Annotated in this window: 114 protein-coding genes and 3 pseudogenes (2 of these 117 only partly in view); 68 read left to right on the top strand and 49 right to left on the bottom strand. The window is 69.8% G+C overall.

What is annotated here, in order from left to right; all coding sequences use genetic code 11:
• Both ABZU76_RS05325 and ABZU76_RS05330 read right to left on the bottom strand, forming a co-directional pair.
• On the bottom strand, window positions 1-524 hold the 5' portion of the coding sequence (locus tag ABZU76_RS05325) for an amidohydrolase family protein (protein ID WP_354865303.1). 385 nt of this gene lie to the left of the window's left edge; the window shows 524 of its 909 coding nt (coding positions 1-524); it begins with the start codon at window positions 522-524; its stop codon lies beyond the left edge, outside the window.
• A 159-nt stretch (window positions 525-683) separates the two neighbouring features.
• Entirely contained in the window at window positions 684-1,223 is a 540-nt protein-coding gene (locus ABZU76_RS05330) for a YbhB/YbcL family Raf kinase inhibitor-like protein (protein WP_354865304.1), read from the bottom strand.
• A gap of 172 nt (window positions 1,224-1,395) precedes the next feature.
• Between ABZU76_RS05330 and ABZU76_RS05335 the strand changes: the two genes are divergently transcribed.
• From ABZU76_RS05335 to ABZU76_RS05365, 7 genes are all read left to right on the top strand, one after another.
• The gene (locus ABZU76_RS05335) at window positions 1,396-2,169 is read left to right on the top strand and encodes a DUF4097 family beta strand repeat-containing protein (protein WP_354865306.1); all 774 of its coding nucleotides are present in this window, start codon (window positions 1,396-1,398) and stop codon (window positions 2,167-2,169) included.
• A gap of 21 nt (window positions 2,170-2,190) precedes the next feature.
• Window positions 2,191-2,433, top strand: coding sequence for a hypothetical protein (locus ABZU76_RS05340; protein WP_354865308.1), 243 nt, complete (start codon window positions 2,191-2,193; stop codon window positions 2,431-2,433).
• The gene (locus ABZU76_RS05345) at window positions 2,430-3,827 is read left to right on the top strand and encodes an alpha/beta hydrolase (RefSeq protein ID WP_354865310.1); all 1,398 of its coding nucleotides are present in this window, start codon (window positions 2,430-2,432) and stop codon (window positions 3,825-3,827) included. Before ABZU76_RS05340 ends, ABZU76_RS05345 begins: the two co-directional genes overlap by 4 nt.
• 185 nt (window positions 3,828-4,012) lie before the next feature.
• Window positions 4,013-5,875 (top strand): molecular chaperone DnaK, encoded by a 1,863-nt coding sequence (dnaK, locus tag ABZU76_RS05350; RefSeq protein ID WP_220245235.1) that lies wholly within the window; start codon window positions 4,013-4,015, stop codon window positions 5,873-5,875.
• A complete protein-coding gene (grpE, locus tag ABZU76_RS05355; protein ID WP_354865312.1) occupies window positions 5,872-6,567 on the top strand; it encodes a nucleotide exchange factor GrpE in 696 nt (231 codons plus the stop codon). Before dnaK ends, grpE (ABZU76_RS05355) begins: the two co-directional genes overlap by 4 nt.
• Window positions 6,568-6,600: 33 nt before the next feature.
• On the top strand, window positions 6,601-7,776 hold the full coding sequence (dnaJ, locus tag ABZU76_RS05360; RefSeq protein ID WP_354865314.1) for a molecular chaperone DnaJ: 1,176 nt from the start codon (window positions 6,601-6,603) through the stop codon (window positions 7,774-7,776).
• Between the two features lie 5 nt (window positions 7,777-7,781).
• Window positions 7,782-8,216, top strand: a complete 435-nt coding sequence (locus ABZU76_RS05365; RefSeq protein ID WP_220245238.1) for a helix-turn-helix transcriptional regulator — start codon at window positions 7,782-7,784, stop codon at window positions 8,214-8,216.
• Between the two features lie 315 nt (window positions 8,217-8,531).
• On the opposite strand, the gene ABZU76_RS05370 is transcribed toward ABZU76_RS05365, so the two are convergent.
• The 3 genes from ABZU76_RS05370 to ABZU76_RS05380 form a co-directional block, all read right to left on the bottom strand.
• Window positions 8,532-9,239 (bottom strand): dienelactone hydrolase family protein, encoded by a 708-nt coding sequence (locus ABZU76_RS05370; RefSeq protein WP_354865316.1) that lies wholly within the window; start codon window positions 9,237-9,239, stop codon window positions 8,532-8,534.
• 11 nt (window positions 9,240-9,250) lie between these two features.
• Window positions 9,251-10,423, bottom strand: coding sequence for a globin domain-containing protein (locus ABZU76_RS05375; protein ID WP_354865318.1), 1,173 nt, complete (start codon window positions 10,421-10,423; stop codon window positions 9,251-9,253).
• 252 nt (window positions 10,424-10,675) lie between these two features.
• Window positions 10,676-11,851 (bottom strand): globin domain-containing protein, encoded by a 1,176-nt coding sequence (locus ABZU76_RS05380; RefSeq protein WP_354865320.1) that lies wholly within the window; start codon window positions 11,849-11,851, stop codon window positions 10,676-10,678.
• 374 nt (window positions 11,852-12,225) lie between these two features.
• On the opposite strand from ABZU76_RS05380, the gene ABZU76_RS05385 reads away from it, so the two are divergent.
• The 4 genes from ABZU76_RS05385 (at window position 12,226) to clpB (ending at window position 18,926) form a co-directional block, all read left to right on the top strand.
• Window positions 12,226-12,711 carry a MarR family winged helix-turn-helix transcriptional regulator gene (locus ABZU76_RS05385; protein WP_220245242.1) on the top strand — a complete coding sequence of 162 codons (486 nt, stop codon included), beginning with the start codon at window positions 12,226-12,228 and terminating at the stop codon, window positions 12,709-12,711.
• Window positions 12,712-12,747: 36 nt separating this feature from the next.
• Window positions 12,748-14,835, top strand: coding sequence for an MFS transporter (locus ABZU76_RS05390; protein ID WP_354865986.1), 2,088 nt, complete (start codon window positions 12,748-12,750; stop codon window positions 14,833-14,835).
• A gap of 214 nt (window positions 14,836-15,049) precedes the next feature.
• A complete protein-coding gene (locus ABZU76_RS05395) occupies window positions 15,050-16,237 on the top strand; it encodes an MFS transporter (protein WP_354865322.1) in 1,188 nt (395 codons plus the stop codon).
• Window positions 16,238-16,331: 94 nt separating this feature from the next.
• Window positions 16,332-18,926 (top strand): ATP-dependent chaperone ClpB, encoded by a 2,595-nt coding sequence (clpB, locus tag ABZU76_RS05400; RefSeq protein ID WP_354865324.1) that lies wholly within the window; start codon window positions 16,332-16,334, stop codon window positions 18,924-18,926.
• A 355-nt stretch (window positions 18,927-19,281) separates the two neighbouring features.
• Here the strand turns inward: clpB and ABZU76_RS05405 are convergent.
• Window positions 19,282-19,479 (bottom strand): annotated as a pseudogene (locus tag ABZU76_RS05405) (SDR family NAD(P)-dependent oxidoreductase); the annotation flags it as partial.
• A gap of 58 nt (window positions 19,480-19,537) precedes the next feature.
• On the opposite strand from ABZU76_RS05405, the gene ABZU76_RS05410 reads away from it, so the two are divergent.
• Together ABZU76_RS05410 and ABZU76_RS05415 are read left to right on the top strand one after the other, a co-directional pair.
• Window positions 19,538-19,978 carry a MarR family transcriptional regulator gene (locus tag ABZU76_RS05410; protein ID WP_354865326.1) on the top strand — a complete coding sequence of 147 codons (441 nt, stop codon included), beginning with the start codon at window positions 19,538-19,540 and terminating at the stop codon, window positions 19,976-19,978.
• Window positions 19,979-20,078: 100 nt separating this feature from the next.
• Window positions 20,079-20,723: pseudogene (locus ABZU76_RS05415) on the top strand (hypothetical protein); the annotation flags it as partial.
• A gap of 356 nt (window positions 20,724-21,079) precedes the next feature.
• On the opposite strand, the gene ABZU76_RS05420 reads toward ABZU76_RS05415, so the two are convergent.
• Entirely contained in the window at window positions 21,080-21,976 is an 897-nt protein-coding gene (locus ABZU76_RS05420) for a hypothetical protein (RefSeq protein ID WP_354865328.1), read from the bottom strand.
• A gap of 55 nt (window positions 21,977-22,031) precedes the next feature.
• On the opposite strand from ABZU76_RS05420, the gene ABZU76_RS05425 reads away from it, so the two are divergent.
• The 11 genes from ABZU76_RS05425 (at window position 22,032) to ABZU76_RS05475 (ending at window position 30,336) form a co-directional block, all read left to right on the top strand.
• Window positions 22,032-22,799, top strand: coding sequence for an SDR family oxidoreductase (locus ABZU76_RS05425; RefSeq protein WP_354865330.1), 768 nt, complete (start codon window positions 22,032-22,034; stop codon window positions 22,797-22,799).
• 76 nt (window positions 22,800-22,875) lie between these two features.
• Window positions 22,876-23,619, top strand: coding sequence for an ABC transporter ATP-binding protein (locus tag ABZU76_RS05430; RefSeq protein WP_354865332.1), 744 nt, complete (start codon window positions 22,876-22,878; stop codon window positions 23,617-23,619).
• Window positions 23,619-26,117: an ABC transporter permease gene (locus ABZU76_RS05435; protein ID WP_354865334.1), complete on the top strand. Its 2,499-nt coding sequence runs from the start codon at window positions 23,619-23,621 to the stop codon at window positions 26,115-26,117. The genes ABZU76_RS05430 and ABZU76_RS05435 overlap by 1 nt, the downstream gene beginning before the upstream one ends.
• Before the next feature lie 39 nt (window positions 26,118-26,156).
• Window positions 26,157-26,720, top strand: a complete 564-nt coding sequence (pyrE, locus tag ABZU76_RS05440) for an orotate phosphoribosyltransferase (RefSeq protein ID WP_220245251.1) — start codon at window positions 26,157-26,159, stop codon at window positions 26,718-26,720.
• An 80-nt stretch (window positions 26,721-26,800) separates the two neighbouring features.
• The gene (locus ABZU76_RS05445; protein ID WP_354865336.1) at window positions 26,801-27,349 is read left to right on the top strand and encodes a sigma-70 family RNA polymerase sigma factor; all 549 of its coding nucleotides are present in this window, start codon (window positions 26,801-26,803) and stop codon (window positions 27,347-27,349) included.
• Window positions 27,340-27,906: an Asp23/Gls24 family envelope stress response protein gene (locus ABZU76_RS05450; RefSeq protein WP_354865338.1), complete on the top strand. Its 567-nt coding sequence runs from the start codon at window positions 27,340-27,342 to the stop codon at window positions 27,904-27,906. The genes ABZU76_RS05445 and ABZU76_RS05450 overlap by 10 nt, the downstream gene beginning before the upstream one ends.
• Window positions 27,903-28,271 carry an Asp23/Gls24 family envelope stress response protein gene (locus tag ABZU76_RS05455; protein WP_354865340.1) on the top strand — a complete coding sequence of 123 codons (369 nt, stop codon included), beginning with the start codon at window positions 27,903-27,905 and terminating at the stop codon, window positions 28,269-28,271. The genes ABZU76_RS05450 and ABZU76_RS05455 overlap by 4 nt, the downstream gene beginning before the upstream one ends.
• The gene (locus ABZU76_RS05460; RefSeq protein ID WP_354865342.1) at window positions 28,268-28,525 is read left to right on the top strand and encodes a hypothetical protein; all 258 of its coding nucleotides are present in this window, start codon (window positions 28,268-28,270) and stop codon (window positions 28,523-28,525) included. Before ABZU76_RS05455 ends, ABZU76_RS05460 begins: the two co-directional genes overlap by 4 nt.
• 131 nt (window positions 28,526-28,656) lie before the next feature.
• Window positions 28,657-29,094, top strand: coding sequence for an Asp23/Gls24 family envelope stress response protein (locus ABZU76_RS05465; RefSeq protein ID WP_354865344.1), 438 nt, complete (start codon window positions 28,657-28,659; stop codon window positions 29,092-29,094).
• A gap of 170 nt (window positions 29,095-29,264) precedes the next feature.
• A complete protein-coding gene (locus tag ABZU76_RS05470; RefSeq protein ID WP_220245257.1) occupies window positions 29,265-29,663 on the top strand; it encodes a DUF2784 domain-containing protein in 399 nt (132 codons plus the stop codon).
• Between the two features lie 16 nt (window positions 29,664-29,679).
• A complete protein-coding gene (locus ABZU76_RS05475; protein ID WP_220245258.1) occupies window positions 29,680-30,336 on the top strand; it encodes an RNA methyltransferase in 657 nt (218 codons plus the stop codon).
• A gap of 153 nt (window positions 30,337-30,489) precedes the next feature.
• Here ABZU76_RS05475 and ABZU76_RS05480 read toward each other — a convergent pair whose 3' ends face one another.
• On the bottom strand, window positions 30,490-31,050 hold the full coding sequence (locus ABZU76_RS05480; protein WP_354865347.1) for a hypothetical protein: 561 nt from the start codon (window positions 31,048-31,050) through the stop codon (window positions 30,490-30,492).
• 132 nt (window positions 31,051-31,182) lie between these two features.
• On the opposite strand from ABZU76_RS05480, the gene ABZU76_RS05485 reads away from it, so the two are divergent.
• Window positions 31,183-32,205, top strand: coding sequence for a glycoside hydrolase family 76 protein (locus ABZU76_RS05485; protein WP_354865349.1), 1,023 nt, complete (start codon window positions 31,183-31,185; stop codon window positions 32,203-32,205).
• Between the two features lie 433 nt (window positions 32,206-32,638).
• On the opposite strand, the gene ABZU76_RS05490 is transcribed toward ABZU76_RS05485, so the two are convergent.
• Complete coding sequence (locus ABZU76_RS05490; RefSeq protein WP_354865351.1) at window positions 32,639-33,505, bottom strand: substrate-binding domain-containing protein; 867 nt, start codon at window positions 33,503-33,505, stop codon at window positions 32,639-32,641.
• Between the two features lie 107 nt (window positions 33,506-33,612).
• Window positions 33,613-34,641 (bottom strand): LacI family DNA-binding transcriptional regulator, encoded by a 1,029-nt coding sequence (locus ABZU76_RS05495; protein WP_354865353.1) that lies wholly within the window; start codon window positions 34,639-34,641, stop codon window positions 33,613-33,615.
• 110 nt (window positions 34,642-34,751) lie between these two features.
• Here ABZU76_RS05495 and ABZU76_RS05500 point away from each other — a divergent pair, with 110 nt between their 5' ends.
• From ABZU76_RS05500 to ABZU76_RS05530, 7 genes are all read left to right on the top strand, one after another.
• Complete coding sequence (locus ABZU76_RS05500; protein WP_354865355.1) at window positions 34,752-35,777, top strand: substrate-binding domain-containing protein; 1,026 nt, start codon at window positions 34,752-34,754, stop codon at window positions 35,775-35,777.
• Complete coding sequence (locus tag ABZU76_RS05505) at window positions 35,774-36,769, top strand: ABC transporter permease (RefSeq protein WP_354865357.1); 996 nt, start codon at window positions 35,774-35,776, stop codon at window positions 36,767-36,769. The genes ABZU76_RS05500 and ABZU76_RS05505 overlap by 4 nt, the downstream gene beginning before the upstream one ends.
• Window positions 36,766-37,608, top strand: coding sequence for an ATP-binding cassette domain-containing protein (locus ABZU76_RS05510; protein WP_354865359.1), 843 nt, complete (start codon window positions 36,766-36,768; stop codon window positions 37,606-37,608). Before ABZU76_RS05505 ends, ABZU76_RS05510 begins: the two co-directional genes overlap by 4 nt.
• Window positions 37,609-37,615: 7 nt before the next feature.
• Complete coding sequence (locus ABZU76_RS05515) at window positions 37,616-38,470, top strand: PfkB family carbohydrate kinase (protein ID WP_354865988.1); 855 nt, start codon at window positions 37,616-37,618, stop codon at window positions 38,468-38,470.
• Window positions 38,467-39,102 (top strand): nucleoside/nucleotide kinase family protein, encoded by a 636-nt coding sequence (locus ABZU76_RS05520; protein WP_354865361.1) that lies wholly within the window; start codon window positions 38,467-38,469, stop codon window positions 39,100-39,102. Before ABZU76_RS05515 ends, ABZU76_RS05520 begins: the two co-directional genes overlap by 4 nt.
• Window positions 39,099-39,845, top strand: a complete 747-nt coding sequence (locus ABZU76_RS05525) for an SDR family oxidoreductase (RefSeq protein ID WP_354865363.1) — start codon at window positions 39,099-39,101, stop codon at window positions 39,843-39,845. The genes ABZU76_RS05520 and ABZU76_RS05525 overlap by 4 nt, the downstream gene beginning before the upstream one ends.
• Before the next feature lie 294 nt (window positions 39,846-40,139).
• Window positions 40,140-40,553 (top strand): VOC family protein, encoded by a 414-nt coding sequence (locus tag ABZU76_RS05530; protein WP_354865365.1) that lies wholly within the window; start codon window positions 40,140-40,142, stop codon window positions 40,551-40,553.
• Window positions 40,554-40,677: 124 nt separating this feature from the next.
• Here ABZU76_RS05530 and ABZU76_RS05535 read toward each other — a convergent pair whose 3' ends face one another.
• From ABZU76_RS05535 to ABZU76_RS05550, 4 genes are all read right to left on the bottom strand, one after another.
• A complete protein-coding gene (locus tag ABZU76_RS05535) occupies window positions 40,678-41,346 on the bottom strand; it encodes a DedA family protein (protein ID WP_354865367.1) in 669 nt (222 codons plus the stop codon).
• Window positions 41,347-41,508: 162 nt separating this feature from the next.
• A complete protein-coding gene (locus ABZU76_RS05540) occupies window positions 41,509-42,333 on the bottom strand; it encodes a YceI family protein (protein WP_220245271.1) in 825 nt (274 codons plus the stop codon).
• Window positions 42,330-44,948: an MFS transporter gene (locus ABZU76_RS05545; protein ID WP_354865369.1), complete on the bottom strand. Its 2,619-nt coding sequence runs from the start codon at window positions 44,946-44,948 to the stop codon at window positions 42,330-42,332. The genes ABZU76_RS05540 and ABZU76_RS05545 overlap by 4 nt, the downstream gene beginning before the upstream one ends.
• Before the next feature lie 7 nt (window positions 44,949-44,955).
• Window positions 44,956-45,480 carry a MarR family transcriptional regulator gene (locus ABZU76_RS05550; protein ID WP_354865371.1) on the bottom strand — a complete coding sequence of 175 codons (525 nt, stop codon included), beginning with the start codon at window positions 45,478-45,480 and terminating at the stop codon, window positions 44,956-44,958.
• Window positions 45,481-45,735: 255 nt separating this feature from the next.
• Between ABZU76_RS05550 and ABZU76_RS05555 the strand changes: the two genes are divergently transcribed.
• Window positions 45,736-46,161: a PPOX class F420-dependent oxidoreductase gene (locus tag ABZU76_RS05555; RefSeq protein WP_354865373.1), complete on the top strand. Its 426-nt coding sequence runs from the start codon at window positions 45,736-45,738 to the stop codon at window positions 46,159-46,161.
• Between the two features lie 107 nt (window positions 46,162-46,268).
• Window positions 46,269-47,663 (top strand): FAD-linked oxidase C-terminal domain-containing protein, encoded by a 1,395-nt coding sequence (locus tag ABZU76_RS05560; RefSeq protein ID WP_354865375.1) that lies wholly within the window; start codon window positions 46,269-46,271, stop codon window positions 47,661-47,663.
• Between the two features lie 75 nt (window positions 47,664-47,738).
• Here the strand turns inward: ABZU76_RS05560 and ABZU76_RS05565 are convergent, their stop codons facing one another.
• The 4 genes from ABZU76_RS05565 to ABZU76_RS05580 form a co-directional block, all read right to left on the bottom strand.
• Window positions 47,739-48,452: a VTT domain-containing protein gene (locus ABZU76_RS05565; protein ID WP_354865376.1), complete on the bottom strand. Its 714-nt coding sequence runs from the start codon at window positions 48,450-48,452 to the stop codon at window positions 47,739-47,741.
• Between the two features lie 77 nt (window positions 48,453-48,529).
• Window positions 48,530-48,937, bottom strand: a complete 408-nt coding sequence (locus ABZU76_RS05570; protein WP_354865378.1) for a hypothetical protein — start codon at window positions 48,935-48,937, stop codon at window positions 48,530-48,532.
• A 39-nt stretch (window positions 48,938-48,976) separates the two neighbouring features.
• Entirely contained in the window at window positions 48,977-50,167 is a 1,191-nt protein-coding gene (gene nagA, locus ABZU76_RS05575; protein WP_354865380.1) for an N-acetylglucosamine-6-phosphate deacetylase, read from the bottom strand.
• A 59-nt stretch (window positions 50,168-50,226) separates the two neighbouring features.
• A complete protein-coding gene (locus ABZU76_RS05580; protein ID WP_220245279.1) occupies window positions 50,227-50,802 on the bottom strand; it encodes a SigE family RNA polymerase sigma factor in 576 nt (191 codons plus the stop codon).
• 170 nt (window positions 50,803-50,972) lie between these two features.
• Here ABZU76_RS05580 and ABZU76_RS05585 point away from each other — a divergent pair, with 170 nt between their 5' ends.
• The gene (locus ABZU76_RS05585; RefSeq protein ID WP_354865382.1) at window positions 50,973-51,254 is read left to right on the top strand and encodes a YciI family protein; all 282 of its coding nucleotides are present in this window, start codon (window positions 50,973-50,975) and stop codon (window positions 51,252-51,254) included.
• 3 nt (window positions 51,255-51,257) lie between these two features.
• Here ABZU76_RS05585 and ABZU76_RS05590 read toward each other — a convergent pair whose 3' ends face one another.
• The 5 genes from ABZU76_RS05590 to ABZU76_RS05610 form a co-directional block, all read right to left on the bottom strand.
• Window positions 51,258-52,265 (bottom strand): PDR/VanB family oxidoreductase, encoded by a 1,008-nt coding sequence (locus tag ABZU76_RS05590; RefSeq protein WP_354865384.1) that lies wholly within the window; start codon window positions 52,263-52,265, stop codon window positions 51,258-51,260.
• A 10-nt stretch (window positions 52,266-52,275) separates the two neighbouring features.
• A complete protein-coding gene (locus ABZU76_RS05595; RefSeq protein ID WP_354865386.1) occupies window positions 52,276-53,148 on the bottom strand; it encodes a metal-dependent hydrolase in 873 nt (290 codons plus the stop codon).
• Entirely contained in the window at window positions 53,145-54,617 is a 1,473-nt protein-coding gene (locus ABZU76_RS05600; protein ID WP_354865388.1) for an NAD(P)/FAD-dependent oxidoreductase, read from the bottom strand. The genes ABZU76_RS05595 and ABZU76_RS05600 overlap by 4 nt, the downstream gene beginning before the upstream one ends.
• A gap of 81 nt (window positions 54,618-54,698) precedes the next feature.
• Entirely contained in the window at window positions 54,699-55,172 is a 474-nt protein-coding gene (locus ABZU76_RS05605; RefSeq protein ID WP_354865390.1) for a pyridoxamine 5'-phosphate oxidase family protein, read from the bottom strand.
• An 8-nt stretch (window positions 55,173-55,180) separates the two neighbouring features.
• Window positions 55,181-56,083 (bottom strand): SDR family oxidoreductase, encoded by a 903-nt coding sequence (locus ABZU76_RS05610; RefSeq protein WP_354865392.1) that lies wholly within the window; start codon window positions 56,081-56,083, stop codon window positions 55,181-55,183.
• A gap of 106 nt (window positions 56,084-56,189) precedes the next feature.
• Here ABZU76_RS05610 and ABZU76_RS05615 point away from each other — a divergent pair, with 106 nt between their 5' ends.
• A complete protein-coding gene (locus tag ABZU76_RS05615; protein WP_354865394.1) occupies window positions 56,190-56,834 on the top strand; it encodes a maleylpyruvate isomerase N-terminal domain-containing protein in 645 nt (214 codons plus the stop codon).
• Here ABZU76_RS05615 and ABZU76_RS05620 read toward each other — a convergent pair.
• The gene (locus tag ABZU76_RS05620) at window positions 56,831-57,745 is read right to left on the bottom strand and encodes an aldo/keto reductase (RefSeq protein ID WP_354865396.1); all 915 of its coding nucleotides are present in this window, start codon (window positions 57,743-57,745) and stop codon (window positions 56,831-56,833) included. The genes ABZU76_RS05615 and ABZU76_RS05620 overlap by 4 nt on opposite strands.
• 61 nt (window positions 57,746-57,806) lie before the next feature.
• Between ABZU76_RS05620 and ABZU76_RS05625 the strand changes: the two genes are divergently transcribed.
• Both ABZU76_RS05625 and fbaA read left to right on the top strand, forming a co-directional pair.
• A complete protein-coding gene (locus ABZU76_RS05625) occupies window positions 57,807-58,628 on the top strand; it encodes an LLM class F420-dependent oxidoreductase (protein ID WP_354865398.1) in 822 nt (273 codons plus the stop codon).
• Between the two features lie 113 nt (window positions 58,629-58,741).
• Complete coding sequence (gene fbaA, locus ABZU76_RS05630) at window positions 58,742-59,773, top strand: class II fructose-bisphosphate aldolase (protein ID WP_354865400.1); 1,032 nt, start codon at window positions 58,742-58,744, stop codon at window positions 59,771-59,773.
• Window positions 59,774-59,854: 81 nt separating this feature from the next.
• Here the strand turns inward: fbaA and ABZU76_RS05635 are convergent, their stop codons facing one another.
• Window positions 59,855-61,048 carry a hypothetical protein gene (locus ABZU76_RS05635; protein ID WP_354865402.1) on the bottom strand — a complete coding sequence of 398 codons (1,194 nt, stop codon included), beginning with the start codon at window positions 61,046-61,048 and terminating at the stop codon, window positions 59,855-59,857.
• Between the two features lie 232 nt (window positions 61,049-61,280).
• Between ABZU76_RS05635 and ABZU76_RS05640 the strand changes: the two genes are divergently transcribed.
• From ABZU76_RS05640 to ABZU76_RS05650, 3 genes are all read left to right on the top strand, one after another.
• Window positions 61,281-61,691 carry a DUF3151 domain-containing protein gene (locus tag ABZU76_RS05640; RefSeq protein ID WP_220245289.1) on the top strand — a complete coding sequence of 137 codons (411 nt, stop codon included), beginning with the start codon at window positions 61,281-61,283 and terminating at the stop codon, window positions 61,689-61,691.
• 231 nt (window positions 61,692-61,922) lie between these two features.
• On the top strand, window positions 61,923-62,420 hold the full coding sequence (locus ABZU76_RS05645; protein ID WP_354865404.1) for a DNA topology modulation protein FlaR: 498 nt from the start codon (window positions 61,923-61,925) through the stop codon (window positions 62,418-62,420).
• 49 nt (window positions 62,421-62,469) lie between these two features.
• Window positions 62,470-62,934, top strand: a complete 465-nt coding sequence (locus tag ABZU76_RS05650) for an FxsA family protein (RefSeq protein WP_354865406.1) — start codon at window positions 62,470-62,472, stop codon at window positions 62,932-62,934.
• A gap of 273 nt (window positions 62,935-63,207) precedes the next feature.
• Here ABZU76_RS05650 and ABZU76_RS05655 read toward each other — a convergent pair whose 3' ends face one another.
• Window positions 63,208-63,489: a hypothetical protein gene (locus ABZU76_RS05655; protein ID WP_354865408.1), complete on the bottom strand. Its 282-nt coding sequence runs from the start codon at window positions 63,487-63,489 to the stop codon at window positions 63,208-63,210.
• Window positions 63,490-63,603: 114 nt separating this feature from the next.
• On the opposite strand from ABZU76_RS05655, the gene ABZU76_RS05660 reads away from it, so the two are divergent.
• From ABZU76_RS05660 to ABZU76_RS05685, 6 genes are all read left to right on the top strand, one after another.
• Window positions 63,604-64,488 carry a helix-turn-helix transcriptional regulator gene (locus ABZU76_RS05660; RefSeq protein ID WP_354865410.1) on the top strand — a complete coding sequence of 295 codons (885 nt, stop codon included), beginning with the start codon at window positions 63,604-63,606 and terminating at the stop codon, window positions 64,486-64,488.
• Between the two features lie 30 nt (window positions 64,489-64,518).
• Window positions 64,519-64,737: a DUF397 domain-containing protein gene (locus tag ABZU76_RS05665; protein ID WP_354865990.1), complete on the top strand. Its 219-nt coding sequence runs from the start codon at window positions 64,519-64,521 to the stop codon at window positions 64,735-64,737.
• Window positions 64,738-64,894: 157 nt separating this feature from the next.
• The gene (locus ABZU76_RS05670) at window positions 64,895-65,146 is read left to right on the top strand and encodes a hypothetical protein (RefSeq protein ID WP_354865412.1); all 252 of its coding nucleotides are present in this window, start codon (window positions 64,895-64,897) and stop codon (window positions 65,144-65,146) included.
• A 6-nt stretch (window positions 65,147-65,152) separates the two neighbouring features.
• Entirely contained in the window at window positions 65,153-65,905 is a 753-nt protein-coding gene (locus ABZU76_RS05675) for a DddA-like double-stranded DNA deaminase toxin (protein ID WP_354865414.1), read from the top strand.
• A complete protein-coding gene (locus ABZU76_RS05680; protein WP_354865416.1) occupies window positions 65,902-66,369 on the top strand; it encodes an Imm1 family immunity protein in 468 nt (155 codons plus the stop codon). Before ABZU76_RS05675 ends, ABZU76_RS05680 begins: the two co-directional genes overlap by 4 nt.
• Before the next feature lie 21 nt (window positions 66,370-66,390).
• The gene (locus tag ABZU76_RS05685) at window positions 66,391-66,678 is read left to right on the top strand and encodes a DUF2399 domain-containing protein (RefSeq protein ID WP_354865991.1); all 288 of its coding nucleotides are present in this window, start codon (window positions 66,391-66,393) and stop codon (window positions 66,676-66,678) included.
• Between the two features lie 29 nt (window positions 66,679-66,707).
• Here ABZU76_RS05685 and ABZU76_RS05690 read toward each other — a convergent pair whose 3' ends face one another.
• From ABZU76_RS05690 to ABZU76_RS05700, 3 genes are read right to left on the bottom strand one after another with little or no spacing between them, the layout of a single operon-like run.
• Window positions 66,708-67,886 (bottom strand): YDG/SRA domain-containing protein, encoded by a 1,179-nt coding sequence (locus ABZU76_RS05690; protein ID WP_354865418.1) that lies wholly within the window; start codon window positions 67,884-67,886, stop codon window positions 66,708-66,710.
• A gap of 53 nt (window positions 67,887-67,939) precedes the next feature.
• Window positions 67,940-68,539, bottom strand: coding sequence for an SCP2 sterol-binding domain-containing protein (locus ABZU76_RS05695; RefSeq protein WP_354865420.1), 600 nt, complete (start codon window positions 68,537-68,539; stop codon window positions 67,940-67,942).
• Window positions 68,540-68,558: 19 nt separating this feature from the next.
• Window positions 68,559-69,191: an SCP2 sterol-binding domain-containing protein gene (locus tag ABZU76_RS05700; RefSeq protein WP_354865422.1), complete on the bottom strand. Its 633-nt coding sequence runs from the start codon at window positions 69,189-69,191 to the stop codon at window positions 68,559-68,561.
• A 117-nt stretch (window positions 69,192-69,308) separates the two neighbouring features.
• On the opposite strand from ABZU76_RS05700, the gene ABZU76_RS05705 reads away from it, so the two are divergent.
• Window positions 69,309-69,983, top strand: a complete 675-nt coding sequence (locus ABZU76_RS05705; protein ID WP_354865424.1) for a TetR/AcrR family transcriptional regulator — start codon at window positions 69,309-69,311, stop codon at window positions 69,981-69,983.
• On the opposite strand, the gene ABZU76_RS05710 is transcribed toward ABZU76_RS05705, so the two are convergent.
• Both ABZU76_RS05710 and ABZU76_RS05715 read right to left on the bottom strand, forming a co-directional pair.
• The gene (locus ABZU76_RS05710) at window positions 69,972-70,808 is read right to left on the bottom strand and encodes a MaoC/PaaZ C-terminal domain-containing protein (protein ID WP_354865993.1); all 837 of its coding nucleotides are present in this window, start codon (window positions 70,806-70,808) and stop codon (window positions 69,972-69,974) included. The two genes, ABZU76_RS05705 and ABZU76_RS05710, sit on opposite strands and share 12 nt — an antisense overlap.
• 2 nt (window positions 70,809-70,810) lie before the next feature.
• Window positions 70,811-72,145, bottom strand: coding sequence for a 3-oxoacyl-ACP reductase (locus ABZU76_RS05715; protein WP_354865426.1), 1,335 nt, complete (start codon window positions 72,143-72,145; stop codon window positions 70,811-70,813).
• Between the two features lie 94 nt (window positions 72,146-72,239).
• On the opposite strand from ABZU76_RS05715, the gene ABZU76_RS05720 reads away from it, so the two are divergent.
• Complete coding sequence (locus tag ABZU76_RS05720) at window positions 72,240-73,529, top strand: acetyl-CoA C-acetyltransferase (RefSeq protein WP_354865428.1); 1,290 nt, start codon at window positions 72,240-72,242, stop codon at window positions 73,527-73,529.
• A 37-nt stretch (window positions 73,530-73,566) separates the two neighbouring features.
• Here ABZU76_RS05720 and ABZU76_RS05725 read toward each other — a convergent pair whose 3' ends face one another.
• Window positions 73,567-74,070 carry a DoxX family protein gene (locus ABZU76_RS05725; RefSeq protein WP_354865430.1) on the bottom strand — a complete coding sequence of 168 codons (504 nt, stop codon included), beginning with the start codon at window positions 74,068-74,070 and terminating at the stop codon, window positions 73,567-73,569.
• 197 nt (window positions 74,071-74,267) lie between these two features.
• Here ABZU76_RS05725 and ABZU76_RS05730 point away from each other — a divergent pair, with 197 nt between their 5' ends.
• From ABZU76_RS05730 to ABZU76_RS05750, 5 genes are all read left to right on the top strand, one after another.
• The gene (locus tag ABZU76_RS05730) at window positions 74,268-75,017 is read left to right on the top strand and encodes a MerR family transcriptional regulator (RefSeq protein WP_354865995.1); all 750 of its coding nucleotides are present in this window, start codon (window positions 74,268-74,270) and stop codon (window positions 75,015-75,017) included.
• 540 nt (window positions 75,018-75,557) lie between these two features.
• On the top strand, window positions 75,558-76,748 hold the full coding sequence (locus tag ABZU76_RS05735) for an ATP-binding protein (protein ID WP_220245301.1): 1,191 nt from the start codon (window positions 75,558-75,560) through the stop codon (window positions 76,746-76,748).
• A gap of 256 nt (window positions 76,749-77,004) precedes the next feature.
• On the top strand, window positions 77,005-77,154 hold the full coding sequence (locus ABZU76_RS05740; RefSeq protein ID WP_162836041.1) for a hypothetical protein: 150 nt from the start codon (window positions 77,005-77,007) through the stop codon (window positions 77,152-77,154).
• A gap of 245 nt (window positions 77,155-77,399) precedes the next feature.
• Complete coding sequence (locus ABZU76_RS05745) at window positions 77,400-78,329, top strand: bifunctional helix-turn-helix transcriptional regulator/GNAT family N-acetyltransferase (RefSeq protein WP_220245302.1); 930 nt, start codon at window positions 77,400-77,402, stop codon at window positions 78,327-78,329.
• A complete protein-coding gene (locus tag ABZU76_RS05750) occupies window positions 78,330-78,617 on the top strand; it encodes a hypothetical protein (RefSeq protein ID WP_220245303.1) in 288 nt (95 codons plus the stop codon).
• Here the strand turns inward: ABZU76_RS05750 and ABZU76_RS05755 are convergent.
• A complete protein-coding gene (locus ABZU76_RS05755; protein WP_354865433.1) occupies window positions 78,605-79,174 on the bottom strand; it encodes a peroxidase-related enzyme in 570 nt (189 codons plus the stop codon). The genes ABZU76_RS05750 and ABZU76_RS05755 overlap by 13 nt on opposite strands.
• Before the next feature lie 171 nt (window positions 79,175-79,345).
• Between ABZU76_RS05755 and ABZU76_RS05760 the strand changes: the two genes are divergently transcribed.
• A complete protein-coding gene (locus tag ABZU76_RS05760) occupies window positions 79,346-79,999 on the top strand; it encodes a hypothetical protein (protein ID WP_354865435.1) in 654 nt (217 codons plus the stop codon).
• A 15-nt stretch (window positions 80,000-80,014) separates the two neighbouring features.
• On the opposite strand, the gene mctP is transcribed toward ABZU76_RS05760, so the two are convergent.
• Window positions 80,015-81,676: a monocarboxylate uptake permease MctP gene (gene mctP, locus ABZU76_RS05765; RefSeq protein ID WP_354865437.1), complete on the bottom strand. Its 1,662-nt coding sequence runs from the start codon at window positions 81,674-81,676 to the stop codon at window positions 80,015-80,017.
• Window positions 81,673-81,951 (bottom strand): DUF3311 domain-containing protein, encoded by a 279-nt coding sequence (locus ABZU76_RS05770; RefSeq protein WP_354865439.1) that lies wholly within the window; start codon window positions 81,949-81,951, stop codon window positions 81,673-81,675. Before ABZU76_RS05770 ends, mctP begins: the two co-directional genes overlap by 4 nt.
• Before the next feature lie 282 nt (window positions 81,952-82,233).
• Here ABZU76_RS05770 and ABZU76_RS05775 point away from each other — a divergent pair, with 282 nt between their 5' ends.
• A complete protein-coding gene (locus tag ABZU76_RS05775; RefSeq protein ID WP_354865441.1) occupies window positions 82,234-82,521 on the top strand; it encodes a helix-turn-helix transcriptional regulator in 288 nt (95 codons plus the stop codon).
• Here ABZU76_RS05775 and ABZU76_RS05780 read toward each other — a convergent pair.
• The 9 genes from ABZU76_RS05780 to ABZU76_RS05820 all read right to left on the bottom strand — a co-directional run bounded on the left by ABZU76_RS05780 (window position 82,518) and on the right by ABZU76_RS05820 (window position 92,685).
• Window positions 82,518-83,093, bottom strand: a complete 576-nt coding sequence (locus tag ABZU76_RS05780; RefSeq protein ID WP_354865443.1) for an EndoU domain-containing protein — start codon at window positions 83,091-83,093, stop codon at window positions 82,518-82,520. The two genes, ABZU76_RS05775 and ABZU76_RS05780, sit on opposite strands and share 4 nt — an antisense overlap.
• 46 nt (window positions 83,094-83,139) lie before the next feature.
• Window positions 83,140-84,417, bottom strand: coding sequence for a DUF6297 family protein (locus ABZU76_RS05785; RefSeq protein WP_354865445.1), 1,278 nt, complete (start codon window positions 84,415-84,417; stop codon window positions 83,140-83,142).
• 43 nt (window positions 84,418-84,460) lie between these two features.
• Window positions 84,461-85,066: an ABC transporter ATP-binding protein gene (locus tag ABZU76_RS05790; protein ID WP_220247255.1), complete on the bottom strand. Its 606-nt coding sequence runs from the start codon at window positions 85,064-85,066 to the stop codon at window positions 84,461-84,463.
• 140 nt (window positions 85,067-85,206) lie between these two features.
• Window positions 85,207-87,027 (bottom strand): phosphoenolpyruvate carboxykinase (GTP), encoded by a 1,821-nt coding sequence (locus ABZU76_RS05795; RefSeq protein WP_354865447.1) that lies wholly within the window; start codon window positions 87,025-87,027, stop codon window positions 85,207-85,209.
• A 347-nt stretch (window positions 87,028-87,374) separates the two neighbouring features.
• Entirely contained in the window at window positions 87,375-88,070 is a 696-nt protein-coding gene (locus tag ABZU76_RS05800) for a hypothetical protein (protein WP_354865449.1), read from the bottom strand.
• Window positions 88,071-88,169: 99 nt separating this feature from the next.
• Window positions 88,170-89,996, bottom strand: a complete 1,827-nt coding sequence (locus ABZU76_RS05805) for a dynamin family protein (protein ID WP_354865451.1) — start codon at window positions 89,994-89,996, stop codon at window positions 88,170-88,172.
• Window positions 89,993-90,322: a nucleotide exchange factor GrpE gene (grpE, locus tag ABZU76_RS05810; RefSeq protein ID WP_354865997.1), complete on the bottom strand. Its 330-nt coding sequence runs from the start codon at window positions 90,320-90,322 to the stop codon at window positions 89,993-89,995. Before grpE (ABZU76_RS05810) ends, ABZU76_RS05805 begins: the two co-directional genes overlap by 4 nt.
• A 204-nt stretch (window positions 90,323-90,526) precedes the next feature.
• On the bottom strand, window positions 90,527-91,153 hold the full coding sequence (locus ABZU76_RS05815) for a hypothetical protein (RefSeq protein WP_354865453.1): 627 nt from the start codon (window positions 91,151-91,153) through the stop codon (window positions 90,527-90,529).
• 32 nt (window positions 91,154-91,185) lie between these two features.
• Window positions 91,186-92,685 (bottom strand): dynamin family protein, encoded by a 1,500-nt coding sequence (locus tag ABZU76_RS05820; RefSeq protein WP_354865999.1) that lies wholly within the window; start codon window positions 92,683-92,685, stop codon window positions 91,186-91,188.
• 197 nt (window positions 92,686-92,882) lie between these two features.
• On the opposite strand from ABZU76_RS05820, the gene ABZU76_RS05825 reads away from it, so the two are divergent.
• The 8 genes and pseudogenes from ABZU76_RS05825 (at window position 92,883) to trmB (ending at window position 100,058) form a co-directional block, all read left to right on the top strand.
• A complete protein-coding gene (locus ABZU76_RS05825) occupies window positions 92,883-94,085 on the top strand; it encodes a sensor histidine kinase (RefSeq protein WP_354866001.1) in 1,203 nt (400 codons plus the stop codon).
• Window positions 94,082-94,738 carry a response regulator transcription factor gene (locus ABZU76_RS05830; protein ID WP_354865454.1) on the top strand — a complete coding sequence of 219 codons (657 nt, stop codon included), beginning with the start codon at window positions 94,082-94,084 and terminating at the stop codon, window positions 94,736-94,738. Before ABZU76_RS05825 ends, ABZU76_RS05830 begins: the two co-directional genes overlap by 4 nt.
• A 204-nt stretch (window positions 94,739-94,942) precedes the next feature.
• Window positions 94,943-95,884: an ABC transporter ATP-binding protein gene (locus ABZU76_RS05835; protein WP_220245316.1), complete on the top strand. Its 942-nt coding sequence runs from the start codon at window positions 94,943-94,945 to the stop codon at window positions 95,882-95,884.
• Between the two features lie 38 nt (window positions 95,885-95,922).
• The gene (locus tag ABZU76_RS05840; RefSeq protein ID WP_220245317.1) at window positions 95,923-96,672 is read left to right on the top strand and encodes an ABC transporter permease; all 750 of its coding nucleotides are present in this window, start codon (window positions 95,923-95,925) and stop codon (window positions 96,670-96,672) included.
• A 158-nt stretch (window positions 96,673-96,830) separates the two neighbouring features.
• A pseudogene (locus tag ABZU76_RS05845) lies at window positions 96,831-97,738 on the top strand (ATP-binding cassette domain-containing protein).
• Window positions 97,735-98,478, top strand: coding sequence for a hypothetical protein (locus ABZU76_RS05850; RefSeq protein WP_220245319.1), 744 nt, complete (start codon window positions 97,735-97,737; stop codon window positions 98,476-98,478). The pseudogene ABZU76_RS05845 and the gene ABZU76_RS05850 overlap by 4 nt, the downstream one beginning before the upstream one ends.
• Window positions 98,479-98,834: 356 nt before the next feature.
• On the top strand, window positions 98,835-99,329 hold the full coding sequence (locus ABZU76_RS05855; RefSeq protein WP_220245320.1) for a hypothetical protein: 495 nt from the start codon (window positions 98,835-98,837) through the stop codon (window positions 99,327-99,329).
• A gap of 21 nt (window positions 99,330-99,350) precedes the next feature.
• On the top strand, window positions 99,351-100,058 hold the full coding sequence (gene trmB, locus ABZU76_RS05860) for a tRNA (guanosine(46)-N7)-methyltransferase TrmB (RefSeq protein WP_354865458.1): 708 nt from the start codon (window positions 99,351-99,353) through the stop codon (window positions 100,056-100,058).
• Between the two features lie 228 nt (window positions 100,059-100,286).
• Here the strand turns inward: trmB and ABZU76_RS05865 are convergent, their stop codons facing one another.
• Window positions 100,287-102,551 (bottom strand): ABC transporter permease, encoded by a 2,265-nt coding sequence (locus tag ABZU76_RS05865; protein ID WP_354865460.1) that lies wholly within the window; start codon window positions 102,549-102,551, stop codon window positions 100,287-100,289.
• The gene (locus ABZU76_RS05870; protein WP_354865462.1) at window positions 102,548-103,258 is read right to left on the bottom strand and encodes an ABC transporter ATP-binding protein; all 711 of its coding nucleotides are present in this window, start codon (window positions 103,256-103,258) and stop codon (window positions 102,548-102,550) included. The genes ABZU76_RS05865 and ABZU76_RS05870 overlap by 4 nt, the downstream gene beginning before the upstream one ends.
• 179 nt (window positions 103,259-103,437) lie before the next feature.
• On the opposite strand from ABZU76_RS05870, the gene ABZU76_RS05875 reads away from it, so the two are divergent.
• Both ABZU76_RS05875 and ABZU76_RS05880 read left to right on the top strand, forming a co-directional pair.
• Window positions 103,438-105,225 carry a histidine kinase gene (locus ABZU76_RS05875; RefSeq protein WP_354865464.1) on the top strand — a complete coding sequence of 596 codons (1,788 nt, stop codon included), beginning with the start codon at window positions 103,438-103,440 and terminating at the stop codon, window positions 105,223-105,225.
• On the top strand, window positions 105,222-105,875 hold the full coding sequence (locus ABZU76_RS05880; RefSeq protein ID WP_354865466.1) for a response regulator transcription factor: 654 nt from the start codon (window positions 105,222-105,224) through the stop codon (window positions 105,873-105,875). Before ABZU76_RS05875 ends, ABZU76_RS05880 begins: the two co-directional genes overlap by 4 nt.
• A gap of 60 nt (window positions 105,876-105,935) precedes the next feature.
• Here the strand turns inward: ABZU76_RS05880 and ABZU76_RS05885 are convergent, their stop codons facing one another.
• Window positions 105,936-106,949 (bottom strand): CHRD domain-containing protein, encoded by a 1,014-nt coding sequence (locus ABZU76_RS05885; RefSeq protein WP_354865468.1) that lies wholly within the window; start codon window positions 106,947-106,949, stop codon window positions 105,936-105,938.
• A 141-nt stretch (window positions 106,950-107,090) separates the two neighbouring features.
• Between ABZU76_RS05885 and ABZU76_RS05890 the strand changes: the two genes are divergently transcribed.
• Together ABZU76_RS05890 and ABZU76_RS05895 are read left to right on the top strand one after the other, a co-directional pair.
• On the top strand, window positions 107,091-107,570 hold the full coding sequence (locus ABZU76_RS05890) for a hypothetical protein (RefSeq protein ID WP_354865470.1): 480 nt from the start codon (window positions 107,091-107,093) through the stop codon (window positions 107,568-107,570).
• A gap of 34 nt (window positions 107,571-107,604) precedes the next feature.
• Complete coding sequence (locus tag ABZU76_RS05895; protein ID WP_354865472.1) at window positions 107,605-108,912, top strand: amidohydrolase; 1,308 nt, start codon at window positions 107,605-107,607, stop codon at window positions 108,910-108,912.
• A gap of 121 nt (window positions 108,913-109,033) precedes the next feature.
• On the opposite strand, the gene ABZU76_RS05900 is transcribed toward ABZU76_RS05895, so the two are convergent.
• Window positions 109,034-109,711, bottom strand: a complete 678-nt coding sequence (locus tag ABZU76_RS05900) for an SDR family oxidoreductase (RefSeq protein WP_354865474.1) — start codon at window positions 109,709-109,711, stop codon at window positions 109,034-109,036.
• A 17-nt stretch (window positions 109,712-109,728) separates the two neighbouring features.
• A protein-coding gene (locus ABZU76_RS05905) for a hypothetical protein (protein WP_354865476.1) crosses the window boundary here: on the bottom strand, window positions 109,729-111,196 show its 3' portion. The gene runs 203 nt beyond the window's last position; only the last 1,468 of its 1,671 coding nucleotides appear in the window; its start codon lies off the right edge, out of view; its stop codon occupies window positions 109,729-109,731.

Raw genomic sequence — 111,196 nt, forward strand, 5'->3', positions numbered from 1 at the left:
CGCGCCAAGCCCACGTGCTCGACGACGAAGCGCAGGTCCGGGAACGCCGCGGCGACCTCGTCGAGGCCGGCGGCGTCGAAGGCCGCGGACGCGTCGGAGCCGCCCGTGCCATCCGAGCCGTCGCGGTCGAGCGGGCGGATCGAAGGGGCGGCGTGGAGGTGGATGTTGCGGATGCCGAGCTCCTGGCACTTCTCCAGGAAGCGGTAGGAGCACGGGTCCGACAGCTGCCGGCCCGCCTGTTCGGTGGTGACGAGCTTGACGCCCTTGAGGTTTCCGGCGACCGGCTCGAGGCCGGCGACGGTGAACCGGCCGGGGTACCTCTCGGTGAACGCGCTCCCGGGTGCCCCGCCGTCGGGGTCGGTGGCGGCGGCGGGCTGGAAGATCGCGTGGTCCACGTACCCGGTTTCGAACAGGTCGTGGACGATCGTTTCCTCGCTCTGGCGGCGAAACCCGACTTCCGTCGGCTTCCAGAAGTGCACGTGACCATCGACGATGAAGTAGCGCTCGCCGTCCTTTTCGTACATCGGTGCCGGCTCCCTTGCGGTACGAGGTACGTGCTGATGTGCAGCTTCCGATCGTCTTCCCCGGCGAGGGAGCGGGTCAACGGCAGTGATTCCACCTGTCGGAAAAACACCACAGGGCCACCGCGAGCGAACCCGCGGTGGCCCTGCTATCGGCGAAACTCAGCCCTTGTTCTCGTAGACCGCCGTGATCGTGGCGCGAGCCAGGGTGTGGCCGAACAGGTTGAAGCCGAGGAACGCCGGCGTGGCGTCGCCGTCGATCTCCAGGGAGTCGACGTCGAGCGCGTGCACCACGAAGTAGTAGCGGTGCGGGCCGTGCCCGGGCGGCGGGGCGGCGCCGAGGAACTGCTTCACGCCGCCGTCACCCTTCAGAGTGACAGCACCCTCGGGCAGGCCGGAGCCGTTCGCGTCGCCGGCATTGGCGGCCAGCTCGGTGACCGACGCGGGGACGTTGAACACGGCCCAGTGCCAGAAGCCGCTCGCGGTCGGGGCGTCGGGGTCGTACACCGTGACCGCGAAGCTGCGCGTGCCCTCGGGGAAGCCCTCCCACGACAGCTGCGGCGACCGGTCTTCGCCACCGGCGCCGAAGATGCCGGACAGGTGCGGCGTCGTGAGCGTCTCGCCCTCGGCGATGTCCGTGCTGCGCAGCGTGAACGACGGCACGGACGGCAGGAAATCGTAGGGATTGGGCGATTGAGGCATCAATCCTCCTGAACGCGTTGATCTTGGAAGTCCAGTCGGACTCCAGGCTATGACCCTGACCCGGACCCCGGCACCTCAGGGATGTTTCGGGGGGTTTACCGGATGTCGCGGCACCGGTGCCGCTCCTACCGTTTGCGGAAGACGGATGAGCGGTACTGAGGGGACGGACACCATGGCACGCCCGCTTCTGGCACTGGGTGGCGTAGTTCTGATCGGCGTGGGAGTGGCCATCGCGCTCGGCTGGGGGCTGGGCAGCACGGTGGAGCGCAGCGCGACGGTCTCGCAGCAGATCCGCGGCGTGAAGCTCGACGCGGACTCCGGCGACATCCGGATCCGCACCGGTTCCGGCCCGATCTCCGTGCACCAGAAGCTGCACTACAACTTCCGCGGCGAGCCGGGCGACGCCTTCCGGGTGGAGGGCGACCAGCTCGTGCTCGGCGACTGCGGCCGCAACTGCACCGCCGACTTCGATGTCGTCGTGCCGGCCGGGCTGCCAGTCACGGGCCAGGCGGATTCGGGCGAGGTGGATCTCACAGGCGTCGCGAGCGTCGACGTCACCGCCGACTCCGGGAGCGCGCACGTGGCGGACGTCGCGGGGCTGGTGAACCTGCGGCTCGACAGCGGTTCGATCGACCTGCAGAACGTCGGGCCGGTGCAGCTGCACAGCGACTCCGGCCACGTGAAGGCCGAAGGGGTGCGCGGCCCGGTCGACGTCTCCGCCGACAGCGGCAGCGTCGAGGTGGCCCTGGCCACGCCCAACGACGTGAAGGTGCACGCCGACTCCGGCAGCGTCGACGTGCGGGTGCCGAACGGGTCGTACACGGTGATCGGGGACACCGACAGCGGCCACCGGACCGTGCAGATTCCTACGTCGAACAGCGCCGGCCAGACGAACACGCTCGACCTCAACACCTCCAGCGGCAGCGTCACCGTCCAGGCCGCCTGACACTTTCGGGGGAACATTCACATGCGCAAGATCGAGAACCGGGTGCTGGCGGCCGTGCTGGCCGGGGCGGTGGGAGCGTTCGTCGTGACGGCGAGCCTGGGCCTGGCGGCCAAGCCCGAGGCCACCACGCCGACGCCCACGCCCGTCGCGGTGGTCCAGGTGACGGCGCCGGCCGGTGACGTGCGGCTGGCGGAGACGGTGATCGTGCGGGACGAGGGGTCCCACCGCGCCGCGCGGCCGGTCGTCCCGGCTCGTCCGGCATGAAGCTGATCGCTGCCGCTGTCCTGCTCTTCCTACCGCTGCTCGCGGTGCCGGCTTCGGCGTCGACCACGTGGACGCCGTGCCCGACCTCGCAGGAACCGACCGCTGAATGCGGGTTCGTCGACGTGCCGATCGACCGGGCTCATCCCGAATCGGGGACCACCCGGCTCGCGATGGTGCGGCTGCCGGCGACGGATCGGGCGCACCGGATCGGCTCGCTGCTGATCAACCCGGGCGGGCCAGGGGGTTCCGGCGTCGGGTACACGCAGTTCGGGGCGATCACCGATCCGGTGCTGCGGCAGCGGTTCGACGTCGTGGGGTTCGACCCGCGCGGGGTGTGGTTCAGCAAGCCGACGATCACGTGTGATCCGGCACAACCGGCCGACCCCAGCGTGAGCAGATTTCCTTCCACAGCAACGGAATTCACCGCGTTGGTCGAGCACAACCGGGCCGTCGGCGAGACCTGCCTGGCGAAGACCGGGCCGTTGCTCGGACACGTCGACACGCTCAGCGCGGCCGAGGACGTGGACGCCATCCGCGTCGCGCTGGGCGAGCAGCGGATCTCGTGGCTCGGCGTCTCCTACGGCACCGAGTTCGGGGCCGCGTACGCCGCGGCGCATCCGGACCACGTGCGCACGATGGTGCTGGACGGCGCGATCGACCACGGCCGACCGCCGCGGCAGTCGATCGTGGAGGAGGCCGCGGCGACGGAGGACTCGCTGGTGCGGTTCGCGTCGTGGTGCCGCACCTCGACGGAGTGCGCCCTGCACGGTCAGGACGTGCTGGCCTACTACGACAACCTGGTCGCCCACGGCGCCTGGTCGAGCGGGCTCGGTCGCGTGGCCGACGGTGAGGAGCTGTCCTCCGGCGTCTACGGCTACCTCTACGTAAGAGACCAGTGGCCCGCCCTCGGCCAGGCCCTCGCCGCCGCGAGCACGGACGCCGCCCAGCTGACCTCGGCCGCGCAGTTCTTCTCGCCGAGCTACGGCATGTACCGCGCCATCGGCTGCCAGGACTTCCCGTCGCCGTTCACCGGCATCGCGGACCTTCGCACGACCGCCGCCGTGGTCAAGACGGTCGCCCCGCACAGCTGGCGCTACTCGGAGTGGTGGGACTTCGCGAGCGGGTGCGCGGGCTGGCCGCTGCCGGCGAGGAACCCGCCGCGCCCCGATCGGGTGCACGGCGCTCCGCCGATCCTCGTCGTCGGCGGCGCCCACGACCCGGCGACGCCGCTGGCGTGGGCCAGGGGGCTCGCGGGGGACGTCGACGGCTCCGTGCTGCTGACGCGCCTCGACGACGGCCACACCGGCCTGCTTAACTCCGCGTGCGCGCGAGCGGCGGAGACGAAGTACCTGGTGAGCGGCCTCACACCCCCTCGCGGCACGATCTGCCGGTGAGCCCGGGAACAAGAGCCACTACCCCTTCGTTAGCCTGATACGAAGGTTGAGTGCAGCTGACTCAAGTCTGGCTTGACGAAGCTCACGAAGGACCGATAGAACTTGCCAGGGGTCCGCTCAAGGCGGACCCGAAACGTGCAGGTCACGAACATAGCAGCAGAGCTGCCAACACAGGAGGAAGCACCATGGCGCGAGCGGTCGGCATCGACCTCGGCACGACCAACTCGGTCGTAGCCGTCCTTGAGGGCGGCGAGCCGACGGTCATCGCCAACTCGGAAGGCTCCCGGACCACCCCGTCCATCGTCGCGTTCGCCAAGAACGGTGAAGTGCTCACCGGTCAGTCGGCGAAGAACCAGGCCGTCACGAACGTCGACCGCACCATCCGGTCCGTCAAGCGGCACATCGGTACCGACTGGAACACCGAGATCGACGGCAAGAACTACACGCCGCAGGAGATCAGCGCGCGCGTGCTGATGAAGCTGAAGCGCGACGCCGAGTCGTACCTGGGCGAGGAGATCACAGACGCGGTGATCACCGTCCCGGCGTACTTCGAGGACGCCCAGCGGCAGGCCACCAAGGAGGCCGGGCAGATCGCCGGCCTGAACGTGCTCCGCATCGTCAACGAGCCGACCGCCGCCGCGCTGGCGTACGGCCTGGACAAGGGCGAGAAGGAACAGACCATCCTGGTCTTCGACCTCGGTGGCGGCACGTTCGACGTGTCGCTGCTGGAGATCGGCGAGGGTGTCGTCGAGGTGCGTGCGACTTCCGGTGACAACCACCTCGGTGGTGACGACTGGGACGAGCGCATCGTCAAGTGGCTGGTCGACAAGTTCAAGGCCTCCAACGGCATCGACCTGACCAAGGACAAGATGGCCCTGCAGCGCATCCGCGAGGCGGCCGAGAAGGCGAAGATCGAGCTGTCCAGCTCCAACTCCGCCGGCATCAACCTGCCCTACATCACGGTCGACGCGGACAAGAACCCGCTGTTCCTCGACGAGCAGCTCTCGCGCGCCGAGTTCCAGAAGATCACCGTGGACCTGCTCGAGCGCACCCGCAACCCGTTCAACAACGTGATCCGCGACGCGGGCATCGCCGTCGGCGACATCGACCACGTCGTGCTCGTGGGTGGTTCCACCCGCATGCCGGCCGTGTCGGACCTGGTCAAGGAGCTGACCGGCGGGCGCGAGCCGAACAAGGGCGTGAACCCGGACGAGGTCGTGGCCGTGGGTGCCGCGCTGCAGGCCGGTGTGCTCAAGGGTGAGGTCAAGGACGTCCTGCTGCTGGACGTGACCCCGCTTTCGCTGGGCATCGAGACCAAGGGTGGCGTGTTCACCAAGCTCATCGAGCGCAACACCACGATCCCGACCAAGCGTTCGGAGATCTTCTCCACCGCGGACGACAACCAGCCGTCGGTGCAGATCCAGGTGTTCCAGGGTGAGCGCGAGATCGCGGCGCACAACAAGAAGCTCGGCATGTTCGAGCTGACCGGTCTCCCGCCGGCCCCGCGTGGCGTGCCGCAGATCGAGGTCACCTTCGACATCGACGCCAACGGCATCGTGCACGTGACCGCGAAGGACCTGGGCACGAACAAGGAGCAGTCGATGACGATCACCGGTGGCTCCGCGCTGCCGAAGGACGACATCGACCGCATGGTCAAGGACGCCGAGGCCCACGCCGAGGAAGACAAGAAGCGCCGCGAGGAAGCGGAAACCCGCAACCAGGCGGAGACTCTCGTCTACCAGACCGAGAAGTTCGTCAAGGACAACGAGGACAAGCTGCCCGAGGACCTCAAGGGCAAGGTCAAGACCGCCATCGACGAGGCCAACGAGGCGCTCAAGGGCACCGACTCGGCCAAGATCCGCGAGTCCATCGAGAAGCTGAACACGGCTTCGCAGGAGCTGGGCACCGCGCTCTACGCCAACCAGGGTGCCAACCCCGGCGCCGACGGTGCCGCTCCGGGCGCCGACGCCGGTTCCGCCGGTGGGGCGCAGGACAAGGCCGATGACGTGGTCGACGCCGAGATCGTGGAAGAGGACGAGAAGAAGTGACCCCACGACACTCCGAAGCCGAGGGCCGGGGCCCCGAGGAACCGGTGGTCGTGCGTGACCGGCGGCGGGTCGACCCGCAGACCGGTGAGGTTCGTCCTCCTGCCCCGGAAGAAGTTCAGGTCGACGAGGCGCCCGCGCACCACGCGGGTCCCTCGCTCGGCGACTCGGTGGACGACGCGGTCACGATCGCGTCCGACGTCGAGAAGCAGCTGGCCGAGCGCACGGCCGACCTGCAGCGCCTGCAGGCGGAGTACGCCAACTACCGCAAGCGCGTGGACCGCGACCGCGAGGCCGTGGTGCTGGGCGCCAAGGCCTCGGTGGTCGGCGAGCTGCTCCCTCTGCTCGACGACCTCGAGCGGGCGGAGCAACACGGTGACCTCACCGGTGCGTTCAAGGCGGTCGGCGACAAGCTGGTGAGCGGCTTGCAGCGCGCCGGTCTCGAGTCGTTCGGTGCGGAGGGCGAGCCCTTCGACCCGAGCGTGCACGAGGCCGTGCAGCACAACACCTCGCCGGACGTAGCTGGTCCGACGGTCACCGTGGTCATGCGCCGCGGTTACCGCTTCGGCGACCGGGTCCTGCGGGCGGCGCTGGTCGGGGTCACCGACCACGAGCCGGCCGCGGCACCGGTCGACCCGCCCGTCGGCGGCGAGCTGCCGCTGGACGGGTCGATCGATGCGCCGAACCAGCAGTAACAACCGTTTCGTAGCGAAAGGAGGAGGCACCCGATGAGTGCTCGGGAGTGGATGGGCAAGGACTTCTACAAAGAGCTGGGTGTCTCCTCCGACGCCACTGCGGACGAGATCAAGAAGGCGTATCGCAAGCTGGCCAAGGAGAATCACCCGGACGCCAACGCGGGCAACACCACGGCCGAGAACAAGTTCAAGGCCGTGTCCGAGGCGTACGGCGTGCTGTCCGACGCGGCCAAGCGCAAGGAGTACGACGAGGCCCAGCGCCTCTTCGGCTCCGGTGGTTTCGGCGGGTTCCCGGGCGGCGCCGGCGGCACGGGCGGCTTCGACGTGGGCGACATCTTCGGCCAGGCCGGCGCTGCCCAGCAGGGCGGTTTCGGCGGGCTCGGCGACATCCTGGGCGGCATCTTCGGCCGTCAGGGCCGGGCCGGCGGGGCCGCGTCGGCCAACCGGCCGCAGCGCGGCGCCGACGTCGAGACCGACGTGCGGATCGATTTCACCGAGGCGGTCAAGGGCGCAACCCTGCCGCTGCGGCTGTCGAGCCCTGCGACGTGCTCAACGTGTGGCGGCAATGGCGCGAAGCCGGGCACGTCGCCGCGCCAGTGCCCGACGTGTGGCGGTTCGGGTCTCGTCAGCCGCAGCCAGGGTGCGTTCGCGTTCTCAGAGCCGTGCCGCGACTGCCGCGGCCGCGGCCAGATCATCGACGACCCGTGCCCGGAGTGCGGCGGCGAGGGCATCAGCACCCGCACCCGCACGCTGACCGTGCGCATCCCGCCGGGCGTCGACGACGACCAGCGGATCCGGCTGGCGAGCCAGGGCGAGCCCGGCCGTGGTGGCGCGCAGGCCGGTGACCTGTACGTGCGCGTGCACGTGGCACCGCACAAGCTGTTCGGGCGCAAGGACCTCGACCTGACCCTGACCGTGCCGGTCGACTTCACCGAGCTCGCGCTGGGCACCACGATCACGGTGCCGACGCTCGAGGGCAAGGTGTCACTGAAGGTGCCCGCGGGTACCGCGAGTGGCCGAGTGTTGCGCGTGCGCGGAAAGGGCATTCAGAAGCGGGACGGTTCGCAGGGTGATCTGCTCGTGACCCTGCAGGCATCGGTCCCCGCCAAACTGGACGACAAGGCGCGCGAGGCCCTCGAGGCCTACGCGGAGGCGATGAAGGGCCACGACCCGCGGCCTGAGGTGACCGAGATGCTCGAAGGCAGGTGAGGGTGATGTTCGGCGGAATCCCGGGACTCCCACACGGCGCGGACGAGGACACCCCCGTGTTCGTGATCTCCGTGGCAGCGCAGCTCTCGGGCCTCCACGCGCAAACCCTGCGCTCCTACGACCGCCAGGGCCTGGTCTCCCCCGGCCGCACCTCCGGCGGCGGCCGGCGCTACTCCATGCGCGACATCGCCCTACTGCGCGAGGTCCAGCGCCTCTCGCAGGAGGACGGGGTCAACCTGGCGGGCGTCAAGCGGATCATCGAGCTGGAAAACCAGGTCGACGCCCTGCGGGCACGGGTGCACGAGCTGACCGAGGAGCTGGCGTCCGCGTACGCCGCCGCCGAACAAGCCGCCGCGGCGGTGCACGCTTCGTACCGGAAGGACCTGGTGCCGATGCGGCAGCAGACGTCTTTGGTGGTGTGGAAGCCGAAGCGCCGCTGAGGTTTTCGGGGACAGCCCCTTCGTCACCGGGTCGGTGGTGGAGGGGCTGTTTTGCGTTCTGGCGCGGGTGGCCTTTCGTGCGGGTGGCCGCGGTGGGAAGAGTCCCTTCGCGTTGATCCGCGGCCGGTCCCTTCGCGCTCTGCCGGCAGCGCAGGAGGTCCCATCGAACGCCGCCTGCGGCGCGAGCGGTCCCCTCGCCACGGGGTGCGGATGCGAGTGGACCAGTGGCGCCCGTCAAACGTGCGCGACTGGTCCGTTCGCACCGAATGCGCGGGCGCGCGGGGACCTTTCGTGCAGCAACGAAACCAGGCGGCGTCAGGCTTCCGAGGGCGGCTTCAGGTACTCCCCGAAGAACGTCATCACGCGCTGCCAAGCGTCGTGGTCCGAAGGTTCGTGGTAGCCGAACCCCACCACCTTCGCGAAAGCCGCCACGGGCGCCGGGCCCATCTTGTTCGCGAAGCTGTGCCCCGCCTCGGGGTATTCCTTCACGTCGTGCGGCACGTTGCGTTCCGTCAGGGCCGTCGAGAGCTTCGCCGCGGCACCACGCAGCGAGGGGTCGCGGCGGCCGAAGCTCGCCACCACCGGGCAAGCATCGTCCAAAACGGACAAATCCTTCGGCAGCTGGCCGTAGTACGGCGCCGAAACGTCGAACGACCGCGAAGCCGCCACCAGCGCGAAGCCGCCGCCCAGGCAATAGCCGGCGATGCCGACCTTTCCGGAGAAGTCGTCCCGCGAAGACAGCAGCACGCGCGCTGCCTCGATGTCGTCGAAGGCGCGGCCGCTACGCGCGAACATGTCCTTGAAGACCTGGCGTACGCAGCGGAACATGCCGCCGCGCGAGTACAGGTTCGGGCTGAGCGCCAGGTACCCCGCCGCGGCGAAGCGGTCGGTGATGTTGCGCGCGTCCTTGGTCAGGCCGATGGCGTCGTGGATGATCACGACGGCCGGGAACGGGCCGGGGCCGGCCGGTGTTGCCAGGTAGCCGTCGATGTCGCCGGCCGGGGTGGGGATCGTGATCTCCATGGACCAGCACATTAGTCCAAAGTGAACGGGTCATACCGGATTCGCTCGAGGTCCACTCCCGCGGCCAGCAGTTTCGCGATCGTGCCGCGGATCATGTCCGGTGAGCCCGCCACCAGCACCTCGCGGTCCTTCCAGGCGCCACGCTGGGTCACCGCCGTGGCCAGCGTTCCCCGGTCGCCGCCGGGGACGGCGCCCTGTTCGGTGACGGGGGTGACCGTGAGCCACGGCGACGTGACGGCCAGGCGGCGCAGCTCGTCGAGCGCGTACAGCTCACCCGGCTTGCGGCCGCCGAAGAACAGGTGGACGGGCGGGTTGCGCTTCCAGCGGGACAAGTCGTCGAGGATCGCCATCAGCGGCGCGACGCCGGTGCCGCCCGCGATCATCAGCAGCGGCCGCTGGTCGGCGGACGGCACGACGGACAGCGCGCCCAGCGAAGGTCCCAGCCGCCACACGTCGCCGGCGTGCGTGTGGTTCACGATCGCCCGCGAGACCCACCCGCCGGCGACCGCGCGCACGTGGAAGGTGAGCAGGCCGTCGTCGCGCGGCGCCGTCGCCATGGACAGGTACCGCCACAGCCGCGGGCGCTGCGGCACCTCGACGCTCACGTAGCCGCCAGAGCGGTACGGCAGCAGGTGCTCCGTACGCACCCGCACCAGGGCGACGTCAGCCGAGAGTTTCCGGTGCTCCAGCACCGTCCCGCTCCACGACGCGGGCCCCGTCTCCTGCGCCGCGGCTTTGCGCATGGTCTCGGAGATCAACTGGTACGCCGACGTCCACGCCGATTCCACCTCGGGCGTCCACGATTTGCCGAGAAATCGTTTCATCGCGCTGATCAACGCTGTTCCGACGGCGTCGTAGTGACGCGTCACCACGTCGAACTTCCGGTGGTCGCGGCCCAGTTGACCGAGGAACGTGGTGAGTTCGTCGGGTCTGTCCACCATCTGCACCACGTACACGAGCGCCCGCAGCAATCTGCTCCGCTGTGTGGTCATCGTCACCGGGAACAGATCACGGGCATCCGGCGCGATCACGAACAGCGCCCCGTAGAAGTACTGCGCCAGCTCGTCGGCTTTCGGCTCCACCAGTGCGAAACTCTCGCGGATCACCCGCGAGGTATCGGAACCGGGCAGCGGTCTGCTCACCGCGGCGCGAGCAAGGTCGATCTTCACGGATTCAGCACTCATCGGGAACGGTTTTCTCCAGTCTTGCCAAGCAGTTTCAGTCTTCACGCGGCTTTGCGTACGCGCGCCGCCCCCGAGGAATCCCGACTGTAGGCGCCACTGGAGAAAAACGGGTGTAGTTAACGCCGTTCCCGCTCGAACGGAGCAATTCTCGACACTGCTGGTAAACGCGATCTGGCGCTCAGTAAAAATGATCTTCCGCGGTTTCCCTTGGCGGACAACGCTTTTCGTGGGCCGATAACCGCCCACCGCGCATCAGTCGATGGTGAACGGGTCGTACTGGATCTGGCCCAGCACGCTGCCGGCGACCAGCATGCGGGAAACTGTCGCGCGAATCATCGAGGGAGAACCCGACACGAGGATGTCGTGGTCGGGCCAAGCACCGTAGCGCGTAACCGCTTCCGCCAAGGTCCCTTGCTCGCAACCGGGCAAGTTGTCGCCACGTTCGACGACCGGGATCACGGTCAGCCACGGGTTCGTGGACGACAGCGCGCGCAGCTCCTCGAGGTCGTAGAGGTCCTCTCGTGCCGGCCCGCCGTAGAAGAGCCGCGTCTTGGGGTTCTCGCCCCACATCGCCAGGTGGTCGAGGATCGAGCGCAGCGGCGCGACACCGGTTCCGCCCGCGACCATCACGACACCGCGGGACCGTTCGCGGTCCACGGCCATGCGCCCCAGCGGCGGGCCGAGCCGCCAGACGTCCCCGGGCTGCGTGTGGCTCACGATCGCGCGCGAGACCCAGCCGCCGTCGACGGCGCGCACGTGGAACTCGATGCCGCCGTCCTCGCGCGGCGCGTTGGCCGGCGAGAGGTAGCGCCACAGCCGCGGCCGTTGCGGCACCTCCACGCTCATGTACTGCCCCGGCAGGTACGGCACGGGCTGCTCGGGCAGCAGCCGCACCAGCGCCAGGTCCCACGTCAGCCGCCGGTGCTCGACCACGGTCGCGTGCCACGACGCCGGGTTCACGTCGGCGGCCGCGGCCTCCTGCATCGCGCGCGCGACGATCGTGAACGCCTCGGCCCACGCCCGCTCCACCGGCGCGGTCCACTGCGGTCCGAGGTGGTTCTTCAGCGCGGCCAGCAACGCCGTGCCCACGGCCTCGTAGTGCCGCGGGATCACGCCGAACTTGCGGTGGTCGCGCCCGAGCTGGCGCAGGAACGGCACGAGGTCGTCGGGCCGGTCCACCATCTGCACGATGTGCACCAGCGCGCGCACGAGCCGCCCGCGCTGCACCTCCATGTTGATGGGGAAGAAGTCGCGCGTGACCGGGGCGAGCGTGAACAGCATCCCGTAGAAGAACTGCGAGATCTCCGGGATGAAGGGCTCGGACATCGCCCAGGTGTCACGGATCAACCGCACCATCGCGGCCACGGCGGCAGGCGTCTCACGGGGTGCCGCCGAGCGGGGGATCGGGCTGATCGAATCGGCTGTCATCGAGTGTCGTTCGCAGGTCGGGGGCGGTTCGGGGACTCGGGCGGAGCGATCACGGGCGAGTGGCGGGCCAGTGGGTCCACTCCGGCTCGGGCCGGCCTCTGCGGTCGGTGCCGAGGGAATTCACCACTGTCCCACCTCGTTCCCCTCAATAGTCTTCAGGACGTTGTCGTTGCGCCCCCTGACTGCGGCTCGTCCGCAGAGTAGCCGCCCTGCGGCCCTTTGCCAGCAACGTTGCTCCGGTCGGGTTACCGGCGGGCTGACCGGCGTGGGGGAAGTCACCGGATAGATAGTTGCCCTACGCAACCATCAGCCATAAACTTGTATGGCACAACCAAGTGGGCGCTCGAACAGTGTCCGGCCCGGGAGGAAAGCCCATGAGCTCTGCCGACGACGTCAGGGTCGAACTGATGCGCGAGCTCCGGTCCGCTTCACAGCTGCAGCACCTGTGGATCATGCAGGCCTGGGAAGCCGAACCCGGCCTCCACCCGGCCGCCGGGATGCTGCTGTCGGACCTCGCGAAGCACGGTGAAGCCCGGCCCTCCGAGCTGGCCAAGCGCAAGCTCGTGGACCTCTCGGTGGTCAGCCGCCAGATCTCGCAGCTGCAGGCCGCCGGCCTGGTCGACCGCCGCCCCGCCCCGGAGGACGGGCGCGCGTCGCTGATCAGCATCTCCGAGAAGGGGCTCGCCGAGGTCGAGAAGTGGCGGCTTCGCTACATCGCGTTCTTCGAGAAGGCCCTCGGTGGTTGGGACGAAGAGCGGATCGCCGACCTGACGACCCGGCTCGCGGAATTGAACAACGGTCTTCGCGCCGTGCTCGGGCCCCCCGAGTGCGCCGTGGACCAGGCGGAAGTCGGGAAGTGACGAACGAAGTTGAGTACCAACCTCGCCGGTGAGCAGATGAGCCACCGGCAGATCATGAAGGCCTTCTCGGGCCTGCTGCTCGCTCTGCTGGTGGCGATCCTGTCGTCGACGATCGTGTCCAACGCGCTGCCGACCATCCTCGCCGACCTGCACGGTTCCCAGAGCCAGTACACCTGGGTGGTCACCGCGACGTTGCTGACGTCGACCGCGACCACCCCGATCTGGGGCAAGCTGTCCGACCTGTTCAGCAAGAAGCTGCTGTACCAGCTGGCGATCGTGATCTTCACGATCGGCTCGGCGCTGGGCGGCATCTCGCAGTCGATGCCGGAACTGATCGCGTTCCGCGCGCTGCAGGGCGTGGGCCTCGGTGGCCTCCAGGCACTGATCCAGGTCGTGATCGCCGCGATGATCGCCCCGCGCGAACGCGGCCGCTACTCGGGCTACACGGGCGCGGTCTTCGCTGTCGCCACTGCCGCCGGGCCGCTGATCGGCGGCCTGATCGTGGACTCGCCGCTCGGCTGGCGCTGGTGCTTCTGGGTTTGCGTGCCCATCGCCGTGATCGCGTTCGTGGTCCTCGGCCGCACGCTGCACCTGCCCGTGCTCAAGCGCAAGGTGCGCATCGACTGGCTGGGCGCGACCCTGCTCGTCGGTGGCGTGGCCCTGGTGCTGATCTGGGTTTCCCTGGCCGGCTCGACCTTCGCGTGGGCTTCGTGGACGAGCGTGGCGTACGTCGGCGGCGCTGCCGTGGCGCTCGCGCTGGCGGTGCTCGTGGAATCGCGCGCCGCCGAGCCGGTGGTGCCGCTGCGCCTGTTCCGCAACCGCACCTTCACGCTTTCGGTGCTCGGCTCGCTGGCCGTGGGCACCGCGCTGTTCGGCGGTTCGGTCTTCCTCGGGCAGTACTACCAGATCTCGCGCGGCTTCTCGCCGACGCACGCGGGCCTGATGACGCTGCCACTCGTGCTCGGCCTGGCCGTCGCGTCGACGACCGCCGGACAGGTCATCTCGCGCACGGGCCGCACGAAGCCGTTCATGGTCACCGGCGGGATCTTGCTGCCGGCCGGGCTCTTCCTGCTCAGCACGGTGGATCACACGACGAACCTGACGCTGATGGGCGGGTACCTCGCCATGGTCGGCATCGGGCTCGGGTTCCTCCTGCAGAACCTGGTGCTCGTCGTGCAGAACACCGTGGCCATGAAGGACATGGGTTCGTCGTCCTCGGTGGTCACGTTCTTCCGCTCGCTCGGCGGCGCCGCCGGCGTTTCGGCGCTCGGCGCGGTGCTGTCGGCGAAGGTGGCCACCAACATCACGTCATCGCTGACCAGCCTGGGCCTCCCGGCCGGCGACGCGGTGCACGGCGGTGGCGGCACGTTCGACATCGACGGCCTGCCCGCCGCGCTTCAGCCGATCGTCCGCGCGGCGTTCGGCGACGCGACCGGCACGGTGTTCCTGTTCGCCGGCTTCATCGCCGTGGTGACGCTGCTGGCAGTGGTTTTCATGAAGGAGGTCCCCTTGCGCCGGACTCTCGACGCCGACACCACTCCGGTCGTGGCGCCCTCGGCCTCGACTCAGGCCGACGTGACGACGGCCCTGCGCGGCCGCGTCCTCGACGCCGACGGCCGCCCCGTCTCTGGTGTCGTGCTCACGCTCACGGACGCGTCAGGCCGCCAGGTCGACGTCGGCCGCAGCGCCCGCAACGGCGAGTTCGCCCTGGCGGCGGGCTCGACCGGCGAGTACGTGCTGCTCGCGACGGCCGGCTCGCTCCCGCCGGCCGTGTCCACGGTGCGCCTCACCGGCACACCGGCGTGGCATGACCTGCTCCTCGGCGGCACGGGCGGCGTGACCGGCCGCGTCCGCACGGCCGGGCGCCACGCCGCGGTCGCCGGTGCGGCCCTGACGCTCACCGACAGCGCCGGCACGGTCGTCGGCTCCGGCCTGAGCGGCAGCGCCGGCGCGTACGACCTCGACGAGGTGCCGGCGGGCGCGTACACGCTGACGGTCACCGCGTACGGCCACGCGCCGCACGCCGAGCCGCTCGCGGTGAACCTCGGCACTCCGGCCCACCACGACGTGGTGCTGGAGACCGAGCCGGAGTTCGCACGGCACAGCGGCACGTTGAACCTCTGACCCTGGAGAAACGGCTCGAGCCCCGGCCCCCTACGCCGGGGCTCGAGCCGTTTCCGTACTTCGCAAGGTAGGTCGACCACGCCGGGACCCCTCCCCGGTCAACCGGACGGACGTGGCCGGGGAAGCCCGCTCTACCGCCAGTGGCATTCGGCGGCTCGCGAAGTCTCCGTCCGGCCCTGACCTCGGGTCCTGCCCCGGCGGTAGCGTCCAGGACGTGACGCGGAGCCGGGTCGCGTTGTTGTGCGCGCTGGGGATCGACAACTTCGGCTCCGGCCTGTTCCTGCCGCTGGCGCTGGTCTACGTGACGCGCGTGGTCGGCGTCCCGCTCGCGTTGGCGGGCACGGCCGTGACGCTCGGGACGGTGGCGGGACTGGTCGTGCCGCCGCTCGCGGGCCGGCTCGTGGACCGCACGGGGCCACGAGCGGTGATCGTCGGCGCGCAGCTGCTGCAGGCGGCAGGGGCGGCGGCGTACCTGATCGCCGACGGCGTCACCGCGGTCGTCGTGGCGGCGATCCTGCTGGCGGCCGGACAGCAGCTCTTCTACAGCTCGCTCTACGCGCTGATCGCCGACGTCGCCGGCGACGTGCCGAAGGACCGGCCGTTCGCCGAGGTCGGCATGGTGCGGGCGGCCGGTTTCGGGCTCGGCGCGCTGACGTCGTCGGGAATCCTGATGTGGATCGGCGACGGCGGGTACAGCGTGGCGCTGGCGGTGGACGTCGTGACGTTCGTGGTGGCCGCCGTGCTCATCGCGGGGGTTGTGCGGCCGCAGCGGCGAAGCACGTCGTACCCGAAGGCGCGCAGCGGAGTGCTGCGCAACCGGCCATACCTGGCGTTGATCCTGTTCAGCGGAATGTTCGGGCTGTCGCTGGACTTCTTCCTGATCGGCACGCCGGTGTTCGTGCTCGACCTGCTCCACGGCCCGCGCTGGCTGCCGGGCGCGATCCTGTTCCTGCTCACGGTGGTCACCAGCGTCGGCGGCACCGTCGCGTTGCGGCTCACGCGCCGGCTCAACCGCGTCGCGGCGATGCGCGGCGGATCGGCGCTCTTCGCCGCGTGGTGCGTGGTCAGCCTCGGCGCGCTGGTCGTGCCGCGCAGCTGGCAGGTGGCGTACTTGCTGGCCGCGACGCTCGTCTACGCCGCGGGCGACCTGGTCTTCGGGCCGCGCTCGGGCGCGCTCGCCGAGGCCGCGGCCCCGCCGGAAGCGAAGGGCCGGTACCTGGCAGCGTTCCAGTACGCGTTCACCGTCGCGCAGGTGCTGGCGCCGGCGGTGGTGGCACTTTTCTCCGTGTCGGCGTGGTTACCTTGGGTGCTGGTCGGCACCTGCGCTTGCTTCGCCGTCGCGGGCCTGGGCAGGCTGGGACCGAGGCTTCCGGCGGACGCGGTGACGCCGGTTCAGAGTTGAGCGGAACAGACTCAAGTTTTCTGACGTTGTACAAGTCGATGGTCCTTGGTCAGGGCTGTCACCTGGACTTTTCACAGAGCGCATGAGGTGAGGGATGGACGCTTTCAACCCGACCACGAAGACCCAGCAGGCGATCTCGTCGGCGGCACAGGCGGCCACGATGGCCGGCAACCCGCACGTTTCGGCCGCCCACCTGCTGGGCGCCCTGCTGGCGCAGGGTGAGGGACTGACCGCACCACTGCTGACCGCGGTCGGGGCCGACCCGGCGGTGGTGCACAAGGAACTCGACCCGATCGTCCACGCGTTGCCGTCCGCGACGGGCGCCACCGTGTCGAGCCCGCAGTTCGACACGAACGCCGTGAAGTCGCTGACGCACGCGCAGAAGCTCGCCACCGAACTCGGTGACGAGTACGTGTCGACCGAGCACCTGCTCGTCGGCCTCGCCACGGAGGGTGGCCAGGTCGCGGACCTGCTGAAGCGCCACGGAGCGACGCCGGAAGCGTTGCAGGAGGCGTTCGCGAAGGTGCGGGGTTCGGCGCGCATCACGAGCGCCGACCCGGAGAGCACGTTCAAGGCGCTGGAGAAGTACGGCGTTGACCTGACCGAGCGCGCCCGCGCCGGTGAGCTCGACCCGGTCATCGGGCGCGATACGGAGATCCGCCGTGTCGTGCAGGTGCTTTCGCGGCGGACCAAGAACAACCCGGTGCTGATCGGTGAGCCGGGCGTCGGCAAGACGGCGATCGTCGAGGGCCTTGCCCAGCGGATCGTCGCCGGTGACGTGCCCGAATCGTTGCGGGGCAAGCGCGTGGTGGCCCTGGACCTCGGGTCCATGGTGGCCGGCGCGAAGTACCGCGGCGAGTTCGAGGAGCGGCTGAAGGCCGTGCTCAAGGAGATCACGGACTCGGCCGGCCAGGTCATCACCTTCATCGACGAGCTGCACACGATCGTCGGCGCCGGTGCCACCGGCGAGGGCGCGATGGACGCGGGCAACATGATCAAGCCGATGCTCGCGCGCGGTGAGCTGCGGATGGTCGGCGCGACCACGCTCGACGAGTACCGCCAGCACATCGAGAAGGACGCAGCTCTGGAGCGGCGCTTCCAGCAGGTGCTGGTGGGCGAGCCGTCGCCGGAGGACACGATCGCGATCCTGCGTGGGCTCAAGGAGCGCTACGAGGTGCACCACGGTGTCCGCATCACGGACGCCGCGCTGGTGGCCGCCGCGACGCTGTCCGACCGCTACATCACCGCGCGGTTCCTGCCGGACAAGGCGATCGACCTCGTCGACGAGGCCGCCTCGAAGCTGCGCATGGAGATCGACTCGCGCCCCGTCGAGATCGACGAGGTGGAGCGCGCCGTGCGGCGCATGGAGATCGAGGAGATGGCACTGTCCAAGGAGGACGATGTCGCTTCGATGGAGCGCCTGTCGGTGTTGCGCGCCGAGCTGGCGGAGAAGCGGGAGACGCTGACCGCGTTGACCGCGCGCTGGCAGAACGAGAAGGGTTCGATCGAGCGCGTCCGCGAGCTCAAGGAGCATCTGGAGCAGCTGCGCGGCGAGTCGGAGCGCGCCGAGCGCGACGGTGACCTCGGCAAGGCCGCCGAGCTGCGCTACGGCCGGATCCCGGCGCTGGAGAAGGAGTTCGAGGCGGCCACGGCCGCGTCGGAGGTCAGCCAGCAGAACGTGATGCTGAAGGAAGAGGTCGGCGCGGACGACGTCGCCGACGTGGTCAGCGCGTGGACCGGCATCCCCGCCGGCCGGCTGCTCGAGGGCGAGACGGGCAAGCTGCTCCGCATGGAGGAGGAGCTCGGCCGTCGCGTGATCGGGCAGGAGCAGGCAGTGCAGGTCGTGTCCGACGCCGTGCGGCGGGCGCGGGCCGGTGTCGCCGACCCCGACCGTCCGACGGGTTCGTTCCTGTTCCTCGGGCCGACCGGCGTCGGCAAGACGGAGCTGGCGAAGGGCCTGGCCGAGTTCCTGTTCGACGACGAACGCGCGATGCAGCGCATCGACATGAGCGAGTACTCCGAGAAGCACTCGGTGGCGCGGCTCGTGGGTGCCCCGCCGGGCTACGTCGGGTACGACCAGGGCGGCCAGCTCACCGAGGCCGTCCGGCGGCGCCCCTACACGGTCGTGCTGCTGGACGAGGTCGAGAAGGCGCACCCCGACGTGTTCGACGTGCTCCTGCAGGTCCTCGACGACGGCAGGCTCACCGACGGCCAGGGCCGGACGGTGGACTTCCGCAACACCATCCTCATCCTGACGTCGAACCTCGGCTCCCAGGCCATCGCCGACCCGTCGCTGGACGAGAACCAGCGTCGCGACGCGGTGCTGGAGAGCGTGCAGCGGCAGTTCAAGCCGGAGTTCCTGAACCGGCTGGACGACATCGTGGTGTTCCACGCCCTCGGCACGGAACAGCTGACGTCTATTGTGGACATTCAGGTCGCACGGCTCGCGGCGCGTCTGGCGCAGCGTCGGCTGCACCTGGAGGTCACCGATGGGGCGCGCGAATGGCTGGCTTTGAACGGCTTCGACCCGATCTACGGGGCCCGGCCGTTGCGTCGGCTGGTGCAGTCCGCGATTGGTGACCAGCTGGCGAAGAAGCTGCTGTCGGGGGACATCCGCGATGGTGACACTGTGCGGGTGGACATCCCGCAGCTGGAGGCCGCAGACACGCTGACGGTTGAGCGCGTCTGACGGCTGCTGGTTCTGAACGGCCCTTCCACTTCGGTGGGAGGGCTGTTCTGCATTTGTGGGGTGGGTCGGTTGGGCTGGCTCGGGGCGGTTCGTTTCGCCTGGGGGAGCGAGTGGACCGGTGATGCCGCGGCTTTGGCGGCGAGCGGTCCTTTCGCGCGGGCTTGGCGGCGCGAGTGGTCAGCTGGTACCTCCGCCGCAGCACGAGTGGACCGGCCGTGCTCAGCGGCGCAGGGCGAATGGACCCATCGCGCCGTCGTTCGGTGGCGAGTGGTCCTTTCGCGCGGGCTCGGCGTCGTGATCGGTCCGGTTCCGTCACCAGGCGAGTTCGCGGCCGTCCTGGAAAGACGATCGTCCGCACGGCGGCGGCGACCTGCTCGTCGGAAGTCACGTCGAGCCGGACGAAGCGGCCGCCGATCTCCGCCGCGGCCGCGGCGCCGCGGGACCGGTCGCGGGCGCCGAGCCACACGTCGAAACCGCGGGCGGCCAGGCCGGCCGTGATCGACTTGCCGATGCCTTTGCCCGCGCCGGTCACGAGAGCGGTGGGTGTTGTCATGACAACACCGCACCTCGGGGGGTGTTGTCATGACAACGAGGCAGTACAGTGACCCGCTGTGGATCGGCTGGCCGGCGACGAGCTGGAGTTCTGGCACGCGTTCAAGCACGCGGCGGAGTCGGTGCGCGCCCGCGTCGCGGAGGACATCGCGGCGGCGACGGGACTGTCCGATCCGGACTTCGGCGTGCTCACGCGCCTGGCGGACCACGCGGGGCGGCTGCGGCAGAACCAGCTCGCCGAGTCGATGGGCTGGCACCGCAGCCGGCTGTCGCACCACCTGACGCGGATGGAGCAGCGCGGGCTCGTCGAGCGGCAGCCCGCGGACGACGGCGTCGAGGTCCTGCTCACTGAGTTCGGCCGGGCGGAGGCGGAGCGGGCGCGGCCCGTGCACGCCGCTGCCGTGCGGGAGCACCTGCTCGCGCCCCTGAGCAAGGACGACGTCGCGACCGTGAAAGCGGCGCTCGACCGCCTGCGAACCGTGAAAAAGCCCAGAGATTAACCGATTTGTCGACCCGGCGCGGAGGGCCGTCTCGAAAGGGGCGCGCCGACACGGTGCGGGCGTTCGGATGTAACGGCCGAGCAGCGATACCCTCACCGTCGTGGGTATCTCGGCGTGGATCTGGTTCGTCATCGCCGCCGTCGCGCTGGTGGCGGGGCTCGGCCTGCTCGCGGCCGACCGGGCCAAGGAAGGCTCGCGCAATCGCGAGCGCATGCGCTGGGCCCAGTTGCGCGGCTGGCAGTTCGTGGAGGAGGACGAGCGACTGCCCCGGCAGTGGTCGGGCGGCGCGATCGGCTACTTCGGCGCCGACGCGGCCGTGAACGTCGTCGCGGGCTCCACCTTCACCTCCGACGGTCGCCGCCCGGTGTTCATCTTCGACATCGAGTCCGAAGGCCAGATCCCGGCGACGGTCGTGGCCGTGCGCTGCAACAAGACGCACCGCGTGCCGGTCGAGATGTGGCTGTCCAGCGTGCCGTTCCAGCGCGATAACATGCCCGAGATGCTCGGCCCGATCGGCCAGCGCTACGCCTTCGCCGACGACTCCGAAGGCGCCCGCGCGGTCATCACCCAGGAACTCGTCGACGCGGCCGACCAGCTCGGCGGCGACGTCGGCGTCGCGTGGCTCGAGAACGAATGGGTGCTGGCGAGCGTCGTGCCCAACGCCGGGCCGTCCCGGCTCGAACGCCTCCTGCGCGACCTCGGCGAGATCGCCGACATCGTCGACCCCTTCGACGAGGATTACGACACCGGCCGCACCTGGACCCCCGCCGCCGGCACCCCCGCGCCCGGGGCAGCTGCCACGGCGTCTGCTTCGGAGCCCCGCTCGGCCACCCGCGCCCCGTCCCCGGCGGACACCCGCGCGACCACCCCGGTCGACACCCGCGCGACGACCCCCGTCGAAACCCGCCCGGCCGATGCCCCGACCCCGCCCGAGCCTCGCACCCCCTCCAGCGGCCCGAGCACCTACGGCTCCGTCCCGGCCACCCCGTCGACGAAACCGGACCCGGACGTCGACGAAGACTGATCCCGAACGCGAAAACGGCCGCCCCGAAAGGCGGCCGTTTTTCATGTCGGGCTCAACCCAGCACCTTCAGGCCAGTCTCAACCCAACAGCGGCGTGGAAAACACCACGTCCGGCACCACCGGAGTCCCGAACGCCGTCACCCCCACCGACTGCGTCTGCCCGACGCGCGGCGAAACCGAAGTCCCCGTCGAAACCCGTGCCGAAGCCGCGTCCGCCGCTGCGAATTCGCCGCGGAAACCGTTGCCCGACAACGACTGTGTGGTCAGCAGGAAGCCCGAAACCGGCCCGACGTCCGCCGTGGCGAGGTGTCGCCGGCCGACGTCGGAGAAGTCCAGCGAGCCGACGAACCGACCCGTCCCGTGCTGCTCCGAGTTGGCCGCCACTGAACCCAGCCCGCCGAAGTCCACGGCGTGGCCGGACGTCCGATGCACCCCCACGCCACCGCCGAGATCTCCGGCGAAGCGCCCGGAACCGACGTCGCCGGAGGAATCGGTGAGGACGTCGACGCCGTAGGGCAGCCAGGCGCCCTCCGCTGCGGCAGCACCATGACTGGAGCCCGGCGAGGAAGACGTGACCCGCGACGAGTTCCCCGCCATCAGCCGCACCGGCGAGCCCGCTCGGAGTTCGTGGTGCTGTGACTGCGAAAACCCATCTGTCGTTTTCACCGCTGTGAGTGAATCCGGAGGGCCGTAACCGATGGTGTCGGACACCGCCTGCGTCAGGGAAGAAGCCGCCGGCACCGGCAACCCCCGCGTCGCCACGGAGGTGTCGCGCACGACCCCCACCGACGCCGCCGAGGAGTGCACGGAGTGGTCGAGACTGCCGAGCTGCTGCAGGTCCAGCGGCAGGCCGTCGAGGGGAAGAGTGGGATCGGCCGGCGCGGACGCGGGGCCGGCGAGCAGCAGTGCGAAGGGTGCCGCACCGGCGGCTACCTTCGGGAGGTAGCCGGGCATTCGCTGGGTGTGCTTGCCCATGGGCCGGACCATACTTCGCCAGTCGGACAAACGCGACTGCAGGTAGGTTCGCCCCATGACCGTCACCGCCGTGATCACCGGAGCCACCGCGGGCATCGGGGCGCAGTTCGCGCGCACGCTCGCCGCCGAGAAACACGACCTCGTGCTCGTCGCCCGCGACCAAGAGCGCCTCGAGGCGTTCGCCAAGCAATTGGCAGAACGCCATCAAGTCGGCACGGAGGTTCTCCCCGCCGATCTGTCCGAAGTAGACGGACGTGCGAAGGTCGAGGAACGACTCGCCGAAAAACCAGTAGACCTGCTGATCAACAACGCCGGATTCGGCCTCTCCGGCGACTTCTGGAAGATCTCCCCCGATGCGCTGCAGCGCCAGCTCGACGTGAATGTCACCGCCGTCCTGCGCCTCACCCGCGCCGCGCTGCCCGGCATGGTCGAGCGCGGCCACGGCGACATCATCAACGTCTCCAGCGTCGCCGGCTTCTTCTCCGGCCGGGGCTCTACCTACACGGCCAGCAAGAACTGGGTCACGTCGTTCACCGAAGGCATCGCGACGTCACTGCCACCCGGCGTACGGATGATGGCCCTGTGCCCCGGCTTCACCACCACGGAGTTCCACGAACGCGCGGGCCTGGAGAAGGAAGCCCCGAAGGCGTTCTGGCTCGGCGTCGAGCAGGTCGTGGACGAAGCGCTCACGGACCTGCGCCGCGGCAAGGTGATCTCCGTGCCGAGCCTGCAGTACAAGGCGCTGGTCGCCGTCACCGGCCTGCTGCCACGCGGGGTGCTGCGCCGGCTCTCGGCTGGGTTCGGCAACCGGAGCCGCACGTGAGGTAGGGCTGCCCCCACCCCTTCCCGGCGAGCTGGCACCAGGGTGCGAACCGCCTTCGCTGCCTAGCGTTTTCCCCATGACGGATGAGGCGGTGCGGCTGCGGGCCGTGCGGAAGGACTACGGGCGGGTCACCGCGCTGGCGGGCGTCGACCTGGTGTTCCCGCGCGGCGGGTTCACCGCCGTGATGGGGCCTTCGGGCTCGGGCAAGAGCACGTTTCTGCACTGCGCCGCGGGCCTCGACCGCCCCACCGCCGGCTCGGTGCACCTCGACGGCCAGGACCTCGCGAAGCTGTCGGAGACGCAGCTGACGAAGCTGCGCCGCGACCGGATCGGCTTCGTCTTCCAGGCCTTCAATCTCCTGCCCGCGCTGACGGTCGAGCAGAACGTCGTGCTCCCGCTTCGCCTGGCCGGCCGCCGCGTCGACCGCAAGGTGGTGACGCGCATGCTCACGCACGTCGGCCTCGCCGACCGGCGCCGGCACCACCCGGGCGAGCTGTCCGGCGGCCAGCAGCAGCGCGTGGCCATCGCGCGGGCGCTCGTGGCGCGCCCGGCCGTGCTTTTCGCCGACGAGCCCACCGGCGCCCTCGACACGCGGACCGCGGCCGAAGTCCTTGCCCTGCTGCGGGATTCCGTGCGCGGCGGGCTCACCGTCGTGATGGTGACGCACGACCCGGTCGCCGCCGCGCACGCCGACCGCGTGGTCTTCCTCGCCGACGGCCGCGTCGCCGGCGAGCTCGCCCACCCGACACCCGACGCCGTCGCCGCGCGGATGACTCACCTCGGCGCGTGGGCCGGCGCTGTCGCGGTCGGTGGTGCGTGATGTTCCGGCTCGCGCTGCGCACGCTTCGGTTGCGCAAAGGCGGTTTCCTCGCGACGTTCGTGGCCGCGTTCCTCGGCGCGGTGATCGTGTCAGCGTGCGGTGGCCTGATGGAGACAGGCATCCGCGCCGACGCGCCCCCGCAGCGGCTGGCGGCCGCGCCGATCGTCGTTGCGGGGCAGCAGGAGATCCGGCTGCCCAAACGCGATCCGGGCGAGGGCAAGCTCAAGACCGAAGCTGTCGCACTGCCGGAGACCGTGCGCCTGGATCCGGCGCTGGCCGACAAGATCCGCGCGACGCCCGGTGTGTCCACTGTGGTCAGTGACGTCAGCGTTCCCGTTGCACTGCCGCAAGGACCGGCAACCGGCCACGCGTGGGATTCCGCCGTTCTCACGCCGTTCACGCTCATTTCGGGCCACGCTCCCGGCGACGGCGAGATCGTCGTCGCCGACGTGACCGCGAAACCCGGCGACACCATCCAGCTCGCTGCCCACGGCACCACCGGCACCTACCGGGTCGCCGGCGTCGCCACCGCGTCGACGACCGCGCCCACGATCTTCTTCACCGCCGCCGAAGCCGCGCGCCTGGCCGGAAACCAGGTCGCCGACTTCGGCGTGTTCACCAACGAAGACCCCGCCAGCGTCGCCGCGCGCCTGAACCTCGGCGACGGGGTCGTCGCGCTCACCGGCGACGACCGCGGCCACGCCGAGTTCCCGCAGGCCGACGCCAGCGGCACCAACCTCGTGGTCCTCTCCGCCGTCTCCGGTGGCCTCTCCGTGCTCGTCGCACTCTTCGTCGTCGCCAGCACCTTGGGCCTCGCGACGCAGCAGCGCCGCCGGGAATTGGCTCTGCTGCGCGCAATCGGCACAACTGGGCGACAGCTGCGCCGGATGGTGCTCGGCGAAGCCGTGGCGATCGGCCTGCTCGCGATCGCCGTGGCCGCCGCGCTCGGCCCGCTGCTCGGCCGCTGGCTCTTCGGCCTTCTGACGAACGCCGGCGTCGCACCCGACGTCGTGCGCTTCCACCAGGGCTGGCTGCCGATGGTCGTCGCCGCCGGCGCGACACTGCTCGCCGTGGTGCTCGCGGCCGTGGTCGCGGCCCGGCGCGTGAGCCGGATCCGACCGACGGAGGCGCTGGCCGAGGCGGCTGTCGAACGCCGGTGGCTCACGCCGTTGCGGCTGATCGTCGCCGTGCTCTGCTTCGGTGGTGGGACGGCGCTCGGAATCGTGACGCTCGCGGTGATGACCGGTCCCATCGCGGCGAGCACGGCGGGACCCGCGGTGATGCTGTGGGCGATCGGCGTCGCGGCGATCAGTCCCGGCGTCACCAAGCTCGTGGCGATGCTGTTGCATGCGCCGGTCCGCCTACTCGGCGGCGTCACCGGTTGGCTGGCGCTGGCCAACACGCGGGCCGCGGCCACGAGGGTGTCGGGCGCCGTCACGCCGATCATGCTCGCCGTCGGCATCGCCACCGCCAACATCTACCTGCAGACGACCACACAAGCCGTGTCGCAGCAGGCCTTCACCGAAGACCTGCGCGCCGACGCCGTGGTCGCCGCCCCGGCCGGCGTCAGCCCCGAGCTGCTCCGGCGGGTGCAGGACGCACCGGGCGTCGCCGCCGCGTCGGAGTACGTGACCAGCACGGTCTTCGTCACCGCTCCCTACGACGACAGCCAGGACGACGACGGCCACGCAGCCCTCGGCCTCACCGCCGGCAGCGCCGCGCAGACGACATCGGCGAAGGTCGCCGCAGGCAGCCTCGACGCGCTCACGGGAGACGCCGTCGCGTTGCCCGCGAGCGTGGCCACGGAGCTGCACCGCGGAGTCGGCGACGTCGTCACGCTCCGGCTCGGAGACGGGCGCGAGGTGACCGTTCGCGTCGTCGCGCTCGTCGACCAGCGCGCCGGGTTCGAGACGCTGCTGTTCCCCGCCGGCCTGCTCGCCGCCCACACCACCGCGGGCCTCGCGCCGCAGGTGCTCGTGCGCGCCGCACCCGGCGTCGACCAGGCGCGGCTCACGGCGAGCCTCACCACGGCCACCGCCGGCCAACCCGTGTCCGTCGGCGACCGCGAGTCGCTGCTCGCCGCCCACGCAACCGGTGACGCGGTGGGCGCGTGGGTCAACTACCTGATGATCGGCATGATCATCGGCTACACCGTGATCTCCGTGGTGAACACGCTCGTGATGGCCACCGCGCGCCGTCGCCGCGAGTTCGGTCTGCAGCGCCTCGGCGGCTTCACGCGTACGCAGGTGCTGCGCATGGCGGGCGTCGAAGGCGGCCTGATCGCGACGATCGGCGTGGTGCTCGGCACGGTCGTCTCCGCGGGTGCGATCGTGCCGTTCTGCCTGGTGGCCACGGGTTCGCCGCTGCCGACCGGGCCGATCGGGATCTACCTCACCGTGGTCGCGACCGCCGCCGTGCTCGCGCTGGTGGCGTCGCTGGTGCCCGCCTGGGTGGCCACGCGGGCGCGGCCCGTGACGGCCGTCGCGCTCGGCGAGTGACGAGCGGGCTTGTCGGTGGCGTGTGTAAGACTCTCGGCCGTGGCGTACCCCGGGTTGGATCAAAGTGCGAAGCTCGAACTGGCCAGGCTGGTCAGCGAACTGGCCGTGGTGCACGGCAAGGTGACCCTATCGTCGGGCAAGGAAGCCGACTACTACGTCGATCTCCGCCGGGCGACCCTGCACCACGCGGCGGCGCCGCTCATCGGGAAGCTGCTGCGGCAGCTCACGGCCGACTGGGACTACGTCGCCGCCGGCGGCCTCACCCTCGGCGCCGACCCGGTCGCGCTGGCGATGCTGCACTCCGCCGCGAGCGACGGGATGGTGCTCGACGCCTTCGTCGTCCGCAAGGCGGTGAAGGAGCACGGCATGCAGCGCCGCATCGAGGGCGTGGAGGTGCGCGGGCAGCGCGTGCTGGCCGTCGAGGACACCTCGACCACGGGCGGCAGCGTGCTCACGGCCATCGAGGCGCTGCGCGAGGCCGGGGCGGTCGTCGCCGGCGTCGCCACGGTGGTCGATCGCGACACGGGTGCGCGCGAGGCCATCGAGAAGGAAGGCCTCGAGTACCGGTACCTGCTGAACAAGGACGACCTCGGCCTGAGCTGAGCGCGGTTCTCGAAGATCACCGAGAATGCGTGCGTGACGAACACCGCCTCGCCGGTGTCCCCCTGGTGGAAGGGGGTGCCGTGACCACGACGGAGCTCGACGACGCGACGCTCGTCGGCCGCGCCCGCGACGGCGACGTGCGGGCGTACGAACAGCTCGTGCTGCGCTACCAGGCGCCCATGTTCCGGCTCGCGGTGAAGATGCTCAACCACCGCGGCGACGCCGAGGACGTGGTGCAGGAGGTGTTCCTCGGCGCCTGGCGCAAGCTCGCGCAGCTGCAGGACGACAGCGCGTTCGTCGGCTGGCTCTACCGCAGCACGGCGAACCGCTGCCTCAACGTGATCCGCGCGCGCCGTCCGCAGGCCGATGTCGACCTCGAGCTGGCTGAGTCGCCGCGCACCGACGGGCAGCCCGAGCACGCGGCGCAGGTCACCGGGCAGCTCGAAGCGCTCAACGCGGCGTTGCAGCAGCTCACGCCGCCACAACGGGTGTGCTGGCTCCTGCGTGAGGTTCACGGCCGCTCCTACGACGAGATCGCCGAGGTCGTCGGGGTGAACGCCGCGGCCGTCCGGGGCCGCATCGCCCGGGCTCGGGCGCAGCTGGCGGAGGTGATGAAGCCGTGGCGGTGAACGAGACCGGCACAGATTACGAACTGCCGTGCGGCCGGGACCTGGACGCGCTCTGGGACCGGCTCGACTCGGTCGACGCGCACGAGGCGACCTGCCCGCATTGCGGAACCGCGCGCGAGAGCCTGCTGGCGCTGCGTTCGGCGACGGCTGAGCTCGTCGCCGAGCCCGATCCGGTGCCGCCGGGCCTGGTGGGACGCATCATGTCGGCCGTGCGGGCCGAGGCGCGGCGCGGGCAGATGCTCGACCTGCCGACGCCGGAGCCGGGCCGGGTGGAGGTGAGCGAGGCGGCTGTGGCCGTGGTGCTGCGCTACGCCGCCGACTCCGCGGGTGACGTCCGGGCCCGCCGCTGCCGCGTGCGCACGGTCGGGATCGCTTCCGATGGGGGCGGGATCGTCGAGGTCGAGCTCACCCTCGCGGTGCGGCTGGGGAACGTCGACGGTGCCGAGACGTTGGCCCGGGTGCGCGAACGCGTCACGGTCGCGGCCGCGGCGCGCGTCGGGCTGACGCTCGCGAAGCTGGACCTGCTGGTCGAAGACGTGTACGAGGACGGGGAATGACGGGCGAGGCCGAGTACGTGATCGCGGACCCGGTGGTCGCGAGCGTCGCGGCCCGGGCCGCGCTCGACACCCCCGGCGTCGTGCGGCTGGAGCCGGGCCTGCGCGGCCTCGTCACGGCGTGGACGCGGGCGGCGCGCGGGCGGTGGCAGGGGCTGGATCCGGCGCCGATCGACGGCGTGCGCGTGCGCGGCGTCGAGGGTGGGCTCTCGGTGGAGGTCGACGTGGTGACGTCGGCATTCGACCAGGCCGCCGCGGTGGGGCGGGCGGTGCAGCGGTCGGTGACGCGCGTGGTGGCCGAGCAGACGGGGCTGGCGGTCGACGCAGTGGTGGTGTCCATTGTGGATATCGAGCTGGAGCGCCGGTGAGCGTCGCCGACCGCGTCGTCGCGGCGCTCGCCGACGTGGAGGGGCTGCGGCCGGCGGTCGAGCGGAGTTGGGGTTCTGCGGTGGATCTGACGCCGGATGCGGTGCAGGTCCGGCTGATCGCCACGCGGCTGCCGCTGCCGCCGTTGCTGGCGCGCGCGGCGGCCGTGGTGCGGCCGGTGCTGGCGGACACGGAGTGGGCGGGCGCGACGCTGCGGCTGATCGTCACCGACGTCGACGCCGGCGCGTTTTCCTGAGCGCTGTGCTTTCCTGAGCCTCGTGTCACACGATCGGGTCGTGACGATCACCGGGCCGTTGTGTCGAAGCGGTGACGGGGCAGGAAAGCCTTGTCCCGCCTCGCTTCCCAACCTACTGAGGGAGAAGTTCGATGACTGTCGCAGAGAAGACCGTTGACCTCGTGGTGGCTCCTGGCCTCGTGACCGACCAGGGCACCACGACGATCGCCGACGTGGTCGTGCAGAAGATCGCCGGCCTCGCCACGCGTGAGGTGCCGGGCGTCCACGCGCTGGGCGGCGGCGCGGCGCGGGCGCTGGATGCGCTGCGCGACCGCATCCCGGGCGCGTCCGCGAGTGCGGGCCAGGGCGTGGCCGTGGAAGTCGGCGAGAAGCAGGCGGCGGTGGACCTGGAGATCGTCGTCGAGTACGGCGTGCCGATCGCGGACCTCTCGCGCCAGGTGCGACGCAGCGTGATCGGCGCGATCGAGCGCATGACGGGCTTGGAGGTCGTCGAGGTGAACATCAACGTCGGCGACGTGTACATCCCGAGTGCGGACGAAGAGCCCACCACGAGCGATCGGGTGCGCTGAGGGACCTTTCCGGCGCGGGGTTCGTACCCGGAGTGACCACTCCGTTACCCCTCGGGTGAACGCGTTGCTCCCCTGGGTGGAACATCACAGCGAGTGAGGAATTTTCGCCCGCCGGGGCACGGTTACCGGAGTAACGTCGCTGGTAGAAGCCGTGGGGAAAGGGGGCGGTGGTGAGCGCTTCGGTTGCGCATTTCCTCGCCGACGTGACGGTGGCGGTGCACATCCTCGCCCTCTTGTTCATCGGGCTCGGCGGTTTCCTCGCGTGGCGCTGGCCGCGGGTCGCTCTCGTGCACGTGTTTTTCGCGGCCTGGGGCGTGCTGGTGAACGTCACCCCGGTCCCGTGTCCCCTGACCGCGGCGGAGAACTTCTTCCGTCACCAGCAAGGACTTGGTGACCTGCCGGGCGGGTTCAACGCCTACTACCTGTACGACACGGTCGTGCCGCGCTCACTGCTGCCGGCCGTCGCGGTGATTGCCTTGGCCCTGGTGATCTTCTCGTACGTCGGCGCCTACCACCGCTGGCGCCACCGCCACGACGACACTCCGGCTCACCGCGTCCGCCTGGGCTGAGCGAGAATCGTCCCTCGTGACGGAAGATCCCGAGGCCGGGCCCACCGAGTGGGTGGGTCGTGAGCCGGTTGGTGTGGGTCCGTGGGTGGGCGAGTGGCCTTCGGATCCGCGGTACGACCCTGAACTGCTGGAGCACGGCGATCGTCGGAACGTGGTGGATGCGTACCGGTATTGGCGCCGTTCGGCCATCGTGTCCGATGTGGATGCTCGCCGGCATCCCTTCCACGTGGCGATCGAGAACTTCCAGCATGACCACAACATCGGGACAGTCGTTCGGACGGCCAACGCCTTCGCCGCTGCCGAGGTGCACATCGTGGGGCGCCGGCGGTGGAACCGTCGCGGGGCGATGGTGACGGATCGGTATCAGCATTTGCGGCATCATGAGGATGTCGCGGGGTTGGTGTCTTTTGCTGCTTCTGCCGGGTTGGCCGTGGTGGCGGTGGACAACACGCCTGGGTCGGTGCCGGTGGAGGTGGCTTCGCTGCCGCGGGAGTGTGTGCTGCTGTTCGGGCAGGAGGGGCCTGGGCTGTCAGAGGAAGCTCAGGCTGCTGCTTCGATGGTGGTGTCGATTGCGCAGTTCGGGAGTACGCGGTCGATCAATGCCGGCGTTGCGGCGGGGATTGTCATGCATGCTTGGGTGAGGGAGCATGCGGATTTGTCTCGGTCTTGGTGATTCCGGAGGAAAACTCCGATTTCAGTGTTACGACGGTCTGGACCACGTGTCAGGCGTAAAGACTCGTGGTCCAGACCGCGCGCTGAGGTAGCCGCTGACGCTGCGAACGGGGCCGCGGCGGCGCCGGATGTTCAGCTGGCTGGGCTCAATTTGTCAGCGCTGGGCCGGAGCCGGAGCGGAGACACCAGTGCGGCGCTGAGCGGGAGCCGGTGCGGAGACGCCGGTCCGACGCACGGGAGTGGCGGCGGTGCCGCGCTGCGCGGGAGCGGAGACGCCGGTCCGGCGGGTGGCCTCCGGTGCGGTGGCCCGCTGAGCGGGAGCCGGTGCCGCGACGGCGGTCCGACGAGTGGGAGCGGCCGCAGTGCCGTGCTGCGCGGGAGCGGGCGCAGAGCCGCCGGCCCGACGGGTAGGTGCGGGCGCAGTGGCCTGGGCGGTGCGCCGAGCGGGAGCCACCGTGCCGCGCCGGGCCGGAGCGGAGACGCCGGTGCGACCGGCAGGGGCCGGCGCCGCCCGGCGCTGGACCGGAGCAGCCGTGCCACGCGGAGCGGGGGCGGTGCCGCGTTGGGCGGGCGCGGGGGCGGCGGTGCGTTGAGCGGCAACCGGAGCCGGAGCGCCGGCGGTCGCGGCGTTGGCGGCCGGGCCGAACAGCGCGAGCGCGCCGCACGCGGCGGCCAGGCCGATGAGACCGGAAACGGTGAGCTTCTTGGCGTTCATGGTGTTCTCCCCGACTGTCGAGTGGATCTTGGGCACCACCGAACGTAGGGGCGGGTTGTCAGGAACCGGTTTCAATCGGGTCAGGCCGGGATCAGGGGGCAGCATCCTGCGGGAACGGGCAGAATCGCGGGTATGAGCGTCGACCGGGTCGGGCGGGCGGCTGAGGCGGAGCGCGCCGTGCGGGGGCGGCACCTGCGGCGCGTCTGGGGCGTGCCCGGGACGGTGCTGGGGCGCAGCGGCTGGCCGCCGACCGCCGGGCAGCGGCTGCACTGGCACTGGAACTACTGGTGGCAGGCGCATTTGCTGGACAGCCTCGTCGACGCCCAGCTGCGCGACCCTCAGCCCGAGCGCGCGAAGGTGATCGGGCAGTTCGTGAAGTCCGTGCACTTGCGCAACTTCGGCAAGTGGATCAACGACTACTACGACGACATTGCCTGGCTCGGCCTTGTCCTGCAACGTGTCCGCGCGCTGGGACTGTCCGATATGGACCGCGCCATCTCGGACATCGACGCCCAGCTCCACGAAGGCTGGACCGACGACGCGGGCGGCGGCATCTGGTGGCGCCGCGGCGACACGTTCAAGAACGCCCCCGCCAACGGTCCCGCCGCCATCTTCCACGCCCGCGAAGGCGACACCACCCGCGCGCGCGACATGACGAAATGGCTCACCGACACCCTCGTCGACCCCACAACCGGCCTCGTCTGGGACGGCCTCCGCGTCGACACCGGCGAACTCGCCAAGCACATCTTCACCTACTGCCAAGGCGTCTACCTGGGCGCGTGCCTCGAACAGTCCGATGTGGAATCCGCTTCACGCACCGTCCGCGCCATCGCCGGCCACCTCGCGCCCGGCGGCATCCTCCGCGGCCAAAACGGCGGCGACGGCGGTCTCTTCGCCGCCATCGCCGCCCGCTACCTCGCCCTCGCCGTGCCGCGCCTGCCCACCCCGGAAGCCGCCACCGCCCGCACCCTCGTCCTCACCACCGCGGACGCCTGCTGGTCAGGCGCCACCGCGACGCCCTCCGGCCCCCTGTTCAGCGCCGAATGGGCCAACCCCGCACCTCCATGCCCGCCACCCCCCGACGCCCCCGAACGCGACCTGTCCATCCAAACCGGCGCCTGGATGCTCCTCGAAGCCGCCGCGACGCTCGCGTAGGCCTCCGCGATAGCGATCATCGATCGAATGTCCGAATTTCGGTCCGGTAGTGGTCAGTGGCCTGTGCTGGGTTGATCAGCACGGTGAAGTCGGGCAGAGCGGTTGGAGCGGGCTCTCCAAGGGAGTCCATCTGCCCTGGTTCGGCGTCCCATTCGAGCAAGGCGACCGTCACGCTCCACCGGCCTGGCGGCAGAGGAACGTGGAGGCCGGCGTCCGCTCGAGCCCCGACTTGTTCGATGCCGCTGATCCTGGCGCTGCCAGCGGTGATGAACAGGTACGACTCCGACGAAACGAGGAGATACTGGCGTTCCCGTTGTGTGAGCTCGGCATTGGCCGACGCCGATCCGACTCGGACGAGGACTTGGAACGCACCGCAACGAGCTGGTGTGAGAACCGAGCGGCAAGATGATCGAGCGGACGCAGAACCGAAAGCTCAGCAGCCGCACGAAGCACGGTGCAGGAACCGCGGCGCCAACCGCACCGCTTCAGGACGGCGGTCCGGCTCCTGCACCCGCGCCATCAACAACTGCACCGCCCGCCGGCCGATTTCCGAGATGGGCTGGGCCATCGTGGTGATGGCGGGGGAGACCGTGCGGGCCCAAGCCATGTCGCCGAAGCCGACGACGGCGAGTTCGGCGCCGATGCGGATGCCGCGGCGGTGGGCTTCCCATTGGACGCCCATGAGCATGGATTCGCCGGCGACCACCACGGCGCTGGGGGAGGGCCAGCCGTCCAGGAGTTTGGCGGCGGCGCGGGCCGCGCCGCCCGGGGAGGACATGCCGCAGGCGACGAGTTCGGGGTTGTAGCGCAGGCCGGTGCGGTCGAGGCCGAGGCGGTAGCCCAGAGTGCGTTCTTCGCTGACGGCCGAGTCGGCGGCGCCGGTGATCATGGCGATGCGGCGGTGCCGACGTGAAGCCAGGTGCTCGACCAGCGAAGACACCGCCTGGATGTTCTCCGAGCCCACCTGGTCGACGTCGTTGCGGCCGGCGATGCGATCGACCAGCACCGTGGGGACGCCCATCCGCACGAGACCGTTGATGACCGCGTCGTCGCCCGGGGCCGGAACCAGCAAGACCCCGTCGACTCGGTCGGCCCGCAGCGCACGCACCACGGCCGCCTCTTCGGCCACCGAATCGTGCGTGTCGGCGAGCATCAGGTCGCAGCCGGCGCGCGCGGCGGCGCCGCGGATCGCGCGCAGCAGATCGCCCGTGTACGGGTTCGCGTGCATGCCCAGGGCAACACCGAACCGGTGGGTGACCGGCGTACCCCAAACCGGGATCTCCGGCGCCAGAGCGGTCATGTCCGTGGCCCTCGTCGTCGTGCTTACCCAACGGTAACCGCTCGGGAGGCCCCGCCGAGCTGCGCGAGAGGCGATCCACTCCAAGAATCACCAGTGTGAGTGAACGGTCAGGCCGCTCCGGCGCACCCGCACGACTGTCGGTGGCGCAGCGTGGGCGGCAGCCGCACGGTCTCGGCCGCGCGCGTCGGCTCGGCGAGGCGGGCCAGCAGCAGCTGCACGGCGCGGCGGCCGATCTCCTCGATCGGCTGCGCCATGGTGGTCAGCGGGGGGTCCACCAGGTCGGCCCACTCGACGTCGTCGTACACGACCACCGGCAGGTCACGGCCGATGCGCAGGCCGCGCCGGCGGGCCTCGTGCAGGACGCCGACCATCATGCTGTCGTTGGCCACCACCAGCGCCGTCGGCGGTTCCGGCAGTGCCAGCAACGTGCTCAACGCCAGCGCGCCACCGTCGCGGTGCGAGTTCCCGCAGGCCACGAGGTCAGGCGACCACGCGAGCCCCGAACGGCCCAAGCCCAGCCGGTAGCCGAGCACGCGCTCGTCGCTGGTCGTGAGGCCCGGCGCGCCGGAGATCATGCCGATCCGCCGGTGTCCGAGCGACGCCAGGTGAGCGGTCAAAGCCGACGTCGCCTGAATGTTCTCCGCCCCGACCTGGTCGACGTCGGTGCGGGTCGAGAGCCGGTCGATGAGCACCGTCGGCACGTCCAGCGACACCAGTTCACCAATCACAGGACCGTCGCCCGGGGAGGGAGTCACCAGCAGGCCGTCGACGCGACGGGATCGCAGGGCCCGCACCACGTCACGCTCGGTCGCCGCCGTGTCGTGCGTGTCGGCGAGCAGCACCGTGTAGCCGTTGGCCGAAGCCTCCCGCTCGATCGCCTGCATCAGGGCCGCGAAGTACGGGTTGGCGACCAGCGAGACCGCCATGCCGATCGAGCGTGTACCGCCCGTGACCAGGGAACGAGCGATCGCGTCACCGGTGTAGCCGGTGGTCTCGATGGCCCGCAGCACCGCGGCCTTCGTGTCCTCCGCGACGGCGCGCGTGCCGTTGACGACGTGGGAAACCGTCGTGATCGACACCCCGGCGAGCTCCGCGATGTCGCGCTGGGTGGGCCGGGAGGAGCGGGTTTGTGGCATGTCAGTCCTTAACCAGGTTCACTCGCAAGCGTTTGCGCAAACGCTTGCGACGTGACATGAGTCTGTCTACCTTGCCGACCATCGGCAACCTCGCAGGAGGGTATTCATCCATGAGACAGCGCAGTCTCACCGCGCTGGCGTTGGCCGCCGTGGTCGGCACGGTGCTAGGCGCCACCGGCTGCACGGTCGAGCGCCACTGGGGCGGCAACACGACCCCGGCCGGCAGCGGCAAGGCCAAGGTCGGGCTGGTCACCAAAACCGACACCAACCCGTACTTCGTCGAGCTGCGCAACGCGGCCAGCGCGGCCGCGAAGGCCAACGGCGCCGACTTCAGCGCGCTCGCCGGCCAGTTCGACGGCGACAACGACGGCCAGGTCCGGGCCATCGAGAACCTCATGCAGCAGGGCGTGAACACGATCCTGATCACCCCGAGCTCGTCCACCGGCGTGCTCAAGGCGATCAAGGACGCGCGTGACGCCGGCGTGCTCGTGATCGCGCTCGACACCGCCACCGAGCCGGCCGACGCCGTCGACGCCACCTTCGCCACCGACAACTTCGCGGCCGGCCAGCAGCAGGGGGCGTACGTGAAAGCCGCGCTCAACGGCGTGGACCCCAAGCTGCTGATGGTCGACGGGACCGCCGGCTCCTCCGTCGACACCGAGCGTCACGGCGGTTTCCTCAAGGGCATCGGCCTCACGGACTCCTCACCCGAGATCAAGGGCCACACCCCCGCCAACGGCGACCAGAGCCTCGCGCAACAGGGCATGGAGAACCTGTTGCAGCGCAGCACGGACATCAACGCCGTCTACTCGATGAACGAACCGATGGGCCGCGGCGCGTACGCCGCGCTGAAGGCCCGCGGCCTCACCGACCGCATCGTGATGGGCTCGATCGACGGCGGTTGCGAAGGCGTGCAGAACGTCAAGGACGGCCTCTACGCGGCCACCGTGATGCAGTTCCCGAAGAAGATGGCCGAACAGGGCGTGCTCGCCGCGGTCGACTACGCGAAGACCGGCAAGAAGCCCTCGGGCTTCGTGAACACCGGCTCCACCGTGATCACCGACAAGCCGATGCCGGGCGTCCCCAGCCAGAACACCACGTGGGGCCTGCAGAACTGCTGGGGAGGCGCGAAATGACCACCGCGACGGTGAACGGGACCCGTGAGCGCGAGTCGCTCGGCGAGTTCCTCCTGCGCGCGCCCGCGGTCGGCCCCGCGCTCGCGCTGATCGTGGCCATCGTGGTCTTCTCCCTGGCCACGGACACGTTCTTCGACCTCGACAACCTGTCCACAGTGGTCCAGCAGTCACTGGTCGTCGGCACGCTCGCGCTCGGCCAGACGCTGATCATCCTCATCGCCGGCATCGACCTGTCCAACGCGTCGTCGATGGTCGTGGCCACGCTGATCATGGCGAAGCTCGCCGCGGCGGGCGCAGGCGGCTTCGTGTCACTGCTCGCCGGAATCGCGCTGACGGTGCTCGTCGGCCTGTTCATCGGCACGCTCGCCACGCGGATCAAACTGCCCGCCTTCATCATCACGCTCGGCACGTTCACCGGCCTGACCGCCGTGGCGAAGCTGATCGCGGGCGGCCAGGCCGTGCCGGTCACCGACGGGCTCCTGCAGTGGCTCGGCACGAAGCGCTACCTTTTCGGCGGCATCCCGATCACCTACGGCATGACGCTCGCACTGATCATGTTCCTCATCGTCTGGTACTCGCTCACGAAAACCGCGTGGGGCAAGCACGTCTACGCGGTGGGCAACGCGCCGGAGTCCGCGCGCCTGTCCGGCATCAAGGTCAACCGCACGGTGATCTCCGTGTACCTGGTCGCGGGTTTCTGCTTCGGCATCGCCGCGTGGCAGGCGCTCGGCCGCACACCGAACGCCGACCCGAACCAGTTCCAGCTCGGCAACCTCGACTCGATCACCGCCGTGGTCCTGGGCGGCACGAGTCTCTTCGGTGGCCGCGGTTCGGTGCTCGGCACGCTGTTCGGCGCACTCGTCGTGGCGGTGCTGCGCTCGGGCCTCACGCAGATGGGTGTGGACGGCAACTACCAGGACCTCGCGACCGGTGCGCTGCTCATCGCTGCCGTGGTCGTCGACCGGATCGCACGGAGGCAGCAGCAGTCATGACTTCCACAGAGCAGTCCGTAGCGCAGAACGGGCAGCAGACCACGCTTTCCGCGCGCGGCCTCGTGAAGCGCTACGGCCGCGTGACCGCCATCAACGGCGCCGACTTCGACCTCTACCCCGGCGAGGTGCTCGCCGTCGTCGGCGACAACGGCGCCGGGAAATCCAGCCTCATCAAGGCGTTGTCCGGTGCGCTGATCCCCGACGAGGGCGAGATCCGCGTCGACGGCCAGGTCGTGCATTTCAAGTCCCCTTTGGACGCTCGCCACCACGGGATCGAGACGGTGTACCAGGACCTGGCCGTGGCTCCGGCGCTCGACATCGCGTCGAACATGTTCCTGGGCCGGGAAAAGCGCCTGCGCGGGCCGTTCGGCGGGCTGGCGCGCAAGCTCGACACGGGCGAGATGCGCAAGGAGGCGCAGCGGATCCTCGACGAGCTGGGCATCAACGTCAAGTCCATCTCCCAGCTCGTGGAGACGCTCTCGGGCGGCCAGCGCCAGGGGGTCGCGGTGGCGCGCGCGGCGGCGTTCGGCACGAAGGCCGTGATCATGGACGAACCGACGGCCGCGCTCGGCGTCGCGGAGTCGGCGAAGGTGCTGGAGCTGATCGGGCGCATCCGCGACCGCGGGCTGCCGGTGGTGCTGATCAGCCACAACATGCCGCACGTGTTCGACATCGCCGACCGGATCCACGTGCACCGGCTCGGCAAGCGCGTGGCCGTGGTGTCGCCGAAGACGCACACGATGAACCAGGTCGTCGGCCTGCTCACCGGTGCGCTGCAGCTCGAAGAAGGCGGTGCGGTCGTGGAAGTCGCGGCCGCCACGCACGCCGGGCTGACCTGACGTGCGCGTGCTGCTGGCGGGGCTGTGCACCGTCGACGTCGTGCAACGGGTGTCGCACTTCCCGGCGCCGGGCGAGAAGGTGCAGTCGCTGCGGGTGGACGTCGCGGCCGGTGGGCCGGCGACCAACGCCGCGGTGACCGTGGCCGCGCTCGGGGCCGCCGCGACGCTCGTGACGGTCGTCGGCGCCCACCCGCTGTCAGCGCTCGCGCACGCCGACCTGATCGCGTACGGAGTCGACGTCGTGGACCTCGATCCGGCCCGCACCGACTCGCCGCCGGTGAGCGCCGTGGTCGTGCGCGATTCCGACGGGGAGCGAACGGTCGTCTCGCGCAATGCGGCTTCCGGTGCGCCGGTGAGGGTTCCGGATCTTTCCGACCTCGTGCGCGAAGCGAATGCGGTGCTCGTCGACGGTCACCACCCCGAGCTCGCGCTGGCCGTCGCGCGGGCCGCGCGATCACTCGGCGTGCCCGTCGTGCTCGACGCCGGCAGCTGGAAACCCGTACTGGAAGACCTGTTGCCGCTGGTGGACGTCGCCGCGTGCTCCGCGCACTTCGCCGCGCCCGGGCCGGGCCTGCGTGAACGCGGAGTACCCGTCGTGATCAGGACCGCGGGGCCGGATCCCGTTCGCTGGAGCACTGCGGAAGACTCAGGCCAGGTGCCTGTCAACGATGTCGAGGCGCGAGACACACTGGCGGCCGGTGACGTGTGGCACGGCGCGCTCGCGCACGCGGTCGCGGCCGGTGGAAGCTCGGTGGACGGGTGGATCCGGCACGCGAACGCGGTGGCCGGCGAGCGCGTCCGCCACGTGGGGCCGCGGTCTTGGACGGCGGCGATCTCGAAGTTGGGACAAGGAGTGCGATGACGGCGTTCGAAGACCTCCTGGCACGGGCCGAAGGGCTCGCCAAGCCGCGGCAGCGCAGCGTGCTCGGCATCATCGGCGCGCCCGCGTCCGGCAAGACCACGCTGGCCTGGGCGATCGCCAACGCGCTGGGCTCCCGCGCGGCCGTCGTCGGGATGGACGGCTTCCACCTCGCGCAGGTGGAGCTGCGCCGGCTCGGGCGTGCCGAGCGCAAGGGCGCGCCCGACACGTTCGACGCGGCGGGCTACGTCCACCTCATCCGCCGGCTCGCGAAGGGCAAGGAAACCGTTTACGCGCCGGAGTTCCGCCGCGAAATCGAGGAGCCCATCGCCGGTGCGGTCGCGGTGGCACCCGAGGTGCAGCTCCTGATCACGGAGGGCAACTACCTGCTGCTGCCCGACGACCCGTGGAGCGGCGTGCGCCAGTACCTCACCGAGGCGTGGTTCCTCGCGCCCGACGAGCCCGAGCGGATCGAACGGCTGGTTTCGCGCCACCGTCGTTACGGCCGGTCACTGGTCGAGGCGCGCCAGCGGGCGCTCGGCTCGGACCAGCGCAACGCCGACCTCATCGCGAGCACCCGTGACCGTGCCGACCTCGTGCTGGAGAACCTGCCGCTCGTGAACTTCGCCCTGTGAGCGGAGTTCTCGTCGTCACGGGCGGCAGCCGGGGGATCGGCGCGGCGATCTGCACGCTCGCGGCCGAGCGCGGCTACGACGTGGTGGTCAACTACTCCGGCGACTCCGAGCCGGCGGCCGAGGTCGTTTCGCAGGTCCGGGCGCACGGACGCAGGGCGCTGGCGGTGCGCGCCGACGTCGCCGACGACCGGCAGGTCCGCAAGCTCTTCGGCACCGCCGGGGAGATGGGGTCGCTGGTCGGCGTGGTCAACAACGCGGCCATCACCGGCAACACGCCGGGGCGCCTGGACGAGCAGAGCGCGGCCACCGTGCGGCGCGTGCTGGAGGTCAACGTCGGCGGAGTGTTCCTGTGCTGCCGCGAGGCCGTGCGGCGGCTCTCGACGCGGTACGGCGGTCCCGGTGGCGCCATCGTCAACGTCTCGTCCACGGCCGCGCGCACGGGCTCGGCGGGCGAGTGGGTGCACTACGCCGCGACGAAGGCCGCGGTGGACACGCTCACGTACGGGCTCGCGCAGGAGGTGGCAGGCGAGGGGATCCGGGTGAACGCCGTCGCGCCGGGCTTGGTGGCCACCGGCCTGCACTCCGCGGCCGGCCTGCCGGACCGGCTGTCGCGGCTGGCGCCCGGGATTCCGCTCGGCCGGCCGGGCGAACCGGGGGAGATCGCCGAAGCGGTGCTGTGGCTTCTGTCACCGGCGTCGTCGTTCACAGTCGGCGCCGTCCTGGAGGTCGGCGGCGGCCGCTGAATAGCGTCCCACCATGTGGTCTTCGCCCATTTCGGCGTTCCGCTGGGGTGCTACTCGTGTTCACGTCATCCCGGCTTGTGGGACGCCGGGCGACGAGGAGATCACGATTCGTGGCGGAAGTCGGTGAATCCGTCCGCCCGATCGGGGCGGCTGTGTCACTCTGGTGGAGCCTCCGGGGCCTGTTGGACGACCGGGGCCGCGGCGGCGCCGGTTCACGGGGTGGGTGACGAGCGCCCCGCGTCGCAATCGCACGGAGTGCGCAGCCGGGGGTCGGAAAGGACGGCCGCGAAAGTCATGCCCAAGCTCACGTCTGTGCACCATCTGGCGCTCACCGTGACCGATGTCGAACGCAGCGTCCCGTGGTACGCCCGGGTGCTCGACCTCGAGGAGAGCCACCGCCGCGAAGACCCTGAAACCGGGGTCCACAAGGTCGTGCTGAAGTCCGCAGGCGACGGGTTTTCCGTCGTCCTGGTCCAGCATCCGGACACCGACCGCCGTTGTTTCGACGAGCGCCGGACGGGGCTGGATCACGTCGCGTTCTCGGTGTCGTCGAAGGCGGAACTCGGTGAGTGGGAGGACCGGCTCTCGGAGTACGGGGTGTCGTACCTGCCGCCTCGCGAGTCGCGGACCTTCGAGGGGTCGTCGGTGATCGTGTTCCGGGATCCGGATGGGATTCAGCTGGAGATCTGGTCGGATCCGGAGCTGTAGGTAGGACGCGGCTCAGCCAAAGAGGTCCGTGCTGGGCCGGGATCGCCGCCGTGCGCTCAGTAGGTGATCGGCGTGGCCGACGCGAAGAGCAGGAGCCCCAAGGTCGCCGTGCGAGCCGGGAAGATCAGGCGTGCGCGTCGTCCGGTTCGTCGACCGGCCGGCGCATCTCCTGGCGGTACCGAAGCACCCCGTACCCCGTCCCCAGCACGAAGAACGCCACCGAAATCCACAGGGCCGCCGTCTTCAGCCACGGCAGGGCGTCCAGCAGGCCGGCGCCGTAGTAGCCCAGCAGTACCAAAGTGGGGACCCACAGCAGGCCACCCAGGCTGGTGGCGAGCACGAACCGCCGGGGGTCCATGCGGGCGGCTCCGGCGATGAGCGGGGCGAGTGTGCGGATCCATGGGATCCACCGCGCCGCGACGATCGCGAAGAAGCCCTTGCGGTCCAGAAACCGTTGGGCGCGATCGAGGTTGTGGCGATTGAGCACCTTGCCGCCGCGGCGGGCGATGAAGCGGGTGCCCGTGCTGCGGCCGATGTAGTAGCCCACCTGGTTGCCGCCGACGGCCACCACGAGTGCGGCGCCGGACAGGAGCCACGCGTTCGCATCGGAGCCGTGCTGGGCGAGCACCACGCCGGCGCCGAAGAGGAGCGAGTCGCCCGGCAGGAAGAGGCCGACGATGAGCGCGCATTCCACGAACACGAAGGAAAGCACGATCACCCAGACGAGCAGCGGGCCGGCGGTGTCGAGCCAGCTCACGCCGACTCCGGCGGCCTCGATGCTTGCGGGGTTCACGCGAAGAGCCTACGTGGCCACGATCGACGGAAAAAAGGAACCATCGAATCCAGCCTTCCGGTCACTTTCGGTATTCCTGGAATGAACTGCGCGTTCACCAACGGCTCAAACGAACGGGCCGCCCGGGACAGTTCCCGGGCGGCCCGAATCGAACAAAACCTTCTAAAACTGCGGCAGGGACTCGCCTTGCACCGCTTCGATGTCCAGCTCCACCTTGACCGTGGTGCCGATCGCGGCGACGCCCGCGCGGACCATCGCGCTGTAGTTGATCGCGAAGTCGTTGCGGTGCAGCTGGGTCTCGGCGTGGAACGCGGCGCGCACGCCGCCCCACGGGTCCGGGCCGTGGCCCTGGTAACGCAGGTCGAGCTCGACCTGGCGGCGTTCGCCGTGCAGGGTGAGCTCGCCGAGCAGCGCCCAGGTGTCCGTGCCGCGCTGCGAAATGCCTGTGCTCTCGAACGTGATCAGCGGGAAGGCCTCCACGTCGAGGAACTCGGCCGAACGCAGGTGGTCGTCGCGCATTTTGATGCCGGTCTCGATGCTGCCCGCCTTGATCTCGGCGAACACCGTCGAACGCTCCACCGGGCGGCGGATGTCGATGCGCCCGCCGACGTCGGGGAACCGCACCTTGATGCTGGCGATGCCCATGTGGCGCGCGGTCGCGACCACCGACGTGTGGACCGGGTCGATCGTCCACGGACCGGGCGGCGGCAGCTCCACGGCCTCGGCCACGGGGGCCAGGGCGATGTCGCCGAGCAGCCCGGCGCCGTCGGAACCGACCTGCACGGTGCGGGCCATCGGCGTGTACCCGGGCGCCGTGATCACGGCGGTGTAGACGCCCGGGGGCAGCGGATCAGTCGCCACCGCCCCCTTCGCGTCCGTGACCTGGCGCGCGATCTGACGGCCGTTGAGGTCGGTCACCGTGAGCACGGCGTTCTCGACCGGCCAGCCCCCACTGGCGCGGAGCTGTGCGCGCAGGCCCCCGCTCATGAGCGGTCGACCAGCTCGTCGAGAGCCTGGTCGTAGCTCAGGCGGACGTCGTGCTCGGCCTCGCCGTCGGTGAGGCTCACCTGGCTGGTGGCCGGCGGGTAACCGCTCGCCACCACCGTGTACGAGCCCACCGGCAGGTCGCTCACCACGTAGCGGCCTTCACCGTCCGTGCGCGCGACCGCCGCGACGTTGCCGTTCGCGTCGAGCACGGTGATCCGCGCGTCCGGCACGATCCGGTCACCCTCGGTGCGCGCGATGCCCTGCATCAGCACGGCACCGGCCAGCTCGACGTCGTGGCGCAGCACGCCGCTGTCGGGCACGGTCAGGGTGACCGCCACCGGGCGGTAGTGCGGGCCGCTCGCGACCAGCGTGTACTGCCCGGCACCGACACCGCTGAAGGTGTAGACGCCGTCGTCGGCCGTGATGAACGCGCCGTTGACCTCGCCGCGCGAGTCGGTGAGGGTCACCGTCGCGCCGGCCAGCGGGGAACCGATCCCCACGGAGCGCACGACACCGGTCAGCTCGCCCGACCCGGTGAGCGTCACGTCGAGCTTCGCCGGCCCGCCGCCGACCACCACGCTGGAGGCCTGCGGCTGGTGGCCGGGCGCGGCCACGATCAGCACGTACGTGCCCGAGCCCTGCGTCGGCACGGAGTAGCTGCCGTCGCCGTTGCCGGTCGCCCGCGCGACCTGGCGGCCCTGCTGGTCGATCAGCGTCAGCGCGGCGGCGGCCACGTGGCTGCCGTCCTGCCGGCGCACGTGCCCGGTCACCGGGGGACCGCCCGCGCCCAGTGGGAGGTCGATGCCCGCACCCGCGGCCGAGTTGGTGATCGGCATGGGCAGTGAGCCCGAAATCGCCTGCGGGTCGCCGTGACCGTTGCCGTTCATCGAGTGCCTTCCCCCTGCTCCGACGAGAACGGGTTCTCGCGGCTGTTCTTCGAAGAGCGAGCCCGGATTGGCCGCCTGGTCGACGATGTCCGTCGGCGTCTCGCTCTCCTCGAGCAGCGCCTCGCCGCCCTCCACCGCCGCGGCGGCCGGGTTCATGCCGGCCAGCGGGATCTCCTTGAGGAAGCACAGCACGATCGTCGCCAGCAGCGCGACCGCGCCCGCCACCCAGAAGACCGTGGTGATCGACTCGGTGAAGCCGATCAGGATCGGCGTCTTCAACGCGTCGGGCAGGGTCTGGATCACGCTGGTGTTGGTCTGGATGTCGGCCAGCTGCGCACCGGCACCGGCCGGCGGGTTGCCGCCGAACGCCTTGGTGATGTTGCCCGGCAGCACGTTGAACAGAATCGTGAGGAACACGGCGACACCGGCCGTACCACCGATCTGGCGGAAGAACGTGGCCGCTGCCGTGGAGGCGCCCATGTCGCTGCGCGGGCCGGCGTTCTGCACCGCGATGACCAGCGTCTGCATGCACTGGCCGAGACCGAGGCCGATGATGGCCGCGGCCACCAGCGGGTGCCACAGCGGCGAGTCGTACTTGACCTGCGCGAAGAAGAACGCGCCACCGGCGATGAGCAGGGTGCCGACGATCGGGAAGATCTTGTAGCGCCCGGTCTTCGACATGATCCGGCCGGAGCCGATCGAGCTCAGCATCAGGCCGCCCATGAGCGGCAGCATCAGCAGACCCGACTGGGTCGGCGTGTAGCCCTGAACCACCTGCATGAACTGCGGGATCATCGTGATCGCGCCGAACATGGCGACACCGACGATGACACCGCCGATGATCGCGACGGTGAACGTCGAGTTCTTGAAGAGCCGCAACGGGATCAGCGCGGCGTCCTTCATCAGCTTCTCGACCACGATGAACGAGATGATGCCGATCGCGCCGACGGCGTAGCAGAGGATCGCCTTGCCGTCGCCCCAGCCCCAGGTCTGGCCCTGTTCCGCGACGATCAGGAACGGCACCACCGCCACGACGAGCGAAAGCGCGCCCCACCAGTCGATCTTGTGCTTCTGTGGCACGTGCGGCACGTTCAGCACCTTGGCGACCACGAACAGCGCGACGATGCCGATCGGCACGTTGATCAGGAAGACCCAGCGCCAGCCGGAGATGCCACCGAGCGTGTCAAAGCCGGCGAAGAACCCGCCGAGCACCGGACCGAGCACAGTGGACAGACCGAAGACGGCGAGGATGTAACCCTGGTACCGCGGGCGTTCGCGCGGCGGCACCACGTCACCGATGATGGTCATGGCCAGCGACATCAGACCGCCGGCGCCGAGACCCTGCACCGCGCGGAACGCGGCGAGCTCGTACATCGACTGCGAGAACGTCGAAGCCAGCGAACCGGCGACGAAGATCGAGATCGCGGCGAGGTAGAACGGTTTGCGGCCGTAGATGTCCGACAGCTTGCCGTAGATCGGCGTCACGATCGTCGACGTGATCAGGTACGCCGTGGTGGCCCACGCCTGCAGGTCGAAGCCGTGCAGGTCGTTGGCGATCTTGACGATCGAGGTACCCACGATCGTCTGGTCCAGTGCGGCGAGGAACATGCCGCACATGAGTCCGCTCAGGATCGTGACGATCTGGCGGTGGCTCAGCCGCGGCACACCGGCCGCGTCGAGGACGGGTGCGCCCCCCCGCTGCTGAGGTTGTTTCTCGATGGTGGTCATGTGGTTGCTAGGCCCCCTTGGAGTGCACCGAGTCCGCCGGCGCGGAGTCGGTCATGTCTGGAAAGTTGTTCTCGATACCGGTGTTGAGCCGCCCGAACAGCTCGTTGAGGGTCTCGCGATCCTCCTGGGTCCAGTCGCCGAGCACGTCGGCGAGCCAGACGTTGCGCTGCTTGCGGTTCTCGTCGAAGACCCGCAGGCCTTCGGCGGTGGGTGCCAGCAAGCAGGCGCGGCCGTCCTCGGGGTCGGCCTGACGTTCCACCAGTCCGTGCTGCACGAGCGCGCTCGACTGCCTGCTGATGGTGGAGATTTCGGAGTGCAGGAACTCGGCGAGCTTGCTGGTGCGCTGCGGCCCCTCGTGGATGAGGCAGAAGAGGATCGCGTACGCGGCCCGCTCGATGCCGTCCGGACCCTGCTTGGAGACCTGCGACTTCGCCTTGGTGATCAGGCGCATGAAACGGACCAGCTCGTGTCCGAGCTGGTCGGCCAGGTCGAGCTCGTCCTTGGGCCGGGTGGCGGCGCTGTTCGGTGCCATTCGGTCGATCTTTCTCGCGGTGAAACGAACCGTTGTTTGGCGGCTGCAACTAGTTGCCTTTAGCAAGAGTGTGCCTGATCCGTGCTTCGCGCAAGCTCGCGGACCCCGGTTGTGTCGCATCACACTTTAGTTGTTGCATGCAAGCAGATATTCACCGGAGGGTGTTCGTCCGTTTTCTCCCGAGTCCGAAGGCCCAGGTCAGGGCTCTGGGAGTTGACGAGGGAACAAGACGGAATGTGACGGGTTGAAAAAGCTATGACCGACGACACACCGCTGTACGACCTCATCGGCTCCCGCCGCAACGGCGTGCTGGCCACGCTCAAGCGCGACGGGCGGCCCCAGCTGTCCACCGTCAGCCACTACTTCGACGCCGCCGAGCGCAAGATCCTCGTCTCGATCACCGAGACGCGAGCGAAGACGAAGAACATGCGCCGCGATCCGCGCGTGAGCTACCACGTGGGCAGCGAGAACGGCTGGTCATACGCGGTGGCGGAGGGCAAGGCCGTGCTGACGCCGGTCGCCGCGGCCAAGGACGACGCGACGGTGGAGGCCCTCATCGACCTGTACCGGAAGGTCGGCGGTGAGCACCCCGACTGGGACGAGTACCGCGAGGCGATGGTCGCGGACCAGCGGCTGGTGCTGACGATCAACGTCGACCGGGTCTACGGCCTGGTGCGCTGACGGGTCGGCTGGATGCGCAGCCGGATGGCGCCGGGCAAGTCGCCATCCGGCTGAAATCCGGAAATTCTATTCCGCACTGCGGAGATATTTGTGCCTACGATGAAGCCATGAGCACTGATGCCCTCCTGCAGCGACTCCGCGACGAGCTCGGCAAGGAGGCCGTGCTCACCGACGCCGACGTGACCGCGAGCTACTCGCGCGACATGATGCCGCTCGCCCCGTCCGGGAAACCGCTGGCCGTGGTGCTGCCCGCGGACACCGCGGGCGTGCAGGCCGTGGTCAAGGCGTGCGCCGAGGCGAAGGTGCCCGTCGTGCCGCGCGGGGCGGGCAGCGGCCTGTCCGGCGCGGCCAACGCCATCGACGGCTGCGTGGTGCTCGTGCTGACCAAGCTCGACGAAATCGTGGAGATCGACCCCGCCAACCGCCTCGCCGTGGTGCAGCCCGGCGTGGTCAACCTCGACTTCCGCAACACCGTGGAGAAGCACGGCCTGTTCTACCCACCCGACCCGTCGAGCTACGACTGGTGCACGATCGGCGGCAACCTCTCCACCAACGCCGGCGGCCTGTGCTGCGTGAAGTACGGCGTGACCACCGACTCCGTGCTCGGCCTCGAGGTCGTGCTGGCCGACGGGACGCTGCTCAAGACCGGCCGCCGCACCGTGAAGGGCGTGGCGGGTTACGACCTGACGAAGCTGTTCATCGGCAGCGAGGGCACGCTCGGCGTGATCACGCAGGCCACCGTGGCGTTGCGCCCGCTGCCACAAGCGCCGGCGACGCTCGTCGCGGGCTTCAGCACCACGGAGGCGGCGGGCGAGGCCGTGGCTCGGGTCGTGCGCGAGGGACTCGTGCCGTCGCTGCTGGAGATCATGGACGCGGCGTCGATCAAGGCGGCGGAGACCTACCTCAAGACCGACCTCGGCGCGGGTTCCGACTGCCAGGCGCTGCTGCTGGCGCAGTCCGACGTCGGCGGCGAGGCCGCGCTGCGCGAGCTCGCCGTGCTGGAGCAGATCTGCGCCGACTGCGGCGCCGACCTGGTCTACGCCACCGACGACCTCGAAGAGGGCAAGATGCTGCTGCAGGCCCGGCGCGTGGTCCTGACCGCGCTGGAGACCTACGGCATCTGGCTCACCGACGACGTCAGCGTGCCGCGCACCCGCATCGCCGAGCTGATCCGCGGCTGCGAGCAGGTGAGCGAGAAGGTGGGCCTGAAGATCGCCGTGGTCGGCCACGCCGGCGACGGCAACATGCACCCGACGATCGTCTACGCGCCCGACAACGAGGACGAGTTCGCCCGCGCACGGCAAGCGTTCGACGACATCCTGGAGATCGGCCTCTCGCTCGGCGGCACGGTGACAGGCGAGCACGGCGTCGGCAAGATCAAGCGCGACTGGCTGGCGCGCGAGATCGGGCCTGTCGGGATGCGGGTGCACCGGCAGATCAAGCAGGCGCTGGACCCGGAGAACCTGTTCAACCCGGGGTCGATGTTCTCGATGACGGCCTGAGGTTTCACGAAAACGGCGCCGGTCCCTTGCTCGGGGCCGGCGCCGCTTTCTGCGTTTCGGTCAGTCGCGTTTCGGTCAGTCGCGCACGCGCGGGATCCGCTGCGTGACCTCGGCGGCGTTCTCCTCCGGCGCACCCACGCGGGCCTTCTTCTCGCGGCGGCTCTTGAGGTACTCGAGCAGGATCGGCACCACCGACACGAGCACGATCAGCACGAAGATGGCGTCGACGTTGTCGCGGATGAAGCCGATGTTGCCCAGCAGTGAGCCCAGCACCGTGATGCCCGCGGCCCAGGCGATGCCGCCCAGCACCGTGTAGGTGAAGTACCGCTTCGGGTCCATGCGGCCGATGCCGGCGATCCAGGTGATGAACGTCCGCACGAACGGCACGAACCGCGCCAGCACCACGGCCTTGGGCCCGTGGTGGTCGAGGAAAGCGTGCGTCTTGTCGACGTATTCCTTCTTGAAGAACTTCGAATCGGGCCGGTTGAACAGCTTCGGGCCGACGAAGTAGCCGATGTAGTACCCGCAGACGTTGCCGAGCAGCGCCGCCACCGTCACCAGCACGCACACCACCCACAGGGGCGCCTGCAGCGTGCCGTTGGCGATGAACAGGCCCGCCGTGAACAGCAGCGAGTCACCCGGCAGCACCGGGAAGATGCTGCTCTCGATGAAGATGATCAGGCAGAGCACCGCGATGACCGGCACGGTCAGGCCGGACAGCAGCTGCTCCGGGTCCAGCCACGACGGCAGGATGGACATGGTCGTCACTGTGCTCTGGGCGAGAATCACACCGAAAACGGTACAGGGTGACGCTGAGTGCCTTCACAGGGAGAACCACAGCAGGTAATGGGGGTTTTCCGGAATTGTCAGACGAGGGTGAGCAGTCCGATGACCGAGCCCGCGGCCAAGCCCAGCAGGAGAGCCAGCAACAGCACCCAGTGCGCGGGCAGCGGCGCGGGGCCGGGCGGGGCCTGGCGGACCGTCGCGGGGTCCGGTGCGGGAACAGGCCGAACACCCGAAGAGACCGGCGTCGTCCGCTGGCCGGAGGCGTCGTCCAGGGCCGCGCGTTCGCGTTCGAGGGAGTCGGCGCCCGCGCCGGAGAGCAGGCCGTAGCGGGGTGGGAGCTCCTCGGTGGGGCCGGTCGCGCCGGCGGAGCCCGTGGAGTCCGGGGAGCCGGAAGACGCTGGGGGCTGCGAGCTGGTGTGCGGGGCGAACACGGCCTGGGCGCGCAGGGCGTCGGCGAGCAGTCGCTCCGGGTCCTTCGGCTCGCTCATCCCTCTCCGTACTTCCCCGCGGGCGGCCCGCGTAGTCGCTTACGTGCTCAAGGTAGCCCGGCCGACCTCGGCGACCCACTCGCCCCGGCGCAGCACCCGGACCGGCCGCAGGTCGTCGTCGAGGATCACGACGTCGGCGGCGAGGCCCGGCCGCAGCGAACCCGTGCGGTCGGCGATGCCCAGCAGTTCGGCGGGCCGCCCGGAGGTCGCCCGGACGGCGTCGAGGACACCGAGTTTGGCACCCTTCACGAGGTTGCGGAAGGCGTTGTCCATCGTCAACGTGCTGCCGGCCAGTGATCCGTTGTCCAGCGTCGCCACGCCGTCGTGCACGTCGACCTCGAGGCGGCCCAGCGTGTACCGGCCGTCGGCGGCGTCGGTGGCCGACATGGCGTCGGTGATCAGCACGGTCCGGCCGCGGCCGGCGTGCTGTGCCGCGAGGCGGACCACCGTCGGGTGCAGGTGCACGAGGTCGCAGATGAGCTCGACCGTCACGCGCTCGTCGTCCAGCAGCACGCCGACCGGGCCCGGTTCGCGGTGGTGCAGGGGGCGCATGCCGTTGAACAGGTGCGTCGCCACGGTGGCGCCCGCGTCGATGGCCGGCACGAGCTGCTCGGCGAGGCCGTCGGTGTGCCCGATCGCGGCCGTCACGCCCGATTCGGCGAGCTGGCGCACGGCCTTCACCCCGCCGTTGAGCTCCGGCGCGAGCGTGACCATGCGGATCGCGCCGGCGCCCGCGCGCAGCAGCTTCTCGACGGTGCCGGTGTCCGGTTCACGCAGCGTGTCCGGATCGTGCGCGCCGCAGCGGGCGCGTGAGATGAACGGCCCTTCCAGGTGTATGCCGGCGAGCTCGCCGTCCTGCACGAGCTCGCGCAGGGCCGCGATCTGCTCGGTCAGCAGGTCGATCGGGTCCGAGACCAGGCTCGCGAGCGTGGTCGTGGTGCCGTGGCGCCGGTGCGCGCGCACCGCCGTGAGGATCTCGTCGGGGTCCAGTGTGGAGAACGAACCGCCGCCCCCGCCGTGGCAATGGGTGTCGACGAACCCGGGCACCACGAGTGCTCCGCCCACATCGACGACCTCGGTCTCGGGGCCACCCGGCGGCGTCCCCGTGCCGACCGCGGCGATGCGCCCGTCGGACACGGCGAGCCAGCCGTCGTCGAGTACGCGGTCCGGGGCGACGACCCGGCCGCCCGTGATGACGAAGTCTCCGGCGTGCTTCACGCCCTCCAGCATATATTGGTCTGGACCAGACATGGCTACGCAACTCGGTGATCGGGATTGGTCCACCCGGGTCACTGTGGGGTCTGCATCGCCTTCTGCAGGGCCTCCAGCGCCCGGCTGGCGGTCGATTTAACGGTACCCTTCGAGATGCCCGCGGCCTCTGAAATCTCGGCCTCGGAAAGCCCCCCGTAGTACCGGAGCACCAGCACCTCGCGCTGGCGCGGCGGGAGCTTCGAAAGGGCGCTGACCACGGCTTGGTGCTCGCTCGACAGCATCGCGAGGCTCTCCGCGGAACGCGCGTTCACGGCGTGCGGAGGCACGTATTCACGAGCGGTTTTCCGCCGCCGCAGCACGCTGCGCGAGCCGTTGACCACGGCCGTGCGCAGGTACCCGACGGCGGCGGCCGCGTCGCGCAGCCGGCCCCAGTTGCGGTGCAGACCGGTGAACGCCTCCTGCACCACGTCCTCGGCCGTGGCCGGCTCGTCGACCAGCAGGATCGCGAGCCGCACGAGCCGCATCCGGTGCTGGCGGTACAGGTCCTCCAGGTTCAGCGGTGCGGCCGGCTGCTGCGGCGGCACCGGCCCGTCCATGGTCCGCAGGTGCCCGAGGGTCGCCTCGACACTGCGTTCCGCGTTGCCCTCCAGCATGTACCCCTGCCTGCCTGTTCTCGACCCCTGTGGTGCCCCTGCGCCAAGCTGCTGACGCAGCCCTAGCGTATCGGGTGAGCTCTGTCCCGCCACTGGTCGGATGCTGGGACCACAGGGTGTTGCCCGGTAGCGTCGACAGCGTCACCAACGCACCCACCCGGGAGATCCACATGGCCTGGTATCTGGTCGAAATCCGTTACGTGCAGGAGAAGGTGGCCGACGTCCGGCCCCGTCACCGTGAGTGGTTGAGCCAGCACGCCGCCGACGGCCGCGTGGCCGTCGCGGGACCGCTCGCCGACGCCTCCGGTGGTCTGGTCCTGTGGCAGGCCGAAGACGAGGCGGCGCTCGAGGAGCTGATCGGCAAGGACCCGTACCAGCTCGAAGGCGTGGTCGCCGATCGCTCGATCCGCGAGTACAAGCCGGTGCTCGGCGCTTGGGTCCCGCAGACGTAGCACCTAGAGCTCCAGGACGGCGGGTCCGCGGTCCACGCAGATCCGCACCGACCCGCCGTCCGGGGTCGCCACGGCGCACGTGCCGCAGAAGCCCTGGCGGCAGGAGAACGCCACGTCAGGCAGCACTTCGCGCACGACGTCGAGCGTCGAACGGTCCGCCGGCACGGCGAGCGTGTGGCCGCTGCGGCGCAGGACCACGGTGTACGGCCGGCCGCCGACGATCGGCGGGGTCGAGAAGCGTTCGAAGTACACGGCCTTGGCGCCGGTGAGCTCGAGGTCCACGCGGACGCCGGTGATCATCGGCGCCGGCCCGCAGCAGTAGACCGAGACGCCGTCGGGGACGCCCTCCAGCAGCTCCACGCCCGAGGCGGGGATGCCGTACTCGGTGTCCGGGCGGAACCACACGCGGTCCCCGGGCAAATCCGAAAGTTCTTCCACAAACGGCATCGACTCGCGGCTGCGTCCCGTGTAGACGAGCCGCCAGTCGGCTCCGCGGGCGTCGGCCGCGCGGACCATCGGCAGGATCGGCGTGATGCCGATGCCGCCGGCGATGAAGACGTACGAGTCCGCCGCGACGAACGGGAACGCATTGCGCGGGCCGCGCACGTCCACCTTGGTGCCGGGTTTGAGCGTGTGGACCTCACCCGAGGCCGCACCGATCCGCCGGACGGCCACGCGGTAGTGCGAGAGGTCGCCGGGGTCGCCGCAGAGCGAGTACTGCCGCACCAGCCCCGACGGCAGGGTGAGGTCGAGGTGCGCGCCCGGCCGCCAGCTCGGCAACGGCTCACCTTCGGGCCGCGCGAGGCGAAGGGACACCACGTCGTCGGCCTCGGGCCGGACGGTGGTCACGACCAGCGGCAACGTCCGGTCCACCGCCCGCACGGGCGGGCGGCGCCGGCCGGAGTACCGGGCGAGCCGGCGGTAGGCCGCACCGACACCGACCAAAGTGGACATCAGCCGGTCGCGGCGACCCGTTCCGTCGAGCCGCGGCGGGAATTCCGGTGCGGTCATCGCGGTGCTGTCACTTCGGCGCGTCGGCCGCCCGGGCCGCGGGGGAGCCCGCCAGGTACGCCACGGCCTGGTCGGTGTTGCCGGTCTCCGTCGGGTGGTACGAGCGCCGGAAGTACGGCCGGATCTCCCGCAGCAGCTCGCGCGGCGCGGGCACCACGCCCTTCTTCGCGGCCTTCAGGTACGCGCGCCAGGACGCGCGCCCCGGGCGCGTCGGGTCGTTGCGCATCAGGAACTTGGTGCCCCGCACGAAAACCCAGGCCAGCGCCGGCGTCACCACGGCCATGCTGCGCACGCGACGCGAGTAGCGGCCGTCGAGGTGGCAGAACAGGTCGTAGGCCACGGACCGGTGCTCGACTTCCTCCGCGCCGTGCCAGCGCAGCAGGTCGAGCATCGTCGGGTTGGAGCCCGCGGCGTCGAGCGCCGTCGCGTCGAGCACCCACTGGCCGAGGAACGCGGTGTAGTGCTCGATCGCGGCGATCAGCGCGAGCCGTTCGACGAGCCATTCCTCACCGGCGCTCGGACGATCTCCCAGCAGCCGGCCGAACAGCCACTCCATCTGCGCCACGTACGGCCGCACGTGCAGGCCCGCGGCTTCGAGGTGCTCCGCGGCGCCGTCGTGGGCTTCGGCGTGCATGGCCTCCTGGCCGATGAAGCCGAGGACGTCCTCCTTGAGCCGCTCGTCGCGGATCAGCGGCACGGCCTGCTTGAAGACCTCGACGAACCAGCGTTCGCCTTCGGGCAGGGCGATGTGGAGCACGTTGATGCTGTGCGTGGCCTGCGGTTCGCCGGGGATCCAGTGCATCGGCAGCGCGGCCCAGTCGAACTTGACGTCACGCGCGTGCAGCACGATCTGTTCGTGCTCGAGGGGATTCGCCGGGTTCACGAGGGCCTCCCGGACAGCTCGTAGTCGCTCGGCTCCACCCGGCGCGTCTCGAGCCAGTACTTCCACGTGAAGCCGGGCCAGATCGTGCGGTTCACGCCCTTTGCGTCGAGGTACCAGCTCGTGCAGCCGCCCTGCGTCCACACGCCTTTCACCAGCTTGTCCTGGATCTCGGCCTGGAACTGGTCCTGCACGGACGGGCGCACGTCGAGCGCGGCGGCGCCGTGGGAGTCGGCGAGCTTGATCGCATCGACGACGTAGCGCGACTGAGACTCGATCATGAACACCACGGAGTTGTGGCCCAGCGCGGTGTTCGGGCCCAGCAGGAAGAACAGGTTCGGGAACCCGGCGACGGTGATGCCCTTGTGCGTGCGGATCCCGTCCGTGGCCCAGGTTTTCGCGAGGCCGCGGCCTTCGACGCCCGTGATGTCGAGGTACTCCAACGCATCCGTGACGTGGAAGCCGGTGCCGTAGATGATCGCGTCGACCTCGTGCTCGACACCGGCCTCGTCGACCACGCTGTTCTCACGGACCTCGCGGACGCCGTCGGTGACCACGTCGACGCCTCCGCGGTTCAGGGCCGGGTAATAGTCGTTGGAGATGAGCACGCGCTTGCAGCCCATCGTGTAGTCCGGCGTCACCTTGCGGCGCAGCTTCGGGTCGCTGATGCCCTTCGCGATGTGGCGGCGCGCGATGGATTCGGCCGCGTGCATGAGCTTCGGGTGCCCGTTGAAGCCGATGGCGCGCGCTTCGAGCAGCCAGTACAACGCGTTGCGGTACAGGCGTTGCGTGCCAGGCACGTGGCGGAACAGCTGCTTCGCCCAGCCGGGCATCGCGTGGTCCGGCTTCGGCATGATCCACGGCGGCGTGCGCTGGAACAGCGTCAGCTCGGCCACTTCCGGCGCGATCTGCGGCACGAACTGGATCGCGCTCGCCCCCGTGCCGACCACCGCGACCTTCTTACCGCGCAAGTCGAACTCGTGGTTCCACTGCGCAGAGTGCCACGTCTGGCCCGTGAACTTCTCGATGCCCGGCAGCTTCGGGATAGACGGGATGTGCAACCCGCCGACGCCGGAAACGAGGAACTGCGCGGAGAACTCGTCGCCGCTCTTGGTCTCGACGCTCCAGCGGCGCTCGCCCGCGTCCCAGTGGGCGCCGGTGATCTCCACGCCGAACCGGATCCGCTCGCGCAGCCGGTACTTGTCCGCGACGCCCTTGAGGTAGCCGAAGATCTCCGGCTGCGGCGAGAACGACCGCGACCAGTCGGGGTTCTGCTCGTAGGAGAACGAGTACATGTGCGACTGGACGTCGCAGGCGCACCCAGGGTACGAGTTGTCCCGCCAGGTGCCGCCCACTTCGTCGGCCTTCTCCAGGATCACGTAGTCCCGGATGCCGGCCTTTTCGAGCTGGATCGCCTGCCCGAGCCCGGAAAACCCGGTGCCCACGATCACGACCTTGAACCGCTCGGTCATCTGTCGGCCTCCGCTGCGCAGGGGGTCTGCCACAGATGACGTTACCTCAAGTAACAGTTACTCGAAAGTACCTGCTACCCGTTAGTACGTTCCGCCGAGCTTCGTGTGGTCCCACGAGACGACCTTCGTCGGGTGGAAGATCAGGCCGATGCGCTTCGGGGCCTGGCGGCCGATGAACTCGCTGAGCTCGGCGGGCACGGGGTCACCCGGCTTGGCACCCGCGTAGCGCTGCATGAGCGTGATGCCCATGCGGGTGACCTCGTCGGTGTCCTCGATGATCTGCACGTCGGCCTCGAGGGAGACGCCGCGCAGCTTCTCGTAGGAATCGCCGCTCTCGACGAGCACCGTGGCCTCCGGCAGGCGGCGCAGGTTCTTCGACTTCTGCGAGCTGCCGTACGTCCACGTCGCGACGCCGTCCTCGTGCGGGAAGTACCACAGCGGCGCCAGGTGGGGCCGGTTGTTCGGCCCGATTGTGGCGACGTTGATGACCTTCTGCTCGTCGAGGTAGGCCCGGATCTCCTCGGGCGTCATGCGGATCTGGTCGCGACGGGACATGCGCGCTCCTATTCGGCTGTGGTCTGTTCGGGTCGGGTCGCAGCCCGGCCGCCGTGGCCGGTCACCGCCGACTCGTACGCGCCGCGCTGCTCGATGTCGTCGAGCGCGGCCTTGTCCGCCGCCGGCACGCGGGCCCGCGCGCCGAGCTCGACGATCGGCGGCAGGAACGCGCGCAGCAGCTTGAGGCCGCCGACCCAGCGTGGCACGTGGATCGTCCGCGCGCGCTTGAGGATGCCCGCCTCGAGGTCGTCCAGCGCCACGTCGAGCGGGTACGTCTTCCCGATCAGCCCCGGCATCGACGCCCGCAGCTTCCCGAACACCGGGTGCGCGTCGGCGCTCTCGACCAAGTCCGTGCGGATCCACGTGGGGTGCGCGACGCCGACCTTCACCCCGAGGTGCGCGACCTCGGCACGCAGGCTGTTGGAGAACGCCTCGACGCCCGCCTTCGCCGCCGCGTAGTTCGCCATGCCGGGCGCGTGCGTGATCGCGGCCAGCGAGGAGATCGCCAGCAGGTAGCCGCGCCGCTCGATCACGTGCGGCAGCGTCACGCGGAACGTGCGCCACACGCCGAGCAGGTCGACTTCGATGACCTTCTCGAACGCCTTGGGGTCCACGCTTCGCACGAAGCCGGCCGTGGCGATCCCCGCGTTGGCGATGACGATGTCGATGCCGCCGAAATGCTCCACCACACCCTGGGTGGCCGCTTCGAGGTCGTCCCAGCTGGTCACGTCGGCTTCCCACGCCTTGGCGTTCGGCCCGATCTTCTCGGCGACCTTCGCCTGCTCGTCCGCCTCCAGACCGACCAGCGCGACCTTGGCCCCGCGCGCGGCCAGCCGCTCCGCCAGCCCGGCCCCGATGCCCCGCGCAGCCCCGGTGATCAGCACGACCTTGCCGTCCACGTTCTTGACCACTGGTGCCCTCCTTGGCGTGCGTTTCCGCTTGTGAAGGGGACGGTACCGCAACCTACCCGGGGTAAGCTACTCCTCGGTAGGTTGCGATGGGTGGCAGTCTTCGAGCATGGATGGTGCTCGTGTGGGGGATCTCGACCAGCCGTTTCTCGACGCCGCGGCGGTCTGTTCGACGCTGTTGCGGCTCGATGTCGTGCGCGAGCGCTGGGCCGAATCCAGCGCGTTGCCGGAGCTGTCGGTGGGCGCGCTGGCCTGCCACCTCGCCCGCCAGGTGATGCGCGCGGCCGAGCTCCTTGCGGCCCCGTCGACCCTGCCTGCGCTCGCCGCGGTCGACGATCACTACGCGCGCGCCGCCTGGGTCACGTCGACGTCGCTCGGCGATCAAGCCAACGACCGCACCACCGACGACGCCGAGGCCGCCCTGGGCTTCGGCTGGATGCTCTCGCGGTACGACGCCGACCTCGCCGTGGTCGCGCGGCTTCTGCGCGGCGAGGCAGCGGAGCGGGTCGACATTCCGTGGCAGGGCTGGTCGTTGCGCCGCGACGACTTCCTGCACACCCGCCTGCTGGAGCTCGTCGTCCACTCCGCCGACCTCGCCGCGAGCGTCGACCTGCCGGCGCCGGACTTCCCCGACGCGGCCTTCACACCGGTACTCACGTTGCTGTCCCGGCTCGCCGTCCGCAGGCACGGCCAGGGCGCCGTCGTCAGCACCCTGACCCGCCGCGAACGGGCGCGGAACATCAGCGCGTTCTAGACCGACGCCTTGTTCAGCGCCTCGACCTCGTCACCCGTCAGCTCCAGCACCACCGACGCCACGAGATCCGTCAGCTGCTCCGGCGTGCGCGCGCTCGCGATGGGCGCGGCGACCGTCGGCTGCACGCGCAGCCAGGCCAGCGCCACCGAGGCGACGGACGCGCCGTGCGCCGAGGCGATCGAGTCCAGCGCCGCCAGCACGCGCTCGCCGCGGTCGTCGAGGTACGCGATGGCGCGCGGGGCGCGCGGGGAGTCGCCGGGCTCGTCGGCCGAGCGGTACTTGCCGGTGAGGAAACCCTTGGCCAGAGCGAAATACGGCAACGTCGAAAGCCCCTCGCGCGAGACCGTCGGCGCGAGGTCGGTCTCGTAGTCCCGCTCCACCAGGTTGTAGTGCGGCTGCAGGGCCACGTACCGCGCGTAGCCTTCACGGTCCGAAATGGACAGTGCCTCGGTCAGCCGCTCCGCCGAGTAGTTCGACGCCGCGATGTAGCGGACCTTGCCCGCGCGCACGAGGGAGTCGAAGGCGGACAGCGTCTCTTCGAGCGGTGTGTCCTGGTCGTCCTTGTGTGCGTAGTACAGGTCGATGTGGTCGGTTTGCAGGCGCCGCAACGAATCCTCGGCCGCGGCCGTGATGTTGGCCGCCGACAGCCCCTTGCGCTGCTCCCACGCGCCGACCTTCGTGGCGACCACGATGTCGTCGCGGCGGCCGCGCTTGGTCAGCCAGTTGCCGATGATCGTCTCCGAACCGCCGCCACCGCCGTACACGTCGGCGGTGTCGAGGAAGTTGCCGCCGGCTGAAGCGTAGGCGTCGAGGACCGCGTGGGAAGACTCTTCGTCCGCGGTGAAGTTGAAGACGTTGCAGCCGAGGTTGAGGCCGTACACGTCGAGGTCCGAGTTGCCGAGCTTGGTCATGGCACGAAACTAGCCTTCAGACCCGGAAGAATCCGCCGGGCATCAAGTGTTGGGAAGGTTTATGGCTATCGAACTGGGCAAGGTCGGCATTTGGCGTAGTGCCACGCAGACGAACGGCGAGTTCGCGGCGGAGGTGGAGAGGCTCGGCTACGGCGCGGTGTGGCTGGGCGGTTCGCCGGGCGGCGACCTGGCGATCGCCGAGGAGCTGCTCGACGCGACCGATCACCTCGCCGTCGCGACCGGCATCGTCAACATCTGGGCGGACACGCCCGCGTCCATCGCGAAGGCGTTCCACCGCATCGAGGCGAAGCACCCGGGCCGCTTCCTCCTCGGCGTCGGCGCGGGCCACCCGGAGGCGACGCAGGAGTACAAGAAGCCCTACGCCGCCCTCGTTGAATATCTCGACGGCCTCGACGCGGCGGGTGTCCCCCAGGCGTCCCGCGCGCTGGCCGCACTGGGGCCGAAGGTGCTGAAGCTGGCGGGCGACCGCACGGCCGGCGCGCACCCGTACCTGACCATCCCGGAGCACACGCGCTCCGCCCGCGAGATCCTCGGCGCGGGTCCGCTGCTCGCCCCCGAGCACAAGGTGGTGTTCGACACGGACCCGGAGCGCGCGCGGGCGCTCGGCCGCAAGACCGTGCAGTTCTACCTGCAGCTGTCCAACTACACGGCCAACCTGCGCAAGCTCGGGTTCACGGAGGAAGACCTCGCCGGCGAGGGCAGCGACCGCCTCGTCGACGCCCTGGTCCTGCACGGCGACGCCCCGGCCATCGCGGCGGGTGTGCGCGCGCACCTCGACGCGGGTGCCGACCACGTGAACGTCCAGGTCCTGAACGAAGACCCGTTCCCGGCATACCGGGCGCTGGCGGCCGAGTTGTTCTGAATCGTTCCACGTGAGGATGTCCATAGGCGTCCCTAATGAGGTGGACCGGCCCACGCGGCCGGTCCACCTCGTACGATGCGGCTGAGAAGCCAGTCAGTTCCGAGGAGGAAACGATGCCCATCGCCACCCCCGACGTCTACGCGGAGATGCTCGACCGGGCCAAGGCGAACGAGTTCGCCTACCCGGCCATCAACGTGACCTCGTCGGAGACCGTGAACGCCGCGATCCGCGGGTTCGCCGAGGCGGAGAGCGACGGGATCATCCAGTTCTCCACCGGCGGCGCGGAGTTCGCGTCCGGGCAGAAGGTGAAGGACATGGTCACCGGCGCAACCGCGCTGGCCGAGTTCGCACAGGTCGTGGCGGCGAAGTACGACGTCAACGTCGCGCTCCACACGGACCACTGCCCGAAGGACAAGCTCGACGGCTTCGTCCGCCCGCTGATCGAGATCTCGGCCGAGCGCGTGAAGAACGGCCAGAACCCGCTCTTCCAGTCCCACATGTGGGACGGCTCCGCGATCGACCTCGACGAGAACCTGGAGATCGCGCAGGAGCTGCTCGCCAAGACGGCCGCCGCGAAGATCATCCTCGAGGTCGAGATCGGCGTTGTAGGCGGCGAGGAGGACGGCGTCGCGCACGACATCAACGAGAAGCTCTACACCGCCGAGGGCGACTTCCTGAAGACCATCGACGCCCTCGGCTCGGGCGAGAACGGCCGCTACCTGCTGGCCGCGACCTTCGGGAACGTCCACGGCGTCTACAAGCCGGGCAACGTCAAGCTCCGCCCCGACGTGCTGAAGGGCGGCCAGGAAGCGGCCGCCAAGAAGCTCGGCCTCGACGCAGGCGCAAAGCCCTTCGAGCTCGTCTTCCACGGCGGCTCCGGCTCCCTCCCTGAGGAGATCCGCGAGGCGGTGACCTACGGCGTCGTCAAGATGAACGTCGACACCGACACCCAGTACTCGTTCACGCGCCCGATCGTCGACCACTTCTTCAAGAACTACGACGGCGTGCTGAAGATCGACGGCGAGGTGGGCAACAAGAAGTTCTACGACCCGCGCTCGTACCTGAAGGCCGCCGAGGGCGGTATGGCGGCTCGTGTGGTCGAGGCTTGCCAGGCGCTGGGCTCGGCGGGGACGAAGGTCAAGTAAGTCCTGTTCAGCTGAGGTTGGTTGCACGTGAAACGGCCCTTTCCCCGGGTGTCTCGGGGGAAGGGCCGTTTCTTGCTCTGACTAGGCGACCAGGTTCTCGGCGGTCACCTTCCGCCGCGCGGTCCAGCGGCGCGTGACCGGCCCGGCGCCCGCCCACAGGACGAACACACCGACCAAAGCCACCGCCACCGTCCAGTACGCCACCGGCGGCGCCGACTCCGTGTGCGCGCCACCCAGGAACCACACCCGGAACTGCGACTGCACCCACAGCGCCCCGTACCCGAACGCCGTGACCAGCAGCGCCCCGATCGCGGCCGTCGCGACGCGATGACCCACGCCGATCGTGAACGCGAGGTCTACGGCGAGGCCGACCGCCAGCAGGTAGAACGGCACCGTCGACACCGGAAAACCCAGCCCCAGCAGCAACAGCCACATCACACACCGATAAGCCACATAAGCACCGGCCACGGCCAGCCCCGCCCAGCGGAACCGCAGCGTGTGGCGGGCGAGGGCGAGGATGAGCGCGGTGACGGCGATGCCCCACAGCGGGTAGACCCACTCCGGGATCGGCATCGTGAAGTGCAAGATCGCCGTCCGGTCCACCGGATGTCCGATCTGGTTCGCGGCGAAGCTCAGCAATGAAGGCTCCGCCTCCGGCGCCCCGCGCTCCCACGCGCGCAGGCCGAGGATGCCGTACTCCTGCTGACCGTTGGGAAAAAATGTGTTCTCCAGGAAGAACGCCCACAGCGCCAGCAGCACACCCGTCCGGAAGCGCCCCGGCGGCGCGAGGCGCACCCAGCCGAGCAGGACGCCGGCCTGCATGATGCCCGTGCCGAGGTACAGCATCATGTGCGACGGGCTCCACGCGGTGAGGTCGAGGCCGTTCACGCGGTGGTTGATCACGTCCAGCGGCGCCGCGACGAGGAACACCACGAGACCCGTCTGCATCAGCCGCAGCGACGGTTTGTCGCAGCCCAGGCCCGTGTAGCTGTGGATCGCGACGAGCACGATGATGATCACCGTGCCGACGGTGTTGATCAGGTGCGGGGGCGCGAGGTCGTCGCGCAGCCACATGAAGTGCCACGACATGTCCCACGACGAGCCCACCAGCTTGAACCCGAACGCCGCCAGCCACATCCCGTAGCAGAACCGCAGCACCCACGCGGGCGTCGCCTGGCCGGCCGCCCCGCGGTGCCAGTGCCGCTGGAAGAACAGCCGGGTCTTCCCGACCGGGCTCCGCGGGATCACGTCTACCTGCGTCATGGCTGTCATCATTCCCGGCGCGCGGGCAGCGGTGGTGCGGAAGGTGCCAAACCGCTCGAAAACCAGGGTTCACCCCTACGGGTGGCGGATTTGCCTCGGCGGTCTTTTTCACGGCAGGGTGTCGCGCCATGATGCCGAAACGAGTTGTCGCCGCAGTCGTCGTCGCCGCCCTCGTGCTGGCCGGCGGAGGCGTGCTGACGAGCCTGTTCCTCTGAGTCCGCGCGGGCGTAGGCAGAATGTCGGTATGACGCACAACCTGCTTGGCCCCGAGCCGACGTTGCTGCCCGAGCACACCGCCGCCCAGGCCGCCCTGGACGCGGGCACCGACCCGTCGGCCGTCGCCGCCGAACACCCCGAATTCAGCGCCGCGTGGGCCGCCCTCGCCGAGAACGCCCTCTCGGACGGCGAGACCGTCGCGGCCTACGCCTACGCCCGCACGGGCTACCACCGCGGCCTCGACCAGCTCCGCCGCGCCGGCTGGAAGGGCTTCGGCCCGGTGCCGTGGTCGCACCGCCCCAACCAGGGCTTCCTGCGCGCGTTGGCCGCCCTCGGCATCGCCGCGGGGCGCATCGGCGAGACCGACGAGTACGACCGCGTGAAGACCTTCCTCAACGAGTCCGACCCGGCCGCGGGCGAGGCGACGGGGCTGAAGTGACGGTTTTGGCCTGACACTGCTGCAGCGGAGGGCTCCGTCATTGCTTCGCCATTGCGGGCGGAGCCCTTCGCTGCGTGTTCTCGAGTGCTGGCCCGAGTGTCGACTTTTGAAAGGAACGCATAATCAACGGCGTTCTTGCGGAGAAGACAAAACGGTCGGGGTAAGCCGCTGCTGCTCCATTGCCGCCCGTCGCGATCGTAATGGCGCTGCGGGCTTCTCTATGGTGGGCGCGTGCGTCGTGTCCTCATCCTCGGCCCCTCCGGCAGCGGCAAATCCACCCTCGCGCGGCGCCTGGGCGCGGTGCTGCACGTACCCGTCACCCACCTGGACCAGCTGTATTGGCGCCCCGGCTGGGTGCCGGCGCCGCCTGAGGACTTCCGCGCCGAGCAGGCCGCCGCCGTCGCCACGGACGGCTGGGTCATCGAGGGCAATTACAGCTCCAGTTTCGACCTACGCCTGCCGCTGGCCGACACCGTCGTGTTCCTCGACGTCGGCCGGACGACGAGCCTGCGCCGCGTCCTGCTGCGCCACCTGCGCGAACGCGGCCGCGACACCCAGGCCCCCGGCTGCGTCTCGAAGCTCGACCTCGAGTTCGTCCGGTGGATCTGGAACTGGCCACGTACTCACCGCAGCCGCCTGTTGGCGTCGGTGACCACGGACGCTCCGCTGGCGCGCCACCACCTGCTGCGCACCCACGCGGACGTCGCGGCTTTCCTGCTCTCGGTCTAGCCGTGGCGCGGCTCGGGAGAAAAGCGGACACCTCGTTCGTTGAGAAGGTATGGCTGTCGCGTTCCTGCTCTACGTCATCGCCGAGGTCGCCGCGATCTGGGCCGTGGGCTCCCTGGTGGGCGTCCTCGGCACGATCGCGCTGCTCATCGCGGGCGCCTTCGTGGGCTCCTGGCTCGCCCGCCGCGAGGGCGCCAAGGCGATGCGCGCCTTCGTCACCAAGGCCCAATCCGGCCGCCCCGCCGACAAAGAACTCACCGACGGCATGCTCATCGCCGTGGGCGGCATCCTGATCATGGTGCCTGGGTTTGTCAGTGACCTGTTGGGGTTGTTCGTGCTCCTGCCGCCTTCGCGCGCCCTCGTGCGTCGGTGGTGGCTGCGCCGGGCTGAGAAGCGCGCGATCCGGTACGCGAATACCCGCCGCGGCCCGGTGATGGTGGTGGACAGCGAGGTCGTCGCGGAAGACCCGCGGCCGACCACCCACCCGATCATCGAGGGGCGCGTCGTCGAGGGTTAGACCGGATCCTGTCGGTGACCATCCGCACTCTCCGGAGCGATCCTGGGAGGTAGCAGGTGGTGCAGGACTTCCAGCCGTTTGCCCGCTTGACCACGCCGAACACGGCCTTCCTGGCGATTTCCCAGCTGTCGCGGGTCGACGGAGTGAATGCCGTCCTCGTCACGAACTGGGAATGGGACTGCCACCGGCGCTCGCAGGTGCAGCGCCCGACGCCGGACACCGAACCAAAGCCGCCCCTCGACACCCTCAGCGGCGGACGGACTTTGGGGCTGGTCAGGCGACCCACACCACCTCGGCCGAGACGTCTGGGTGCCTGCTGAACATCCACAGCGCGCGATCCGTCGACATCAGACTCATCCGGAGACGACCGTCGACATCGAGGATTTCGATCTTGTCGTCGAAGTCCAGCCCCCAGGCGGAGATCCGCGCGTCCACGCGCTCCCCGTACTCCTGCACGATCGCGAACAACCGTGGTGCGCTGGACTTGACCATGTCGGCCACCAGCTCAGTGAACTCCTCCTGCCCACACAACGGTTCGGGCTCGCTGTCTACCATCACAACCTCCTACGGACGGTGTTTGCACCGACACCCGGTGTGCGTCTAACCTGTCACGGACGGTCCGGTTTCTAAAAATGGAAATCCCAGATTTCACCTGATTGGAGGTCGCGGGTGACCGCAGGAACGGGCGGCAACGTGTCGATCGTCCGCCGCTGGCAGCTTGCCGCAACAGTAAAAGTCCTTCGAGAGCAAGCAAACCTCACCCAGGACGAAGCCGTCGACCGACTGCGGCACAGCGACGGCAACTGGTCTCGTTCGAAGCTCTCGCGCGTGGAGAACCGCGAGCACAACCTTCGCCCCCGCGAGGTCAGCCAGATCCTCGCCGCATACCGGATCGATGACCCGGAAACACTGGAAGCACTGACCCAGCTCGCCGTCGACTCGCGCAAACGCGACTGGTGGCACCAGTACCAGGGCGCCGTCGCATTGATGGTCCAGCCGTTGCTGAGCCTGGAAAGCGGCCTGGTTGCAATGCGCGACTTCCAGAACCAGTTGCTCCACGGGCTGCTTCAGACCTCCGACTACGCGCGGGCTCTTATTCTGTCGATGAGCGCCGACCAGTACACGGCGGGCGAATTGGAGCAACGAGTCGCGGCGAGGATTGCCCGCCAGCAGATCATCACCAAGGGCGGGGCGCCGAATCTGCACTTCATCGTGGACGAGTTGGTGCTGCACCGAATCGTCGGTGACCGGGATGTCATGTACGGCCAGCTGCGCAAACTCCTCGCGCTAACTGAGAATCCGAACGTTACGATCCAGCTCCTACCCAAGGACTCCGGCGGTGGCCCGGGCCTGTTCGGACCCTTCTCTTTGCTCACCCTGCCCGACCCGATCCCGGACATCGGGTACTTCGAGGGCCCACCCGGCACGTTCTACATCGAGGATCGTGAGCGAGTCCGCTCGTGGACTCTGCGCTTCGGTATGCTCACCCAGCAGGCGTTGACCGGCGAGAGGTCTGCCGAAGTCGTCGCTGAAGCACTGGAGCAGTACCGGTAGCAAGACTGGAGGAGGTCACCCATGGCACCGATGGACCCTCTGACCAACCTCACCTGGCGCAAGAGCAGCTTCTCCAACGACGGTGGTTCCAACGGCGACACCTGCGTCGAAGCGGCGGCGCTCCCGGACGGCCGGATCGCCATCCGCAACAGCAACCACCCCGACGACGGCGCCACCTACTTCACCCGGGCCGAGATGAGCGCGTGGCTCAAGGGCGTCAAAGCCGGAGAGTTCGACGATCTCACCTGACCCCGACCGTCTCACTCCGCGAGGGTCCGGGTTGCCCAGCACCCCAATGCGGCATTGGGTGCGTCCAACGCATACGAACGCCGCATTGGGTCGTCAGTTGCGGCCGGGATGAGGCAAACCACCCACGAGGGTCGGGGTCTTGTCCCATGCTGATCAAATGTCCGTCGCTGAGTTTCGCATCCGACTGGCTGCCGTCGCGCAGCAGCTGCCCGCCTCCGAGCTCGCGGACGCCTGCCACAAAGTTGACCTTGTTCATGGTCAACTGAGGTCGGCTTGGTACACCAGTGATCACGTGTCGTCGCAGGCGGCGCTGGTGGCCGCTGCCGCAGCCGTCGAGCAGCTCAAGGAGATTGTGACCGGTCTGGAAGACGTGGCGGCCGGGATCGACCGATACACCGCACAGTTGTGATCAGCGATGTCCGCCTTTACCGATCTCATCGCCCGGTTGCGGGCAACCACTGCGAAACTGCCCACTGGGCCCGTCGCCAGAGCTCGTGACGCCATCACCACCGAGCTCGTCCCGGAGCTGGCGCGACTCTCGGCCGGATCCAGCAGCGACGTCCTCACCTCCGCGGTAAACAAACTCGCCTCGCTGGCAACCGACCTCGACCGGGTGCTGGCTCTGCTGTCTACGGCTCACGATGAGACCGAGAACTGGATTGGCGCGCGGAGTGATGCTGCCCCGCGGTCCCAGGTCAGCGCTCGGAAGGCAGGGTCGGGCGCGCCGACGCAGCCGACGTCAGTTCGCGTGGCCGAGTACCGGGCGCGTTTGGAGCATCCTTGGCCCTATGGCAGACCGCTGCGTGGATGGCGCCTGGCCCCGGTCGGCGCGACAACTGATCAGGAGCTGACGAGCGGCACGAAGCAGGCCGCCGGCGAGGCCGACCCGGCCTACACCGCGGCCGTCGAGAAGGCACGTGCCCTCGGTCTTTCGCGCAGTGGGTTCGCACCCGACATCGCCCGCCACATCGAGATCAAAGAAGCAGCCACAATGCTGGAGGGCGAGACGCGCACGATCGTCATCGGCAAGGATCCCTGTGGGATCGATCCGGTGACCAACGTCAGCTGCCACCGGTTCCTGCGCTACTTCCTGCCCGTCGATGCCACACTGATCGTCTACGGCCCGGCCGGCAAGCCGCACCGCTACGAAGGGAAGCGCACGTCGTGACGATCCAAGCCCAGTACTGGGTCCACGAACCCGATCGGCCGCCAGCCGAGCAGGTCGCCGAACTGACCACGGCCGAGGACGTGCGCGACTTCGTGACCTTGCTGGCCGACCAGCACATCAGCGACGCCATCCTCACCCACACCAAACGCCCGAGGATCGAGACCGCCATCCCCGACGAGAACGACCCGAGTGCCTTCCTGACCGTGCCCGATCATTCGGCGATCATCGGCATCCACGGCGAGCGCGGTGCGATCTCGTACAAGGGCAAAGACGGCCACAGCACAGAACCGGTCCAGCTCTACACCCGCGGCCAGGGCCCCGACCAAACCGTGCTGTACGAAACCGAAGAGTTCCCGCCTGACTGCGAAGTCCCGACTGGTGCGCTTGCCGAGGCGCTCATCGAATTCTTGGAGACGGGCCGACGTCCCCTGAGCATCCGCTGGCAACGTGGCGGCGAAGCCTGAGCAGGACACCGGCCCGGTGTGATGGAACCGCTCCGCCAACTCGTCGGCGGCACCCCGCTTGTCCGCCGCCCAGGTCTCGATCTGCGAAAACCCCGTTGTCGTCACGACCGCCTACCCATCCGCCCGTGGCGATTCGACGCCGCGGCGTACCACTCGGCCGCCGCCGCACATCCCGGCACCACGCTCACCGGCACCCCTACGATCGCCACCTGGGACGCGGACCCGGCTCCCGCGATGGCGGAGCTTGCCACGAAAGTCGAGGAAGAACGGGTCCTCGACACGCTCGCCGAGGATCTTGAAACGCCTTAAAGCCCGAAACCCTCTGCCACAATTCGCATCTAGGGCCTGCCGTGCGCCTGCCTGTGATGCACAATGTAATCAAGGTTAATATCGTGATTTGGGTTCCTACGCAACGCGCCGTCAGGCACACCATTTCGCTGAATTATGAAGTCATCTTGGATGACGACTGCACCCTGATCGAACTGAACGTGGCAGTTTGGGCAAAGGCAAAGGATATTGCCCATCACGTCGGGCCCGTCGTGCGGTCCGCCTAGAGCTTGAATGTGCGCACCCTCTGAGTAGGTACCGTCACCAACAACCAACTGCACGCCGCACATTTGACAAGTGTCATCATGGATGCGCTTGACCTGCTTGGCGATGTTCGTGATCCGTACCGTGCGTTGAACCACCGTCGTTCGCCGACCTGGAGTCAATGTACCCGCTGGTGGTGTACCGTGCGCGGGTACACCCGACAATGCGACTGGCACCGGCGGTGCCGCGATCACGTCAGGCTCCTGCAATGCCTTCTTCATCCGAAACTGGCAGATCCAAAACCTCCCGTTGCGGACATAATCGGCGCTATCAACTTGATACAAGCCCTCGTAGCGGTAGCCGGACGCCGGGCCAAACTCAGATCCCTTGTGCGCGCCGCGAATTACCCTAACCAAGTTATCTTTGCGCATACTGGTTCGCAATGCAGCATTTCCCGGGTCACCGAAATTTTGGTCGCCTATTCGCTTACCATTCTTGTCCAAACCGCCGTGGCCGGTATAGATGATTACCTCACCGTAGTCGCGATCCTCGTAGCCACCAGACACGACAATCGACTCAGCGCCAGAATTCTCGGTACCCACGATCCCCGACTGGAGCGCCCGGTGCGTGCCCCGTGCGGCAACAGCTCGCCGGTCAGGAAAAATGGTCTTCTCGGGAACCTTTGGGATCTCCCCGAACCTCGGCGCTGTCTCGCGGTCGATGACCTCGAAGCCGAGCGCGGTGAGACGCGCGACGATTGCGAGAAGACCCGCGCTCAACTCAGCAGCCGACAGAACACTGCCCATGGCGCCGCGGTGCGCGACGCCGGCAATGGCGGGGGAATCGTAAGCCCACTCGCCGATCAAGACCTCATACCGCCGAGCATGTTTGAACCCGTAAGTGTTGAGGAAGTTCTCCTTCCCCAGCTGGTCATACTCGGTTGCCGCCGCCAGCACGTGTTCGCGCTCGATGTCCCCAAGGCTCATACGATCACTCTAAAGCGTGGCACCGACAGTTTGGTGTCTCCAAGCTGCAACAGCTACTTCGAGCTCGGCTTCGGGATGTCGAAGTAGCTCGAGAACCGCACCGCCGGCGCGTACTCGCCCTTGACCTTCACGCGGCCCGTCACGAACATCGCCGCGGGGGCGGAGGTGCCGGTGGCCATGCGGATGAAGTCGTCGACCGAGAGGGTGAGGGTGGTATCCGGGGTGCGGGACAGGTCGGTGCTCGAGACGCACGCGCCGGATTCGATGACGGTTTGGAAGCGGTCGTAGCCGTCGTCGCCGGTGCCGCCGGAAAAGCGCCAGGAAACGACGAAGTCGACGTGGCGGGCGCGGTCGGCGCGGAAATGCTCGGACATTCTGCGGAATATCTCGTCGAGGAAGGCCACGCGTAACTCGGGGTGGTCGGCCAGGGCCTTGAGTTGGTCGCGGGAGGCGCGGTGGACGACGTCGACCAGGGCCTGGGTGGTCAGGCTGCTCAGTTCGATGCCGGCGCCCGCGTTTCCGAGCATGTGCAAGGTTTCCAGGACCTGCACGAACTGCGCGGGCGTGAGCTTGCCGAAGTCCAGCTTGCGGGCGAAGCCGTTGACCGCGTGTCCCTCGGAGGCTGTGGAACGGGAGCGCGAGAATCGGGGCACGGAAACGGAGTCTAACGGCTCAGGCGGGTTTCGGGAGGTCGAAATAGCCGATCAAACCGGCCGCGAATGCGAGGTCGCCTTTCACCTTGATTTTGCCCGTCACGAAGAGCACGGCGGGAGTTGCCTGGTGCGTGATGAGGCGGAAGAAGTCGACCGGCGACAGCGTGATGGTGACGCTGGGGCGGGCGCCCTCGACGGTCCGCGAGACCGTGCACGAGCCGCCGGAGATGGTCGTCGCGTAGCGGTCGTAGCCGCCGGCGCCGGTGCCGCCGGAGAGGCGCCAGTGGATGACGGCGTCGAGCGCGCGGGCGCGGTCCACGCGGATGTGCGAGCCCATGCGGGCGAAGATCTCGTCGAGCACGCGTTCGCGCAAGGGGCGGGAGGCGACGACGGCCTCCAGCTGCGCTCGGGACGCGCGCGAGACGAGCGTGGCGAAGCGGGCCGGGTCGACCTTGGCCAGGGAGAACGCCGGGGCGTCTTCCGACAGGCGGATGAGTGACGAGAGCAGGCGGCGGAAGTCGTCGCGGCCGAGTTCGCGGGGGTCGATGGCGTCGGCGACGGTGTTGACGTCGAGGCCGTCGAGCGCGACGCGGTCGAGGGCGTCGAGCAGGGCGGCGCCGCGCAAGCCGGCCACGTCAGAACCGTCGGCCATCCCAAGCCCCCTTCCGTGATCTTCCAGCAAAGGCTACCCATGAGTAGGTAAGCGGGCAAGCACGCGCCGACCACGGCGGCAGGTACCGTCTCCTGCTGGCGAGAGGGAGGTCGGAGAGTGCCCGACGAAGATCAGCGCCCGCCCGAGCGGGCCCGGCGGCTGCCGCGCGCGGTGCGTGAGCGGCAGATCCTGGACGCCGCCGTGCGCGTGTTCTCCCGCCACGGCTACCACGCGGCCTCGATGGACGAGATCTCCGACGTCGCCGGCGTCTCCAAGCCGATGATCTACACCTACCTCGGCTCGAAGGAAGACCTCTTCGGCAAGAGCATCCAACGCGAGGCGACGCGCCTGCTCGAGGCCATCCAGGCGGGCGTCCAGCCGGATCTTCCGCCCGACATGCAGCTTTGGCACGGGCTGCGGTCGTTCTACCGCTTCGTCGCCGAGTACCGCGAGTCGTGGACGGTGCTGCACCGCCAGGCGCTGACGGTCGGCGGCACGTTCGCCGCGGAGATCACGGCGATGCGCGGGCGGGCGATCGAGTTGGTCGCCGCGTTGGTGGTGTCGGCGGGGACGCGGAAGGGGCTCGGGGAGCAGGCCGAGTTCTCGGGCGCCGGGTTGGCCGCCGCGCTGGTCGGTGCGGCGGAATCGCTGGCCGACTGGGCTCTGGACCACCCGGAGATCTCGGACAGCGTGCTCGCGTCGTGGCTGATGAACCTGGTGTGGCTGGGCTTCAACGATCTCATCGAAGGTCAGGTCTGGAAGCCGCTGCCCGAAATGAACTCAGAGGGCTGAGATCACGCCGTCCAGGTGCGGTTTCGGCTTGCGCGCCTGCCACAGCTCGAACGCCCAGCCCTCGTCCGTCGGCCAGGCGGTGAAGGCCGCACGGGCCGGCAGCAGCACGGGCTGCTTGAAGCGGACGTCCACTGTGTACGCATCAGGCAAGCGGCCCTCGAAGGCCGCCAGGGCGTGGGCCTTCGTCCACATGCCGTGGGCGATGGCACGGGTGAAGCCGAACAGGCGCGCGGTCAGTGGGTGCAGGTGGATGGGGTTGCGGTCGCCCGAGACCTCGGCGTAGCGGCGGCCGATGTCGCCCGGGACGGTCCACAGGGCGGTCGGCGTCGGGGGGACCAACGAAGCGCGCGGCCGCGAGGAACCCGAGGAACCCGAGCGGCGCAGATAAGTCGACACCTCCGACCACACCAGCTCCGTGCCCGCCCACAGCTCGCTCACCATGTCGAACTGCCGGCCCTTCTCGTGCGGCCGCAGGTTCTCCGCGCGCACCCGCGTGGAGAACGTCTCGCCCAGGGACAGCGGGCGCCTCGAAGTGATCGAGTTCGCCACGTGCACCAGGCCGAGCAACGGGAACGGAAAGCCCGGCTCCGTCATCAGCGCCATCTGCAGGCCGAAGACCAGCATGTGCGGGTAGGTCGCGGGCAGTACATCCGAATACCGAAACCCGCACACCTCCGCGTACGCAGCGACGTGCGCAGGGGAGACCGTGACCGACGGCCGCACCAGCTCCGTCTCCGGCAGCGTCGAACCGCGGCCGCGGCGCAGCAGGGCCTTCGGGTACAGCGTCGCCAGGCTGGGCGCGCTGGTCAGCTCGCGAACGGACATCGTCACGCCCCCAGCAGTGCTTGGCCGCACACGCGGACCACGTTGCCGTTGACCGCGGCGGACGCCGGGTTGGCGTACCAGGCGATGGTCTCGGCGACGTCGACCGGCAGGCCGCCCTGGCCGAGGCTCGACAGGCGCCGCCCGGCTTCGCGGATGAACAGCGGGACGGCGGCGGTCATCTTGGTTTCGATGAAGCCGGGCGCGACGGCGTTGATCGTGCCGCCGTACTCCGCGAGCTGGGGCGCGCCGACGTTGACCATGCCGATCACGCCCGCCTTCGACGTCGCGTAGTTCGTCTGGCCGACGTTGCCGGCGATGCCCGCGATGGACGAAACCCCAATGATGCGGCCGTTTTCGCGCAGGACCTTGTCGGCGAGCAGCTTGTCGTTCACCGCGAGCTGCGCGGCGAGGTTCACGGTGAGCACGGCGTCCCAGCCACCCTCGGTCATGTTGCCGAGCGTCTTGTCGCGCGTGATGCCGGCGTTGTGCACGACGACGTCGACGCCGCTGTGGCGCGTCGTGAGGTACTCGGCGAGCTTGGCCGGCGCGTCGGCTGCCGTGATGTCCAGCTGCAGCGCCGAACCGCCGATGCGATTGGCCACTGTGGACAGATCAGCGCCCTGCGCCGGGATGTCCAGGGCGACCACGTGGGCGCCGTCGCGGGCGAGCGTCTCCGCGATGGCCTCGCCGATTCCGCGTGACGCGCCGGTGACCAGCGCGACCTTGCCCGCCAACGGCTTTTCCCAGTTCGCCGGGGCCGCGGCGGAAGTGCCGTGTGTGCCGACGCGGATCACCTGCGCGTCGACGAAGGCCGACTTCGCCGACAGCAGGAACCGCACCGTCGACTCGGCCGCGGCTTCGGCGCCTTCGGCCACGTACACGAGCTGCGCCGTCGCGCCGCGCTTCAGCTCCTTGCCGACGGAGCGCACGAAGCCCTCCAGCGCCCGTTGCGCGATCCGCTCGCGCCCCTCGACCAGCTCCGGTGGCGTGCCGAACACGACGACGCGACCCGACGCCCCGACCTTGCGGATAACCGGGTGGAAGAAGCGGTAGACCTCGCGCAGGTCGGCGGGGTCTTTGATGCCGGTGGCGTCGAAGACGAGGGCGGCATGGCGTTCGGCCGGGACTTCGAGAACCTCGATGCCTGCTTCGGAAACCTGACTCTTCAGGGTCTTTTCGAGCCGTCCGCGCGGCGCGGCGCCGAGGAGTGCGGGACCCTCGAGCGCGGGCTGGCCGGCGCGGTACCGGCGCAGCGTGGCGGGGTTGGGCAGGCCGAGCTTCGGCACCACGAACTTCCCCACCGGGGTCTTCGTGAACTGCTGGTACCTGTCAGCCATCGAGCGCCTCCCGTGCCGTCTGCGTCACGTCGCAGTCTAACCTACTCGCTAGTAGGTTACAGTGTGAAAGGGACGACTCAGAGAGGTGGACGTCATGGCGACCAGGAAAACCGCCGCGGTCCGCAAGGTCGCGATCATCGGCGGCAACCGCATCCCCTTCGCGCGGTCGAACGGCCCGTACGCGAAGGCGTCGAACCAGGACATGTTCACCGCCGCGCTCGACGGCCTGGTCAGCCGCTTCGCGCTGCAGAACGAGGTGATCGGCGAGGTCGCCGCGGGCGCGGTGCTCAAGCACTCCAAGGACTTCAACCTCGCGCGCGAGAGCGTGCTCGGCAGCCGGCTCTCGGCCGCGACACCCGCGTCCGACGTCCAGATGGCGTGCGGCACGGGGTTGCAGGCCGTGATCAACGTGGCGCACAAGATCTCACTGGGGGAGATCGACTCCGCCATCGCGGGTGGCGTGGACACGACGAGTGACGCTCCGCTGGCCGTGAACGCCGACCTGCGCAAGATCCTCGTGCAGCTCAACTCCGCGAAGACGCTGGGCGACCGGCTCAAGCTCCTCACGAAGCTGCGGCCGGGCCAGATCGTGCCTGAGATCCCGCGCAACGCCGAGCCGCGCACCGGCCTGTCGATGGGCGAGCACGCGGCGCTGACGGCGAAGGTCTGGGACGTCACGCGCGAGGCGCAGGACGAACTCGCCGCGGCCAGCCACCAGCACCTCGCCGCGGCGTACGACCGCGGGTTCTTCGACGACCTCGTGACACCGTTCCTCAAGTTGGCCATGGACCAGAACCTGCGGCCGGATTCGAGCGTGGAGAAGCTGGCCAAGCTCAAGCCCGTGTACGGCGGCGCGGACGGCACCATGACGGCCGGCAACTCCACGCCGCTCACCGACGGCGCGTCGACCGTGCTGCTCGCGACGGACGAGTGGGCGAAGGCGCACAACCTGCCAGTGCAGGCGTACCTGACGTTCTCGCAGACGGCCGCCGTCGACTACGTCCACGGCGCCGAGGGACTGCTGATGGCGCCCGCGTACGCGGTACCGCGAATGCTGGAACGCGCGGGACTTTCCTTGCAGGACTTCGACTTCTACGAGATCCACGAGGCGTTCGCGTCGCAGGTGCTGGCCACGTTGAAGGCGTGGGAGGACCCGGCGTTCGCCAAGGAGAAGCTGGGTCTCGACGCGCCGCTGGGCTCGATCGACCGGGCGAAGCTGAACGTCAACGGCTCGTCGCTCGCCGCCGGGCACCCGTTCGCCGCGACGGGCGGGCGGATCGTGGCGACGCTGGCGAAGCTGTTGCACGAGAAGGGATCCGGGCGTGGCCTGATCTCGATCTGCGCCGCCGGGGGTCAGGGCGTGACGGCGATTCTGGAGAAGTGAATCCGGGCCCCCTTGCGCGGGGCCCGGATCCGCTGTGTCAGCTGAGCTGCTTTTCGGCCTTCTTGCTCAGCTTCTCGGCCTGCTTGCCGGCCTTCTTCGCGGCGCGGCGGGCGCGCCAGCCGAGCGACGGCTTGCCCGCCGTGTCGCCCGCGGCCAGCAGCAGACCGCCGGCGATGGCCGCGTTCTTGAGGAACTGGACCTGCTGCGCCTGCCGCTCGGCGGGGTCCTTGATCTCCCAAAACCGGTGCGTGGCGGCCGTCGTCGGCAAGAGCGTGCCCAGCAACGCGAGCGACGCCAGCCGCGGCGCCTTTCCCGCCGCGAGCGCGAGGCCGGCGCCGATCTTCACGGCGGCGTCGATGCGCACGAGCGTCGCTGGATCGCGCGGCACCTGCTCGGGGACGAGGCCCTCGACCTTGTCGAACGTCTCGGTGAGGAACGGCTCGATCGCCTTCGCGTGCCCTTGGGTGTCGCGGAGCATGCCGATACCGCCGTAGATGAACATCGACGCGAGCAGTGGACGGGCCACCCGGCGCAGTATCACGGTCGTCGCCTTTCCTGCGAGGTCTTCGGTGCTGGTCGAACCTACAACCGGGATTCCCCGTGGGCGGGTCGCCGAACCGCGCTAGCTTTGTCTAGGTGTTTATCGTGTTTTTACTAGATTTGCTTAGATGGCTTTAGCGGCTTCTGGCGGCTCTGGTGCTTGACCTTGACGCGGCGTCAACTTCTACCGTTGACGGCATGGAGTGGTCGATCCAGGACATCGCCCGAGCGGCAGGCACGACCAGCCGGACACTGCGGCACTACGACGCCGTCGGGCTGCTCGCACCCAGCCGCATCGGCGGCAACGGCTACCGCTACTACAACTCGGCCGCCCTGGTGCGGCTCCAGCGGATCCTGCTGCTGCGCGAGCTCGGCCTGGGACTGCCCGCGATCGCCTCCGTACTCGACGGCGAGCGCGACAGCGTTATCGCCTTGTCGACGCATCTCTCGCTGCTGGAACAGGAGCGGGCACGGATCGGGCGGCAGATCGACTCCGTGCGGACCACGCTGAGGAAATTGGAGGGAGGTGAACCACTCATGGCGGAGGAAGTTTTCGACGGCTTCGATCACACGGTGCACGAGGCTGAGGTGACGTCCCGTTGGGGCGCATCGGCTTATTGCACTGGTGACCAGTGGTGGCGGTCGTTGTCGCCTTCGGAACGTGCGGCGCATCAGCGGGAGCAGGGCGAGATCGCGGCTGCTTTCGGGGCGGCGCGGGCTTCGGGGTTGTCGGTCGAGTCTGCCGAGGTGCAGGCCACTGTCGGTCGGCTCCACGCCTGGTTGAGGCCTGCGGTGAAGACCGTGTCGCGCGGGTATTTCGTGGGGTTGGGGCAGTTGTATGTCGACGATCCTCGGTATGGGGCCTACGACGCTGATTTTGGTCCCGGCACCGCGGAGTTCATCCGGGACGCGATGCGGATCTACGCGGAGCGGAACCTGGCGGAGTAAAGCGGCGTCGGAGTGAGCGCTGGGGGTGGGGATGGTCGGGGCTGCAGACCCGCCCATCCCTCTGGCTTGGGTTGCTTGGGTTGGGTTGGCGAGTGGTCCCGTCGTGCCTGGGGGACTGGCACGAACGGTCCACTCGCACACGCGACTCGGCACGAAAGGTCCACTCGCGCACTCGACTTGGCGCGAGAGGTCCACTCGCGCATCGAGGCTGCGGCGAATGGTCCGTTCGTTCCGGCTGGGCACGAACGGTCCGTTCGCCCGCGCGACTTGGTGCGAAAGGTCTGTTCGCACGGCGGCGCCGGTGTGGACGGTCCGTTCGCGCGGCGGGACCGGTGTGAACGGTCCGTTCGCGCGGGGCCGGGTGCGGAAGGTCCGTTCGCGCGCCGGCGCCGGGGCGAAGGGGCCGGTCGTGAGGCCCGCGCGCGGTGAGGGGACCAGTCGCGGCCCCCTCAAAGCTCCGAGCGCGGCGATCGGCGACACGCACTAGCGGGATATGGCGCAATATCGGACCCGCGCTAGATACCCCGATACGGTGGCCGAGTGGACCCCATCCGCAATCCGTTCGCGCCCGGGGCTGGGCAGCGGCCGCCTGAGTTGGCGGGGCGGGAGCGTGAGCTGGGGGCGTTCGAGGTGGTCCTGGAGCGCGTCGCGAGGGGGCGGCCGGAGCGGAGTCTGGTGTTGACCGGGCTGCGGGGGGTCGGGAAGACCGTGTTGCTCGGGGAGCTGCGGTCGATGGCCATTCGGCACGGGTGGGGCGCCGGGAAGATCGAGGCGCGGCCCGATGCGGAGCTCAGGAGGCCGTTGTCGGCTGCCCTGCACAGGGCGATTCGGGATCTGGCGGTCAAACACAGGGCGCCGGATCGGGTTGAAGAGGTCCTGGGGGTGCTGAAGGCGTTCGCGTTGAAGGCGAACAAGGCCGATGCGAAGCTCAGGGACCGGTGGCAGCCGGGGATCGAGGCGCCGGCCGCGCAGGGACGGGCCGATTCCGGGGACATCGAGATCGACCTGGTGGAGCTGTTCACGGACGTCGCTGAGCTCGCCGCCGACGTCGGCACCGGGGTGGCGCTCCTCATCGACGAGATCCAGGATCTGCAGCCCGACGACGTCTCCGCTCTTTGCGCCGCGTGCCACGAGTTGTCGCAGTCGGGGGCGCCGCTGGTGGTGGTCGGGGCGGGGTTGCCGCACGTGCCGGCCGTGCTGAGCGCCTCGAAGTCGTACTCGGAACGGCTGTTCCGCTACGCGCGCATCGATCGCCTCAGCCGCAAGGACGCCGACTTCGCCGTGATGGCGCCGATCGAACGCGAGGAAGCCGGCATCGAGCCCGAGGCGCTCGACGCGCTGTTCGACGCGTCCGGTGGGTACCCCTACTTCATCCAGGCCTACGGCAAGGCGGCGTGGGACGCCGCGCCCGCGGATCCGATCACGGTGAAGGACGTGCAGGTCGCGGCGCCGGAGGCGGAGTCCGAGCTGGCCGTGGGGTTCTTCGGCTCGCGTTACGAGCGCGCGACGCCCGCCGAGCGCGAATACCTGATCGCGATGGCCGAGCTGACGCAAGGCCGCGACGAGGCCGCCGGCACCGCCGACGTGGCCGTCTACCTGGGGCGCAAGCCCTCCTCGCTCTCGCCGGCGCGCGACAGCCTCATGAAGAAGGGCCTGGTCTACTCCGCCGAACGCGGGCAGATCGCCTTCACGGTGCCCCACTTCGGGCACTACCTGCTCGGCCGCGACTGACGGTCGTCTTCTCCTCGCTACCGCTCTATGACGCTGCCTAGTGGTATCTAGCAAATTGGCTATACAGCCCAAGAAGACCCTAGCCCGTTACCTCTAAGTGACCCGCGACACGAGATCTGTCCGGTGATCACCTGAATCTTGCCGATGATTCATCGGCAAGTAAGCCACGTCACCGATGATTCGTTGGCATCCTCGTGAAAAAAGGCGCATACTAGAGACACAACCACCGAGAACCTCCAAAGGGGATGCAGACACAATGAGCAACATCGCCGCCAAGCTCCGTGCTCGTCGCGCCGAGGCTCGTACTCGCCGGGCACTGAACCGGGCGATCGACACCGCGGCCACCTCGACGGTGCGCCAGGAGCTCATCGCCCTCGCCCAGGCGCGTCAGCCGTTCATGCGCTGACCCAGCCGTAACTGGTTAGTGTGTCACTCACATGAGTGACCTAGACCACAAAGTGCTGTGGGTGTAACGCCGCGCCTCGCGGCATCGATACCCACTACGACCCCGTGATGCTGGCGGACCCCCGACCTGGCAGCATCACGGGGTTTCCACATGTCTGGACCCTTTGTCCGATTTCCCAAAACCCTTGCGCGAACCGGCTTGCGGCGCGATGCTTGACTCCGTCAACGATTTGGTTGAGGTGGTCAATGAACGACGTGAGCCTGGCAGAGCGCGTCGCCACCGTGCGCGCGTTCAACCGCCTGTACACCGGGGTGATCGGCGTCCTCGACGAAGGACCGGCCGACGCCGAGTACTCACTGAGTGAGGCGCGGGTGCTGTTCGAGGTCGCCCAACAAACCGAGCTCCACGTGAGTGACCTGCGAAAACGCCTCGATCTCGACGCCGGCTACGCAAGCAGGCTCCTCAGTCGCCTGGAAAGCCGCGGCCTGGTCCTCCGCGAACGCAGCGGCGAAGACGCCCGCCGCCAGATCGTCCGCCTGACCGACGCCGGCCGCGAAGCGTTCGCCGACCTCGACAGCCGCTCGGTGCGCCAGATCGGCGGCCTCCTCGAACGCTTCCCCGACGAAGACCAGCGCCGCCTGCTCGGCGCGATGGGGACCATCACGCAGCTCGTCCGGGAGAAAACCGCAGATCCCACGCTCGTGTTACGCACCCCGCGACCGGGTGACCTCGGCTGGGTGGTCCACCGCCACGGCACCCTCTACGCCCGCGAATACGGCCTCGACGAACGCTTCGAAGCCCTCGTCGCCCGCGTGGTCGCCGATTTCGCCGACCACCGCGACGACCCGCGCCAGGCCGCGTGGATCGCGGAGCTCGCCGGCGAACGCGTCGGCAGCGTCTTCTGCATGCCCAGCGCGGACGAACGCACCGCCAAACTCCGCCTCCTGCTGCTCGAACCCGGCGCGCGCGGCCACGGTGTCGGCAAGCGGCTCGTGCACGAGTGCGTCGAGTTCGCCCGCGGCCGCGGCTACGCGGCGATGGAGCTGTGGACGCTCTCGGCCCTCGACGCCGCCCGCGGCATCTACCGCAGCGCCGGGTTCAGGCTGGAACACGAGGAGCCCACCCGCGACTTCGGCCCGGCGGTGACCGGCGAGACCTGGCGGATGGAGCTCTAGATGTTCGTCGTCTACTGCGCCGTCTGCGACCGCCGCACACTGCTCGGCGTCGACGAGGTCGAGTGGGTCGAGAACCTCACGCGCGGCGTGATCTCCGTGTCCGGCCACTGCCCGCGCGGCCACGACGTGGTCGTCCTGACCGGCGACGCGTTCACCCCGCACGAAGACCCGCGCTACTTCGGGCCGGCGCCGCGCATCTGGACCAAACCGATGAACAAACTGCGCTCCTGGCTGCGCGGCCATTTCGAGGTGAGCCGCGACCTGCCCGGCCCGTTCTACCGCTTCTGACGCCCCATCAGGAAGAACTCCGGGTTCGGCTTCAACGCCGTGAGGTGCGCGAGCCGGTTGGACATCGCGAACAGCGCCGTGATCGCGCCGACGTCCCAGATCTCGTCCTCGGTCAGCCCCGCATCACGCGCCGCCGCGAGGTCGGCTTCGCCGAACAATGCGGAATCCTGCGCGAGCGCCAGCGCGAGGTCGACGATCGCCCGGCCGCGCTCGTCGAGCTCCACCTGCCACGGGTTCGCGGCGACGTGGTCGGACAGTTCCGGGTCCTTCGCACGGATCCGCAGGATCGCCCCGTGCGCGACGATGCAGTAGGTGCAGTGGTTCGCCCCCGACGTCGCGACGACGACCAGCTCGCGCTCGGCCTTCGTCAGTCCGTCTTCGCGCTCCATCAACGCGTCGTGGTAGTCCATGAACGCCCGCAGCTCCGCCGGCCGGTGGCCCAGCGCGCGGAAGATGTTCGGCGTGAAGCCGGATTTCTCCGCGATCGCGCCGACGCGTTCACGCAGATCCTCGGGCAGGTCTTCGAGTTCGGTCACGGGAAACCGGCTGTCGCTCATACCCCACGCTACTGCGCTGTTGGTTACCAATCCGACCACAGTCACGGCGGGAACAGTGCCGCATGCAGTACCGCCCGGTTGCGTGCCCGCCTACTTCCGGTCGGATTGGTAACGCGGGGACCTCGCCACCCTTGGCACCGCGCGTTCACCCGCGTGGAGTTTGCTTACCCCGTGAACTGGACCGCATACGTGGACGGTTACTGCGAACGCGTCGCGCCCGGGCTGTGGGGCGAGCCGCTGAACGACGTCACCAACCTGGCGTTCCTCGGGTCCGCCATCGCGGTGTGGTGGCGAGCCGACGGGCGGCGGACCGGGCGGACGCTCGCGGTGCTCGTCGGGCTCGTGTTCCTGGCGAGCACGGTGTTCCACCTGCTCGCGACGCGCTGGGGCGGGGCCGCCGACTCCGGCTTCATCCTCGTGTTCGTGCTCTACTACGCCGCGAAGTTCCCGCAGGTGTTCTTCGGCGTTTCCCTGCGCAAGTCGTGGCTGGCGGCGCCCGCGTTCGTGGTGCTCACGGCCGCGCTGGCGGCGCTCGGCGGCGGGCTGTACCTGCCGGCGCTGATCGGGCTGGCGGTGTTCGCGGGCGTGCTCGCGTATGCGCGCGACCCGTACTGGACGCACTTCGCCGTCGCGGGCGCGGTGTTCGCGTTGTCGCTGGCTCTCCGCACCATCGACGGCGTCGTGTGCGGGGATTTCCCCGTCGGCACGCACTTCCTGTGGCACCTGCTCAACGCCGTGGTGCTCTACGTGGTGTCGAACGCGATGATCGGCAAAGAGAAAGCCCCCTCACCGGAACCGGTGAGGGGGCCGTCCACAGTGGACTAAAGCGGGTACTGATTCTCAGTGCACGCCGATGGGCCGCAGGTCCTTGTCGTGCTCGTCCGCGTGGTAGTCCTCCGGCAGAGTCTCGTCCGTGCCGGGGTTCCACTTCGCCGCGTGCGCGATGGCCGAGACGATCACGGCCACCAGCACGTTCGCGATCAGCGCCACGAAGCCCGGGTAGATCTGCACGGTCGCCAGGCCGGTGCCCGAGAACGGGTGCCAGCCGAAGATCGACAGGTTGCCCATCGCGAGCGCCGAGCCGCCGAAGTGCAGCTTTCCGTTGGCGGGGTTGGGGATCCCGTACAGCATGATCAGGCCCCAGCCCATGCCCACGACCCAGCCGGCGATGAGGCCGGCCTTGTGCAGCCACCGCGTGTACAGCGCGAGCGCCACGGCGGGCAGCGTCTGCAGGATCAGCACACCGCCGATGAGCTGCAGGTCGATGGAGAACTGCGGGTCGATCAGGATGATCACCAGCACCGCGCCGAGCTTCACGATCAGCGAAGCGAGCTTGGCCTGCTTGGCTTCCTGCTTCGGCGTCGCGTTCTTGCGGATGTACTCCTTGTAGATGTTGCGCGTCCACAGGTTCGCGGCGGCGATCGACATGATCGCGGCCGGCACCAGAGCGCCGATGCCGATCGCGGCGAACGCGATGCCGGCGAACCAGTGCGAGAACTGCGAGTCGAACAGCAGCGGGACGATGGTGTTGCCGTCGGGCTTGCCGGTGGCGTTGTTGGTCAGCGGCTTCACGCCGGCGCTGATGGCCACGTACCCGAGCAGCGCGAGCAGGCCAAGCACCAGCGAGTACGCCGGCAGCGCGACCATGTTGCGCTTGATCACGTTCCGCCCGCGCGAGGCGAGCACGCTCGTGAGCGAGTGCGGGTAGAGGAACAGCGCGAGCGCCGAGCCCAGGGCCAGCGTGGCGTACTGCAGCTGGTTGGCCGACGTCAGCAGGATCGACCCGGCCGGCTTGCCCGTGGCCGGGTTCGGCGTGGCCAGCTTCGTGGCCGCCTGGTTGAAGATGTGGTCCCAGCCGCCGAGCTTCGAGGGCAGGTACACGATCGCCACGATGATCACGATGTAGATCAGGATGTCCTTGACGAACGCGATCAACGCGGGAGCGCGCAGGCCAGACTGGTACGTGTACAGCGCCAGGATCAGGAACGCGACCAGCAACGGCAGGTGCCCGACGATGCCGGAGCCGTTGATGCCCATCGTGCGCAGCACGGCCTCGAGGCCCACCAGCTGCAGCGCGATGTACGGCATCGTCGCGACGATTCCCGTGATGGCGATGAGGAGCGCGAGCGTCGGCGAACCGAACCGGCCGCGGACGAAGTCGGCCGGCGTCACGTAGCCGCGCGAGCGGCTGACGGACCACATGCGCAGCGCCGGCAGCAGCACGATCGGGTAGACGACGATCGTGTAGGGCAGCGCGTACATGCCGAGCGCGCCGGCGCTGAACACCAGCGCGGGCACGGCGACGAAGGTGTACGCCGTGTAGAGGTCACCGCCGAGCAGGAACCACGTGATCCACGCGCCGAACTTGCGCCCGCCGAGGCCCCATTCGTCGAGGTGGTCGAGGTTCGCGCCGGCCTTCCAGCGCGACGCGACGAATCCGAGCACGGTGACGAGCGCGAAGAGGATGATGAAGATGGTCAGCTGGACCCACTGGACGGTCATCGGCTCTCACCCTCGTCGAGGTCGTCCACGCTCAGCCTGTCCGGCTCTTCGGTGGTCGGCTCCTTGCGGGTCGCCCAGTAGACAATGCCGGTGCACAGCACGCCGGCGGCGACGAACACGAGCTGGAACCAGTAGAAGAACGGCATGCCGAAGAGCCGGGGGCCGTCGAAGTTGAACAACGGCGTGACCAGGATCAGCAGCGGGACGATCAGCAACAGGTTCCACGGGCTGAATGGGAACCCGCGCACCCGCCCGTCCTGTTTGGTTGTGGACATCGGGACCTCACTTAACACTCACGCAACACACAACGGGCCTGACCCTAGGACGTCGGCCCCGTGGACGTCACACAAACCGGGCAACGATTTGGCCATTCCCGGTCCAGCTGTGGACAACCCCGTGGACAGCTGTCCGGGACCGGTTTCGGTGTTGATCTAGGGGCGGTAGCGGCGGTCAGCACAGGCCCCAGGTGTTGTGGTTGCCTGGCCGGAGCGAGTTTCCACACCTTGTGCACAGAGTTGTCCACAGGCAGTGGACAACTTTCGACTAGACTGCGGGGCATGGTTCGGGTCCCGTTGACGGATGAAGAGCGCTCCCGCGGTGAGCGCCTCGGGGTGGCGCTGCGCGCTGCCCGCGCGGGCCGCAGCATGGTCGACGTCGCGGCCGAGGCCGGGATCTCGGTGGAAACGCTGCGGAAGATCGAGACCGGGCGCATTCCGACGCCGGCGTTCTTCACGGTCGCGGCGATCGCCGACGCGGTGGGAGTGCCGCTCGACGTGCTGCGGACGGCGTGCGAAGACGCCGAAGCGGACCCCGCGTTCAAGGCCGCGCTGTCCCAAGCCAGCTAGGCGCGCAGCTTCGTCAGGATGTGCTCCCGGTCGTTGATGAACGCGCACGCGCGGACCGGGAGGTCGAAGGAGTTCAGGAGCTTCTCGAAGTCCGAGGTCTCGTCCGGGTTGAGCGGCACGTCGGCGATGGTGATGTGGGCGGCGAGGGTGTCGGTGAGCTCTTCCCATTCGCCGGACCACTGCAGCGTGCGGTAGTGGGCCAGGTCCTCGGCCGGGAGGCGGTCGGCCAGCTGGTCGAGCAGGCTGTCGGTGAAGTAGCTGATGCGGTTCTCGGCGCGGTCGGCCACCGTCGGGTTCGCGGGGTCGCGCGCGGTGTCCGGGTTGCGGATCACACCCGCGCCGGCGACGGGGTATCCCGTGTGGACGAAGCCCTCCGGGTCGACCAGCACCACGACCTGCACGCCGTAGCGTTCGCCGACGCAGCGCCAGCGGCCGTTGTACTGCCGGGTGCGGGGTTCGCTCGGATCGTTGGCGACGTCCTTGATCACCGCGATGATCTGCTCGTCGGTCCAGCCGGGTGGAAACTCGCTGGTTGCCCGACGGCCGGTGCCCGGAGCGTGTGCACCGCCCACGTCAGCTCCTCTCGTCCGGGTGGGAGCCTAACCCGCCGGGCGCGGCTCAGCCGAGCAGCGAGAGGGCCGCGATGCCGACGACGAGAAGGTCGGGTCCGCGGAAGAGCTGGCGAGCGAGGTTCGCCGGCAGCGGACCCGCTGGGGTGTCGACGAATCCGGCACTGCTGTAGTCCACGGGCTTGCGCGTGACCGTGCGCAACACCGACAGCACAGCGAGTGCCACGGTCACCCACGACAGCGCGTCGACCGACGTGCCGAGCGCCGCGAGCGCGGCCGCGAGCAGCGCCGACCACACGACGGCGACGACGGTGAGCACCACGCCGTGGGCGATGACGAGCTCGGAATCCGTGGAGCCCAGCCACCGCCGGCGGCCGGGGTTGCGCCACAGCACGCCGAGGCCGGCGCCGAACGGGGTCAGCGCGACGTAACCTCCGAGGCCGACGAGCACCGAACCCGGCAGCGTCGGCACGGCCACGTGCCCCACCGCCACGGCGAGCGCGACGAGCAGCAGCATCCCCGCGTAGCGCGAGCGCCCCGCGATGCCCGCGACGGCCAGCCTGAGCGGCGTGGGCCGGCTCAGCGACCACCGGCCCGACGCCGTGGCTTCGGGCAGCATCATCATCGGGTCGAGGAACGTGACGGCGACCGAGCGCAGCACGCGCGCGTTCCAGCCGTCGAGCAGGTTCGCGCGGCCCGCGCGCGTAACCGGTTCACCGCCGAACGACAGCGCGACGGCGCAGAGCAGGATGCCGGCGCCCGCGTACTGCACCGCGATGGGCCCGAGGTGCGCGGCCGCGATCACGACACCCAGCACGGCAAGCACCACCGGCCCACCGATGTCGATGCGCAACGCCGTGCGCCGAGCGGTGGCGAACACCAGCACGGCGCTGCTCACGACCAGGGCGAGCGCCGCCCGCCACAGGTCGAGCGAGCTGCCACCCACGGCCAGCATCAGCCCGGCGAGATAGGCGACGACGATCACGAAGCCGGTCAGACCGCCCGCCAGCCGGCTCGCCACCACGCGACGGCGGTCTACGCGGGCGAAATCCATCCAGGTGAGTTCCGCGGGTTCGGTCCAGACGAAGCCTCGCCGGAGCAGGCTGCGCCAGCCCACCGCGCAGCAGAGCGTGACCAACCCGAGGACGGCGGGGTAGTCCACAGAGGACGGTCCGAAAAGGACTCGGTGCCACGCGTCGGTGCGGAAGAACGCGGTGAAGAGGAAGCCGACGCCGAAGATGAGGACGAAGGTGGCGCTGTCACCGCTGAAGATCCCGCCGAAGCGCTTCCGGCCGGGGACGCGGAGGCGGGTACTGAGGGCTACCACGGAGCGACCCCGCTTTCGGCAGCGCGGGCAGGGGAAGCCGGGGTCACCACAGTTCGAGGACGCTGTCGGCCGCGTCGAGGAGGGGTTGGTGGTGGGTGGCGACCACGACGGCGGCGCCGGAGGAGGTGGAGCGTTTGATGAGGTCGACGAGCCAGTCTTTGCCCGCGGTGTCGAGGGCGCGTTCGGGTTCGTCGAGGAGGAGGACCTTGTGCGGGCGCGCCGTGACGCCGAGGAGCAGCAGGCGGCGGCGCTGGCCCGCGGAGAAGTGGCCGGCGGTGACGCGCGCGCGGTCGGCGAGGCCGGCGTCCGCCAGCAATGCGTCGAAGTCGCCCAGATCAACACCGAAGGAGCCGGCCAGGAGTTCCAGGTGCTGCATCGGCGTGAGCTCCGCGAAGAAGTCGGAGTCGTCGAAGAGCACGGAGACCTTGCGGCGGAAGGCGACGCTGCGTTCGTCAGGCTTCTCGCCGTCGATGTGGACGCGGCCGCGCTGGGGTTCCTGCATGCCGTACAGACAGCGGAGCAGGGTGGACTTGCCGACGCCGTTGGGGCCGACGAGCACGGCGCACTCGCCGGGGTCGACGGAGAAGTCCAGGTCGTCGAGCAGCCACAGGTCGCCGGCCTTCACGCCGAGGCCGCGGGCGTCGATGATCATCGGCGGGACCACCGTTGCGCGAAGGCTTCCATGCAGCTCACGCTACCGGGCACCCCTGACGATCTTGAGGCTGCCGGAGCACGAAGGGGACGTTCGCACCACAACGGCACGAACGTCCCCTTCGGACGGACAGAACGTCAGCTCAGGCGGTGGGCCAGCGCGTCGAGCTCGTCACGCAGCGAGGTGGGCACCTCGCCGATCTTCTCGAACCACTCCTCGATCAGCGGCAGCTCCGCCCGCCACTCTTCGGCGTTGACCTGCAGCGCCGCCTCGATGTCCGAAGCCGGCTCGGTGAGGCCCTCGGTGTCGAGGTCCTCGGCGCGCGGTACGAAGCCGATCGGCGTCTCGACCGCGTTGCCCTTGCCCTCGACGCGCTCGATGACCCACTTGAGCACGCGCGAGTTCTCGCCGAAGCCCGGCCACAGGAAGCGGCCGTCGTCGCCGCGGCGGAACCAGTTGACGTAGAAGATCTTCGGCAGCTTGTTCGCGTCGGCGTTCTTGCCCAGCGTCAGCCAGTGCTTGAAGTAGTCACCGGCGTGGTAGCCGAGGAACGGCAGCATCGCCATCGGGTCGCGGCGCACGTTGCCCACCGCGCCGGCCGCGGCGGCCGTGGTCTCCGACGACATCGTGGCGCCCATGAACACGCCGTGCTGCCAGTCACGGGCCTCGTTCACCAGCGGCACCGTCGTCTTGCGGCGGCCGCCGAACAGGATCGCCGAGATCGGCACACCCTGCGGGTCGTCCCACTCCGGGGCGAGGATCGGGCACTGCGACATCGGCGTGCAGTAGCGCGAGTTCGGGTGAGCGGCCTTCTCCTCGGACGCCGGCGTCCAGTCCTGGTGCTTCCACGAAGTGGCGTGCTCGGGCATGTTCTCCATGCCCTCCCACCAGATGTCGCCGTCGTCGGTGAGGGCGACGTTCGTGTAGACCGTGTTGCCCTTCTCGATGGTGCGCATCGCGTTCGGGTTGGTGTGCCAGTCGGTGCCCGGCGCGACGCCGAAGAAGCCGAACTCCGGGTTCACGGCGTAGAGGCGGCCGTCTTCACCGAAGCGCATCCACGCGATGTCGTCGCCGAGGGTCTCGGCGCGCCAGCCCGGGATGGTCGGCTGCAGCATCGCGAGGTTGGTCTTGCCGCAGGCGCTCGGGAACGCCGCCGCGACGTAGTGAACCTTGTCCTCGGGCGAGATCAGCTTGAGGATCAGCATGTGCTCGGCGAGCCAGCCCTCGTCGCGCGCCATGACCGAGGCGATGCGCAGCGAGTAGCACTTCTTGCCCAGCAAGGAGTTGCCGCCGTAGCCCGAGCCGTAGCTCCAGATCGCGCGCTCTTCGGGGAAGTGCGAGATGTACTTGGTGTCGTTGCAGGGCCAGGAGACGTCCTTCTGGCCCGGCTCGAGCGGCGCGCCCACGGAGTGCAGCGCCGGCACGAAGTCGCGCTCGGTGCCGTCGGGGTTGATGAACTTGTCCAGCGCCGCCTTGCCCGCGCGGGTCATCACGCGCATCGACGCCACGACGTAGGCGAAGTCGGTGATTTCCAGACCCAGCTTGGGGTTCTCGTCGGAGAGCGGACCCATGCAGAACGGGATCACGTACATCGTGCGGCCTCGCATGCACCCGCGGTACAGCTCGGTCATCGTGGCCTTCATCTCGGCGGGCGCGACCCAGTGGTTCGTGGGGCCGGCGTCCTGCTCGCGCTGCGAGCAGATGAAGGTCCGGTCCTCGACACGAGCGACGTCGCCCGGGTCGGAAGTGGCCCAGTAGGAGTTCGGCTTGGCCTTCAGCTTCACGAAGGTCCCGGCCTCGACCAGCTCGTCGTTGATCTTCGCGGCCTCTTCGTCGGACCCGTCGACCCACACCACGCGGTCCGGGGTGGTCAGTTCGGCGACCTCCCGGACCCAGGACAGCACGCCACTGTGCGTCGTCGGCGCATTGTCCAGTCCGGGGATGGCGACTGCGGTCATCTCTACTCCTGACTTCCGACGACAAATAAGCCCACACGCCGGACCGCGGTGTCCGGGTGCGGGCCTCGTTGCCGGCGACCGAATGGCTTCGCACACCGGGGGTGAGCCGGTGTGCGGGTTTTTGGGATTCCTCGACTGTAGCCGGATGACCGGCAGGTAACCGAGAGCTGACCTGTCGGTTCTCTCACAAGAACGATAAGGGAATCGATTCAGTTGTCACCGGATTGGTCCAGCGCCGGAAATCCTTTCGATGCGGGGTGCTCAATTCGGGCGAAGATCACCGCGTGCCGGAAACGACAACGGGCCCGGCGAGTGCCGGGCCCGTTGTGACGTGAGTTACAAATGGGTCAGTTGGGACTGATCCATTGTCCGGTTCCCGAATCGATCTTCGCGACGCCCGAAAGCAGCTGCGTGCCGTCGCCGCCCCAGATCGAGTCGCTCGCCGGGTCGGCCGCGCGGACGCCGGCGCTTTCGGCCTCGGTCCACTGGCCGGCGCCGGTGTGCTCGTAGGTGGTGGTGCTGCCGTCGGCGCCGATCTCCACCGCGACGTCGGCCTCGCCGTCGCCGTCGGTGTCGGTGAACGCCATCGTGCCGCCGTCCTTGGTCTCGACGATCGCGGTGTCGTTGTGCCCGTCGTGGTCGGTGTCGATCGTGGCGACGCCGGCGTCGACCTCGCCGTCGGGCAGGTCGGCGTGGATGTGGCCGGTCGTGGAGTCGTCCTGCGAGTGCGATTCGGTGCCGCCCGGGTGCTCAGCACCGCCGGACTCGACCCACGCACCGCTCGATTCGTCGTAAACCGCCTGGTCCACGACGTGACCGGAGCTGTCCAGCACGGCGTACTGGTCGGCGACCCCGTCGCCGTCCGTGTCGATGAACGCCTGCGCTGTGCCGTCGTCGTGCTCCACGATGGCGGTGTCGTTCACGCCGTCGGAGTCGACGTCGTAGTTGACCTCCGCCTGGTAGTCCTGGCCCTCGACGTGGACCGTCATGGCCTCGGGTCCGCTGGCGTCGGTGTCGGTGCCGCCACTCTCGTCGACCCACATGGGAAAAGCCCCCTTTTAGGACCGGGTCTCGCCGGCTGCGTTCAGCTGTCGATCGGTAGGACTCACGTTAGGCCGGTTCGGTTCCTGTCCACAAGCTGATCACCCCCGGTCACGCAGCGTTCGGATGCGCCCGAGCAGCGATTCCGCCCTCGCGTGGCCGTCGGTGGCCTCCTTGAGGCGCTTCGAAACGATCGTGATGTTCTTCGCCCGCTCCTGCGCGCCCATCTTGATCGTGCGGTCCACGTCCTTGAGCTCGGCCTCGATCGCCTCGATACGGCGACTCAGCGCTTCGTCGAGCGCCATCGACAGCTGCTGCTCGGCTTCGATGAGCTGCTCGGCCACGAGCTGGTCGAGTGTGGAGCGCGCGTCGGCGATGGCCTCGACCAGCCATTGCTTCATGTGCTGCTTGTCGGCGGCGTGCTTGCGCGTACGGGCCATCCACCAACCGGCACCGAGACCGATGATGATCGTGGCCGGCAGCACCACCGGGTTCAGGATCGCGACGCCGGCCAGCGGCAACGCGGCGATCTTGCCCGCGCCGACACCACCCGAGATGCCCATGAACACCAGCAGCTTGTCCTCGGCCGTCGGCGGTTTCTTGTCCGGCGGCCGCAGCACCACGGGCGGTCCGCCGGCCCGCGCGAACTGCCCGCGGATCACGTCGAGCTCCTCGGGGGAGAACAGCTCGGACAACGCCACGTTGGTCACGTGGTTCAGCCGTTGCGAAAGCAGCATCGAGACCCGTTGCGACGTCGTCTGCAACGCGAGGTCCACCTGCTGCGGCAACGCGGCCAGCTCGTCTCGCTTCGCCGAGTCGATGCGCTGGCGGAAGTGGGTCTGGGCGTCACGCATTTCGCGGCTGCTCTCGTGGCCGACCTCCACGCGGGTGCGCTGGATCTCGCCCCGCAGCTTCAGCTGCCAGCCACGGGTGGAGGAACGGCGTTCGGCCTGCAGGTGGTCGCGGCGTTCGCGCAGCTGCTCGGCCTCGGCCTCACCCGCCGAGAGCGCCCGGCTCTCGGCCTGCAGCTTCGCCTTGATGCCGGCCAGCGCGCTGGAGAGCGCGCGCAGGGTGTTGGCCTCGGCCAGCATCATCGAGCGGCCGACGAGCATTTCCTGCAGCGCGACCTGCACGGCGGCGATGCCCGACTTCTCGCGCAGCATGGCCGCGATCTGCTCATTCGGCGCTTTCGCGGCCGTTTCGAACACGCGAGCCGAGACGGGGTGGAACACGGCGTCGGCGAAGCGCGGGGCGTGCTGGGCGAGCAGCTGCCGGTCGGCCTCGAGGATCTCGCGCCAGCCGCGGAACGCGTCGGTCTTGGCCAGCACGAAGAGCACGGTCTCGACGCGGTCGGCCACATCACGGAGGAACTGCAGCTCGGTGGACGTGAACGGCGCCGACGCGTCGAGCACGAACACCAGCGCCGTCGCGCTCGCCGCCGCCTCGCGGGCCAGCTCGCCGTGCAGCGAGTCGAGGCCGCCGACGCCCGGTGTGTCGACGAGCGTCACGCGCTCCAGCAACGGCACCGGCCCGGACACCTCGACGTAGCGCGGCGGGATCTGTCCCGGCGGCAGCTCTTGGGCGGCCGAGACCCAGTTGACCAGCTCGGTCAGCTGGATCGGCACCGGCGCGAGCTGCCCGGGGTAACAGGCCTGCGCGCCCCACTGCTCCGCGTGCTCGAAAACGAGGTAGGTGGCGGTGGCGACGTCGGCGTCCACAGGGGACAGTCCCGGGGTTGCGAGCAGCGCGTTGACCAGCGTGCTCTTGCCGCGGTTGGTCTCGCCGACGACCACGACCGACGGTTTCGCCGCGCGCGCCCGGCGCACGTCGTCCACCCACTTGGCAGCCTGCGGATCGGCTTCGCGGACCACGGTGAGCAGCTGCTCGCGCGCGGCCTGGACCTGGGCGGGAAGGCTGGGTGAGGTCACTGGGCTCGCTTCGCGTAGACGGTGACGATGGGTGCGCGCAACAGCCGCTCGCCCTCGGCGAACCCGATCACCTCGGTCTCGGCGACCACGCCGTCGAGCGCCGGGTCGTCGGTGGGGATCGCGCCGCCGGCCTCGTGGCACGCGGGGTCGAAGCGCTCGCCGTCGGGGCGCAGCGCGGTGACGCCGATGTCGGCGAGGCCGTGTTCGAGCCGCTGGACCACACCACCGCTGCGGGCACGGTCGAGCGCGTAGAGGCAGAGCTGGATGAGCGCCTGCCGATCGGCCAGCGCGCGTTCGAGATCACCGGGGGCAGCTACGACGTCCACATCCGTGTTCGACGCGGACGTGTCGGCGGTGGTTCCGAGCTCCCCGTCGGCGGGTTCCGTGCCGCGGTTGCGAAACCAGGCCACACCCCTCACCCCCGCCTCGCCCCGCGGACCGCCCGTTCGGCCCGCCGGGATTCCACCAGTCTGGAGCAGATCTTCGCCAGTCGGGCGCGAATCCGGGAGCGCAAACGCTTGCGCGCGCCGTCAGGCGAGGTCGCGGATCACCGAGCGCATCGCCTGCTCCAGCGAGGGCACGTCTTCGGCGAAGCGCGAAGACACGAGGATCTGGTCTTCGGCCGTCCGGAGCCAGACGCGGCCCGCCACGGAGATCTCGATGACCGACAGCCGAAAGGGCCGCGCACGCCGGCCGAGGTCGACCTCGGTCTCGCGAACGAGCTGCCCCAGCCGGTCGCCCGCCACGATCTGCCGCCGGTAGAAGCCCGCGGCCCCCAACGCGGCGTGCAGAGCCGGCCGGCGGGCCTCCGTGAAGTGGCGCGCGGCGGCGGGCGTGAAGTGCTGGATGGCCAGGTCGATGGCCGAGCCGTCGCCGGGAGCGGGCCGGCCGAAGCGGCTGCGGAGCTTCCGCGAACCTGATTCGCCGCGGACTCGGACGAACTCCAGGAGATCGGTCCACCAGTCCGCCCACTGCGCCTGCACGGCGGCGCGGTCGATGGCCGGCGGCACGCGCACCGGCACCGCGGGCTCCACCGGCGGCAGCAGCTGGCCCTCGGCGACGGACAACGCGAGCACGTCCCGGAGGTACAGAGCGATGTCGATCTCCTGCTCGCTCCCCCAGGACGCCCGCCACGAGGTGGTGTTCTCCAGCCGCACGAAATCCACCCTACGCGTGAACGGCGACAAACCTAGGGCATGCGGATCTGTTGCCAGATCAGGAAATAGGCCCGGTGCACGACGTGCGCCACGCGGCTCTGCGCGGGCGTTGCGCCGAACGAGGCAAAGGAGCGCCACCAGCCCGCGCGTTCGAGGGCGTGAGCGGCCAGTTCCGGCCGCGCGGCGCCGGGGAGGCCGAGCTGCGCGCCGAGGTCGGCGTTGCTGCCGACGCGCAGCACCTCTTCCGCGAGGTCCTCCGGCATGTCGACGGCTCCGGAGGCCACCAGCGTCAACGCCTCCAGCAGCCGCAGCTGGTGTGCCTCCGGCTTGGCGAGCAGGACCTCGATCGCGTCGTGCACGCGCTGGCGTTCGCCGGGATCGCCCGACGCGTGGGCCAGCGCGGTCACCGAAGCGAGCGCCGCGGCGGCCTTGATCCCGTCGGCTCGCGCGGCGAAGACTATGGCCAGGCGCTGGCGCACCGCGTCGAGGCCCGACGCGTCGAGCAGCACCCGACGCAGCGCCCCCGCGGTGATCGCGGGCTCGGCGCGGATCGCGTCGACGGCGCGGCGGACGCCGTAGAGGTCGAGCTTCTCCAGCAACCGCAGCCGGACGCCCGCGGGCACGTCGCACTCCCAGCTGGTGAAGATGTCGGCCGAGATGAGCATGGTCTCGAGGACGTCGTCGTCGACGTCGGCGAGCTGGTGCAGCGCGTCGGCGTCGGCCGAGGTGAAGCCGCCCGACTCGGCGGACTCGGCGATCAGGCCGATCACCGGCAGCACGTCGGCGACGCGCGGCTTGAGCGTGCTCGCCTGCTTTTCCGCGAGCAGCTTCGCCGCCGGCCAGATGTCGCCGCCCGAGCCCTCGACGGTCTCCGCGACGATCGTGTCCGCCTTGTTCAGCACGGCGATCGCGTTCACCGGGCCCGCCTCGCGGCTCGCGGTGGCGGCGGTGAACGCGGCGAGCGCCTGCTGGTCGTCGGCCCGCACGCCCTGCGTCACCACGTAGAGCACGGCTTCCGCGCCGGCGACGGCGTTGCGGGAGGTGTCGTCGAGGTTGTCCGAACCGGCGTCCTCCTGCGCGGCGCCGAGCAGCTGCTCGGTGCGCGAGACGGACGCGGCGTCGAGCGAGCCCAGGCCCGGGGTGTCGATCACGGTCATGCCCTGCAGCACCGCGTTGGTCAGATAGGCCTCGAGGTGCGAGACCTTCGTGATGTCCACGCCGAGCTCGGCCGGGATCGACCCGTCGGCGGCGAAGGGCAGCACCTGCTTGGCGCCGTCGGTGAACACGACCTCGACGCGGTCGACCGTGCCGTACTGGAAGCGCGTGACCAGGCGCGTGCACTCACCGACGTCGGTGGGCGCGACCCGGCGGCCGATCAACGCGTTGACCAGTGTGGACTTGCCCGACTTGATCCGCCCGGCCACGGCCACCTGCAGCGGCGCGGCGAGCCGGCGCTGCACCTCGACGAACCCGGCGGCCGTGCGCGGCGAGACCTGCGAGGCGAGCCGGTGGCACAGGTTGGCGACCGACATCGACAGCGGGCCCGCGAGGCGCCCCTGCTCCGTCACGGCCCCAGTCCCCTCTCGTCAGTCGTTCCGCCGGAAATCGTGCCATGCACGACCACCGCGAGTGCGACCGACAGTGCTACCCGAGGATGACGCGGCGTGCCCGAGTGCGGACCTAATCTTGTCGGGTGCGACGGCTGAGCCTCTGGATGCGTGCCCACCCCATGGCGGGGGACACGTTGCTCGCCGTGGTCCTGCTGTTCATCGACCTCCTGCTGTTCGTCGGCGGCAGCGTCGGCACCGAGAGCCATCTGCCGGCGTGGTTCGTGGCCCTGCCGATCGACGTCGCCATGGTGGCGCCGCTGGTGTTCCGGCGGAAGAAGCCGCTGGTCTCGGCCTACGTCGTGTACGCGGTGGCGTTCGTGCACGCGACGCTTTCGCTCGGGGTCTCGTCCGTCGCGGCGCTCGCGATGAGCCTGTACACGATCCTGGTCTACATCGGCCGCAAGCAGGGCCTGCTCTACGTCGGCGCGCTCGTGCTGATGACCGGCGTCGAGGTGTTCACCGACAAGTCGACGCCGTGGCTGGGCAACGCGCTGTTCACCGCCTTCGGCATCGCGCTGTGCTGGACGCTCGGCGAGTTCGTCGGCGCGCGGCGCGCGTACCAGCTGGAGGTGGAAGCGCGCCTGCACCTGCTGGAGACCGAACGCGACCAGGCCACTCGCATCGCCGTGGCCGAGGAGCGCGGCCGCATCGCGCGCGAGCTGCATGACGTGGTCGCCCACTCCGTGAGCGTGATGGTGGTGCAGGCCGACGGCGCGGCGCTCGCGTTGCCCACGAACCCGGAGCTGGCCGGCCGCGCGCTGCAGACGATCTCCGAAACCGGCCGCGGCGCCCTCGGCGAGCTGCGCCGGCTGCTCGAGGTGCTGCGCGGCGACCACGGCGACGGCGAACCACGAGTACCGCAGCCCGACGCCAACGCGCTGGGCGAGCTGGCCGAACGCATGCGCGGCGCGGGCGTCGCGGTGGACCTCGAGGTGGGCGAAAGCCTCACCGACCTGCCCGCCGGCGTCTCCCTCGGCATCTACCGCATCGTGCAGGAGTCGCTCACGAACACGCTCAAGCACGCCGGCACCGGCGCGCGTGCCGAGGTCCACGTGCACCGCAAGGGTGACAGCAAGACCGGCGACGTGGTCGAGGTGCTCGTCCGCGACGACGGCGCCGGCCGCGCGCGCCAGCTCGAACAGGTGACGGTGGGCGCGGGAGCGCCTTCGAAGAAGGCCCCGCGACTGCAGGTCGCGGGCGGAAACGGACTGATCGGGATGCGGGAGCGCGCGAACGTGTACGGCGGAACGCTGGAGGTGGGCCCCGCGCCCGCCGGTGGGTGGCAGGTGCGGGCCGTGCTGCCCGTTAGGTTGGCGCCGTGATCAAAGTGGTGGTCGTGGACGACCAGGAACTGATGCGCGTCGGCTTCCGCATGGTGCTGGGCGCGCAGGCCGACATCGACGTGGTGGGCGAGGCCGGCGACGGCGCGCAGGCCATCAAGCTCGCCGACGAGCTGCGGCCCGACGTCGTGCTCATGGACGTGCGCATGCCGGTGCTCGACGGGGTGGAGGCCACGAAGCAGATCGTGGCCGCCGGGACCGCGCGCGTGCTGGTGATGACCACCTTCGACCTCGACGAGTACGTCTACGCGGCCCTGCAGGGCGGCGCGTCGGGCTTCCTCCTCAAGGACACCCCGCCCGACCACCTCGTGTCGGCGCTGCGGTCCGTCGCTTCGGGCGACGCCGTGGTGTCACCCTCGGTGACCAAGCGGCTGCTCGACCGCTTCGTCGGCGCCGGCGGCTCGCCGCTGCGCGACGCGCGCGAGCTCGACGTGCTGACCGACCGCGAACGCGAGGTCCTCGTGCTCATCGCGAAGGGCATGTCGAACCTCGAGATCGCCGAAACGCTCTTCCTCTCCGAAGCCACGGTGAAGACGCACGTGGGCCGTATCCTGGCGAAACTCGACCTGCGCGACCGCGTGCAGGCCGTGGTGCTCGCTTACGAAACCGGCCTCGCGCGCCCCGGTCTCGGCTGAGTTCTTGATCCACTGTGCTGGTCTTCGGACGCTGAAGTTCAGGGTCGTCTCAGGGGTTTCACCGATCGCACATCCACCGTTCAGGCGGTTGGGTACTACTCAGGTCGGGTGACGAGTTCGACCCACAGGATGACGCGAAGACCGGTCCACCTCGGTCAGGATATTGCCGGTAAGCGGCACCAGCCGTAGGAGAGGGAGCAGGGGATGATCGAGGCATCAGGTCTCACCAAGCGCTACGGGAACACGCTGGCGGTGAACAACCTGTCGTTCAGCGTGGCCACGGGGAAGGTCACCGGCTTCCTGGGCCCGAACGGCGCCGGCAAGTCCACGACCATGCGCATGATCCTGGGGCTCGACAACCCCACCGCCGGTGAGGTCCGCATCGGGGGCAAGCGGTACCACGACCTGAAGGACCCGCTGCGCACCGTCGGCGCGCTGCTCGACGCGAAGTGGGTGCACCCCAACCGCTCGGCCCGCGCGCACCTGATGTGGATGGCGAAGTCCAACCGCATCCCGGCGTCGCGTGTGGACGAAGTGCTCGACATCGTGGGTCTCACCAGCGTGGCCGGCAAGCGCGCCGGCGGGTTCTCGCTCGGCATGTCGCAGCGGCTGGGGATCGCGGGCGCGCTGCTGGGCGACCCGGAGGTGCTGCTGTTCGACGAGCCGGTGAACGGCCTCGACCCCGAGGGCATCCTCTGGATCCGCAAGTTCATGCACCGCCTGGCCGACGACGGCCGCACGGTGTTCGTGTCGAGCCACCTGCTCTCGGAGATGGCGCTGACCGCGAGCGAGCTCGTGGTGATCGGCAAGGGTCAGCTGATCGCGCAGTCGTCCACCGAGGAGTTCGTGGCGCGTGCCGCGGAGAACACCGTGAAGGTGCGCTCGCCGCAGCTGCCCGTGCTTCGCGAGGCACTGGTGCGCGCCAGCGCCCAGGTGACCGACTCGGGCGAAGCGCTCATCGTGTCCGGGATGGACAGTGCCAAGATCGGCGAGCTCGCGGCTTCCGCGAACGTCGTGCTCCACGAGCTGAGCCCGCAGACCGGTTCGCTCGAGCAGGCCTTCATGCAGATCACCGGCGACTCCGTCGAGTACCACACCGGGCTCGAGGCCGAGGCGCAGCAAGCCCTCCAGCCCACCGCCCGCTGACGACTACTCGTACAACAAGGATTCCGGGGAAAAGAACCATGACTCTGCTCGCGGTCGAACGCATCAAGCTGTTCACCACTCGCTCACCGTGGTGGTGCGCCCTCATCGCCATCGTCCTCACGGCCGGCTTCTCCGCCCTCGTGGCGAGCGCGGCGCCGAGCACGGCGACCATCGACGTCGGGACGACGCAGTTCGGCTACCAGTTCGGCATCGCCGTGATCATGGTGCTGGCGGCGCTCTCGGTGACCACCGAGTACCGCTTCGGCACCATCCGCACCACGTTCCAGGCCGTGCCGGGCCGCACCTCGGTGCTCATCGCCAAGGCCACCGTCGTCGCGCTGCTTTCGCTCGTGATCGGTGAGATCGGCGCGTTCGGCGCCTGGGCACTGGGCTACGCGATCCGCCCGTCGGACGCGCTGGCGCTCGACACGTCGGCCGAGTGGATCAACGTCGCCGGCGTCGGCGTGCTCTTCGCGCTCGCCGCGGTGATCGCGGTGGCCATCGGCATCCTGATCCGCCACAGCGCCGGCGCGATCGCGCTGCTGCTGATCTACGTGCTGGCCGTGGAAAGCCTGGTGCAGCTGATCCCGACCGTCGGCCCGAAGATCCACGAGTGGCTGCCGTTCAACGTCGCGGAGAAGTTCCTCCGCGGTGCGGGCGGGGCGGTGCAGGGGCCGCCGCCGTCCGACGCGGTGCTCTCGCAGGGCTGGTCGCTCGCCTACTTCGCGGGTATCGCGATCGTGCTGCTGGCCGTCGCGATCGGCGTCGCGAAGAAGCGCGACGCCTGACAGGAAGACCCACCACAGGGACGTTCGGGCGGAGGCGGCGGGGGCCGAAACCGGCTGAACAGGGAAAAGGGGATAGGAGAAAGATCCGGGTCGCCACTTCGGGGGGCGACCCGGATCTTTTCGTTTTCGGTACGCGCTCGGCTCGGTAGTGTTCGCGCGTGCTGGAGACCCACGGGCTGACCAAGTCCTACGGCGAAACCCTGGCCGTCGAGGACCTCACCTTCACCGCCGAGGCCGGTCGCGTCACCGGCTTCCTGGGCCCGAACGGCGCCGGCAAGTCCACGACGATGCGGCTGCTGCTGGGCCTCGACACACCCACGGCCGGCACCGCGCACATCGACGGCCGGCCCTACCGGCAGCTGGCGATCCACTCCGGACAGTCGGCGCCCTGCTCGACGCGACCTGGCGCCACCCCGGCCGCAGCGCCCGACAGCACCTGCGCTGGCTCGCCGCGACCAACGGCCTGCCCGACCGGCGCGTCGGCGAGGTCCTCGAGCTCGTGGGCCTCGGTTCCGTCGCGAAGAAGCGTGCGGGCGAGTTCTCCCTCGGCATGCTGCAGCGCCTCGGCATCGCGACCGCGCTGCTGGGCGACCCGAAGGTGCTGCTGTTCGACGAACCCGTGAACGGTCTCGACCCCGAAGGCGTGCTGTGGGTCCGGCAGCTCATGCACTCGCTCGCCGCCGACGGCCGCACCGTGTTCGTGTCGAGCCACCTGCTGCCGGAGATGGAGCAGACGGCGCAGGACCTCGTGGTGATCGGCCGCGGCCGGCTCACCTATCAGGGCACCATGGCCGATTTCGTCCAACGCGCCGGCTCGCGCGGCGTCCGCGTGCGCACGCCCCAGGCCGACGCCCTGCGCACCGCGCTGACCGAGCACGGGATCGCGTTCACCGACGAGGGCGACGCGCTCGTGGTGTCCGAAGTGGACAGCGACACTGTGGGTGATCTCGCGTTCACGGTCGGTGCCACCCTCCACGAGCTGAGCCCGCTGGCCGGGTCGCTGGAGCAGGCGTACCTGGAGCTGACGGGCCAGACGGCCGAGTTCACGAGCGGAGGTACCCGGTGAACGTGCTGCGGGCCGAACGGATCAAGCTCTTCTCCACCCGCGCACCCTGGTGGTGCGGCGCGCTGTCGGTGCTCGCACCGCTGGCGTTCACGACGTTGTTCTTCGCGCTCGCCGGCTCGGAGGTCACCGCGAGCGTCGGCAACACCCAGCTCGCCACCGGCATCGGCCGTACGGTCGCGCTGGTGCTGGCCGTGCTCGCCGCGACGTCCGACGCGAGCTGGGGCACGCTGCGGCTGACGTTCCAGGCCGTGCCGACGCGCGTGCCCGCGCTGCTCGCGAAGGGTGCCGTGGTGGTGGTCGTCTGCGCGGTGCTCGGGTTGCTCGCGGGCGTGGGGTCGTGGGGCATCGCGTCGCTGGTCCGCCCGGACGCGGATCTCGCCCTGCACTCGGCGGGCGACTGGCGGCTGGTGCTCGGGCAGACGGTGACGTTCGCGCTCACCGGGCTGCTCGGCGTCGGTGTCGGGCTGCTGCTGCGGAGCACCGCGCTCGCGTTGACGCTCGTGCTCGTGTGGACCCAGCTCGTGGAGGGGCTGGTGCTGCTGATCCCGCGCGTCGGCCCCGACGTCTACCCGTGGCTGCCGTTCTTCGCGGCCGGGCAGTTCGCCGGTGGGGATTTCACGCAAGCGGCGCTCAACGTGACGCCCGCTTTCGGCCCGTGGGGCTACCTCGCGTATTTCGGCGGCATTTGTCTCGCGTTCTACGTCGCCGGCGTGCTCACCGCGAACCGCCGCGACGCCTGACGAGAGCACATTCGCGTTAATCTGCACGTGCAGAACAGGTGTCCACGAGGCAAACGGATTAAGACCGCGTTAAGTCGTTGTGGCTTCTCTCACAGGGAGCGGACATAATGGCAAAGTCACCAGGATATTCGAGATCAAGAGCGTGCTCGTCCGTCTCAGCTCCCCGGAGGTGAACCTTGACGGTGGACGCTGGTCAGGGGCTCATGAGTCCCATTCCCACAGCCCGCAGCGAAGCGGCACCACAAAGTCACAGCGAAGTGGCACCACAAAATCACGGCGAAGCGACACTTCGACGTGACCGCGAAGCGGCACCCCAAAGTCACCGCGCAGCGCCGCGCCAACCCCGGCTCGAGCCGATGCTGGACCTCGAATGGTCGCAGGCGATCGAGTTGCCACGGTTCGCGCAGCCCGCGATGAAGCCCGGCGACCTGCGCCAGGCGTGGGTGCACCGCGCGGCCGAAGACCTCGTGCTCGCCCTCTACCGCAGGGCCAGCGGCATGCAGGGCCCGCTGCCCGCGCCGTGGTGGCTGCGCGCCGTCGCGAGCGGCCGGCTCGAGTCCCGTGAGCTGGGGTTCCGCATCGAAGACCGCATCCAGCAACTGCTTTCCCGCCGCTCCGGCTGGGAGTTCGTGCCCTGGGCCGCCGACGGCGAATCGGGCTACTGGGAGTTCATGCCGTCCGAGCGCGGGAAGTCCGGGCACTCCGTCCCGACGACCGTGCTGAACACCGATCGCCACCCCGGCTGGATCGACGTGCTGCCGGCCCACACGGGCACGACGCCGCACCCGATCGCCGTGTCCGGGCTCGCCGGACTGCGCTCCCGGCTCGGGGAGTTCGAAGCCGTCCGCTAAACGACTCAGTATCGTGTCCGGGTGGAGAACGAGGACCAGCCCCGGCTGCGCAGCGTGGTCAGCTTTGTCAACCGCGGCGGCCGGATGACCGTCGGCCAGCAGCGTGCCTGGAACGAACACTGGCCGCGGCTGGGCCGCACGGTCGCCGGCCTGCCGGCCGGACCGGTCGACTTCGCCGGGTGGTTCGGCCGCGAAGCGCCGGTGATGCTGGAGATCGGCTCCGGCATGGGCGAGACGACGTCGCAGCTCGCGGCCGCCGCGCCCGAGCTCAACTACGTGGCCGCCGAGGTCTACGACCCGGGCCTGGGCCAGCTGATGCTGCGCGCGGAGAAGCTCGGCGTCGAGAACCTGCGGCTGATGCACGGCGACGCGGTCGTGCTGCTGACCGAGCACGTCGAGCCCGGCGCGCTCGCCGGCGTGCGGCTGTACTTCCCGGATCCGTGGCCGAAGAAGCGCCACCACAAGCGCCGGATCGTGCAGCCGGATTTCGTGGCTCTCGTCGCGTCGCGGCTCGCGCAGGGCGGCACGTTCCACCTCGCCACCGACTGGGAGCACTACGCCGAGCAGATGCTGGAAGTGTGTTCAGCCGAGCCCGCATTGCGCAACCGCTACGCGGACGAACCGGGCGGCTGGGCGCCGAGGCCCGAATGGCGGCCGCGGACGAAGTTCGAACAGCGCGCCGACGTCGAAGGCCGCGTGTCACACGACCTCATTTTCGAGAAACGCTGACGAATTGTCGTAACTGTGTTGTTGCTTACCGATCCGACCACAGTCACGGCGGGAACGGTTGCGAGGTGCGGTGTCCCTCGGTTGCGTTCCCGCCTACTTTTGGTCGGATCGGTAAGGGTCGTCGGCCGTCAAAGGGCCGCTGCCGGGTTCCCATCCCCGGCAGCGGCCCTTTTTCTCCCCTTTTTCACCCCCGGCGTCCGCCCAACCCCGCGAAGGGCGGACCGCCCGCTACTCGTCGGCCAGCGGCTCCGCCTGCACGCGCCGCAGGGCGGGCGTGCAGATCGAGGCTCCGAGCAGCGCCACCCCGACGCCGAGCACGACCGGGGCGAAGATCCACGGGCTGAACACGACACCGTCTTCGCCCGCCGTGCTGAACAGCCCGATCCCGACGAGGACGCCGACCACGCCGGCGCCGATCGTCGCGACCAGCGCGGGCAGCGCCGTCTCCATCCGCAGCGCCCTTGCCAGCACCTTCACCGGTGTCCCGGCCGCCATCAGGGCCCCGAACGTCCGGCGCCGGTCCATGATCGAGCCCGCCGTGGCGACGGCCGCGCTGCAGCCGGCGAGGATGCCCGCGGCCACGAGACCGATCACGGTCACCCGGCGCAGGTCCGACAGCTGCGTCTGCTGGTCGTAGAGGTGCTGGTCGCGGCTGCCGACCTCCGCGCCCGGCGCGGCCGAGACCAGGGCGGTGCGGACGATCTCGCGGTCGGCGTCCGTAGTCGGGGTGATCACCGTGGCCGCACCGAGCTTCACGCCGGCCGGCACCGCCGCCGGGTCGAGCAGGTAGGAGCTGCTCACGTCGTCGCTCATCTTGAACGTCCCGACGGGCACCGAGCCGAGCGGCTGACCCGGGTCGGTGGGCTCCGGGTCGCCGACCACGTGGTACTCGGCGGCGTTCAGCTCGTACGGCGCATACAGCCCGACGCCGGGCTTGCAGTCGGCCGCGGTGATCCCCAGCCGCGTCAGCCGGGCCGCGTCGGCGCACGACATCACGAGTGCCCGCTGGTACGACCGCTGGTCGCCCGTGCCCTGCACCAGGTACACCTGGCCCACGGCGACCGCGCGTTCCTGCTGGCCGTAGCGGGCCAGCGCGGAGTTGGCGTGGTCCACGACGGCCGCGGCCTTGTCCGGACTGCTGTCGGCGTAGAGCACCGAGTCGGCGTACGTCCGCCCGCCACCGGCGAGCGACTCGAACGACGGCAGCAGCGTGAGCGCCATCGAGCCGGTGAACACCGCGAGCACGATGCCCGCCGTGGCGCGGTAGGCGCCCTTCGGATCGTCGCGCAGCCGGCGCCCGGCCAGCAGCGCCGACGGTCCCCGCCAGCCCCGCACGAACGTGCCGCCGACCGCCGAGGTCACCCACGGCCCGACCACGATCGCCGACGCGACCAGCAGGAACAACCCGACCAGGATCAGGGTGGCCCCGCCCCCGTCACCGGCGCTGGTCACGGCGTAGAGGAAGAACAGGCCCGCCACCGGCAGGACGAGCAGCCGCCACCAGCGCAGCGGTTTCACGCTGTGGCCACCGGTCGCGAAGAGCGGGTTGCGCAGCACGCGCCGCAGGCCGAGCACGCCGGCCAGGACCACGAGCGCCGGGATGGCGATCACGATGAAGACCGCGAGCGCGGTCGGCAGCGTGAAGTCCGTGGCCAGCCAGGTGCCGCCGCCCCACGGGACGAACGTCGCCAGACCGTGCAAAGCGGGACTGAGAGCCAGCCCGAGCAGGGCCCCGACGCCCGCGGACAGGATCGTTTCCCCGGCAACCATGGACGTGACCTGCCCCGGCGTCGCACCCGCCAGGCGGATCGCGGCGAGCCTGCGTTCGCGCCGGGCCGCGGTGAGCCGCGCCGACGACGCGACGAGCACCAGGCTCGGCACCAGCAGCACGATGATGCCGACCCACGCCAGCAGCGTCAGGAGCGGATCCGCCTTCGCCTGCTGGTCAGGGAACGCACTCACCGGCTGCGCGACGGCCTCCGTCGCGCGTTCGGCCTCGGTCGCGCTGAGCTCCTGCTGGCTGTGGCCGACGAGCGCCACGAGCTGTTCCGGGTACTTCAGCGCCTGGTCGCCGAGCGCGGCGACGGGCTTGCCGAAGCGGTCGCCGAGCTGGTTGGCCGGCGTGTTTTTCAGCAGCCGGCCCAGCGCGGGCGACACGAGCGTCTCGCCCGGCCCGGGCAGCTTCGAAATCCCGGCCGGCAGCTTCAGCCCGGCGGTGGAGCCGGTGGCCGCGACGTCGACGCGGGTGATCTCCTGGCCGTGGAAGTAGTCCTTGGACCCGGTGACCAGCATGACCGGCGTGCCACTGGTGTCGAAGTTGTCGTACGACTGCCAGATGCCGCGCTGTTCGCGCACCTGCGTCGCGAAGGGCAGGGAAGCGAGCAGCAGCACGAGCCCGGTCGCGACCGCGACGCCGACCGCGGTGAGGATCGCCGAGGTGCGGGTCCGCCGGTCGACGCGGAGCACGCGCAGGGCGAGCTGGAGCGAGTTCATACCGCCAACCTCTTGTGCTGAGACGCTCCGGCGATCAAGCCGTCGCGGATGGCCACGGTCTTCGGCATCGACTCGGCGAGCTCGCGGTCGTGGGTCACGACGATCACGGCGGCGCCGGACTCCTGCGCGGCACCGAGCAGCGCCTGCATGGTCTCGCGGCCGGTGCGCGTGTCGAGGGCACCGGTGGGCTCGTCGGCGAAGATCACCTTCGGTCGGTGCGTGAGCGCCCGGGCGATAGCCACGCGCTGGGCCTCACCGCCGGAAAGCTCACCCGGGCGGCGCGTTTCCTTGCCGGCGAGACCGAGGCGCGCAAGCCACTCGCGGCCCGCGGCGATCGACTCGCGCCGGGCCTTGCCGGCGAGCAGCGACGGCAGCGCCACGTTCTCCTCGGCCGTCAGCTCGGACACGAGCATCCCGGACTGGAAGACGAACCCGAACTCGGTGCGCCGCAGCTCGCTGCGCTTCTTCTCGTTCAGGTTGTCGATGCGCCGGCCCATCAGGTGGATCTCGCCGCCGTCGGCGCGCAGGATGCCGGCCAGCACGTGCAGCAGCGACGTCTTGCCCGACCCGGACGGGCCCACGATGGCCACCGCGTCCCCGGGCTGGATGTCGATGTCGATACCGGCCAGCGCGTACTGCCCGCCGTACCGCTTCACCAGCCCCCGCCCCGACAGCACCGGGCCGGAAGTCCACTGTGGATTGCTCATCCGGGTGCTTCTCCCTCGTTGGTCTGCGACTTCGTTGGGAACCACCTTCACGGATCGGAGCGGGTGTCCACTTCGGGCAGACGGCCAGTCCGACGATCACCGGCATCGGCCGATCGGCCGATGCGGCTCGAACCACCTGGCCAAGGTGCGCGTGGCCCGAGATCCTCTACCGTTCGGTTGTGTCCCAAGCTCCGCCGTCCTCGTCCTTTTCCGCACGCGTGACCGAGCTCGTGCGCCGCCTCGGCATGCCCGTGGTGGTGCTGCTCGCGGCACTGCTGTTCGACCTCGTGTTCGTGACCGACGCCGCGCTCGACGACGTCGGGCCGCGCTGGGTCGACTTCGCGCTGCTGCCCGGCATCTTCGCGATGGTCGGGTGTGCGATCTGGGCGCGCCGGCGGGCGGCCGTGGCTGCAATGGTCGGGGCGTTCGCGCTGGCGTTCTTCACGATCTTCATCCGCTACCTGCATACGCCGACGTATTCGAGCGTGCTCGCGAACCTCTCGATCACCGAGGTCGTGGCGGGGACCGAAATGGTCTTCTACGTCGCGCGCAAGGTCCGCCCGGGGGCGGCGTTCGCGGCGATCTCGTCGCTCGTGGTCGGCGCGTTGATCGCGGTGTTCGGGCGCTACACGTACGGCGACCTCTCGTACTCCACGATCCTGCAGGCACTGCTGTTCGGCAGCTTCCTGCTCGTCGCGGCCGTGGTGATCGGGGCTTCGGGTCGCACGCGGTCCGTGCAGCGTGAGCAACGGCAGCGCCGGCTTCGGCGGATCAACGCGCTCGCGAAGGGGCAGTGGCCGCTGATCGGCGCACTCGCACTTTCGCTGCTGTTCGAGTTCGGCTTCACCTACGACAGCGGCGCGAGCGGCTTCCCCGTGCTGTTCTGCTCGATCGGCGCGGCGGTGATCGCGGTGCTCTCGCCGCGCCGCCCCGCCGATGCGATGCTCGGCGTGGCCGGGCTGATTCTGCTCTCGGCCCTGGTGACGCCGTTCCTGCGCCTCGGCTACGACTACCAGTTCCCGGGCGGGATCCCGGCGGCGCAGATGGTGGCCGGGATCGGCGTGGTGGTGAACCTCGTCCGGGCGATGCCGCTGATCAAGGCGTGGCCGCGGATCGCCGTGCTGACGGCGGCGGTCGGCGTCGGCGCGATCCTGAACGCGAAACGCCCGGGTTTCCGCCCGCTGACCGATCCGCAGGAGATCGGCGGGCTCGTGGTGGCCGCGGGCCTGGTGCTGGGCATCGCCATCGCGGTCGGCATGTTCCTGCGTTCGCGCGACTCCGAGCGCACGCAGGTGATGAAGGCCGCCGTCACCGACGCCCAGACCACCGAACGGATGGCGCTCGCGCGCGAGTTGCACGACGTGGTGGCCCATCACGTCACCGGCATCGTGGTGCAGGCGCAGGCCGCGCGGATGATGGGCGAGAAGAACCCGCAACTCGCGCTCGAGGCGATGGGCCGCATCGAGGACGCGGGCACGGAAGCGCTCGCGGCGATGCGGCGGCTCGTGCGCAGCATGCGCGGCGACGCGCCCGCCGGCTCGAGTGACCTGAGCGAGCAGGCCACCACCGATCTGGACGCCGACCTGCGCAAACTCGTCGACGGCGCCAACCACGGCATCAAGACCACGCTGATGCTGGACCTGCCGCCGGACCTGCCGCACGAGGTCGGGCGCTCGGCGCTGCGGCTGGTGCAGGAGTCGCTCACCAACGTCGGCAAGCACGCCGCCGACGCGACGGAAGCGCTCGTCCACGCCGAGGTCACCGGCCGCGAGCTGCACCTGTCGGTGCGCGACGACGGCCGGGAGAAGGCTCACCGACCGGCCGGTGGGTCGGGCGGCTACGGTCTGGTCGGCATGCGCGAGCGCGTCGCCCTGCTGCACGGCCGGATCACGGCCGGGCGCGGGCCCGACGGCGGCTGGCGCGTGGAAGCTTGGCTGCCACTCGAGGCGAACGGGGATGACGGGTGATCCGGGTACTGATCGCGGACGACCAGGAGATGGTGCGGATGGGGTTCCGCATGATCCTGGACGCGCAGGACGACATCGAGGTGGTGGCCGACGTCGCCGACGGCGTCTCGGCCGTCACCAAGGCGCGGGAGCTGCGCCCGGACGTCTGCCTGCTCGACATCCGCATGCCGGGCCTCGACGGACTCGAGGTCACGCGGCAGCTCGCCGGCCCGGACGTCACCGACCCGCTGAAGGTCGTGGTCGTGACCACGTTCGACCTCGACGAGTACGTGCACACCGCGCTGCGCAACGGCGCCAGCGGCTTCCTGCTCAAGGACGCCGGCCCGGCTCTGCTGATCGAGGCCATCCGCGCGGCCGAACGCGGCGACGCGCTCGTGTCGCCGCAGATCACCGTGCGGCTGCTCAAGCACTTCGACAGCGCCAACGGGCACAAGCGCGACGTGCCCCCGCCGTCCGAACCGCTCACCGCGCGTGAGCTCGACGTGGTGAAGGCCGCCGCTCGCGGTCTGACGAACACGGAGATCGGCGCGGAGCTGTACTTGTCGCTGTCGACGGTGAAGACGCACCTGGCTTCGGTGCAGGGCAAGGTCGGAGCGCGCAACCGGGTGGAGATCGCCGCGTGGGCTTGGCGCAGCGGGGTTGTGAACTGAGTTTCTCGCGACGCAAAACGGGGGCCGGCGGGTGAGCCGGCCCCCGTTTTTCGTGCTGGATCAGAAGAGCTGGCCACGCGCGGCGCCACCCGGGAAGGCGGCGTCGTGCAGGTTCGCGTAGTACGACAGCGGGTGCCGCGCGATGTCCTTCACCAGGGCCGAGTCGAGGCCGGTCGCGGTGCCGGACACGGCGAACACGCCCGCGGGCACGGTCGTGCCGATGAGGGGGACCACCACGGCACCGTTCTTGCCGAAGTTGCCCTTGTGGATGTGGGCGAGCGTCGGCTGGAGACCGAACCACGCGAAGGAGAACTGCACCTGCGTGCCGGTCGGGCGGACGAAGCCGACGGCGTTGGCCTTCGGGTCACCGGCCTTCGGCTCGCCCGGGGCGGCCTTGACCTCCTGGTTGCCGGACATGAACGCATGCAGGCCACCGCCCTGCAGCAGCTTCAGCATGTCGACCGACGACCGGAGCGGGGTGAGCTGGCCGCGCACCGCGCCGCCGGGGAACTCCTTGGTGTGCAGGTTGAGGTAGAAGCCCGACGGGTTCTTGCGCAGGCCGTCGGCCGTCGCCTGGTCGGTGATCGTCGCGGTGCCGGCAGCCGCCGTGACGGTGTCGGGCATCGCGGTGCCGAACAGCGGCACCTTCACGTCGCCGTTGACACCGGCTTTGCCCTCGTGGATGTGGCCGAGGGTGGGGGCGCTGATGCCCTTCCACGAGAACGCGTAGGTGACCTTGTCGCCCTGCACCTCGACGATGCCGGTGGCGCTGCCCTTCGGGTCGCCGACGGCGGGCTTGCCGGCCACCGGGACCTCGTTGGCGCCGGTCAGCTTGGCCTGCAGGAAGATCGGCTTCTGCTGGGAGCGCTGAATGGCCGTCGACAGGCTGGCCGGCGCCTTGGCCGGGGTCGAGGCGCCCTGGCCGGACATGTCCATGCCCGGCATGTCCATGTTCATGCCGGGCATGTCGGGGGTGGTCGGGGTGCCGGGCATCGGGCTGGCGGTGGCGGTGACAGCGCCGAGCAGGCCGAGGCCGGCGGTCATGGCGGCGAGGGCAGCGATTCGTGCTCGCATGGGGTTCGTCCTTTCACTTCGGATTCTCCAGCCGACACGGAATCCGGCGTTCGATGGTTCAGGGGAAAATCCGGTTGAACCGTTTCGCCGCGCCCGCCGTGTCTCGTCCCGAATTCGACTTGAATCGGTGGAGGAGTTCTCATGCGTGTCTCGATCGTCCTGGCCGGTGCCGCCCTGCTCGGCACCCTCGCTGCCTGCGGAAGCACCGCGACCAGCGGATCTGCTTCCGCTCCCGAAGGTTCGTCACCGGCCTCAGGGGCGTCGTCGAGTGAGGTGAAAATCGGCCAGTCCGGCCTCGGCCCCATTCTCACGGACTCTTCGGGAAGGACCCTTTATGCCTTCGCCGATGACATTTCGGGCACCAGCACGTGTGGCGACGATTGCCTCGCCACGTGGCCCGCGCTGACCGGCGACAAGGATTTCCACGCGGGCACGGGCACGGATCAGAAATTGCTCACGGCGACTGAACGAACGCCGGGTGTCGAGCAGGCGAAGTACGGGAAGTGGCCGCTGTACTACTACGTCGGCGACCAGGGTCCGGGCGACGTCGACGGCCAGGGCGTGGACAACCTCTGGTTCGCCGTGGGCGCCGACGGCAAGCTGATCAAGAAGACACCCTGACCACAGCTGTCTGGGACGCCCGTACTATCTCCGCATGTCACACCGTTTCCACGCGCCCGTTGTCCTGCCCGCCGATCCCGCCTGCTCGCTGCTGCGCGACGCCGTCGTGGACGTCGACGACAGCGGCCGGATCACGTTCGTGGGCCCGGTCGCCGAAGCACCCGAGTTCACCGGCGAGGTGACGCGGCTCGGCGGGATCCTGCTGCCCGGCCTGGTGAACACCCACGCGCACAGCCCCATGACGCTGCTGCGCGGCATGGGTGGCGACCTGCCGCTGCTGCGGTGGCTGCGCGAGATCATCTGGCCGACCGAGGCGAAGCTGCGGCCCGAGGACGTGCGGACCGGCATGCTGCTGGGTTCCGTCGAGATGCTGCGCCACGGCGTCACGACCAGCGCGGAGATGTACTTCGAGGGCGAGCAGCTCGTGGACGCGGTGCTCACCACCGGCGGGCGCGTGCTCGTGGCGCCGCCGGTGATCGAGCTGCCGGGCATGGACTGGCGCACGTCGCTGGCGGCCATCGACCGCTGGATCGACACCGACGGCCTGCGCTTCGGCCCCGGCGACCGGGTCGAGCTGGGCTATGGCCCGCACTCCGCGTACATGCTCAACCCGGAGGGGTTGCGCGCCACCGCGGAATCGGCGGCCGCGCGGGGCGCGCTGGTGCAGATCCACGTGGCGGAGGCCGCGAACGAGGACCTCGCCCAGCGCAAGGAGTACGGCTCGGTGCCGGCGCTGCTCGACTCGCTCGGCGTGTTCGCCGGCCGCACCCTCGCCGCGCACTCCATCCACCTGTCCGACGAGGACATCGCGCTCTTCGCCGCCCGCGGCGTCGGCATGGCCCACTGCCCGGGCTCGAACGCGAAGCTCGCGTCCGGCATCGCCCGCATCAAGGACCTGCGCGCGGCCGGCGTCGCCATCGGCCTCGGCACCGACGGCCCCGCGTCCAACGACGACATCGACCTGTGGGAAGAGCTCCAGCTCACGGCCATGCTCGCCCGCCTCGCCAACGACGACTCCACGGTCCTGACCGCCGCCGACGTCTTCGTCATGGCCACCCGCGGCGGCGCTGACGCGTTGGGCCGCACCGACATCGGCGCCCTGGAGCCGGGCCGTTGGGCCGACCTCGTCCACGTCGACCTCGACGACCCGGCCTTCGCCGCCGGCCTGGACGTGCCCGACGAGCAGCTGCTGTCCAACCTCGTGTGGGCCGCGGGTTCGCGCCGTGTGCGCGACGTGTGGGTCGCCGGCGAGCAGGTCGTCGCCGGCGCGGAGCCGACGCGCGTGGACCGCGCGAAGATCCAGGCGTCCGTCGCCGACACCGCGGCCCGCCTGCGCGCCTGACCTGGCCCGTATCACCCCAATGCGGCATTGGGTGCGCTCAACGCACCGAACGCCACATTGGGTGCGCCCAACGCAACCAACGCCACATTGGGGAGAGGTGACCGCGGTGAGCCGTGCGCCCTCAGCGGGGGCGGAGGATCACTTCCGTCAGGTGCGCTTCCGGGCTCGCGCTCACTGCGGTGAGCACCGCCGTCGCCACGGAGTCCGGGCGGAGGAAGCGCGCCGGGTCGTACTCGCCGCCCTCGTGGGCGATGACGGCGCGCTGCATGTCGGTGTCGGTGCGGCCCGGGTAGACGGTGGTGACGCGCAGGTCCGGTTCTTCTTCGCGCAGCGCGTCGGCGAAAGCGCGGGCGGCGAACTTGCTCGCGGCGTAGGGGCCCCAGCCCGCGCGGGACGTCCGGCCCGAGCCGGAGTTGATCACGACGACGTGGCCGCGCGCGGCGCGCAGGGCGGGCAGCAACAGGCGTGTCAGCTCGGCGACGGCGACGACGTTGACCTCGTAGTTCACGCGCCAGTCTTCGGCGGTGGCTTCGGCGACGGTGTTCAGCCGGGCGGCCCCGGCGGAGTGCACGAGGACGTCGAGGCGCTCGATCTGCGAAGCGGCGGCCGCCAGCGAAGCCGCGTCGGTGAGGTCGATTCGCCACGGCTCGGCGCCCGGCAGCTCGGCGGCCACCTTCTCGAGCGCGGCCTCGTCGCGGCCGCCGAGGAGCACGCGGTGCGTCGGGGCGAGCTGGTGGGCGACGGCGGCGCCGATGCCACGCGAGGCACCGGTGACCAGGGCGAGCGGAAGATCGGTCATGCGATCCACCGTAAGCGTCAGCAGGACGCCGCCACGCGGGGGTCGCGGTCGAACCGGATGCCCGTGCGGGTGAAAGATCCCGCGAAATTGTCGACAAATCGACTGAAGGTCAGAGGGCTCCGCGTCGAGGTGAGCACGTCCTGCTCGCTCTGGCAGCGCAGCGCCTGCCGGGCGGCTTCGATCTCGGCCGGGGTGAAGACGTGCATCCGGCCGTCGGTCGCGACGTCGCCGTGGCCGGCGTCGGCGATCTCCCACGCGGCCGTGAGCCACTTCGAGTGCCCAGGCCGCCCGCCGGGAATCGACGTGGAGTGCGAGCCGAGGTCGCTGGCGAGGCCGTAGCCGTCGTGGACGCGCACGTCGAGCGACACCAGGTTGCTGATCGCGCCCATGCTGTCGGCCGCGAGCGTGACGTACGGACGGTCCGTCGGGAAGGTGTACCAGCGCTTTTCCCCGTAGCTGTACACGAGCACGGCCGGCTCGCGCGTCGCGTCGGTGACCTCGACGGCCGCGCGCATCACCGGCTCGCCCAGGAAGTCCGACGCCAGCACCGGGTGCTCGTGCCCGGTGACCCACGACCAGTACGCGCGCTCGTCGGTGACGCCGACAGCGGCGTGGTCGTTCGCGTACGGCACGCGCAGCCACCCGGCCGCGGCCACCGACCAGACGGCGACGCCCGCCAGCAGCGCGAACGTCTTGCGCGTCAGCGGCAGCGCCATCACCGGCAGGAGCAGCGCGAACAACGCGGGCAGCAGCATCCGGCCGTGCATGAAGTCGCCGCCGACGCGCACCACGTACGCGGCCAGCAGCACCGCGCCCGCCACCGGCGCGAGCGTGAGGATCCGCGACTTCCGGCTCAGGAACGCCGCGACCGCCAGCGCCGGGATCGGCAGCCAGAGGTAGTACGGGTCGACGAGGTCGAGCAGGTAGTCGAACCCGCGTGACCAGTTGCTCGTGCCCGCTTCCTTGGCCAGCGCGGTGTTCGGCACGAGCAGGCCGTAGTAGCCCATGCGGAAAACCTGGTACGCCACCGGCAACGCGATTCCGACGCCCAGCCAGCCGAGGCCGGTCCGCAGGCTCGGCCGCCGCAGCAAGACCAGCGCGGCGAACGCGACGATGCTGAACAACGCCAGGTCAGGCCGCACCAGCACCCCGAGGCCGATCACGAACGCCGTGGCCTTGGGCGCCTTGCCGCGCACGAGCAGCCGCCACGTCAGGCCGATCCACAGCATCGCCAGCCCGGTTTCGAGGCCGGAAGTCGCGAAGTCCCGGAACGGCGGCAGCGCGCACACGATCAGCGCCCCCGCCGGGACGACCGGGCCGTCGTAGAGACGGCGGGCGCCGTCCATCGCGAAGAACAGCCCACCGACCGCGCAGACCAGGCCGGTGCCGACCGACAGCCACTCCAGCGCCGGGCCCGGGATCGTGCCGAGCGCGGCCAGCAGCCAGGTCCACAACGGGCTGGTGCTGGCCTCGACCCGCTCGCCG

Origin of the sequence: Amycolatopsis sp. NPDC005232 (assembly GCF_040607795.1) — a bacterium.
Lineage (GTDB): Bacteria > Actinomycetota > Actinomycetes > Mycobacteriales > Pseudonocardiaceae > Amycolatopsis.

Coding starts and splice junctions, on each gene's coding strand:
- ABZU76_RS05330 (WP_354865304.1), bottom strand. CDS start 1,223: ATGCCTCAATCGCCCAATCCCTACGATTTCCTGCCGTCCGTGCCGTCG.
- ABZU76_RS05335 (WP_354865306.1), top strand. CDS start 1,396: ATGGCACGCCCGCTTCTGGCACTGGGTGGCGTAGTTCTGATCGGCGTG.
- ABZU76_RS05340 (WP_354865308.1), top strand. CDS start 2,191: ATGCGCAAGATCGAGAACCGGGTGCTGGCGGCCGTGCTGGCCGGGGCG.
- ABZU76_RS05345 (WP_354865310.1), top strand. CDS start 2,430: ATGAAGCTGATCGCTGCCGCTGTCCTGCTCTTCCTACCGCTGCTCGCG.
- dnaK (WP_220245235.1), top strand. CDS start 4,013: ATGGCGCGAGCGGTCGGCATCGACCTCGGCACGACCAACTCGGTCGTA.
- dnaJ (WP_354865314.1), top strand. CDS start 6,601: ATGAGTGCTCGGGAGTGGATGGGCAAGGACTTCTACAAAGAGCTGGGT.
- ABZU76_RS05365 (WP_220245238.1), top strand. CDS start 7,782: ATGTTCGGCGGAATCCCGGGACTCCCACACGGCGCGGACGAGGACACC.
- ABZU76_RS05370 (WP_354865316.1), bottom strand. CDS start 9,239: ATGGAGATCACGATCCCCACCCCGGCCGGCGACATCGACGGCTACCTG.
- ABZU76_RS05375 (WP_354865318.1), bottom strand. CDS start 10,423: ATGAGTGCTGAATCCGTGAAGATCGACCTTGCTCGCGCCGCGGTGAGC.
- ABZU76_RS05380 (WP_354865320.1), bottom strand. CDS start 11,851: ATGACAGCCGATTCGATCAGCCCGATCCCCCGCTCGGCGGCACCCCGT.
- ABZU76_RS05385 (WP_220245242.1), top strand. CDS start 12,226: ATGAGCTCTGCCGACGACGTCAGGGTCGAACTGATGCGCGAGCTCCGG.
- ABZU76_RS05390 (WP_354865986.1), top strand. CDS start 12,748: ATGAGCCACCGGCAGATCATGAAGGCCTTCTCGGGCCTGCTGCTCGCT.
- clpB (WP_354865324.1), top strand. CDS start 16,332: ATGGACGCTTTCAACCCGACCACGAAGACCCAGCAGGCGATCTCGTCG.
- ABZU76_RS05420 (WP_354865328.1), bottom strand. CDS start 21,976: ATGGGCAAGCACACCCAGCGAATGCCCGGCTACCTCCCGAAGGTAGCC.
- ABZU76_RS05425 (WP_354865330.1), top strand. CDS start 22,032: ATGACCGTCACCGCCGTGATCACCGGAGCCACCGCGGGCATCGGGGCG.
- ABZU76_RS05430 (WP_354865332.1), top strand. CDS start 22,876: ATGACGGATGAGGCGGTGCGGCTGCGGGCCGTGCGGAAGGACTACGGG.
- ABZU76_RS05435 (WP_354865334.1), top strand. CDS start 23,619: ATGTTCCGGCTCGCGCTGCGCACGCTTCGGTTGCGCAAAGGCGGTTTC.
- ABZU76_RS05455 (WP_354865340.1), top strand. CDS start 27,903: ATGACGGGCGAGGCCGAGTACGTGATCGCGGACCCGGTGGTCGCGAGC.
- ABZU76_RS05465 (WP_354865344.1), top strand. CDS start 28,657: ATGACTGTCGCAGAGAAGACCGTTGACCTCGTGGTGGCTCCTGGCCTC.
- ABZU76_RS05480 (WP_354865347.1), bottom strand. CDS start 31,050: ATGAACGCCAAGAAGCTCACCGTTTCCGGTCTCATCGGCCTGGCCGCC.
- ABZU76_RS05485 (WP_354865349.1), top strand. CDS start 31,183: ATGAGCGTCGACCGGGTCGGGCGGGCGGCTGAGGCGGAGCGCGCCGTG.
- ABZU76_RS05490 (WP_354865351.1), bottom strand. CDS start 33,505: ATGACCGCTCTGGCGCCGGAGATCCCGGTTTGGGGTACGCCGGTCACC.
- ABZU76_RS05495 (WP_354865353.1), bottom strand. CDS start 34,641: ATGCCACAAACCCGCTCCTCCCGGCCCACCCAGCGCGACATCGCGGAG.
- ABZU76_RS05500 (WP_354865355.1), top strand. CDS start 34,752: ATGAGACAGCGCAGTCTCACCGCGCTGGCGTTGGCCGCCGTGGTCGGC.
- ABZU76_RS05505 (WP_354865357.1), top strand. CDS start 35,774: ATGACCACCGCGACGGTGAACGGGACCCGTGAGCGCGAGTCGCTCGGC.
- ABZU76_RS05510 (WP_354865359.1), top strand. CDS start 36,766: ATGACTTCCACAGAGCAGTCCGTAGCGCAGAACGGGCAGCAGACCACG.
- ABZU76_RS05520 (WP_354865361.1), top strand. CDS start 38,467: ATGACGGCGTTCGAAGACCTCCTGGCACGGGCCGAAGGGCTCGCCAAG.
- ABZU76_RS05530 (WP_354865365.1), top strand. CDS start 40,140: ATGCCCAAGCTCACGTCTGTGCACCATCTGGCGCTCACCGTGACCGAT.
- ABZU76_RS05540 (WP_220245271.1), bottom strand. CDS start 42,333: ATGAGCGGGGGCCTGCGCGCACAGCTCCGCGCCAGTGGGGGCTGGCCG.
- ABZU76_RS05545 (WP_354865369.1), bottom strand. CDS start 44,948: ATGACCACCATCGAGAAACAACCTCAGCAGCGGGGGGGCGCACCCGTC.
- ABZU76_RS05550 (WP_354865371.1), bottom strand. CDS start 45,480: ATGGCACCGAACAGCGCCGCCACCCGGCCCAAGGACGAGCTCGACCTG.
- ABZU76_RS05555 (WP_354865373.1), top strand. CDS start 45,736: ATGACCGACGACACACCGCTGTACGACCTCATCGGCTCCCGCCGCAAC.
- ABZU76_RS05560 (WP_354865375.1), top strand. CDS start 46,269: ATGAGCACTGATGCCCTCCTGCAGCGACTCCGCGACGAGCTCGGCAAG.
- ABZU76_RS05570 (WP_354865378.1), bottom strand. CDS start 48,937: ATGAGCGAGCCGAAGGACCCGGAGCGACTGCTCGCCGACGCCCTGCGC.
- nagA (WP_354865380.1), bottom strand. CDS start 50,167: ATGCTGGAGGGCGTGAAGCACGCCGGAGACTTCGTCATCACGGGCGGC.
- ABZU76_RS05580 (WP_220245279.1), bottom strand. CDS start 50,802: ATGCTGGAGGGCAACGCGGAACGCAGTGTCGAGGCGACCCTCGGGCAC.
- ABZU76_RS05585 (WP_354865382.1), top strand. CDS start 50,973: ATGGCCTGGTATCTGGTCGAAATCCGTTACGTGCAGGAGAAGGTGGCC.
- ABZU76_RS05590 (WP_354865384.1), bottom strand. CDS start 52,265: ATGACCGCACCGGAATTCCCGCCGCGGCTCGACGGAACGGGTCGCCGC.
- ABZU76_RS05600 (WP_354865388.1), bottom strand. CDS start 54,617: ATGACCGAGCGGTTCAAGGTCGTGATCGTGGGCACCGGGTTTTCCGGG.
- ABZU76_RS05605 (WP_354865390.1), bottom strand. CDS start 55,172: ATGTCCCGTCGCGACCAGATCCGCATGACGCCCGAGGAGATCCGGGCC.
- ABZU76_RS05615 (WP_354865394.1), top strand. CDS start 56,190: ATGGATGGTGCTCGTGTGGGGGATCTCGACCAGCCGTTTCTCGACGCC.
- ABZU76_RS05620 (WP_354865396.1), bottom strand. CDS start 57,745: ATGACCAAGCTCGGCAACTCGGACCTCGACGTGTACGGCCTCAACCTC.
- ABZU76_RS05625 (WP_354865398.1), top strand. CDS start 57,807: ATGGCTATCGAACTGGGCAAGGTCGGCATTTGGCGTAGTGCCACGCAG.
- fbaA (WP_354865400.1), top strand. CDS start 58,742: ATGCCCATCGCCACCCCCGACGTCTACGCGGAGATGCTCGACCGGGCC.
- ABZU76_RS05635 (WP_354865402.1), bottom strand. CDS start 61,048: ATGATGACAGCCATGACGCAGGTAGACGTGATCCCGCGGAGCCCGGTC.
- ABZU76_RS05640 (WP_220245289.1), top strand. CDS start 61,281: ATGACGCACAACCTGCTTGGCCCCGAGCCGACGTTGCTGCCCGAGCAC.
- ABZU76_RS05650 (WP_354865406.1), top strand. CDS start 62,470: ATGGCTGTCGCGTTCCTGCTCTACGTCATCGCCGAGGTCGCCGCGATC.
- ABZU76_RS05655 (WP_354865408.1), bottom strand. CDS start 63,489: ATGGTAGACAGCGAGCCCGAACCGTTGTGTGGGCAGGAGGAGTTCACT.
- ABZU76_RS05665 (WP_354865990.1), top strand. CDS start 64,519: ATGGACCCTCTGACCAACCTCACCTGGCGCAAGAGCAGCTTCTCCAAC.
- ABZU76_RS05670 (WP_354865412.1), top strand. CDS start 64,895: ATGTCCGTCGCTGAGTTTCGCATCCGACTGGCTGCCGTCGCGCAGCAG.
- ABZU76_RS05675 (WP_354865414.1), top strand. CDS start 65,153: ATGTCCGCCTTTACCGATCTCATCGCCCGGTTGCGGGCAACCACTGCG.
- ABZU76_RS05685 (WP_354865991.1), top strand. CDS start 66,391: ATGGAACCGCTCCGCCAACTCGTCGGCGGCACCCCGCTTGTCCGCCGC.
- ABZU76_RS05690 (WP_354865418.1), bottom strand. CDS start 67,886: ATGAGCCTTGGGGACATCGAGCGCGAACACGTGCTGGCGGCGGCAACC.
- ABZU76_RS05700 (WP_354865422.1), bottom strand. CDS start 69,191: ATGGCCGACGGTTCTGACGTGGCCGGCTTGCGCGGCGCCGCCCTGCTC.
- ABZU76_RS05710 (WP_354865993.1), bottom strand. CDS start 70,808: ATGTCCGTTCGCGAGCTGACCAGCGCGCCCAGCCTGGCGACGCTGTAC.
- ABZU76_RS05715 (WP_354865426.1), bottom strand. CDS start 72,145: ATGGCTGACAGGTACCAGCAGTTCACGAAGACCCCGGTGGGGAAGTTC.
- ABZU76_RS05720 (WP_354865428.1), top strand. CDS start 72,240: ATGGCGACCAGGAAAACCGCCGCGGTCCGCAAGGTCGCGATCATCGGC.
- ABZU76_RS05730 (WP_354865995.1), top strand. CDS start 74,268: ATGGAGTGGTCGATCCAGGACATCGCCCGAGCGGCAGGCACGACCAGC.
- ABZU76_RS05740 (WP_162836041.1), top strand. CDS start 77,005: ATGAGCAACATCGCCGCCAAGCTCCGTGCTCGTCGCGCCGAGGCTCGT.
- ABZU76_RS05745 (WP_220245302.1), top strand. CDS start 77,400: ATGAACGACGTGAGCCTGGCAGAGCGCGTCGCCACCGTGCGCGCGTTC.
- ABZU76_RS05750 (WP_220245303.1), top strand. CDS start 78,330: ATGTTCGTCGTCTACTGCGCCGTCTGCGACCGCCGCACACTGCTCGGC.
- ABZU76_RS05755 (WP_354865433.1), bottom strand. CDS start 79,174: ATGAGCGACAGCCGGTTTCCCGTGACCGAACTCGAAGACCTGCCCGAG.
- mctP (WP_354865437.1), bottom strand. CDS start 81,676: ATGACCGTCCAGTGGGTCCAGCTGACCATCTTCATCATCCTCTTCGCG.
- ABZU76_RS05770 (WP_354865439.1), bottom strand. CDS start 81,951: ATGTCCACAACCAAACAGGACGGGCGGGTGCGCGGGTTCCCATTCAGC.
- ABZU76_RS05775 (WP_354865441.1), top strand. CDS start 82,234: ATGGTTCGGGTCCCGTTGACGGATGAAGAGCGCTCCCGCGGTGAGCGC.
- ABZU76_RS05795 (WP_354865447.1), bottom strand. CDS start 87,027: ATGACCGCAGTCGCCATCCCCGGACTGGACAATGCGCCGACGACGCAC.
- ABZU76_RS05800 (WP_354865449.1), bottom strand. CDS start 88,070: ATGTGGGTCGACGAGAGTGGCGGCACCGACACCGACGCCAGCGGACCC.
- ABZU76_RS05820 (WP_354865999.1), bottom strand. CDS start 92,685: ATGTCGGTCGCCAACCTGTGCCACCGGCTCGCCTCGCAGGTCTCGCCG.
- ABZU76_RS05825 (WP_354866001.1), top strand. CDS start 92,883: ATGGCGGGGGACACGTTGCTCGCCGTGGTCCTGCTGTTCATCGACCTC.
- ABZU76_RS05835 (WP_220245316.1), top strand. CDS start 94,943: ATGATCGAGGCATCAGGTCTCACCAAGCGCTACGGGAACACGCTGGCG.
- ABZU76_RS05840 (WP_220245317.1), top strand. CDS start 95,923: ATGACTCTGCTCGCGGTCGAACGCATCAAGCTGTTCACCACTCGCTCA.
- ABZU76_RS05855 (WP_220245320.1), top strand. CDS start 98,835: ATGCTGGACCTCGAATGGTCGCAGGCGATCGAGTTGCCACGGTTCGCG.
- ABZU76_RS05865 (WP_354865460.1), bottom strand. CDS start 102,551: ATGAACTCGCTCCAGCTCGCCCTGCGCGTGCTCCGCGTCGACCGGCGG.
- ABZU76_RS05870 (WP_354865462.1), bottom strand. CDS start 103,258: ATGAGCAATCCACAGTGGACTTCCGGCCCGGTGCTGTCGGGGCGGGGG.
- ABZU76_RS05885 (WP_354865468.1), bottom strand. CDS start 106,949: ATGCGAGCACGAATCGCTGCCCTCGCCGCCATGACCGCCGGCCTCGGC.
- ABZU76_RS05890 (WP_354865470.1), top strand. CDS start 107,091: ATGCGTGTCTCGATCGTCCTGGCCGGTGCCGCCCTGCTCGGCACCCTC.
- ABZU76_RS05895 (WP_354865472.1), top strand. CDS start 107,605: ATGTCACACCGTTTCCACGCGCCCGTTGTCCTGCCCGCCGATCCCGCC.
- ABZU76_RS05900 (WP_354865474.1), bottom strand. CDS start 109,711: ATGACCGATCTTCCGCTCGCCCTGGTCACCGGTGCCTCGCGTGGCATC.